106 protein-coding genes and 1 tRNA gene (2 of these 107 cut by a window edge) are annotated in these 115,343 nt (G+C 34.1%); 59 read left to right on the plus strand and 48 right to left on the minus strand.

What is annotated here, in order from left to right:
• A protein-coding gene (locus DM397_RS13805) for an ATP-dependent helicase (RefSeq protein WP_111378090.1) crosses the window boundary here: on the minus strand, positions 1–1,675 show its 5' portion. Its footprint begins 662 nt before the window's first position; only the first 1,675 of its 2,337 coding nucleotides appear in the window; it begins with the start codon at positions 1,673–1,675; its stop codon lies off the left edge, out of view.
• Between the two features lie 312 nt (positions 1,676–1,987).
• On the opposite strand from DM397_RS13805, the gene DM397_RS13810 reads away from it, so the two are divergent.
• Positions 1,988–4,693 carry a T9SS type A sorting domain-containing protein gene (locus tag DM397_RS13810; protein ID WP_111378091.1) on the plus strand — a complete coding sequence of 902 codons (2,706 nt, stop codon included), beginning with the start codon at positions 1,988–1,990 and terminating at the stop codon, positions 4,691–4,693.
• 62 nt (positions 4,694–4,755) lie between these two features.
• Here the strand turns inward: DM397_RS13810 and DM397_RS13815 are convergent, their stop codons facing one another.
• Positions 4,756–5,523, minus strand: coding sequence for a sulfite exporter TauE/SafE family protein (locus DM397_RS13815; protein WP_111378092.1), 768 nt, complete (start codon positions 5,521–5,523; stop codon positions 4,756–4,758).
• Positions 5,524–5,646: 123 nt separating this feature from the next.
• On the opposite strand from DM397_RS13815, the gene DM397_RS13820 reads away from it, so the two are divergent.
• A complete protein-coding gene (locus tag DM397_RS13820; protein WP_111378093.1) occupies positions 5,647–6,171 on the plus strand; it encodes a DUF7935 family protein in 525 nt (174 codons plus the stop codon).
• 84 nt (positions 6,172–6,255) lie between these two features.
• On the opposite strand, the gene DM397_RS13825 is transcribed toward DM397_RS13820, so the two are convergent.
• From DM397_RS13825 to DM397_RS13835, 3 genes are all read right to left on the minus strand, one after another.
• Positions 6,256–7,164 carry a patatin-like phospholipase family protein gene (locus DM397_RS13825; protein ID WP_111378094.1) on the minus strand — a complete coding sequence of 303 codons (909 nt, stop codon included), beginning with the start codon at positions 7,162–7,164 and terminating at the stop codon, positions 6,256–6,258.
• 131 nt (positions 7,165–7,295) lie between these two features.
• Positions 7,296–9,356 (minus strand): M1 family aminopeptidase, encoded by a 2,061-nt coding sequence (locus tag DM397_RS13830; RefSeq protein WP_111378214.1) that lies wholly within the window; start codon positions 9,354–9,356, stop codon positions 7,296–7,298.
• A gap of 8 nt (positions 9,357–9,364) precedes the next feature.
• Positions 9,365–10,105 carry a transposase gene (locus DM397_RS13835; protein WP_111378095.1) on the minus strand — a complete coding sequence of 247 codons (741 nt, stop codon included), beginning with the start codon at positions 10,103–10,105 and terminating at the stop codon, positions 9,365–9,367.
• Positions 10,106–10,196: 91 nt separating this feature from the next.
• Here DM397_RS13835 and DM397_RS13840 point away from each other — a divergent pair, with 91 nt between their 5' ends.
• The 3 genes from DM397_RS13840 to DM397_RS13850 are packed head-to-tail and all read left to right on the plus strand — an operon-like array spanning position 10,197 to position 11,826.
• On the plus strand, positions 10,197–10,940 hold the full coding sequence (locus DM397_RS13840) for a Dph6-related ATP pyrophosphatase (RefSeq protein WP_111378096.1): 744 nt from the start codon (positions 10,197–10,199) through the stop codon (positions 10,938–10,940).
• Positions 10,941–11,321, plus strand: coding sequence for a hypothetical protein (locus tag DM397_RS13845; RefSeq protein WP_111378097.1), 381 nt, complete (start codon positions 10,941–10,943; stop codon positions 11,319–11,321).
• 1 nt (position 11,322) lies between these two features.
• Positions 11,323–11,826 (plus strand): hypothetical protein, encoded by a 504-nt coding sequence (locus DM397_RS13850; RefSeq protein WP_111378098.1) that lies wholly within the window; start codon positions 11,323–11,325, stop codon positions 11,824–11,826.
• 2 nt (positions 11,827–11,828) lie between these two features.
• On the opposite strand, the gene DM397_RS13855 is transcribed toward DM397_RS13850, so the two are convergent.
• Genes DM397_RS13855 through DM397_RS13865 form a run of 3 tightly spaced genes read right to left on the minus strand, consistent with a single transcriptional unit; the run spans position 11,829 to position 14,560 of the window.
• On the minus strand, positions 11,829–12,224 hold the full coding sequence (locus DM397_RS13855) for a DUF4348 domain-containing protein (RefSeq protein WP_111378099.1): 396 nt from the start codon (positions 12,222–12,224) through the stop codon (positions 11,829–11,831).
• Positions 12,224–12,763, minus strand: a complete 540-nt coding sequence (locus DM397_RS13860; protein ID WP_111378100.1) for a DUF1697 domain-containing protein — start codon at positions 12,761–12,763, stop codon at positions 12,224–12,226. Before DM397_RS13860 ends, DM397_RS13855 begins: the two co-directional genes overlap by 1 nt.
• A 30-nt stretch (positions 12,764–12,793) precedes the next feature.
• Positions 12,794–14,560 (minus strand): hypothetical protein, encoded by a 1,767-nt coding sequence (locus DM397_RS13865; protein ID WP_239457854.1) that lies wholly within the window; start codon positions 14,558–14,560, stop codon positions 12,794–12,796.
• Positions 14,561–14,847: 287 nt separating this feature from the next.
• On the opposite strand from DM397_RS13865, the gene recG reads away from it, so the two are divergent.
• Positions 14,848–16,956, plus strand: a complete 2,109-nt coding sequence (recG, locus tag DM397_RS13870) for an ATP-dependent DNA helicase RecG (RefSeq protein WP_111378101.1) — start codon at positions 14,848–14,850, stop codon at positions 16,954–16,956.
• 271 nt (positions 16,957–17,227) lie between these two features.
• Here recG and DM397_RS13875 read toward each other — a convergent pair whose 3' ends face one another.
• The 4 genes from DM397_RS13875 to DM397_RS13890 all read right to left on the minus strand — a co-directional run bounded on the left by DM397_RS13875 (position 17,228) and on the right by DM397_RS13890 (position 19,776).
• Complete coding sequence (locus DM397_RS13875) at positions 17,228–17,833, minus strand: PAS domain-containing protein (protein WP_111378102.1); 606 nt, start codon at positions 17,831–17,833, stop codon at positions 17,228–17,230.
• A 62-nt stretch (positions 17,834–17,895) separates the two neighbouring features.
• The gene (locus tag DM397_RS13880; RefSeq protein ID WP_111378103.1) at positions 17,896–18,240 is read right to left on the minus strand and encodes a hypothetical protein; all 345 of its coding nucleotides are present in this window, start codon (positions 18,238–18,240) and stop codon (positions 17,896–17,898) included.
• Positions 18,241–18,290: 50 nt separating this feature from the next.
• Complete coding sequence (locus DM397_RS13885; protein ID WP_111378104.1) at positions 18,291–19,145, minus strand: hypothetical protein; 855 nt, start codon at positions 19,143–19,145, stop codon at positions 18,291–18,293.
• A gap of 31 nt (positions 19,146–19,176) precedes the next feature.
• A complete protein-coding gene (locus tag DM397_RS13890; RefSeq protein ID WP_111378105.1) occupies positions 19,177–19,776 on the minus strand; it encodes a DUF6436 domain-containing protein in 600 nt (199 codons plus the stop codon).
• Between the two features lie 478 nt (positions 19,777–20,254).
• Between DM397_RS13890 and DM397_RS13895 the strand changes: the two genes are divergently transcribed.
• The 5 genes from DM397_RS13895 (at position 20,255) to DM397_RS13915 (ending at position 27,951) form a co-directional block, all read left to right on the plus strand.
• The gene (locus DM397_RS13895) at positions 20,255–21,313 is read left to right on the plus strand and encodes an efflux RND transporter periplasmic adaptor subunit (protein ID WP_111378106.1); all 1,059 of its coding nucleotides are present in this window, start codon (positions 20,255–20,257) and stop codon (positions 21,311–21,313) included.
• A gap of 115 nt (positions 21,314–21,428) precedes the next feature.
• The gene (locus tag DM397_RS13900; protein ID WP_111378107.1) at positions 21,429–24,527 is read left to right on the plus strand and encodes an efflux RND transporter permease subunit; all 3,099 of its coding nucleotides are present in this window, start codon (positions 21,429–21,431) and stop codon (positions 24,525–24,527) included.
• A gap of 36 nt (positions 24,528–24,563) precedes the next feature.
• Entirely contained in the window at positions 24,564–25,874 is a 1,311-nt protein-coding gene (locus DM397_RS13905; RefSeq protein ID WP_111378108.1) for a TolC family protein, read from the plus strand.
• Positions 25,875–26,092: 218 nt separating this feature from the next.
• Positions 26,093–26,956 carry a bestrophin family protein gene (locus DM397_RS13910; protein WP_111378216.1) on the plus strand — a complete coding sequence of 288 codons (864 nt, stop codon included), beginning with the start codon at positions 26,093–26,095 and terminating at the stop codon, positions 26,954–26,956.
• A gap of 71 nt (positions 26,957–27,027) precedes the next feature.
• Positions 27,028–27,951: an AraC family transcriptional regulator gene (locus tag DM397_RS13915; RefSeq protein WP_111378109.1), complete on the plus strand. Its 924-nt coding sequence runs from the start codon at positions 27,028–27,030 to the stop codon at positions 27,949–27,951.
• A 75-nt stretch (positions 27,952–28,026) separates the two neighbouring features.
• On the opposite strand, the gene DM397_RS13920 is transcribed toward DM397_RS13915, so the two are convergent.
• The 3 genes from DM397_RS13920 to DM397_RS13930 form a co-directional block, all read right to left on the minus strand.
• Positions 28,027–28,398 (minus strand): DUF779 domain-containing protein, encoded by a 372-nt coding sequence (locus DM397_RS13920; RefSeq protein ID WP_111378110.1) that lies wholly within the window; start codon positions 28,396–28,398, stop codon positions 28,027–28,029.
• Between the two features lie 67 nt (positions 28,399–28,465).
• Positions 28,466–29,500, minus strand: a complete 1,035-nt coding sequence (gene adhP / locus DM397_RS13925) for an alcohol dehydrogenase AdhP (RefSeq protein ID WP_111378111.1) — start codon at positions 29,498–29,500, stop codon at positions 28,466–28,468.
• 65 nt (positions 29,501–29,565) lie between these two features.
• Entirely contained in the window at positions 29,566–31,071 is a 1,506-nt protein-coding gene (locus tag DM397_RS13930) for an aldehyde dehydrogenase family protein (protein ID WP_111378112.1), read from the minus strand.
• A gap of 274 nt (positions 31,072–31,345) precedes the next feature.
• Between DM397_RS13930 and pheT the strand changes: the two genes are divergently transcribed.
• On the plus strand, positions 31,346–33,766 hold the full coding sequence (gene pheT, locus DM397_RS13935; protein ID WP_111378113.1) for a phenylalanine--tRNA ligase subunit beta: 2,421 nt from the start codon (positions 31,346–31,348) through the stop codon (positions 33,764–33,766).
• Between the two features lie 214 nt (positions 33,767–33,980).
• Here pheT and DM397_RS13940 read toward each other — a convergent pair whose 3' ends face one another.
• Entirely contained in the window at positions 33,981–34,802 is an 822-nt protein-coding gene (locus tag DM397_RS13940) for an N-acetylmuramidase domain-containing protein (RefSeq protein WP_111378114.1), read from the minus strand.
• A 452-nt stretch (positions 34,803–35,254) separates the two neighbouring features.
• On the opposite strand from DM397_RS13940, the gene DM397_RS13945 reads away from it, so the two are divergent.
• The 4 genes from DM397_RS13945 (at position 35,255) to DM397_RS13960 (ending at position 37,729) form a co-directional block, all read left to right on the plus strand.
• Complete coding sequence (locus DM397_RS13945; protein ID WP_111378115.1) at positions 35,255–35,680, plus strand: hypothetical protein; 426 nt, start codon at positions 35,255–35,257, stop codon at positions 35,678–35,680.
• Positions 35,681–35,686: 6 nt separating this feature from the next.
• Complete coding sequence (locus DM397_RS13950) at positions 35,687–36,334, plus strand: hypothetical protein (RefSeq protein WP_111378116.1); 648 nt, start codon at positions 35,687–35,689, stop codon at positions 36,332–36,334.
• Between the two features lie 98 nt (positions 36,335–36,432).
• The gene (locus tag DM397_RS13955; protein WP_239457855.1) at positions 36,433–37,089 is read left to right on the plus strand and encodes a sensor histidine kinase; all 657 of its coding nucleotides are present in this window, start codon (positions 36,433–36,435) and stop codon (positions 37,087–37,089) included.
• The gene (locus DM397_RS13960) at positions 37,079–37,729 is read left to right on the plus strand and encodes a response regulator transcription factor (protein ID WP_111378118.1); all 651 of its coding nucleotides are present in this window, start codon (positions 37,079–37,081) and stop codon (positions 37,727–37,729) included. The genes DM397_RS13955 and DM397_RS13960 overlap by 11 nt, the downstream gene beginning before the upstream one ends.
• Here DM397_RS13960 and DM397_RS13965 read toward each other — a convergent pair.
• Positions 37,726–38,238: an adenine phosphoribosyltransferase gene (locus DM397_RS13965; protein ID WP_111378217.1), complete on the minus strand. Its 513-nt coding sequence runs from the start codon at positions 38,236–38,238 to the stop codon at positions 37,726–37,728. The genes DM397_RS13960 and DM397_RS13965 overlap by 4 nt on opposite strands.
• 114 nt (positions 38,239–38,352) lie before the next feature.
• On the opposite strand from DM397_RS13965, the gene DM397_RS13970 reads away from it, so the two are divergent.
• Together DM397_RS13970 and DM397_RS13975 are read left to right on the plus strand one after the other, a co-directional pair.
• Positions 38,353–38,426, plus strand: a tRNA-Arg gene (locus DM397_RS13970).
• Positions 38,427–38,639: 213 nt separating this feature from the next.
• Entirely contained in the window at positions 38,640–38,825 is a 186-nt protein-coding gene (locus tag DM397_RS13975) for a hypothetical protein (RefSeq protein ID WP_111378119.1), read from the plus strand.
• Positions 38,826–38,970: 145 nt separating this feature from the next.
• On the opposite strand, the gene DM397_RS13980 is transcribed toward DM397_RS13975, so the two are convergent.
• Positions 38,971–39,906, minus strand: a complete 936-nt coding sequence (locus DM397_RS13980; protein ID WP_111378120.1) for a hypothetical protein — start codon at positions 39,904–39,906, stop codon at positions 38,971–38,973.
• Positions 39,907–40,184: 278 nt separating this feature from the next.
• Between DM397_RS13980 and DM397_RS13985 the strand changes: the two genes are divergently transcribed.
• The 12 genes from DM397_RS13985 (at position 40,185) to DM397_RS24035 (ending at position 46,676) form a co-directional block, all read left to right on the plus strand.
• Positions 40,185–40,517, plus strand: a complete 333-nt coding sequence (locus DM397_RS13985) for an ArsR/SmtB family transcription factor (RefSeq protein WP_111378121.1) — start codon at positions 40,185–40,187, stop codon at positions 40,515–40,517.
• Positions 40,508–41,014: a GNAT family N-acetyltransferase gene (locus DM397_RS13990; protein ID WP_111378122.1), complete on the plus strand. Its 507-nt coding sequence runs from the start codon at positions 40,508–40,510 to the stop codon at positions 41,012–41,014. Before DM397_RS13985 ends, DM397_RS13990 begins: the two co-directional genes overlap by 10 nt.
• Before the next feature lie 32 nt (positions 41,015–41,046).
• Positions 41,047–41,520: a DUF6428 family protein gene (locus DM397_RS13995; RefSeq protein ID WP_111378123.1), complete on the plus strand. Its 474-nt coding sequence runs from the start codon at positions 41,047–41,049 to the stop codon at positions 41,518–41,520.
• 42 nt (positions 41,521–41,562) lie between these two features.
• Positions 41,563–42,177: an arsenate-mycothiol transferase ArsC gene (locus DM397_RS14000; protein ID WP_111378124.1), complete on the plus strand. Its 615-nt coding sequence runs from the start codon at positions 41,563–41,565 to the stop codon at positions 42,175–42,177.
• 1 nt (position 42,178) lies between these two features.
• Positions 42,179–43,258: an ACR3 family arsenite efflux transporter gene (arsB, locus tag DM397_RS14005; protein ID WP_111378125.1), complete on the plus strand. Its 1,080-nt coding sequence runs from the start codon at positions 42,179–42,181 to the stop codon at positions 43,256–43,258.
• 23 nt (positions 43,259–43,281) lie between these two features.
• The gene (locus DM397_RS14010; RefSeq protein WP_111378126.1) at positions 43,282–43,857 is read left to right on the plus strand and encodes a Crp/Fnr family transcriptional regulator; all 576 of its coding nucleotides are present in this window, start codon (positions 43,282–43,284) and stop codon (positions 43,855–43,857) included.
• Between the two features lie 68 nt (positions 43,858–43,925).
• Positions 43,926–44,489, plus strand: a complete 564-nt coding sequence (locus tag DM397_RS14015) for a hypothetical protein (RefSeq protein ID WP_111378127.1) — start codon at positions 43,926–43,928, stop codon at positions 44,487–44,489.
• Positions 44,490–44,522: 33 nt separating this feature from the next.
• On the plus strand, positions 44,523–45,086 hold the full coding sequence (sigZ, locus tag DM397_RS14020) for an RNA polymerase sigma factor SigZ (protein ID WP_111378128.1): 564 nt from the start codon (positions 44,523–44,525) through the stop codon (positions 45,084–45,086).
• 127 nt (positions 45,087–45,213) lie between these two features.
• The gene (locus tag DM397_RS23815) at positions 45,214–45,387 is read left to right on the plus strand and encodes a hypothetical protein (RefSeq protein ID WP_162615489.1); all 174 of its coding nucleotides are present in this window, start codon (positions 45,214–45,216) and stop codon (positions 45,385–45,387) included.
• Positions 45,388–45,520: 133 nt separating this feature from the next.
• Complete coding sequence (locus DM397_RS14025; RefSeq protein WP_111378218.1) at positions 45,521–45,877, plus strand: ArsR/SmtB family transcription factor; 357 nt, start codon at positions 45,521–45,523, stop codon at positions 45,875–45,877.
• Positions 45,874–46,473, plus strand: coding sequence for a mercuric transport protein MerTP (merTP, locus tag DM397_RS14030; protein WP_111378129.1), 600 nt, complete (start codon positions 45,874–45,876; stop codon positions 46,471–46,473). The genes DM397_RS14025 and merTP overlap by 4 nt, the downstream gene beginning before the upstream one ends.
• Positions 46,470–46,676, plus strand: coding sequence for a GDCCVxC domain-containing (seleno)protein (locus tag DM397_RS24035; protein WP_012025078.1), 207 nt, complete (start codon positions 46,470–46,472; stop codon positions 46,674–46,676). Before merTP ends, DM397_RS24035 begins: the two co-directional genes overlap by 4 nt.
• A gap of 852 nt (positions 46,677–47,528) precedes the next feature.
• On the opposite strand, the gene DM397_RS14040 is transcribed toward DM397_RS24035, so the two are convergent.
• The 6 genes from DM397_RS14040 to DM397_RS14065 form a co-directional block, all read right to left on the minus strand.
• The gene (locus tag DM397_RS14040; RefSeq protein ID WP_111378130.1) at positions 47,529–48,626 is read right to left on the minus strand and encodes a TlpA family protein disulfide reductase; all 1,098 of its coding nucleotides are present in this window, start codon (positions 48,624–48,626) and stop codon (positions 47,529–47,531) included.
• 71 nt (positions 48,627–48,697) lie between these two features.
• On the minus strand, positions 48,698–49,987 hold the full coding sequence (locus tag DM397_RS14045; protein WP_111378131.1) for a leucine-rich repeat domain-containing protein: 1,290 nt from the start codon (positions 49,985–49,987) through the stop codon (positions 48,698–48,700).
• A 42-nt stretch (positions 49,988–50,029) separates the two neighbouring features.
• A complete protein-coding gene (locus tag DM397_RS14050; RefSeq protein ID WP_111378132.1) occupies positions 50,030–50,476 on the minus strand; it encodes a hypothetical protein in 447 nt (148 codons plus the stop codon).
• A 702-nt stretch (positions 50,477–51,178) separates the two neighbouring features.
• Entirely contained in the window at positions 51,179–52,807 is a 1,629-nt protein-coding gene (locus DM397_RS14055) for a hypothetical protein (RefSeq protein ID WP_111378133.1), read from the minus strand.
• A gap of 73 nt (positions 52,808–52,880) precedes the next feature.
• Positions 52,881–55,262, minus strand: a complete 2,382-nt coding sequence (locus DM397_RS14060) for an arylsulfatase (RefSeq protein ID WP_111378134.1) — start codon at positions 55,260–55,262, stop codon at positions 52,881–52,883.
• A 76-nt stretch (positions 55,263–55,338) separates the two neighbouring features.
• On the minus strand, positions 55,339–56,916 hold the full coding sequence (locus tag DM397_RS14065; RefSeq protein ID WP_111378135.1) for an arylsulfatase: 1,578 nt from the start codon (positions 56,914–56,916) through the stop codon (positions 55,339–55,341).
• A 457-nt stretch (positions 56,917–57,373) separates the two neighbouring features.
• Between DM397_RS14065 and DM397_RS14070 the strand changes: the two genes are divergently transcribed.
• From DM397_RS14070 to DM397_RS14090, 5 genes are read left to right on the plus strand one after another with little or no spacing between them, the layout of a single operon-like run.
• Entirely contained in the window at positions 57,374–57,706 is a 333-nt protein-coding gene (locus DM397_RS14070; RefSeq protein ID WP_111378136.1) for an ArsR/SmtB family transcription factor, read from the plus strand.
• 11 nt (positions 57,707–57,717) lie between these two features.
• Positions 57,718–57,864, plus strand: coding sequence for a hypothetical protein (locus tag DM397_RS14075; protein WP_239457856.1), 147 nt, complete (start codon positions 57,718–57,720; stop codon positions 57,862–57,864).
• Positions 57,865–57,888: 24 nt separating this feature from the next.
• Positions 57,889–58,362 carry a DUF6428 family protein gene (locus tag DM397_RS14080; RefSeq protein WP_111378137.1) on the plus strand — a complete coding sequence of 158 codons (474 nt, stop codon included), beginning with the start codon at positions 57,889–57,891 and terminating at the stop codon, positions 58,360–58,362.
• 12 nt (positions 58,363–58,374) lie between these two features.
• On the plus strand, positions 58,375–58,989 hold the full coding sequence (locus tag DM397_RS14085; RefSeq protein ID WP_111378138.1) for a class I SAM-dependent methyltransferase: 615 nt from the start codon (positions 58,375–58,377) through the stop codon (positions 58,987–58,989).
• Positions 58,989–59,627, plus strand: coding sequence for an arsenate-mycothiol transferase ArsC (locus DM397_RS14090; protein ID WP_185957078.1), 639 nt, complete (start codon positions 58,989–58,991; stop codon positions 59,625–59,627). The genes DM397_RS14085 and DM397_RS14090 overlap by 1 nt, the downstream gene beginning before the upstream one ends.
• A gap of 49 nt (positions 59,628–59,676) precedes the next feature.
• Here the strand turns inward: DM397_RS14090 and DM397_RS14095 are convergent, their stop codons facing one another.
• Together DM397_RS14095 and DM397_RS14100 are read right to left on the minus strand one after the other, a co-directional pair.
• The gene (locus DM397_RS14095; RefSeq protein WP_111378140.1) at positions 59,677–60,489 is read right to left on the minus strand and encodes a formylglycine-generating enzyme family protein; all 813 of its coding nucleotides are present in this window, start codon (positions 60,487–60,489) and stop codon (positions 59,677–59,679) included.
• A 73-nt stretch (positions 60,490–60,562) separates the two neighbouring features.
• Entirely contained in the window at positions 60,563–61,111 is a 549-nt protein-coding gene (locus DM397_RS14100) for a hypothetical protein (protein WP_111378141.1), read from the minus strand.
• Positions 61,112–61,250: 139 nt separating this feature from the next.
• On the opposite strand from DM397_RS14100, the gene DM397_RS14105 reads away from it, so the two are divergent.
• Together DM397_RS14105 and DM397_RS14110 are read left to right on the plus strand one after the other, a co-directional pair.
• Positions 61,251–62,138, plus strand: coding sequence for a winged helix-turn-helix domain-containing protein (locus tag DM397_RS14105; protein WP_111378142.1), 888 nt, complete (start codon positions 61,251–61,253; stop codon positions 62,136–62,138).
• 141 nt (positions 62,139–62,279) lie between these two features.
• The gene (locus DM397_RS14110) at positions 62,280–64,790 is read left to right on the plus strand and encodes a cation-translocating P-type ATPase (protein WP_111378143.1); all 2,511 of its coding nucleotides are present in this window, start codon (positions 62,280–62,282) and stop codon (positions 64,788–64,790) included.
• Between the two features lie 124 nt (positions 64,791–64,914).
• Here the strand turns inward: DM397_RS14110 and DM397_RS14115 are convergent, their stop codons facing one another.
• The 5 genes from DM397_RS14115 to DM397_RS14140 form a co-directional block, all read right to left on the minus strand.
• On the minus strand, positions 64,915–65,571 hold the full coding sequence (locus tag DM397_RS14115; protein WP_111378144.1) for an outer membrane beta-barrel protein: 657 nt from the start codon (positions 65,569–65,571) through the stop codon (positions 64,915–64,917).
• Positions 65,572–65,987: 416 nt separating this feature from the next.
• Entirely contained in the window at positions 65,988–66,488 is a 501-nt protein-coding gene (locus DM397_RS14120) for a GNAT family N-acetyltransferase (RefSeq protein ID WP_111378145.1), read from the minus strand.
• 412 nt (positions 66,489–66,900) lie between these two features.
• The gene (locus tag DM397_RS14130) at positions 66,901–68,007 is read right to left on the minus strand and encodes a hypothetical protein (protein WP_111378147.1); all 1,107 of its coding nucleotides are present in this window, start codon (positions 68,005–68,007) and stop codon (positions 66,901–66,903) included.
• A 42-nt stretch (positions 68,008–68,049) separates the two neighbouring features.
• Positions 68,050–69,207, minus strand: a complete 1,158-nt coding sequence (locus DM397_RS14135) for a hypothetical protein (protein ID WP_111378148.1) — start codon at positions 69,205–69,207, stop codon at positions 68,050–68,052.
• 158 nt (positions 69,208–69,365) lie between these two features.
• Positions 69,366–69,626 carry an FUSC family protein gene (locus tag DM397_RS14140; RefSeq protein ID WP_142479066.1) on the minus strand — a complete coding sequence of 87 codons (261 nt, stop codon included), beginning with the start codon at positions 69,624–69,626 and terminating at the stop codon, positions 69,366–69,368.
• Positions 69,627–70,067: 441 nt separating this feature from the next.
• Here DM397_RS14140 and DM397_RS14145 point away from each other — a divergent pair, with 441 nt between their 5' ends.
• From DM397_RS14145 to DM397_RS14230, 20 genes are all read left to right on the plus strand, one after another.
• Positions 70,068–70,670 carry a DUF4255 domain-containing protein gene (locus DM397_RS14145; protein WP_111378150.1) on the plus strand — a complete coding sequence of 201 codons (603 nt, stop codon included), beginning with the start codon at positions 70,068–70,070 and terminating at the stop codon, positions 70,668–70,670.
• A complete protein-coding gene (locus tag DM397_RS14150; protein ID WP_111378151.1) occupies positions 70,667–71,503 on the plus strand; it encodes a hypothetical protein in 837 nt (278 codons plus the stop codon). The genes DM397_RS14145 and DM397_RS14150 overlap by 4 nt, the downstream gene beginning before the upstream one ends.
• A 21-nt stretch (positions 71,504–71,524) precedes the next feature.
• Positions 71,525–73,624: a phage tail sheath C-terminal domain-containing protein gene (locus DM397_RS14155; protein WP_111378152.1), complete on the plus strand. Its 2,100-nt coding sequence runs from the start codon at positions 71,525–71,527 to the stop codon at positions 73,622–73,624.
• A 27-nt stretch (positions 73,625–73,651) separates the two neighbouring features.
• Positions 73,652–74,080, plus strand: coding sequence for a phage tail protein (locus DM397_RS14160; RefSeq protein ID WP_008463601.1), 429 nt, complete (start codon positions 73,652–73,654; stop codon positions 74,078–74,080).
• A gap of 2 nt (positions 74,081–74,082) precedes the next feature.
• Complete coding sequence (locus DM397_RS14165) at positions 74,083–74,529, plus strand: phage tail protein (RefSeq protein WP_111378153.1); 447 nt, start codon at positions 74,083–74,085, stop codon at positions 74,527–74,529.
• 7 nt (positions 74,530–74,536) lie between these two features.
• Positions 74,537–74,704 carry a DUF5908 family protein gene (locus tag DM397_RS23925; protein WP_167511678.1) on the plus strand — a complete coding sequence of 56 codons (168 nt, stop codon included), beginning with the start codon at positions 74,537–74,539 and terminating at the stop codon, positions 74,702–74,704.
• Position 74,705: 1 nt separating this feature from the next.
• Positions 74,706–75,398 (plus strand): CIS tube protein, encoded by a 693-nt coding sequence (locus DM397_RS14170; RefSeq protein WP_111378154.1) that lies wholly within the window; start codon positions 74,706–74,708, stop codon positions 75,396–75,398.
• A complete protein-coding gene (gene vgrG, locus DM397_RS14175; protein WP_111378155.1) occupies positions 75,399–77,144 on the plus strand; it encodes a type VI secretion system tip protein VgrG in 1,746 nt (581 codons plus the stop codon). It abuts the gene before it with no gap.
• A gap of 65 nt (positions 77,145–77,209) precedes the next feature.
• The gene (locus DM397_RS14180) at positions 77,210–77,500 is read left to right on the plus strand and encodes a PAAR domain-containing protein (RefSeq protein WP_111378156.1); all 291 of its coding nucleotides are present in this window, start codon (positions 77,210–77,212) and stop codon (positions 77,498–77,500) included.
• A gap of 2 nt (positions 77,501–77,502) precedes the next feature.
• Entirely contained in the window at positions 77,503–77,913 is a 411-nt protein-coding gene (locus DM397_RS14185) for a GPW/gp25 family protein (protein ID WP_111378157.1), read from the plus strand.
• Between the two features lie 13 nt (positions 77,914–77,926).
• Entirely contained in the window at positions 77,927–81,370 is a 3,444-nt protein-coding gene (locus tag DM397_RS14190; protein ID WP_111378158.1) for a baseplate J/gp47 family protein, read from the plus strand.
• On the plus strand, positions 81,358–84,060 hold the full coding sequence (locus DM397_RS14195) for a hypothetical protein (protein ID WP_111378159.1): 2,703 nt from the start codon (positions 81,358–81,360) through the stop codon (positions 84,058–84,060). The genes DM397_RS14190 and DM397_RS14195 overlap by 13 nt, the downstream gene beginning before the upstream one ends.
• An 11-nt stretch (positions 84,061–84,071) precedes the next feature.
• Positions 84,072–87,542 carry a hypothetical protein gene (locus tag DM397_RS14200; RefSeq protein WP_111378160.1) on the plus strand — a complete coding sequence of 1,157 codons (3,471 nt, stop codon included), beginning with the start codon at positions 84,072–84,074 and terminating at the stop codon, positions 87,540–87,542.
• Entirely contained in the window at positions 87,526–89,379 is a 1,854-nt protein-coding gene (locus DM397_RS14205) for a contractile injection system tape measure protein (RefSeq protein ID WP_111378161.1), read from the plus strand. Before DM397_RS14200 ends, DM397_RS14205 begins: the two co-directional genes overlap by 17 nt.
• A gap of 10 nt (positions 89,380–89,389) precedes the next feature.
• Positions 89,390–89,527, plus strand: a complete 138-nt coding sequence (locus DM397_RS23820) for a hypothetical protein (protein ID WP_162615488.1) — start codon at positions 89,390–89,392, stop codon at positions 89,525–89,527.
• 81 nt (positions 89,528–89,608) lie between these two features.
• A complete protein-coding gene (locus tag DM397_RS14210; RefSeq protein WP_111378162.1) occupies positions 89,609–91,192 on the plus strand; it encodes an eCIS core domain-containing protein in 1,584 nt (527 codons plus the stop codon).
• Between the two features lie 9 nt (positions 91,193–91,201).
• Positions 91,202–95,467, plus strand: coding sequence for an eCIS core domain-containing protein (locus DM397_RS14215; protein ID WP_239457857.1), 4,266 nt, complete (start codon positions 91,202–91,204; stop codon positions 95,465–95,467).
• 12 nt (positions 95,468–95,479) lie between these two features.
• A complete protein-coding gene (locus DM397_RS14220) occupies positions 95,480–96,097 on the plus strand; it encodes a hypothetical protein (RefSeq protein WP_111378163.1) in 618 nt (205 codons plus the stop codon).
• Between the two features lie 147 nt (positions 96,098–96,244).
• Positions 96,245–97,063 (plus strand): peptidoglycan-binding protein, encoded by an 819-nt coding sequence (locus tag DM397_RS14225; RefSeq protein WP_111378164.1) that lies wholly within the window; start codon positions 96,245–96,247, stop codon positions 97,061–97,063.
• A 3-nt stretch (positions 97,064–97,066) separates the two neighbouring features.
• The gene (locus DM397_RS14230) at positions 97,067–98,371 is read left to right on the plus strand and encodes an ATP-binding protein (protein ID WP_111378165.1); all 1,305 of its coding nucleotides are present in this window, start codon (positions 97,067–97,069) and stop codon (positions 98,369–98,371) included.
• Between the two features lie 11 nt (positions 98,372–98,382).
• Here DM397_RS14230 and DM397_RS14235 read toward each other — a convergent pair whose 3' ends face one another.
• Positions 98,383–99,102, minus strand: a complete 720-nt coding sequence (locus DM397_RS14235) for a hypothetical protein (protein ID WP_111378166.1) — start codon at positions 99,100–99,102, stop codon at positions 98,383–98,385.
• A 225-nt stretch (positions 99,103–99,327) separates the two neighbouring features.
• Between DM397_RS14235 and DM397_RS14240 the strand changes: the two genes are divergently transcribed.
• Together DM397_RS14240 and DM397_RS14245 are read left to right on the plus strand one after the other, a co-directional pair.
• Complete coding sequence (locus DM397_RS14240; protein WP_111378167.1) at positions 99,328–99,990, plus strand: carbohydrate-binding protein; 663 nt, start codon at positions 99,328–99,330, stop codon at positions 99,988–99,990.
• A gap of 252 nt (positions 99,991–100,242) precedes the next feature.
• Positions 100,243–100,929, plus strand: coding sequence for a cytidylyltransferase domain-containing protein (locus DM397_RS14245; RefSeq protein WP_111378168.1), 687 nt, complete (start codon positions 100,243–100,245; stop codon positions 100,927–100,929).
• Positions 100,930–101,021: 92 nt separating this feature from the next.
• On the opposite strand, the gene DM397_RS14250 is transcribed toward DM397_RS14245, so the two are convergent.
• From DM397_RS14250 to DM397_RS14325, 16 genes are all read right to left on the minus strand, one after another.
• Positions 101,022–101,636 carry a YdeI/OmpD-associated family protein gene (locus DM397_RS14250; RefSeq protein ID WP_111378169.1) on the minus strand — a complete coding sequence of 205 codons (615 nt, stop codon included), beginning with the start codon at positions 101,634–101,636 and terminating at the stop codon, positions 101,022–101,024.
• Between the two features lie 178 nt (positions 101,637–101,814).
• Positions 101,815–103,239 carry an amino acid permease gene (locus tag DM397_RS14255; protein WP_111378170.1) on the minus strand — a complete coding sequence of 475 codons (1,425 nt, stop codon included), beginning with the start codon at positions 103,237–103,239 and terminating at the stop codon, positions 101,815–101,817.
• A 319-nt stretch (positions 103,240–103,558) separates the two neighbouring features.
• Positions 103,559–103,912 carry a hypothetical protein gene (locus DM397_RS14260; protein WP_111378171.1) on the minus strand — a complete coding sequence of 118 codons (354 nt, stop codon included), beginning with the start codon at positions 103,910–103,912 and terminating at the stop codon, positions 103,559–103,561.
• Positions 103,913–103,978: 66 nt separating this feature from the next.
• Positions 103,979–104,362 carry a hypothetical protein gene (locus DM397_RS14265; protein ID WP_111378172.1) on the minus strand — a complete coding sequence of 128 codons (384 nt, stop codon included), beginning with the start codon at positions 104,360–104,362 and terminating at the stop codon, positions 103,979–103,981.
• On the minus strand, positions 104,362–105,771 hold the full coding sequence (locus DM397_RS14270; protein ID WP_142479065.1) for a hypothetical protein: 1,410 nt from the start codon (positions 105,769–105,771) through the stop codon (positions 104,362–104,364). Before DM397_RS14270 ends, DM397_RS14265 begins: the two co-directional genes overlap by 1 nt.
• A 261-nt stretch (positions 105,772–106,032) precedes the next feature.
• Positions 106,033–107,055: an META domain-containing protein gene (locus DM397_RS14275; protein ID WP_111378174.1), complete on the minus strand. Its 1,023-nt coding sequence runs from the start codon at positions 107,053–107,055 to the stop codon at positions 106,033–106,035.
• A 313-nt stretch (positions 107,056–107,368) separates the two neighbouring features.
• Entirely contained in the window at positions 107,369–107,968 is a 600-nt protein-coding gene (locus DM397_RS14280; RefSeq protein WP_111378175.1) for a hypothetical protein, read from the minus strand.
• Positions 107,969–108,023: 55 nt separating this feature from the next.
• Positions 108,024–108,659 (minus strand): MEDS domain-containing protein, encoded by a 636-nt coding sequence (locus DM397_RS14285; protein ID WP_111378176.1) that lies wholly within the window; start codon positions 108,657–108,659, stop codon positions 108,024–108,026.
• A gap of 27 nt (positions 108,660–108,686) precedes the next feature.
• Positions 108,687–109,385: a DUF1826 domain-containing protein gene (locus DM397_RS14290; RefSeq protein WP_111378177.1), complete on the minus strand. Its 699-nt coding sequence runs from the start codon at positions 109,383–109,385 to the stop codon at positions 108,687–108,689.
• 98 nt (positions 109,386–109,483) lie between these two features.
• Positions 109,484–109,927 carry a hypothetical protein gene (locus tag DM397_RS14295; RefSeq protein WP_111378178.1) on the minus strand — a complete coding sequence of 148 codons (444 nt, stop codon included), beginning with the start codon at positions 109,925–109,927 and terminating at the stop codon, positions 109,484–109,486.
• Positions 109,928–109,930: 3 nt separating this feature from the next.
• Entirely contained in the window at positions 109,931–110,644 is a 714-nt protein-coding gene (locus DM397_RS14300; RefSeq protein ID WP_111378179.1) for a DUF1266 domain-containing protein, read from the minus strand.
• A 6-nt stretch (positions 110,645–110,650) separates the two neighbouring features.
• Positions 110,651–111,349: a hypothetical protein gene (locus tag DM397_RS14305; protein ID WP_111378180.1), complete on the minus strand. Its 699-nt coding sequence runs from the start codon at positions 111,347–111,349 to the stop codon at positions 110,651–110,653.
• A 301-nt stretch (positions 111,350–111,650) separates the two neighbouring features.
• Positions 111,651–112,424 (minus strand): hypothetical protein, encoded by a 774-nt coding sequence (locus tag DM397_RS14310; protein WP_111378181.1) that lies wholly within the window; start codon positions 112,422–112,424, stop codon positions 111,651–111,653.
• A 10-nt stretch (positions 112,425–112,434) separates the two neighbouring features.
• Positions 112,435–113,718, minus strand: coding sequence for a hypothetical protein (locus DM397_RS14315; RefSeq protein WP_142479064.1), 1,284 nt, complete (start codon positions 113,716–113,718; stop codon positions 112,435–112,437).
• Positions 113,719–113,725: 7 nt separating this feature from the next.
• Positions 113,726–115,264, minus strand: a complete 1,539-nt coding sequence (locus DM397_RS14320) for a M14 family zinc carboxypeptidase (RefSeq protein ID WP_111378183.1) — start codon at positions 115,262–115,264, stop codon at positions 113,726–113,728.
• 4 nt (positions 115,265–115,268) lie between these two features.
• On the minus strand, positions 115,269–115,343 hold the final stretch of the coding sequence (locus DM397_RS14325; RefSeq protein WP_111378184.1) for a porin. The gene runs 1,269 nt beyond the window's last position; the window shows 75 of its 1,344 coding nt (coding positions 1,270–1,344); its start codon lies beyond the right edge, outside the window; its stop codon occupies positions 115,269–115,271.

Below are 115,343 nucleotides of genomic sequence, written 5' to 3' on the forward strand. Positions count from 1 at the left end.
CATTCGTATCTTTATCCAAATCTGTTGCCAGAGCTACATCTTCCATAAATTCAGAAAGCGCACCTCTTGCTCCGTCAATTTCTCTCTGTCCTTCGGTAAAATCTTTAATACCATTTAAAAGCTCTTCGATATTCTGAATTTTGGCCATTCCTTCAGGAGTAGCATCTTTTTTCAATTCTTGAACTAATCCCGTCTTTTTTGCAACGTGATCTGTCAAATAAAAAGCATCCTGATTCTGATCAATAACCTGAAAACTCTGAATCATCGTTACAAAATCTTTCAGCTTATTTTTAGTACCAGCATTCAGCTTCAAATCGATTTTATCAATATTCACCATTACTTCCCAAATCGAACGTTTATAGTGATTTGCCGCAATAGTAAGTTTTTCAACCGTTGTATCTCCAATTCCTCTAGCTGGATAATTGATCACACGAATCAAAGCTTCTTCATCTTTCGGATTTAAAACCAAACGCAAATAGCATAAAACGTCTTTAATCTCTTTACGCTGATAGAATGACAATCCGCCATAAATTCTATACGGAATATCACGTTTTCTCAACGCATCCTCCATAGCACGCGACTGCGCATTGGTTCTATATAAAATTGCAAAAGATCCATTATGAAGCTGATGCTGCATTTTCTGTTCAAAAATAGTACTCGCTACAAAACGGCCTTCTTCGGCATCTGTCAAACTTCGGTGCACTTTTATTCTCGGACCAAACTCATTGGCCGTCCAAACCACTTTATCCAGTTTGGTTTTATTATGCTCCATAACCGTATTTGCCGCTTCCACAATGTTACGTGTCGAGCGGTAATTTTGCTCTAAACGATACATCACCACCCCTTCATAATCTTTCTGGAAATTCAAAATGTTATTGATATTCGCTCCACGGAAAGCATAAATACTCTGCGCATCATCTCCAACTACACAAATATTCTGGAACTTATCAGACAAAGCCCTAACAATCAAATACTGAGAATGATTCGTATCTTGGTACTCATCAACCAGAATGTAGCGGAAACGATTTTGGTATTTTGCCAAAACCTCTGGAAAACGAGTCAATAATTCGTTGGTTTTCAATAATAAATCATCAAAATCCATTGCGCCGGCTTTAAAACAACGCTCCACATATTGTTGGTAGATTTCTCCCAACCTAGGCTTTTTAGCCATTGCATCGGCCTCCTGCAATTCAGGATTATTAAAATAGGCTTTCACCGTAATCAAGCTGTTCTTATAACTTGATATACGTCCTAAAACCTGTTTTGGTTTATAAATATCACGATCCAGCTGCATTTCTTTAATAATCGAAGAAATTAAACGCGCCGAATCCTGAGAATCATAAATAGTAAAATTGGAAGGATATCCTAAAAGTTCTGATTCTGCACGAAGAATACGTGCAAATATCGAGTGAAAAGTTCCCATCCAAAGATTTTTAGCTTCAGATGCTCCCACAATATCAGAAATTCTGTGCTTCATTTCTCTTGCCGCTTTATTGGTAAAAGTCAGCGACAGAATATTAAACGCATCAATTCCCTGATGCATCAAATAAGCAATTCTAATTGTTAAAACACGGGTTTTTCCCGAACCTGCACCAGCAATAATAATCATTGGCCCGTCTTTTTGTAAAACAGGCGCTCTCTGCGCTTCGTTGAGCTGGTCAATATATTTCTGCATGTAATTATCTCCTTTTAGGCAAAAATAAGAATTAAAAAAGAAAGTTCCTAAGATGCTGAGACGCTAAGGTTCTAAGTTTTTTCTGAAGCCAAACAATTGGCATTTTATTAAACATGGTTTCCCGCTTTCGGCTATATCTCTCCGCTCCGCTACGAGGATACCGCCTCAATCGGGGCTAGAAAAAGCAAGATGATTTTTTTATTGAACAAAGATTTTTACATCACAGAAATACAATCTGGAAATGAGAAAAAAAAATAATAAGATTTATCGGAATAAAAACTATATTTGATTCACCAAAACAAAATCTATCCTATGAGAAAAAACTACTTATTGGCACTTCTATTATTAACTGTAAAATTAATTGCCCAAAATCCAGAAATTGACCACACTTTTAATACAAAAGATGATGGCATATATCATCAAATTATTGGATCACGTGCAGTTGTACTTTCTAACAATAAAATTTTAAGTGTTTTTGAAAGATATTATGATTACAATGTAATGCTTCTAAATCCAGATGGAAGTCCCGACAAAACTTTTAATACAGCTAATTCTTTTTCAGAAAACGAGATCCGAATATTTGCTAATTCATCTGGAGCGTTTTTAACACTTGATTACGACAATAAATTAAAAGCGTTTAATGCAGACGGAACACTTAACCCTCGTTTTCCTGTCACTATCTTTGGAATGGTTAGTTCCACTCCAGTACAAATAAAAAATATAATTTATCAGGATGACGGTAAAGTTATTATTCATGGTGTATTTGAAACCGTAAATGATGTGTATACCGGAGGATGTGTACGTTTAAATCTAGATGGAACTATCGATGATACTTTTAAATTGCAAAGTGGAGGCTATAAACTAATTATACAAAGTGATGGAAAATATGTAATCTTAGGTAGTGCTACCACTATATCAAGGTATCTTGAAAATGGTAAAATTGATCCTACCTTTAAAGTAATTGCTACTGTTGATCCCAAGCTAAATTTTGTTACCAATGGTTTCGAAACAGAAAATAATAGTTCGATAGATGATATTATAGTTCAGCCCGACGGCAAAATAATTGCAGTTGGATGTAACTATAAAGAAAACGGCAGGACCGTCGCTTACCAAATCGTGAGGCTCAATGCTGACGGAACAAGAGATACCTCTTTTAAATCTTTAGACAGCAGAACTGATAGAGTAGTGAAAGTTTATTTACAAAAAGACAATAAAATAATAATAAACGTAGGCAATAGCACCTTCACTCGCTTAAATACAGATGGGTCAATTGATGCTACTTTTAAATATTCTAATACGGTAAGTCTGCTTAATAAAGGAACATTATTCTTTCAGGAAGATAAAATGATTATCAATGCTGATTATAAGGACAGCATGGGAATGACAAGAACTGAAATTCATAGAATAAACTCAGACGGAAGCCTTGATTTAAGTTTTAATCCAAGTTCAGGTCCAAATCTATTATTTGACCAATGGGATGAAAGATATGCATACCCTTTTGCAGCAAAAGTTTTATTAGACCAAAAGATACTTCTAGCTGGAGATTTTACAACATACAACGATAACATCGTTCAAAATGTATGCAGAATTAATCAAAATGGCGAATATGATTCTTCTTTCAAATTAGATCCAAATGTAAAAATAAATGCATTAAGCTCGCAGAATGATTATTTAATAATATCTCAACCCGATGGTAAGATTTTATTAATGCATAATAATGCCATAACTGCAAATGGAATTTCAAAAAGTCTCATTCGATTAAATAGTGATGGCAGCTTAGATAAGAGCTTCAATTTTGAAGATTATTCCAGTAGAATTACAGATGTCAAGCTTTTAGAAAATGGCAAGTTTTTAGTTATGGGGAGAAGTGGAATTTTCGTTAAAAATGGAACCAACTATGGCACAACTATCAATACTGTGCTACAACTTAATCCAAATGGCTCTATTGACAATAATTTTAATGGCGTTTTTAATCAAATACCTGTAGGCATATTTCCTCTTTCGGACAAAAAATTCTTAATTTCTTTCTACCGAGAAAATACTGTCTATGATTATGATGCTGTAATAAAATTCAACGAGGATGGCTCTAAGGACTCTTCTTTTAAAGTAGGATTTCAACCTTTTTATAATGTAAAAGAATTAAGCGATGGCAAATTATTAGCTCTTGTTGATCAAAAAATTACAAGAATAAATACTAATGGATCTGTTGATACATCTTTTACTCCATATTCAATTGCTAAAACCTATTCTAATACTTATGACCGTTTCGATTTTTATCAAAATGGGGAAATCAATGTATTTTATTCTACTTACGAAACAGATTCAACTACAAAATTAACACTTAGTGAAGAAGGAAAATTACTAAATACAACCATTTATAAATCTGGAAGTCAATTTGAAATTCAAAATTGTGAAGACATAATCTTTTATGGCAGTTTTGATACAGTTGATAAAAATACGAAACATAATATTTTTCGTTATAAATCTTCAAACAGCACTTCTACTCCAAATCCTGCAGGCGAAATTTTTCAGCCCTTTACATACGGACAAACTTTGGCAGATCTTACAATTGCGGGAGCAGATCTAAAATGGTATACTCAACAAAGTAGTTGCGGTATTAATAGCAAATTAACTAATAAAGGAAAGAGTGAAGACGTTCTACCGTCTTCTACATTACTTGTTAATGGCACAACATATTACGCATCTCAAACCATTAATAACACAGAAAGCAGTTATAGACTTCCTGTTACTGTTTATTCTGCTACATTAGGAGTAAAAGAAAACCAGCTTCCAAGTTTAATTACTTATCCCAATCCTGTAAAAGGTATTTATAGTATTTCAAATAATGAAAACATAACTAAAATAGAAATTTACAATTTACTTGGACAGCTTATTTCAAGCAATATCTACGATAAAAAAAATTTAGAAATCGATTTTACAACTCTAACATCAGGTCTGTACTTTGCCAAAATTTACGTCGAAGATAAAAGTGCAATTATTAAAATAATCAAAAATTAAGCACTCTTTCAAAAAAAATGAGATACTGCTAAAAATCAATTTATGAATTTTAGCAGTTTTTTTTATTTAAAAAATATATCATAAGCAAATCTTATTAAAGTTCCCACAACCACAATTAAAAAGAAAATCCTAATAAATCCGTTGCCTTTGTTTATAGCTAATTTAGCTCCAAGCCAACCTCCAAGTCCGTTGCTGATTGCCATCGGAATTGCGATTGCCCAAATGATTTTCCCTTTTATCATAAACAGACAAATCGAACCAAAATTAGTTGCTAGATTTACCATTTTAGCATTCGCAGAAGCGTGAAAAAAATCAAAGCCTAAAAGCGCTATAAAAGCAACTACAAAGAAACTTCCTGTTCCTGGACCGATAAAACCATCATAGAATCCAACAATTATACTAATGACAACGGCATACATAATTTGAGTTGCTGCAGAATGATCTTTTGCAACATGCTGTCCGAAATTTTTCTTGGCATAAGTATATACAAACAGCAAAGATAAAACCACCAATAAAAGCGGTTTCATAAAATCATTGCTAACCAAAGTCAAAATCGTAGATCCTAAAAATGCTGACGGAACCGCCAGACACATCATAATAATTAAGAGTTTCCACTGAATAACTACTTTTTTTAAGTATTGAAAAGCTGCAAAAGCGGTTCCGCTAAAAGCAGGAATTTTTAATGTTCCAACAACTGTCGAAACTGGAAGATTTGGCAATAAAATTAATCCCATTGGTGTTTGTATTAATCCGCCGCCACCAACAATTGCATCAATAAAACCAGCTGCAAAAGCCGCTAAACAAAGAAAAAGTATTATGTATGAATCCATTAAAAAGATATTTCGGTCTTAGTAAAAAACAAGTTGCAAAAGTACAGCTTCCTTTTGTTTATTCCCATAAATTTAAAGTTGATTTTTGATCAAAAAGTATATTTTTGCTTAAAAATTATTTCAATGGATTTCAACAAAATAATAGAACTTGCGAGTTATACTTTACCAGCCTTAGTTACAGGAGTTGTAGCATATCGTTTCTTTGAGTTACATATTAAAAACAACGATAGAAAACGTGCTTTTTTGTTAAATAAGCAAGCTCACAAGGAATCTCTTCCTGTCCGTTTGCAAGCATACGAGCGTATGACTTTGTTCTTAGAACGTATTAATTTGACCAAATTGTTAATTAGAATTGCTCCTATTTCGCAAAACAAAAATGATTACGAAAATTACTTAATTGACCTAATTGAGCAGGAATTCGAACATAATTTAACTCAACAGATTTACATGTCTGAAGAATGTTGGACAATCATTACCACTGCAAAAAATGCAACAATCCAAATGATTCGTAAAGCAGCGATGAGCGATAAAGTAGAGAATGCAGATAAACTTCGTGAAGTAATCTTAAATGATTTATTAGAAAAACAATCACCAAGCAATGCTGCTTTGAGTTTTATTAAATCTGAAGTTGCTGAGCTGTGGTATTAAATAATATTGCAGATTTTAGATTGCAGAGTTCAGATTCAAGCATTCAATCTAAAATCTAAAATCTAAAATCTGCAATCTAAAATCTTAAATCAATATTTTATTATCACTCATTACCTCAGACTTATTCTGAGCATATTCATAACCTTGCTTCCACCATTCTTTCATTACCTCTTTATTAAAAATCAAAGCATTATCGGTTAATTTTATAGGAGTGTAATATAAATTTAATTTTACATTCTTGTTATTTGCCATAAGTTTTCCTATAGCAATATCATGTTTTTCTACTTGATCTAAAGCAATTCGAAACAAATCGATCATTAATGAGAATGGATTTTTTCCAATTACTGTTTTTGTTGTATTCACCTCCGTTTCAAGTACGATTACGTCTATTTCAGTAGCTCCTCTGTTGATTGCTTCGCGAATTGGAACCAAGCTTGAAAATCCACCATCACCATATTCGCAGTTGTTCTTTTCAACTAAACTCATAAAAGGAACATAATTGCTCGATATCCATGACCACTCGCAAAATTCCTCGTATGTACAATCTTTTACCGATTTATATTCAGATTCGTTTTTAGTAAAATTGGTAACCGTAACGATAACGTCGGTTTTTAGTTTTTTGAGTTTATTAAAATCTGAAAGAGAAAAATTATTCTGAATGTATTTCTTCAAGCCTTTACTTTCTCCAAAAGTTCTTTTCCCTTTAAAAAACTGACGCAATACATTAAAGTGATTAATGGTTACAATATCAACTCCATCTTTCGTCTTTACCACAAATGGGCAAATATTAAAAATACTCGACATGGTAACATTAGTGTAAACAGAATGAATTTTTTTGATATGACCGAGAGCCAAATGCGGAATCAATAAACTTCCTGTAGAAGTCCCTAAAAACAAGTCATATTCGTGTTTTTTTTCTTCTATCAAATATTGGGCAACACCGCCAGCAAATGCGCCTTTACTGCCACCACCTGAAATAACCAATGCTCTCATAAATTGTAATGTAGGTTTTGTTTTATTGGGATTTTTTTTTAAAGACTTAATAAGAGGAAAGAAGCAAGAAGAAAGATATTCCGAGATTTTGACTCTTGGCTCTTGCTTCTTTTATCTATCTACTCTAATATTTACTCTTTCAACAAACGATTCAACTGGAACTGTTCATCGGGTGTCAAATTAGGTAAAATTCTATTAAAAGAAGCACGCATTTCAGGATTTTTTAACAGAAGTCTTATTGTGTCTCTACCAAATTTTGAAAACTGCCACATATGATGCGTAGTAGCGCCAACTAAATTACTCAAAACCTGATCGTTAATAATTTTAAAAGCAATCAATTTCTCTAAGGCATTTTGTCGAGTTGTAGCTTCGTATTTTGTTGAGGAAAATGCAATCAGTTCGTTTACTAAAGCGTCTTGCTCGTTAGTATAGTTTGGCGTTGACAAAGCGAGAGAAAGCCATAAAGTCCTTAGATTATAATCGTTGAAGCCAATCCAGTTTTTAGATTTATCCAGATATTCTGTTCTATGGTTAGGGAAATTTCTCCAAAGCCAATAAAGCGCTATTTCTTGTGTCTGATATGATTTATCATCCAAAAGTGTTTCGTAATTTGCTCTAAAATCTTCTGGAATCTGTGTTAAAGAACCAGCCAGATTCTGGCGTACTTTTATATTATTGGTTTGCAATGCTAAAAGCAATAAAGACTTTTTATCTTCATATTTTTCATTTTCCAATTGATCGACAACGGCTTCTTTTACAGATTGATACACATCTGATTCTAAAGTTGTTTTCAAAATATCTCTTTTCTCTGCAAAAGGTGTTTTTTTCAATTTATCAATTTCCAATCGTTTTTGAATCGCCTTATTTTTACTCAATAATGCATTTGCAGTCGGTGTATCAAAAGCTGTAGATTCCAACCAAGTTTTCTGAAATTTCTCCAAATCAAAATCAGAAACTTTTTTAATCTCATCGAAGAATTTCTGTGTGTTTACGGTTTGATAAGCATATTTATTCAAATAACTTTTTATTGCTTTTTTGAATGCTTTATCGCCAATTGATTCATGCAAAACAAACAATGCCCAAGCTCCTTTTTCGTAAAATGTAAGCGAACTCGCTTTTGGATTTAAAACTGGAATCGTGTCAGTACGAGATGCAAACTTAATTTGTTGCGCTGTATCGTATAATTTAGAGTAAAAATAATCATCTCCATAAATGTCTTTTTCAGCAAGTAACGCAAAGTAAGTGGCAAAACCTTCTTGTAGCCAATGATGCGTACTGCTTTCGGCGGTAATAAGATCTCCAAACCAATGATGCGCCAACTCATGCGCATCTACATTGGTATAATTTCGATCGCAAAAACCAGTTGAATCTACCACATAGCGGGTTGCAAAAAGGGTCGAAGTCGTATTTTCCATTCCAGCATACAAAAAGTCTCTTACCGGAATCTGTCTGTTGATTTTCCATGGGTATTTTATACCAATTTCTTTCTCAAGGAAGTCAAAAATGCGTTTCGAATATCGATAAGTTGGCTCAAAACGATCTGCGTCTTTGGGTTCGTAATAATATTCTAATGGAATTCTGCTTTTAGATTTAAATTCTTTTTTATCAAATTTCCCAATAGCCAGCATTAATAAGTACGAACTCATCGGTTTTTCCATTTCAAACTGCCAGTGATTTAAGCTTCCGTTTGCTATTTTTTCTTTTAAAACTCCGTTAGAAACTACCTGATAATCCTTATCGAAAGAAATCCCTAAATTGAAAATCAGTTTTTCATTTACATCATCAAAACTCGGAAACCAATTGCTTGTATATCTTCCTTGCCCCTGTGTCCAGATTTGGACTTCGTCATTGCCCATATCAACAAAATACAAGGCTTGCTTTGGTTTTGCTGTATAATTGAATATCAAATGATTCTGTCCTTTTTTAAACGGAAAAACCAATTTTAATTCTTTATTGGTATTGATAAACATGATTTCATTTTCATTGATTTTTACATTCGAAAATTCCATGTTTTTAGCGTCAAGCGAGATAGTATCACAATCTTTCAATACCTCAAATTGAAAATCAACAGTTCCAGAAATTAGTTTGTCTTTTGGGTTTACAGACAATTGTCCTGAAACCGATTTAAAGTCAACATGTTGTGTTTGCTGCGCAAATAGAAAACTGGTGAATAATAGAAAAATGTATTTCATTGAAAATTTTATTTTAAAGAATCTGTTTCCCAAGATATCGGATTATGTTTTATATAATCATAAATCTTTTCGAACGTTTTGTAATTTCTGACAATATGATCGTGGTAATTCGCCTGCCAAATCGATTCGACTCCGTTTATTTGTTTAGTCGTAATTGATTTAAAAATAGCAATAAAAGACGAAATAGAATTGGATTTTCGAGATAGTTTAAATGATGATTGATTTTGAATTAAATTTTCATCAGAATCATTTTTTGAATCAGATTGGTTCTGTAGAGACGCACTGCAGTGCGTCTCACGTCCGTATATCGACAAAGATTTTTCCGTAATATTATTTTCCGTTGCGGATATACTGGGCGTAGACGCACTGCAGTGCGTCTCTACGACTTCCTGGGGTGATAAATGCGAATCTACGATATCATTTTCCGCTGTGGACATGCTGGATGTAGACGCACTGCAGTGCGTCTCTACGATATGCTGGGTGTCTTGAATTTCGATTAACAAATGAACATGATTTGGCATGATAACCCAATTATGAAAGAACCAATTTTTACGAATCTTAATCGATTTTAAAAGTTCTCTTTCAATAATTTTTCCCTTTTCATTTAAAATCATTCTTTCGTCTTCAATAACACCAAAAATGGACTGTCTGTTTTTAGTAACAATAGTAATAAAATAAACAGCTTCACTAGAATAATCCCAGTTTTGCAATCTATTTGAATCTATTTTAAATTTCTCTCTAAATAACATCTTAATTTGGCATGTAAATTCCCAAAGTTACAAAGGTTTCCTTTACAAATAGAACGAATTTTGTAAGTTTACCATATAAAACAAATCCATCGTGTCTACACCTCAAAAAGCCTTATTTAACTGGAGCAGCGGAAAAGATTCTGCTCTTGCCCTATATAAAACATTGCAAAACAGTGATTTTAAAATTGAATATCTGTTGACTAGTGTCAACAAGCAATACCAGCGTATTTCTATGCATGGAATTCGTGTTGAATTATTGCAAGAACAAGCACAAAGCATCGGAATTCCGTTAAAAATTCTAGAAGTTCCCGAAATGCCAACCATGGAAGTTTACGAAAAAGTGATGACTGAAACTTTAACAGAACTAAAACAAGATGGAATAACGCATTCTATTTTTGGAGATATTTTTCTAGAAGATTTACGTCAGTATCGTGAAAATCAATTGGCAAAAATTGGGTTGAAAGGCGTTTTCCCGATTTGGAAAATTCCAACCCGGGATTTAATTGAAGAATTTATTTCGCTGGGATTTAAAACAATCGTGGTTTGTGTAAACGAAAAATATTTGGATAAAAGCTTTGTTGGCCGAATTATCGATCAGGATTTTATAAATGATTTACCCGAAAATGTTGATGTCTGTGGAGAAAATGGCGAATTTCATACTTTTACTTTCGACGGACCTATTTTTTCTAAACCTATCGATTTTGAAATTGGTGAAATTGTTTACCGAAAGTATGAAAAGCCTGAGAAACAGGATTCATCAAATACAGCCTGTGATTCTAATGACGAAACTGCTTTTGATTTTGGTTTTTGGTATTGCGATTTAATCCATAAATAAATGAAATTTTTCTTTAAATTAGTTTTACTAATCCTAGTTTCGTTTTCTCTTCAAAGCTGTTTAGTCAGTAGATGCGAGAGACCTCAAATAACAGGATACATTTATGATGCAGAAACGAAACGGTCTATAGAAAACTGTAAAGTTGGCGAGACTTTCACTCAGTCTAACGGTTATTTTTCGTTAAAAGAAAAACGGTATCGTCAATTTACTTTTTTTGGTTTTGAAGCTCCAACTTTAGCAGTAAATGAAGCTATAGAAAAAGAAAATTACCAATCTAAAAGCATTAAATTTATGCAACCTTTTGGAGGTGGAATGAAGAAAGGAGCTTTTCATAATGCAGACACAATTTACATCAAGAAAACCATTTTAAAAACAAATTGATATGGATTTAAAAGAAAGTGAGGAAGTAAAAAAAGTAGTATTCTTTTTGAAAGAAATCGGTATTGATATTATCGAAAAAGAGCTTGGAGAAACCTTTCTGCCAGGATTGGATTTAGGTTCTAACTGCATTTATATTGATTACAATAAATTATTATATCCTGGCGATATTTTGCATGAAGCAGGGCATCTTGCCGTAACTATTCCTGCTGAAAGAAAATTGGTCGGTACAACAGAAATTTCTAAAGATTGGCCGACACAGGGCGACGAGATAACTGCCATTTTATGGTCTTATGCCGCATTGCATCATTTAGATCTTTCGCCTGAATTTGTATTCCATCCAAATGGATACAAAGGCAATTCTGAATGGTTCATTTCTAATTTTACGACGGGAAATTACATGGGATTACCTCTCTTAGAATGGATGGGATTATGTCTAGGAAACGAAAAAGCCGAAAAAGAACAAAAAATGCCTTTTCCAGCTATGCAAAAATGGATTCGAGATTAATATTAAGTCGATTGATCAACCAACGTTTTCAAGAACCATTTGTTCTCTTTTAATTCAAAGACATAATCAATATAAATTCCGTTATCAAGGCCGCGTTGTTCAAGAGTGGCTTTGTTTTTCTTTACTAATAATGTGCGTTTTAAATACTTCTCATCAGATTTATTGTTGAGATGAAGAACTTTATATCCTTCTTTTGCCATTGTATAATCTGATAATTCAAAATCGTCATTGTTCGCTTTGTATTTTAAAGGAAAAATAACTCTACTGATTTGAAATTTAGTATCTGAATTGAACTTCTTAAAAAATTCATTAAAATCTTCTGAAGTCGCTTTTGAGGTTTGAGCCAAGGCCACTGAGCTTAACCCTAAAAGGAACATTATAAAAAAGCATTTTTTCATTATTCATTATACATTTTAAGCAAGTTGGTAACCGTATTCCAGTTTCGAATTGTTGCTGTTACATTTAATTTTTTCTCAATATATTTTTGGTCAAAACGCGTTTTTCCGGCACCAATATCATATTTTATAAAAATTCTATTTTCATCAATGCTAGCTTCATCTGGTTTGAACTGGCTAATTTTCAAATCGTTTATACTTTCTTTTTTTAATGTCGTTGAAACGAAAGCCACATAGAGCTTTTTCGTATCGATATCCTTCTCTTTCAAGAATGGATTATTGGCAAAACACGATTCCAAGTTTTCTTTGGTAATCATCACGACAGGAACTTCGTGACCGAAAACTTTAAAGATTTCCTGTTTGATCATAAAACCAACTTTCGAAGCATCTTCTTCACTATCCACAAAAACATTCCCAGATTGCAGATAGGTTCTTATATTTTGAAAACCAAGATTTTCCAGCATTGCTTTCAAAGCTTCCATTTTCATCATATTATGCCCAGAAACATTGATTCCGCGTAAAAGCGCTAAATGTGTTTTCATTTTTTCTAATTTTTTTCAAAGATAAAAACACTATTCATCTTCTTCACTGATTTCAATGCCAAACTTTACTAAAAAGTCGTTAAACTTTTCTTTATATTTTCTTTGCGCCTCTTCTACAATTTCATCTGCTTCTTCGTTGGTTTCTACTGCATTGAGATTAAATTCTTCTTTTACCCATTCACGAAATTCTTCCCTATTTTCGCTTTCTTCATAATATTCTTCGTCTTGATAAAAATAAGCTTTATCAAAATCAACTGAAATTTCGGTGTCCAAAGTCAGAAGCTGAATTAATTTTTGAGTGTTTTCTGCTACGACGTGAACTCCGCCTTCATCTCCAAAAACAACTATAGGGCAATTGTTCAAATCATTATCGATAATCCAATACGCATAAGAGCTTCCTGAACCGTTTGCACCTGCAAATTCGATAAAACTATTATAAAATTCTTTTTCTTCAGACCATGTTTTTATACCTGTTTTATCATCAGTTATGGTAAGTCCAAAACATTCCGAATACGTTTCTACTCCATACTCCTGCTCAAATTCATACAATTTCACCAAATCTTCTGGTAGTTTGTAATTACCAAATTGAGAAGCATATTCTTCCAATGAAAACCTATTACTATAATCGGCATATTCTGTCTCATCTTCTTCGTCATCCTCCTCAACAACTTCAGCCGTCAATATTTCAAAAGTTTTCATGACAGCATTTTTTACGCAGAAAAATTCAATACCTGGAGCGTTTTCGTCATTCATCCATTGGTATTTCGGATCTCCATTTTCATCTAGATATTCCAAAATAATCATGATTTCTTGATCTTCATGACACCATAAAGCACGCATTCTGATATTAAAACCATTTGAAATTTCTTCTGAAATCTGACTGTATTTCTTCCCTTCATAATCAAAAGGAATAAACAAATAAGTTGTTCCTGAGATATGTCTAACGATTTTTCCGTTTTCTTTTAGCTCTTCGGTTTCAGACAAAACTTCGACCATATTAATAAACTGATTTCGAAAATCAGCATACATATATTTCTCCTTTTTGTCGTAATCTAAGATTGAAAGTCCTTCTTTAAAAACATCTAAATAATTATTCCCTAATATTTCTTCGTTATAATCTGAATTTTCGATAAAAGAATCTTCAACAATATCAGACAGTTTATGGGTTGAAGGCAGATAGTTCTCAACAGTTATGATAGATCCGTCAGTATCTTGTACATTACTGCAAATCAAAACATCAGGTCTATTGGCGCTAATAATTGCTTGAACATCTGTAAAACGTTCAAAATGAAACAGCATATCGTCGCTATAAATAAGCCATGCCGTAAGATCTCCTTTTACAAAAAGTTCTCCGTGATTGTATTCGCCTGCAAGTGTGTCGCATTGTAGACCACCGCCTAAATAATGAACACTTCCGAACAAATTAATATTAACCGTTGTTGTTTTTCCTAAAACGATTAAAGCAGGAGAATTATCAGTATCATAAGAACTGATGAGCTTTGAAACTGTTAGATTTCCTTTAAAAATAAAACCTAAAATGAAAATATCAGGATGTTCTTCGGTGCTGAAATCCATCTCAAACAAATCCATTTCGACATCATTTTCTGCCAAAAGAAATATTGGGTTTTCTTCATAATCAGGAAAACGCCAAGTATCTTCAAAAACATTATAAATTTTCTGATTGTTAAAATCGGTAAGATCTCCAATGATATTATGAGCTTCGTGTCGGTTAATTACCTTAAAAGTAATTCCAGAAAATACCATTGTTTCAAAAGGAACTTTTTCTTCTTTAATCATAACGGTGGCTTATATTAAACAGTAAAACAAATCTAGCAATTATCTTTATTTAATAAATAATACTAGTAGTAAAATAAAATCGCTTCAATGCAAGATCTAATCAAATCATTTTAAGCACTATAATTTAAATCAAAACCGCACTTTATGTCCTGATTTTAACGCATAATTCATTTTCAAAATTCCCAATTAAGATATATCTTCGCTTTTCAATAAAATTCCAATAGAATAAATTCTAAATTCCAATTCTTCAAATCTAAAATCAGCAATCTAAAATCTAGAATAATTTAATGTCTAATAATCTTTTTGAAACTCCAATTGAATACTTAAAAGGTGTTGGCCCAAGCCGTGGACAGCTGCTTCGCAAGGAATTGGGCATTCATAAATATGGAGATTTAGTCAACCTTTTTCCGAATCGATACATTGACAGAACGCGTTATTATAAGATTAATGAATTGCAGAATACGGGTTCTGAAGTTCAGATTATCGGCAAAATAATCAACATTAAAACGGTTGAATTTGCTAAAAACAAAAAGCGCCTTGTGGCTAGTTTTGTTGATGATACAGGACAAATTGATTTGAACTGGTTTCAAGGACATAAATGGATTCGCGAAAGTTTAAAACTCAATGAGCCTTTAGTAATTTTTGGAAAATGTTCGTTGTACGGAAGCCAGTTCAGTATGGCACATCCCGAAATTGAATTATTAAGCGAACATGAAAGAAGCTTACGTTCTGCCATGCAGCCTGTTTACCCATCTACAGAAGCTTTGGCGAATAAAGGCATTTCTAACCGAACGATTAATAAATTAATGGAACAGCTTTTTTTGGAAACACAAGCGTTGTTTACTGAAACTTTTCCTCCTTTTTTAATCGAAGAACTAAAGCTGATTCCGAAACGTGCCGCTTTATTCAACATTCATTTTCCGAAAAGTGCTGCCATTTTAGCGAAAGCGCAATTTAGACTAAAGTTTGAAGAATTGTTCTTTATTCAGCTGCAATTAATCACTAAAAATCTAATTCGAAAACATAAAATTAAAGGACATCCATTTGACAAAGTGGGCGAACTTTTTAATGAATTCTACAAAAACCATCTTCCTTTTGATTTAACAAATGCTCAAAAAAGAGTAATCAAAGAAATCAGAACCGATATGGGAAGCAACGCCCAAATGAATCGTCTGCTTCAAGGTGATGTGGGTTCTGGAAAAACAATTGTGGCTTTTATGAGCATGCTTTTGGCTATTGATAATGGCTTTCAGGCTTGTTTGATGGCGCCAACGGAAATCTTGGCCAATCAGCATTTTCTGGGTTTATCTGAATTTGCTAAAACCTTAAATATCAACATTCGAATATTAACGGGTTCTACTAAAACTTCTGAAAGAAAAATTATTCATGAAGAATTAGAAAGCGGAGAACTTAAAATTCTTATTGGAACGCACGCTTTACTGGAAGATAAAGTGCAGTTTCAGAATTTAGGTTTGGCTGTAATTGATGAACAGCATCGTTTTGGTGTAGAGCAAAGATCTAAATTGTGGAAGAAAAATGATATTCCGCCACACGTTTTAGTGATGACCGCCACTCCTATTCCGAGAACATTGGCAATGAGTTTGTATGGCGATTTGGATATTTCAGTTATTGATGAATTGCCTCCTGGAAGAAAACCTATTCAAACTGTGCATCGTTATGACTCTAATCGTTTGAAAGTATGGAAATTCCTTCGTGATGAAATTGCAAAAGGTAGACAGATTTATATAGTCTATCCGTTGATTCAAGAATCAGAAAAAATGGATTATAAAGATTTAATGGACGGTTACGAAAGTATTTCTCGTGATTTTCCGCTTCCTCAATATTCTATTTCTATTCTTCACGGAAAAATGAAACCTGCAGATAAAGATTCCGAAATGAAGCGTTTCTCTGAAGGGAAAACCGATATTATGGTTGCCACAACTGTAATTGAAGTTGGTGTAAACGTGCCAAACGCCAGTGTAATGATTATAGAAAGTGCCGAAAGATTTGGACTTTCGCAATTGCATCAGCTACGCGGACGTGTGGGGCGTGGTGCCGAACAAAGTTATTGCATTTTAATGACGGGACATAAATTAAGTTCTGACAGCAAAACCAGAATGGAAACCATGGTACAAACCAATGATGGTTTTGAAATTGCCGAAGTTGACCTTAAACTACGTGGTCCAGGCGACTTAATGGGAACACAGCAAAGTGGTGTTTTAAACCTGCAAATTGCAGATATTGTAAAAGACAGGGAAATTTTATCTTTAGCAAGAAATTACGCCATGAAAATCTTAAAAGAAGACTCAGCTCTCCAAAAACCTGAGCATGCCATCTTAAGAAATATCTTCATAGAGTTGACTAAGAAAAAGAATATTTGGAATTATATTAGCTAACTAAGACGCTAAGCTTCTAAGCTACTAAGTTTTATATGCTAGCCTCTTATATTCAATACTAAAAAAACTCAAAGATTTTAAGTTTAAAATCTTTGAGTTTTAAAACCTTAGCAACTTAGTGGCTTAGAAACTTAGTATCTTAGAAGCTTAGAAGCTTAGAAGCTTAAAAAAAAACTCCATTGCGCCATATTCATTCAGGTGATTTAGTTTTGCTGGGGGACAAATTTAAAGAGGTGAATATTGTATTAGACACAATGAAGTATATAGTTGATTATTTCTTTTTCACATCATTCTTTTTTTCGAAAAGACCACTAAACAAACCTTTGCTTATTTTGTTTTTATCGTCTTTTCCGGTTGCAATCAAATGATCGATATATTCCATGTAGGTTTTCTTTCTTTCTTCTAAAAAACCTACCAGATACTCTTCAGATGCATGCATACCGCTGGTTTCTTCTATCTGCAAAAGTTTCTTGTACAAAGGTTCGATAAATTTTACAATAATCTCATTCGGGACCGATTTTCTGGTGCCAAAATAACCAACAATCTCACCATCTGTATCAGCGATTATTTTAAAATCGGTTACAACCCAGTAATAACGCCCAGTTTTAGCCATGTTCTTTATGATAACATGAATATTTTCGCTGGATTTAATACTGTCCCATAAAAATTTAAAAATAACCTTAGGCATATCCGGATGGCGAACTATATTGTGAGGCTGGCCGACAAGCTCAAATTCATCATAACCAGAAACATCTATAAAGTCTTCATTAGCATATAAAATGGTTCCTTTTTTATCAGTTTTACTTAGCAGTACTTTATTCTTATTCCAATCCACTTCTCTATCAGAAGGTGTCGGACGGTGCAATCTGGTATCCATAACTTTTACATTTAAATTAATTTACAATTCAATAAGTATAAAATGAATCCTTTAAACCATTTTTAATTTGACTCGATCTCCAAGACAAGGAGAATATTTCTGATTTTACGAAAAACTGTTTCCAGTTCATTTTCTAGCCATTCGGGAATCTCATTATTAACCGCAAGATTAAGCTGGCGAATATCGTTCATAATCTGAATTAGCTTTTTATACTGAAAGTCAAGATCGTAAACATGTGAGCTAGTTTGGTAATTTTTAAAAATCTCCTTTACCTCTATTTCAAAATCAGATTGGGCTTTAATTTTTTCAATCGAATCTAATGTTATGCTTTCATTCAAAAAATCTTCAATTATTTTTTTAAGATTATGCAGCGTAGGCACTGCAGTTGGTAAATCATACTTAAACATACAATTGGTTTAAAAAATATTAGTATTGTTTTTGGGGCTTGGTTTGAATTCTAATGCTTGCTGTTTGTTGATTTTACATGGATATCATTGACTAAATCATCAATTTTTTTAGCACTTTCTCTCATCATTTCAAGATAAGTAAGCAATTTGTCATTATCTGTATGACCTTTTGAGACATCAATAAGCTTTAAAACTGAATTTACAGGTAATTTCAAATCTAAAGTTGTTCTATGAATAAAATCATTATAGTCTTTTGTAGCCGACATTGAACTGTATTTTGCAGAAGCCAATTTCATATTTTCCAATTCATATTCGTCTGAAATTTTTGAGATGTGATTTTCACTGTGCTCTTTAAAATAATACGCCCAATAGCCGTTCATAAAAAATACTACAGCCGCCAAAACGGTATGGATAATTAAGGTTTCAAGATCAAAATTTACTTGAGAGAAATAAACCTGAAGGCCGTTTGCGTCATTGTAAATGTAATTTTGAAGATAAGCTAGTCCCGCGTGATGCAATACAACCAGTAAAGTAAGCGGAATTTGAAGTTTCCAGTTCTGATAAATAATCAAAATCGTACTGGCAATAAATACAGTAAAATGCATTTCGAACATTCCGTGCATTTGATAAATGTACTGTGCCATAAAAATAGCCAGAACAATAGACAGGACATACTGGTAAAATTTAGAATTTTTCATAAAAAATTTTGCCGAGTAGTACAAAAGAAGATTCAGCGTTCCAACGCCAACACCAATTTCGAAAGTATCGTATTTAAAAGACAGTCCGATACCCAAAAGAAAATATACTGCAAGTACATAATTGATAATTGTATCTGATTTTTGTGTCATTGTAGACATAAAACTGTGCAGATAATCTTGTTCGTTTAAGCTAGCTTTTGCTTTCATAGGTTAATAGATTTTGGTTTTTGGAAAATAGTTATTTAGTACATTTTGGTAATGAACATCCGTAAGCTCTTAGAGCTAAAGCATTAAAAGAAGGATTATCTTTTCTGCTAAGGAGAGAATCGATCGCCATTTGAGCATAATTACTTTGAGCATCTGTACAATATCTTGTTTTATTGTAATTGCCTCGATAGTACAAATTATGCGACTGATCTAGTAAAACTGCCTGAGGTGTTGAAATAACACCACAATTTTTAGCTATTGATTCATCAAAATAAACAGGAATTTTAGCGTCAAACTTTTGCTGAATTTCATCAATAGTAAAATTTTTCTGTTTGTTTAACACTACAATTTTAAAATTTATCTGATCTCCATACTTTTTTATCAAACTGCTAACATGTGGCACATTGAACCGCGAACAAGGACATTCGGGATTAAAAAAATGTATAAAAATAGGTTTATTATCAAATGCGCAACATGGGCCAAGTTCTACTTTAGATCCCATCGCAATGGCGTGATAATTTTTTGGAATAGGTGTTGGAAGACTGTATTTAAACTCGTTCTGCCAAAACAGATAACCAATTGAAAGAAGTAAAAATGTAAACCATAAACCTAGAAGTAATTTTTTCTTCATAAATTATTTTTTTTATATTATTCAACAACAAAAGAATAAACACTTGTTAATATAATTATTCATTATATACAACCAAACCCAAAAAAAACAACTTCTACATAGATATTTTAACATAAATAACAAACGAAATCGTTAGCTATTTTATAAAATATTTTCATTTTGTTTAACATATCAATGATACGAATAAAATAGATAAAGTGCAAAAAAATCAGACAAATTGCTTAAAATTTTCTCTCTTCATAGAGAGAGTCTGCATTTGCGCAATATTGAAATCGAACTTCCTATTCAAGTTTATTTATTTTCTATAGAAAAAAATTAATATTCAATTAAACCTTTTCTTCAACTTGCAGTCTAAATGCTAACCTTTGTACATACAAATGTTAAATAAAAGCTAACGGCTTTCGATTTCATAGCAAAAAGTTAAATTTGTAAGCTTGCTGAAAACACAAAACCAAAAATCTATATTCACCTCAAATTTATGAAAGTAAAACATCTCATTTACACCCTTTTAATTATTACAATTGGAGGCTTCATTACCTATAGAATTATTTCTAACAAGGGTAAAAACGACGACTCTAAAAAATTTAATGATAAAAAATCTCCAACAACTGTTAACGGACTTGTAATAAAAACAGCAACTTTTGACAATAATTTAGCACTATCTGGATCTATTGAAGCAAATGAACAAGTCGAAATTCACAGTGAGGTTTCTGGAATTGTGGAAGGCATATTCTTTAACGAAGGCACAAACGTAACAAAAGGACAAGTACTTTTAAAAGTAAATGATATTGAACTAAAAGCACAGTTAAGACAAGCTGTAACCAGAGAAGATTTGGCCGCCGAGAATGCAAGAAGAGCAAAATTATTGCTACAAAAAGAAGCCATTAGCCAGGAAGAAGCAGATGTAGCAAAAGCCGACCTTGCTTCTGCTCAAGCGCAAAGCCAATTAATTAGAGCTCAAATTTCTAAAACATCAGTAAGAGCGCCGTTTTCTGGAAAAATTGGTTTACGCAACATCTCTCCAGGAACTTACATCACTCCTACCGTTTTGGTAGCAAAACTGGTAAACACCAGCAAATTAAAAATTACTTTTTCGATTCCGGAAAAATACGCATCAGAGGTAAAATCGGGATCAGTAATCGATTTTAAGGTTTCTGGATCAGACAAAACTTATAATGCAAAAATCTATGCTATAGAACCAGAAGTTGCCGTTGCAACACGTACACTTCAGATTCGTGCACTTGCTGATAATAATGATGGAAAACTTTTCCCTGGAACTTTTGCAGACGTCAAATTACCTTTAAATATTATTAAAGATGCAATTGTTGTTCCTTCTCAGGCAATTATTCCAATTCAGGACGGTAAAAAAGTTTTTATCGCTAATAACGGACAGGCAAAAGAAGTAATGGTTGATGCGACAACAAGAACAGATTCTTCTATTCTAATTTTATCAGGATTAAAACCGGGAGACACTTTAATTACAAGCGGCGTAATGTCTTTAAAAGACGAAGCTCCAATTAAAGTTAAAGTAAAATAGTCCTAAAGCCAAAAGTCAAAAGTCGAAAGACTTGAATATAGATTTAAAGATAGTAGTCAAGATTTAGTAATAAATCTGAAATCTAAAATCAACAATCTAAAATCTAAAATCAAACATGAGTTTATCAACTACAAGTATTAGAAGACCTGTTTTAACAATAGTACTGAATCTATTAATTATATTATTCGGTTTTATTGGTTATACTTTTCTAGGTGTTAGAGAATTTCCCTCTATTGACCCTGCTCAGGTATCCATTCGTACTAATTATACAGGTGCCAATGCCGATATTATCGAATCGCAAATTACAGAACCTCTTGAAAAAGCAGTAAATGCAATTGACGGAATTAGAAATATTACTTCATCTAGTAACCAAGGAAGCAGTAATATCACTATAGAATTTAATCTTGACAAAGACTTAGAAGAAGCGGCCAATGATGTTCGTGACAAAGTTTCGCAAGCAATTAGAAACCTTCCTCAAGATATAGATGCGCCGCCAGTTGTATCAAAAGCAGATGCTGATAGTGATGCCATTATTTCGATGACTGTTCAAAGTGACACTAGAAATTCTTTAGAATTAAGCGATTACGCAGAAAATGTTATTTCTCAGCGTTTAGAGACTATTCCTGGAGTGAGTGGCGTACAAATTTGGGGACAGAAACGTTACGCAATGCGTTTGTGGATAGATCCTGTAAAACTAACAGCGTACGGCTGCACCGTTTCAGATGTCCGTACGGCATTAAATTCACAGAATGTTGAACTTCCATCAGGAAAATTAACAGGTAACAATACCGAACTTACAGTAAAAACTATCGGAAATCTTTCTAAAGCAGAAGAGTTCAACAATATTATTATTCGAACAGACGGAGATAAGATTGTTCGTTTAAGTGATGTCGGAGGTGCTGAATTAGGCCCTGAAAATATCGAAACCAAATTAAGCCAGTCTGGTCTGCCAATGATTGGTTTAGCAATTGTGCCAATGCCAGGAGCAAACTATCTAGATATTTCGAAAGAGTTTTATAAAAAATATGAAGCCTTAAAAAAAGATCTTCCAAAAGACATCAAATTAAATATTGCGCTTGATAATACGATTTTCGTAAAAAAATCAGTATTAGAAGTTGCTGAGACATTAGGAATATCAGTAATCCTAGTAATCATTATTATCTATTTATTCTTTAGAGACTGGGCAATTGCTTTTAGGCCTTTAATTGATATTCCTGTTTCCTTAATTGCTACATTCTTTATTATGTGGTTATTCGGATTCTCAATCAACGTATTAACATTATTGGCAATTGTACTGGCTACAGGGCTTGTGGTAGATGATGGTATTGTTGTAACCGAAAATATCTTCAAAAAAGTTGAAGAAGGAATGTCGCCAATTGAAGCCGCTATTAAAGGTTCTAATGAGATTTTTTACGCCGTAATTTCGATCTCGGTAACATTGGCAGCGGTATTTTTACCTGTAATCTTCCTTGAAGGTTTCGTCGGACGATTATTTAGGGAATTTGGAGTTGTAATTGGTGCAGCCGTATTAATCTCAGCATTCGTTTCGCTGACTTTAACTCCAATGCTGAACGCTTATTTAATGAAAGGCGGAGAACAGAAAAAATCAAAATTCTATATTAAAACAGAACCGTTTTTTGAAAAAATGAACAGCAGTTATGCTGAAGCACTTTCAAAATTTATGGAAAGAAAATGGATCAGCTTCCCTATTCTTATTGCTTGTTTCGGATTGATTTATCTTTTCTTTACTATTCTTCCAAAAGAAACAGCTCCTTATGATGACAGAAGTTCTATTACCATGCGTATGACAACTCCTGAAGGATCTTCATACGAGTATACAGACCGTTTTATGCAGGAAATTTCAAAATTAGTAGACGATTCTATTCCTGAGAAAAAAGTAAGTTTGGTTATTACTGCACCAGGTTTTGGAGCTTCGGCAACCAATACAGGTTTTATAAGGCTTTCATTAAAAGAACCTGACGAAAGAACTGTATCTCAAAAAGAAATTGCAGATAAATTAACAAAATGGACGAAAAATTATCCAGATGCTAAAACTGCTGTAATTCAACAGCCTACAATTGCAGTAAACAGACGTGGAGGTTTACCGATTCAATATATCATTCAAGCTCCTAATTTTGATAGATTAAGAGAAAAAATTCCTCTTTTTATGAATGAGGTAAATAAAAGTGATGTGTTTTCTACGACAGATGTAAACTTGAAATTCAATAAACCTGAAATCAATGTTACAATTGACCGTGAAAAAGCAGAAAGTTTAGGAATCTCGATTCTAGATATTGCACAAACTTTACAGCTTTCTTTAAGCGGACAACGTTTTGGATATTTCATTAAAAATGGAAAACAATATCAAGTAATTGGGCAATTTGACCAAAAAGACAGATCTAAACCTCTGGACTTGACTTCTATGTTTGTAAAGAACAGAAAAGGAGAATTGATTCAGATGGATAACGTAGTGAAAGTTTATGAGCAAAGTAATCCTCCGCAATTATTCCACAACAACCGATATATGTCTGCAACAGTTTCTGCCGGTTTAGCTCCAGGAAAAAGTATCAGCGATGGTATTCAGGAAATGGATAGAATTAAAGCAAAAGTCTTAGATGAAAGTTTTACAACCGATTTAAGTGGAGAATCACGAGATTTCGTAGAAAGTAGCTCTAACACTTCTTTCGCGTTCGGATTGGCTTTATTATTAATCTTCTTGATTCTTGCTGCACAATTTGAAAGTTTTATTGATCCGTTTATTATCATTTTAACGGTTCCAATGGCGGTTGCCGGAGCTTTATTCTCATTATGGCTATTCAACCAAACATGGAATATTTTCAGCCAGATTGGTACTGTAATGCTGATTGGTCTGGTAACCAAAAACGGTATTTTGATTGTAGAATTTGCCAATCAGTTGCGAGAACAGGGCAAACCTAAACTAGAAGCTATTTTAGAAGCTTCAGAAGCGCGTTTACGCCCAATTTTAATGACGAGTTTAGCCATTGCTTTAGGAGCGCTTCCAATTGCAATGTCACTTGGTGCTGCATCAACAAGTAGAATTGGTATGGGAGTTGTAATTGTGGGAGGAACTATATTTTCATTGGCCTTAACGCTTTTTGTAATTCCTGCAATATATTTTATGTGGTCAAGAGCAAGAAAGCATTATCCAGAATTTGATCATATCGAAGAATACGAAAGAGAAAGCATTAAATAGAAACCAAAACATAATGTTTGGTTAAAGAAAACGAATATGAATATCAAAAAAATATACTGTACAGTACTTATCCTGCTTTTTTGTGCAATTCAGACAAAAGCACAGGAAGTCCTTACTATTGAACAAGCTATGAGCATAGCTTTGGAGAATAATTTTGAGATTAAAATTGCTAAAAACAATTCCAAAATAAACGAAACAAACGTTACTATTGGAAATGCAGGAATGCTGCCTACAGCAACGGCAAATATTACCGACAACAACAGCATTACAAATTCTACGCAAGTAAGACAAGATGGAACATCTACTTCGCTAGATAATGCTAAAAACAACAGTTTAACTTATGGCGTAAGTTTAGGCTGGACTGTTTTTGACGGAATGAAAATGTTTGCTAAACTGGATCAGTTAAAGGAGCTTCAAAAATTGGGCGATGCAGAACTTAAAAGAACAATTTTGCTTAAAATTGCTCAAGTAAATTCTGCGTATTACGATTTAGTTTTACAACAGCAGCAATTGGCCGCATTAGATACAACAATCGTAATTTCGAATCAGCGTTTAACTTTGGCTAAAAACCGTTTCAGTATTGGAAAAGCTTCAAAATTGGAGGTTTTAAACGCACAGGTCGATTTAAACTCAGATCAGGTGGCTTTGTTAAGACAAAAGGAATCTTATGCTAATGGCAAAATTTTATTGAACCAATACTTAGCACGCGATCCAAAAATTGATTTCAAGGTTACAGACGAAGTAAAAGTGGACAATAAATTGGTTTTGGCAGATTTAATGGATTTAGCTCAAAAACAAAATCCAGGTCTAGAAACGCAAATTATCAATAAGCGCATAGCCGAATTACAATTGAAACAGGTAAAAGCAGACCGCTACCCAACTTTAAGACTGACTTCAGGATATAATTTCTCTGAAAGCCAATCTAGTTTAGGTTTTACCAGTGAGACTTCTTCAAGAGGTTTAAATTATGGCTTTAATGCTTCTATGAACATATTTGATGGTTTCAATCAGCATCGCAATGAAAAAGTAGCCAAACTACAGATTGAAAATTCGCAGATTGCTATAGAACAGCAAAACACGATTCTAAATACACAATTAAGCACCGCTTTTCAAACGTATTTAACCAATCTAGAGCTAATTGATTTAGAAGAAAATAACGAAGCTATTGCAAGACAGAACTTAGAAATCACGTTGGATAAATTCAAAATTGGAACCATTACAACACTTGATTTTAGAACGGCTCAGTTAAATTATGTTAATGCAAAAGTACGCTACAGCAACGCACAGTACGAAGCAAAACTATCTGAAATCGCTCTAAAAGAATTAGCAGGTAATATTAATTTTTAATTCACTTACCTGTAAATAATTTCAACACATAGAAACATAATCTTAGAACTTTAAAAAAAGGCGTTTCACTTACTTTAAAAAACATAGCTATATGTATTTATGTAAGTGAAACGCCTTTAATCGTTAGTCGAATTATGTTTCCATTTGTTGAAATATTTTTTTCCATTTTACGTTCAAAAGGTGATTTTTACTTTAAATTTGTTTCAAAACACGCTTCAATGATCACATACAATACCAAAGACTGGTTTACGTTTATTTTTCATTTTCATAAATCGGATACTGTTCGAAAACTGTTTACGATTATGATTGCGATTGGAATCTATGCAACCATAGTATGTTATCTCGAACTTCAATATTTTAAAGTAACCAAAAACGATTACATCCATAACATTCCAATGATGCACGGAATGCTTGGATTCGTTATTTCGCTTTTGCTTGTTTTTAGAACCAATACGGCTTATGATAGATGGTGGGAAGGCCGAAAACTTTGGGGCGGACTTGTAAATAACAGCCGTAATCTTGCTATAAAACTTTCTGCTATTTTAAAAGATGAAAATGATAGAAAATTTTTTAGAAAATACATTCCCATGTATGCTGATATTCTGAATATCCATTTAAAAGACGAAGAAACCAGCAAACAGCTTTTTGAAGATGTTGATTTGGAAATTGATCATCATAAACACAAACCAAATCAGTTGAAAAGAATAATGTATCATAAAATCAATGATTTGTATGATGCAGGAAAAATTACTGGTGACCAGCTTATTACCCTAAATGACGAACTAGTTGCCTTTACAGATATATGTGGGGCATGCGAGCGTATCAAAAATACGCCTATTCCCTACTCTTACAGCGCTTTTATAAAGAAATTTATCTTCTTTTACACGATGACGCTTCCTTTTGGATATTCTGTAAGTTTAGGTTATCTGGTAGCTCCTGTAGTGGTCTTCATATTTTATGTGTTGGCTAGCTTAGAGCTAATTGCTGAAGAAATCGAAGATCCGTTTGGAAATGACGAAAATGATCTTCCAACAAGAAAAATAGCTGAAAATATTAAAAAACATGTGGAAGAACTGATTTAACAAAACGTTAAATCTGCCGTTTATATTTTTATTTTCATTAAATTTAGAGTCTTCACCAAAAAATAAATTTAATGAACAATCAACGATTTTTAGTTAATCCGCTTCAATTATCGCAAGAGAAATCATTAAAAACTCTTGTAGAAAACAGAACCATATACAATCTTAATAATTGCGAATTAAATCTATTTGAAACCTACGAATCGACTCATAAAGTTCCTTTGAAATTTAATGATTTGGTGGTCACCAGTATGCTGAGGGGCAAGAAAATCATGCATCTTTTTGATGATCCTGAATTTGTTTATCTTCCAGGTGAAACAGTTATTGTTCCGTCAAATGTAGAAATGAAAATTGATTTTCCTGAAGCTTCAAAAAGCAATCCTACACAGTGCTTAGCATTGGCAATTGATCAAGATAAGATTGCTGAAATATTAAACTTCTTAAATGAGCAGTACCCTAAAGAAGGAAGCAATATGTATTGGCAGTTAAACTATCAGAATTATTTCTTTTACAACAACATTGAAATGGCTGCCACTATCAACAAACTCATAAAGGAATGCATGAGCACGTCGATTACTAAAGATATTTTTGCCGATTTGACATTGAAAGAATTGCTAATTAGAATTATTCAGACACAAACCGTAAAATCTATTGACGAAGGAAGATATCTAGATGCCAATAATCCCATAAAAGAAGTTACAGAATACATCAAACAAAATCTGAAAGAAGATATAAGCTTAAAATCATTGAGCGAAAAAGCTTGCATGAGCACTACTTCTTTCTATCGCTTCTTTAAGCGTGAACTTGGAATGAGTCCGATTGAATATATTTTGAATGAGAAAATAAAATGCGCCAAAAATCTTCTGAAAAATCCAACATTGCAAATCAACGAAGTTTGTTATTTGGCTGGCTTTGAAGATGCCAATTACTTTATCCGATTATTTAAAAAACATGAAGGGATCACGCCAAAACAGTATCAGTTACTTTATGTAAATTAGGTTTAAAGAGGCAAAGGTACATAGGTTCAAAGTTTTGAAAGCCTTTGTCACTTTGTAACTCTGAACCTTTGTTCCTTAATAAAAAGTTACTGATTCTAAATTTAGCTCTTCTTCTGGTGTGAAAATGCGGTATTCGATTTGAAAAGTCTTTTTTAGCGGAGTTTCTAATGAAAAACCTCCTACACCAAATGCGTCAATTACTGTCAAAGTAAAATGAGCATGTTTCCAGTATTCAAATAAATCTTTATCGACCCAAAATTCGGTATCTTCAACAGTTCCAATGCAAACATCCCCAGTTCGCTGATAATAACCGCCTTTTTCAAAACATTGCGGTTGAGTGCCCTCACAGCATCCGCCTGCTTGATAAAACATTAGGTCGCCGTGTTTTTCTTTTAAAACTTTAATCAGTTCAATGGCTTTTTCTGTGGCATCAATTCGTTTAATCATCCCTTTCAAAATTAAAAAAAGCAGCAAATTCAATTAAGAATTTACTGCTTCAACATAAACCAACTATTTATGATTGCGCTATATCAAGCACAACTCTACCTTCAATTTCACCTTTTTTCATCTTGTCAAAAACATTGTTGATGTCTTCTAGCTTTGTAGGTGTTACTGTAGCTTTGACTTTTCCGTCAACGGCAAATTCAATTGCTTCTTTCATATCTTTTCGAGTTCCAACAATAGAACCTCTAATGGTGATTCTATTTAAAACAGTATCGAAAATAGACAAATCAAAATTGCCTGGAGGAAGTCCGTTTAATGCCATTGTACCTTTTCTTCTCAACGTTTCAAGCCCTTGCTTGAAAGCAATTGGAGAAACTGCGGTAACCAACGCCCCATGCATTCCACCGACTTCTTTCTTTAAGAATTCTCCAGGATTTTGATTTTTTGCATTCACCACCAAATCGGCGCCTATTTTTTTTGCCAGTTCCAATTTATCATCTCCAATATCAATTGCGGCCACATTCATTCCCATAGCTTTTGCATATTGCACAGCAACGTGCCCTAAACCTCCAATTCCAGAAATTGCTACCCATTCGCCAGGTTTTACCTCAGTTTCTTTTAACCCTTTATAAACTGTAACGCCAGCACATAAAATCGGAGCCATTTCGATAAAATTCACATTAGAAGGCAAAATACCAACATATCTGGCATCTGCTATTACATATTCTGCAAATCCGCCATCTACGCTGTAACCACCATTCTGCTGGCTTTCGCATAAGGTTTCCCATCCTGTAATGCAGTGATCACAGCCACCGCAAGCGCTATACAGCCATGGTACGCCAACAGCATCTCCCTCTTTTACGTTTTTTACATCTTGCCCAACTGCCACAACATAGCCAACAGCTTCATGTCCAGGGATTAAAGGCATTTTAGGTTTAACCGGCCAATCGCCTTCTACAGCATGTAAATCGGTGTGGCACACTCCGCTTGCAATTACTTTTACAAGAATTTCATTTCTACCTGGGCGTTTTACTTCGACTTCTTCAATTTGCAGAAGAGAACCAAATTCTCTAACGACCGCAGCTTTCATTGTTTTTGGAAGCATAATTCTATTATTTTTAAGAGAATAGAAAGCCCAATAGGTTTTCTATTCTCAAGTTTATATTCTCTTTAAAAGAATCCTAATTTCTTTTTATCGTAAGAAATCAGCATGTTTTTGGTTTGGCGATACTGGCTCAGCATCATTTTATGGTTTTCACGACCAATTCCAGATTGTTTGTAGCCTCCAAACGGAGCACCAGCAGGATAAGAATGATATTGATTAATCCAAACACGACCTGACTGAATAGCTCTAGGAACCTGATAAATTTCGTGTGCATCACGCGTCCAAACACCTGCACCTAATCCGTACATGGTATCATTGGCAATTTCGATAGCTTCTTCAGTAGTTTTGAAAGTGGTAACCGCTAAAACAGGCCCGAAAATCTCTTCTTGGAAAATTCTCATTTTGTTGTGACCTTTAAACAGCGTTGGTTTAATATAATAACCGCCTTCTAAATCTCCGCCCAATTTATTTTCATCACCTCCTGTCAGCAATTCTGCACCTTCTTCTTTTCCTAGTTTGATATAGGACATGATTTTTTCTTTCTGAACAATCGAAGTCTGAGCGCCAATCATAGTTGATTTATCTAACGGATTTCCAGCAATAATTGCTTCAGTTCTTTCGATTACTTTTTTGATAAACTTGTCGTAAATATCTTCGTGAATTAATAATCTAGAAGGACAAGTACAGATTTCGCCTTGATTTAAAGCAAATAATACCGCACCTTCTACAGCTTTGTCAAAAAAATCATCGTCATGATCTGCTACAGAAGGGAAGAAAATATTTGGAGATTTACCCCCCAATTCTAATGTTACCGGAATAATATTTTCTGTTGCATACTGCATTACTAAACGTCCTGTAGTGGTAGATCCCGTAAATGCAGCTTTTGCTACTTTTTTATTAGTTACTAACGGACGTCCTAATTCAGCACCAAATCCGTTTACAATATTCAGAACTCCAGGAGGAAGAATATCACCAATTAATTCCATTAAAACCATTATAGAAACTGGCGTGCTTTCTGCTGGTTTCAAGACAATTGCATTTCCTGCCGCAAGAGCTGGAGCAATTTTCCAGACTGCCATTAAAATTGGGAAATTCCACGGAATAATCTGAGCCACAACACCAAGAGGTTCGCTCAAAGCGATTGAAACCGTTTGCGAATCCAGTTCAGAAATTGCACTTTCTTCTGCACGAATTACACCAGCAAAATATCTAAAGTGATCAATAGCTAACGGAATATCTGCCGCAAGTGTTTCGCGGATTGGTTTTCCGTTGTCTACCGTTTCAACTGCTGCAATATATTCTAAATTGTCTTCAATTTTTTGTGCAATCTTATTTAATAAAATACTCCTTTCAGTTACAGAAGTTTTTCCCCAAGTTTTAAATGCTTCATAAGCAGTATCAACAGCCAATTCTAAGTCTTCTTTACCAGAATGCGCTGCTTTTGTAAATACTTTTCCATCAATAGGAGAAACTACATCAAAGTATTCTCCTGTAATTGGCGCTACAAATTTTCCACCAATATAGTTATCGTATTTTGCCTTAAATTCAGGTCTTTTTACTGCGGTACTCATAATATTCTTTTTTTGAATTACTCCAAATTTAGTTTCATAAAAAGAAAAAGAATAGCATTATTCATTCATCTTGTAGCACAAAAATTACACATTCAGATTTTTTAATCTTTTATACTAATCATTTAGCAAAATATTAATCCATAAATTGCTAAATAATTAGTTAGCAGCATTTTTCGGTCAATTAAAAACAACTAGAAAAAACTACTCAATTTTTTCCTACTCCAACGCGCAATCCTTATATTTGTAACCTCATACAAAGAATTAAAGAACTACAATGAAAATATCTTACAACTGGTTAAAACAATTTATTAAAACAGATTGGACATCTGAGCAGACTTCTGAATTACTAACAGATTTAGGTTTAGAAGTTGAAGTTGTCGAAAAATACGAGTCTATTAAAGGAGGTTTGGCAGGCGTTGTTGTTGGACACGTTCTAACTTGCGAAAAACACCCTGATGCTGATAGATTGAAAGTTACTACAGTTAATATTGGTTTAGAAGCTCCCGTACAAATTGTGTGTGGCGCTGCAAACGTGGCTGCAGGACAAAAAGTGCCAGTTGCTACTATTGGAACCGTTTTATACGATAAAGATGGTGCAGAATTTACCATTAAAAAAGGAAAAATCCGTGGACAGGAAAGCCACGGAATGATCTGTGCTGAAGATGAATTAGGTTTAGGAACTAGCCATGACGGAATTATGGTTTTGGCTGAAGATTTGGTTCCTGGAACTCCTGCTTCTGAAGTTTTCCAAATTGCAAATGATGAAGTTTTCGAAATAGGATTGACGCCTAACCGTGCCGATGCGATGAGCCATTTTGGAACTGCGCGTGATTTGAGAGCGGGAATGCTGCAACGTGGTGTAAACGTAGAATTGATTACACCTTCTGTAAGCAATTTTAGAGTTGACATGCGTACGCTGAAAATTGACGTAAATGTTGAGGATAATCATTTAGCTCCGAGATATTGCGGTGTAACTATTTCTGGAATTTCTGTACATGAATCTCCAAGCTGGCTACAAGACCGTTTAAAAGCTATTGGATTAACTCCAAAAAATAATATTGTTGACGTTACGAATTATGTTCTTCATGAATTAGGACAGCCTTTACACGCTTTTGACGCTGCCAAAATCAATGGAAAAATAATTGTAAAAACAGTTGCTGAAGGAACTAAGTTTGTTACTCTTGACGATGTTGAAAGAACGCTTCATAAAGAAGATTTAATGATTTGTGACGAAAAAGGTCCATTATGTATTGCTGGAGTTTTCGGAGGTAAAAAATCTGGAGTTACTGAAGGCACAACATCTATTTTCTTAGAAAGTGCTTATTTTGACCCTGTAAGCATTCGTAAAACGGCAAAAAGACATCAATTAAGTACTGACGCTTCTTTTAGATTTGAAAGAGGAATTGACCCAACTATTACAGAATATGCTTTAAAACGTGCAGCGCTTCTAATTCAAGAAGTTGCTGGCGGAAAAATCACTTCTGATGTTGTCGAAGTATATCCTAAAAAAGTGGAAGATTTCTCTGTTTTATTGAATTTCAGCCATGTTTCTAAAATCATCGGGCAGGAAATTCCAAAAGATACCATCAAAAAAATCTTGGTTTCTTTAGATATTAAAGTAAACAGTGTTTCTGATACTGGTTTAGGTTTAACAATTCCTGCATATCGTGTAGATGTTCAACGTGAAATTGATGTAATCGAGGAAATCTTGAGAGTTTACGGATACAACAATATTAACTTCTCTAAAAAATTTAATGCTACTGTAGCCAATTCGCCAAGAACAGAAGATTATAAGGTACAGAATGTAATTGCTTCTCAATTGAATTCTCAAGGCTTTCACGAAATGATGGCTAATTCATTGACAACTGCAGCTTACGCGAAATTATCTGCTTCATTAAAAGAAGAACACAATGTTTCCATGCTGAATCCGTTGAGTAGCGACTTAGCGACACTTCGCCAGTCTTTATTGTTTTCTGGTTTAGAAGCAGTTTCATACAACATTAATAGAAAAAATTCGGATTTGAAATTATTTGAATTCGGAAAAACCTATCATAAGTATTTAAACGGATACGAAGAGCACAAACACCTTTCTTTACTGGTTTCTGGAAACAGAAACAAAGAAAGCTGGACAAGTCCACAGAAAACAACAGATTTCTTCTTGTTGAAAGGATATGTAAAGGCGATTTTATCTCGTTTAGGAATTGAAAAAATTTCAAACGCACCTGTTCAATCAGATATTTATTCTGAGGGAACTGCAATTACTTACAATAATGATATTTTGGTTGAAATGGGTGTTATTAAAAAACCTATTTTAAAACATTTCGGTATTAAACAAGATGTTTATTATGCAGATTTTAATTGGGATTTGGTTCTAAAAATCATTACAGGAAAAATTAAGTATACTGAAATTCCTAAATATCCAGAAGTACGTAGAGATTTAGCCTTATTGATTGACGAAAGCACAACTTATGAAAGCATTTTCAATCTAGCTAAACAGACAGAGAAAACGCTTTTAAAAGACGTTAATTTATTCGATGTTTATCAAGGCGACAAATTACCGAAAGGAAAAAAATCGTATGCTTTGAGTTTTACAATTCAAGACAATACGAAAACTTTAACTGACGCTCAAATCGACAAAATCATGTCTAAATTGCAACAGACATTTGAAACTGAGCTTGGAGCAAGTTTAAGATAGATTCTTTCAAATTCTAAAATATAAAACCCGACAGGTCTAAGATTTGTCGGGTTTATTTTTTGTTTCAGGTTTCAGGTTTCAAGTTTCAGGTTTCAAGTTGATATACTTTGAGCGTAGTTTTACCGCAAAGAGCGCTAAGATTTACGCAAAGATTCGCAAAGGTTTAATCTTAATAATTATCAATTTTTAATTATCAATTTTTAATTATTAATTCTTAAGCATATTTCTGATACGCTCTCATCAGCTTTTCATCGTATTTATTGGTTTTATAAGCTGGTCCGTTGTACTTTAAAGCAAACGAAACCCAATTCTTGCTTCGCAGCAATCCGATCAAATTATTCTTCTCAAGAAATCGTCCAAAAGCCTTGAGATGTTCTCCTTCATTCCTATTCATTTTATCTACAAACTCATCAATACTGCTATACCCTATAGAAACTGCATTAAAGCCCATAATTTGAAAAAGTCCCCAAGAAGCTGAACAATTTGCCGCATCGGCTATTTTTTTGTCTGAGCCAAGCTTTTTTGCCTTTTCTAAGCGTACATATTCGGCTGTTCCGCCAACGTAGTATTTCTTAGTATAATTTTCAAACAAAATATCCTGTGTATTTGCATTCACATAACTCTTCGGATCGATGTTTCTTTTCTTCAGTTCATTCCAAAAAACATGTCCTTCAAATAAAATTTTTGGGCGTCCGTCAATTAAAAAACCTTTTCCGTTACTTTCAACTTCGTTAACCGCTTTTACAACTGCAAGTTCTAATTTAAACTGATTCGAAAAATTAATTAAATCCTGTTCAGATAGTAACTTGCTACTTGTCGACAAACCATTTTTGCTTTTTTCTAAAAGTGTCGACCAAGTTTTTAGCCCAACTACTCCATCAACCACAAGACTGTTTTTTAACTGAAAATCCTTGATTGCTTTATCTGTTTCTTTTCCGAAATAATCGGAAACAATTACACTATATTTTAATTTTGCCAAAAGCTCATTTAAGTAATAAACTTCAGGAGATTTTGTACCTGCTTTTATGGTTCTCATTGTTTTTATTTTTGGTTTTACTTGATGCTTGAAGAAATCAAGGACATCGCTTTGTCAAAACAATTGACTTTGTAGAAATCAGAGTATTATTGTTCGTAGTACTTTTTACAATAAAACTGAACAATATAAGGGTCGGGAATTTAGATATTGACTGCAAAACAATCTAACTAAACTTAGAACTGATATTGGTTGGATTATAATCTCAAGAAAATACTCATTTAATAAACAACCTTTTAAAGGTCTGTTTTTTTATCTCAAAACCGGCGATGTAAAATTATATTTTTATAAAATATTCTACAACAGTACTTTAACCCGATTTTTTAGATAATTTTACTAAACAAAAAAGGGTATATTTCCCCTTGTCGAAATTTTCTGTTTCAAATAATTTTGTCCTGTAAACAAACTCAAAAAACTGTTAACTAAACATTTAAACCAATTAACAATAAAAAACTATGAAAAATCCACCCGCAAAACCTAGTCAATTGATCACAAAAGAATTTGCCAAACAATTAAATGCAAATTACAATAATAAAAGAGCTTCTCTTAGAGCTGGACAAGAAGAAAAAGAAGATGCCAATGCCATTTGGTATTCTCTAGAAGAATTAGAAAACTATATTCATTATATCAAAACAAATGGCGCAAAAGACGGTTACAATGTTGACGGAATCCGTTTTTATTTTGGAGTTTATCCCGAGGATGAAAAACATGGAGAAAAAGCAGGAATGACTACTTTATTTTTGGTTCCAACGGGCAAAAAGGCAGAAAACAATACACAGGTCCAAAGTCTTGCTTTAATGAGAGAAGCCTCTTCAGATCTACAAGACATTGAACCAATGAATTATGGAAACATTGGAAGACCACCAAGCCTAATTTACTAAAAAAGTATGTTCGAATTTTTAAGATCTTATATCATTTATTTGGCTTTATTGTCAGGAACTATTGGTTTGTTTGCACTGCCAAAACTTCCTAGCAATAAAGCTAAATTTTTAGTACTTTTAATCTGGTTTTCTGTTGTAATAGAAATTGTAGGCTATTATTTTACCCAATGGACGGGTTTGCTGAATTTTCACGTTTATAATTTCTACATGTTTGCCAGCCTCTCTGCCTATATTTTACTTCTAAGAGCCCTACTTACTAAAAAAGATCACAGAATTTCGGCTGTTCTTTTTTTAATTCTGTTTATTGTTTCCTTTTTCTTAAATATTTTATATTTCAAAGAAGACATTAACCGTTCTTTTACCTATAGTTTTGCAATTGGTGTATTATTAGTTTTAATATTATCCTGCCTATACCTGATCGAGATATTCAACTCAGAAAAAATATTGAATTTTAAAAAATCAGTTTTTTTCTGGTACATTCTAGGCATACTCGTTTTTCACGTTCCTTTTACACCTTTTATGCTGGCTATTAATTGGTTTTTAATAAAACAAGACGATTCTATTTTTAGTTTAGTCGTCTTTATTTTAAATTTTCTGGCGCATAGCTGTTTTATAATCGGATTTATATGGAGCGAAAAGAAATACAACTATTAGTTATTTCCCTGGGTATTGTTTTCTTTACCCTGATCGTTATTTTGCTCGTTATTTTCTTCTATTTTTTAAAGAAAAAAAATAAGTTTTTAGTAGAAAAAATGGAAGCTGATTTGTATTTCCAATCCGAATTGGTCAAAACAAGGATTGAGATTAAGGATCAAACTTTATGCGAAATCAGTAAGGAACTACACGACAATATTGGACAGATTATTTCGGTTGCTATTATGCAGCTTAATATCTGTATTAGCAGCAAGGATGTCCAAATGAACGAACTTAAAGATTTAAAAACGCTCCTCGCAAAATCTTTAGACGAATTACGAATTCTTTCTAGAATTATAAACAAAGACAATCTACTTCAAAACAACTTTCTCGAAGCTATTCAGCAGGATTTGGAACGGATTAAAAAGCTCAAAAAAATTAAATTCAATTTTAACCAAATTGGAGCAGTTCCCACAATAAACAAAGAGCATGAACTCATTATTTATAGAATTTTCCAAGAAGCTCTCCATAACAGCTTAAAACACTCTAGAAGTGATTTATTTGATGTTCATATCGAAACAACTGATTCTCTTTTTACGTTGAAACTAAAAGACTTCGGAATTGGATATGACCTCGAAAAGTCAAATTCAGGAATCGGATTAAACAACATGAAATTAAGAGCCAAACTTATTGGCGCCGAATTAATTCTAAACTCAGACAACACCGGAACCAGTGTAACTATCGAATATCCTTTACCCCTAAACCATGAAAACTAACTCTAAAAGAAAAATAATAATTGTAGACGATCACTTACTTTTTTCCCAGTCTCTTGAATTGCTGATTAAAAGTTTTGGCGATTATGAAGTTATAGAACGTTTTGAAAACGGAAAAGTTTTTATAGACTTTCTTGAAGAAAATAATTCCAATGAAACCGATCTTGTTCTGTTGGATGTCAATATGCCAGTCCTTGATGGCCTAAGCACTATGCAATGGCTTAAAGACAACAAGCCTAATCTAAAAGTAATTGCTTTATCTGTCAATGACGACGAAGAAATTATAATTAAAATGATTACAAATGGAGCAAAAGGCTACCTGCTGAAAGATACTTCGCCTGAGATATTCAAAGAAGCAATTGAATGCGTCATCGAAAAGGGTTTTTATTTTACCGAACTCGTTTCTGGAATGCTGATTAATAAAGTTAACAGCGATAACAAAAAGATCTGTCTAAAAGAAAAAGAGATTGTTTTTATTAAACATGCCTGCACTGAAATGACGTATAAAGAAATTGCATCAGAAATGTGTTTGAGTCCTAAAACCATTGACGGCTATAGAGAATCGCTTTTTGATAAATTGGAAATAAAAACCCGAATCGGACTGGTGCTTTATGCCATTAAGCATAAAATTGTTTTTGTTTAATACGTTAGGGCCGCAAAAACAGGATATGGCGCAATTTTTTCTCTTCCGTTAAGAAAAGTCAATTCCATCAGGAAATTGCACTGCACGATTTCGCCGCCTAGTTTCTCAACCAGTTCACAAACTGCTTTAGCTGTTCCTCCCGTAGCCAATACATCGTCATGAATTAAAACACGATCTCCTTTTTTGATGGCATCTGTATGCATTTCCAAGCTATCAGTTCCATATTCTAACTCGTAGGAAGCCGAAATTGTATCAAACGGAAGCTTTTTGGGTTTCCTTACTGGAACAAATCCAGCATTTAATTCTTGAGCAAGCAGCATTCCGAAGAAAAAACCACGTGATTCTGCACCGACAACCTTATCTATTTTTTGGTTTTCTAAAGAGTTTACCAAAATTCTTAAGCAATTTGTTCGTGCTTCAGGGTTAATTAGCAAAGGTGTGATATCTTTAAACAAAATTCCTTCTTTTGGAAACCCCTGAATATCACGTATATAATTTTCTATCTTCATTTTTTTTAAATTTTCTGTTATTTTTTGCTTGTATATGTCACTTTTATGTCTATCTTTGCACCCGCAATAAGCAATCAACAAAGCTACAAAAAATTAGCTAATTGATAACAAAAAGGCCTCGTGGCGCAACTGAATAGCGCATCTGATTACGGCTCAGAAGGTTACTGGTTTGAATCCAGTCGAGGTCACTACTAAAAAAACGTTAAAACCTATGTTTTAACGTTTTTTTTATGCTTTTTACCATGTTTTAACACGTTTTAACTTACTTTAGTAGACGGTTTAGACATCCTGTTGAGGTGACTACTCAGGATTTAAACCAAACTTAACACACTGATTTACAGTTACAAAAACATTCAACTTATCTTTACATTAAGAATAATTTAACATAAGAAAACTAAATTATGAATTATAGAGATGAGCAATACAAGGGGAAAATTTCTCCGGAAAAGGCACAAAGAATGCTTAAAAAAGAAGGAATGAATGTAACAGTTGAGCTTGCCGAAGAAATATTATATTTTCTTCGGAAGGTGGCTAATATACAAATACAACATTTTTTAGAAAAAAATGATAAAAAGAAAAAGGGATGATTACAAAACTATAAATCATATCTTTTTGTATCTTAAAAAGTTAAAACAGATTTATAAAATCAGAAAAAAGCCTGAAAGCGGAAAAACCGAAGTTCCTTCGGTTTTTCCGCTTATAATCCTTCTGACCTTAAAATTATCCATCACCTTATTCTATCTTCATTCCATGATTGTTGTTGTCTTTCAGGAACTGCTTTAGCTCAGGGTGCATTCCCGAAACTTTATTATCGATGTATTCCTGTATAAAAGGAGCGATTTCGTACTGGCAGTCCTCCGGAGGGTCCATTCCCATATCAAGATAGTCTTCAATATCCCCAGAACACAATAGGGCGGATTCCACCATCGAAATCGTAATTAGAAAAAAGGTTAATATATACGAAATCCTTGTATTGACATTTCCAAGATAAATATCCAACTGTGCATTGCTTGATCGTATCAGATTATGCTGGGAGAACTGCCTTCCATTATTGTGGACATAATTATTAAGCTTCCCTGTCAAAACCTTCCAGTAGCCCTGAAGGTTATAACCTGTCAGCACCTCCTTGATATTCTCATTCTGTTCAAGGACATTCATGTAATTCTTAAAACTTAATTTTCCCCTCACTCCCGCAGGGGCTTCCACAACTTTGTTGGTCAGCCATGCCTCGACAGCCTTTTCGTCATCGGTCATTACCTGATTAAATTCCAAAGATGAAAAACCTTCCACAAACGCCTCCAGATCATCCATTTTGAAATTATCAAGGGAATCTTGGGTAAAAGGTTTTCTTTGGTTCACAACCGCCAGCGTATAAACATAAAGCAGCAGGTCATCCCTTAATCTTCTTACTAAAGTATTGGCATCGGCAAAACTCCCAATGGAACAGCACAATTTGATGCTTCTTAGCGTCTGTACCGAATTCTCAATTACATGGCCACTGACATTTAGAAGCTCTTTATCGGTTATCAATGAAATTATTCTTCCGCTGAAGCTCAATAGATTTGAGAAATTTTCAAGAAAATCAGCATTGCTGTCATACTCTTTTTCAAATTTTTTAAAAGCCTCCGTTTCAATCATGGGAAGCTCGCCTTGATAATGAATTTTCATTTTTAAAGTTGTTTTTGATTAGTATAAATCCCACCAAAGAATAACACCTGCTTTCCGATTACCCTAAATAGAGTTCGGTACGCTAAAAAGCGTCTTACCCTGTATGCCAAGTAATTATCAAATTTAGGTATTATTTTGATTCAAAGATATTCAGCAGCTGCGCAGTTATTTTGCGCAGTAAGTCAAAATAAAAAATAAACACATTTAAGAAAATTTTCATATTCAAATTTGCTTTAATTAAATTTTATATCGTAATATTGCAATATAAATATAAAACGATGGGAGCAACAAAAACAGATCACTTTACAGAAAGCCAGAATGAGCTGGCTGTTCTAGCCAAAGCGTTAGGCCATCCTGCGCGTATCGCTATTATGGAATATTTATTAAAAGTGGATGCCTGCATCTGCGGAGATATTGTAAACGAACTTCCCCTTTCACAGCCGACAGTTTCACAACACTTGAAGGAATTGAAAAATGCAGGGCTGATAAAAGGAAACATTGAAGGAAATTCCATCTGCTATTGCATCAATGAACCTGGACTTGAAAAGATAAAAGGTTTCTTTCAGCACATATCAGATCATTTGGCAAAGAAGAGAAGCGAATGCTGTTAATCTATAAAAATATGGAAATCAGAAAACTTTCAGACAAACACTGGGATCAGGTAAAAATAATCTACCAAAAAGGAATAGATACCGGCAATGCCACTTTCCAGACCAGCGCCCCTTCATGGGAAGACTGGGATCAGTCACATCTTAAGTCTTGCCGAGTTGTGATGCAGGAAGATGGTAATGTAATTGGTTGGGCTGCCCTTACCCCTGTTTCTTCACGCTGCGTTTATGCAGGCGTTGCAGAAGTGAGCGTATATGTGGATCCAGCACATTCAGGAAAAGGAGTCGGGCTTACCCTTTTAAATGAACTTGTCCGACAGAGCGAAACAGAAGGAATCTGGACGCTTCAGGCAGGAATCTTTCCTGAGAACACGGCAAGTCTCCGTATCCATGAAAAAGCAGGTTTCAGGATACTTGGAACAAGGGAGAAAATCGGAAAACAAAATGGTATCTGGAGAGATACTGCGCTTCTTGAAAGAAGAAGCTCCGTTATTAATTAATAAAAATATAGTTTAACTAAATATAAAAAATTATGAAACTTTCAGAAATTAAAGAAGTGCTTAAAACAGTAGAAGCTGTAAATTTTGAACTGCCGGACGGCACATTTGTACCGGAATATTTTCACGTAACTGAAGTAGGCTTGGTTACCAAAAACTTCATCGACTGCGGAGGAACAGTAAGAAAAGAAACAGTTGTAAACTTCCAGCTTTGGGATGCCAATGACTACGAGCACAGGCTTAAACCTCAGAAACTGATCCACATCATTGAGCTTTCAGAAAAAGTATTGGGAATTGAAGACCATGAAATTGAAGTGGAGTACCAGAACACTACTATCGGCAAATACGATTTGGATTTTAACGGTAAAAACTTCACTCTACTTAACAAACAGACAGCCTGCCTTGCTCAGGAGCAGTGCGGTATTCCATCAGACAAGCCTAAAGTAAAATTATCTCAGTTAAATACTGACAATGCTAATTCATGCACTCCGGGCGGAGGATGCTGCTAATCAATAAACAGATAATCAATAACCCTTTACAGCCAAAAAAGTATGTTATATCCACAAATTGAGAATACCGTCAAATCATTTGATTTTAAGCAGATCTCCGAAGATCGCAAAGCAGTACTGCAGCCATTAATCGACTTCATTCAGACTAAAGTGGACAGTAATCTGGAAACCAGACTAAACCTAATCTGCACGCATAATTCCAGAAGAAGCCACTTATCGCAGGTTTGGGCGCAGACTGCGGCTGCCTATTACGGCATCAAAAACGTATCATGCTATTCAGGAGGAACAGAGGCTACCGCCCTTTTCCCAATGGCAGCGGAGACTTTGAAGGATTCAGGATTCAACATCAAAACGCTTTCAGAGGGATCAAACCCGGTTTATTCCATAAAATATTCAGCGGATGAGCTTCCAGTCGTAGGCTTTTCCAAAACCTATGATGATGATTTCAATCCTGAAAGCGGATTTGCCGCAATAATGACCTGCTCGCAGGCTGACGGCGGATGCCCGTTTATAGCAGGCGCAGAGAAAAGAATTCCGATTACCTTTGAAGATCCAAAAATTTCTGACGAAACGCCTCAGCAGAAAGAAACTTACCTGGAGCGCAGCCTGCAGATTGGAACTGAAATGTTTTACGTATTCTCACAAATAAAAAAATAAAATGTCAGCAAATAACTGTGCACCAGTCGTCGGACGCAAAAAGTTAAGCTTCCTTGACCGCTTCTTGACCCTTTGGATTTTCCTTGCCATGGCTATAGGAGTGGCAGTAGGATACTTTATTCCTTCAAGCGGAGATTTCATCAATTCTTTCTCCAGCGGAACAACAAACATTCCATTGGCAATAGGGCTTATCCTGATGATGTATCCGCCTCTGGCAAAAGTAAAATACGAACAGATGGGACAGGTTTTCAAAAACACTAAAGTCTTGGGCGCATCTTTATTCCTGAATTGGATTGTAGGACCTGTCTTAATGTTTTTATTGGCGCTACTGTTTTTGAACGGATATCCTGAATACATGATTGGGGTGATCCTGATCGGTCTGGCACGTTGTATCGCAATGGTAGTGGTATGGAACGATCTTGCCGATGGAAACCGTGAATATGCAGCAGGACTTATCGCCCTTAACAGTATTTTTCAGGTACTCCTTTACAGTGTATACGCTTACATTTTCATAACCATCCTTCCTCCCTATTTTGGATATGATGGTTTTGAAGTCAATATCAGCATTGCGCAGATTGCCGAGAGCGTCGGTATCTATCTAGGTATTCCTTTTGCACTGGGAATCATAAGCCGTTATGCTTTGATAGCCCTAAAAGGTTCTGAATGGTTCGAAACTAAGTATGTGCCTTTTATCTCGCCGATTACTCTTATTTCATTGCTCTTTACAATTATTGTAATGTTCAGCCTGAAAGGGGAACTTATTGTTCAGATCCCTATGGACGTAGTGCGTATTGCAATACCGCTTGTCATATACTTTACTTTGATGTTTGTCATCAGTTTCTTTATCGGCAAATATTTTGGAGCTGACTATTCAAAGGCAACATCTATAGCATTTACAGCCACCGGCAATAATTTTGAACTTGCTATTGCCGTAGCAATCGGCGTGTTTGGAATAAACAGCGGTCAGGCTTTCGCAGGAGTTATTGGTCCTCTGGTAGAAGTGCCTGCTCTTATCGCATTAGTTAACCTTGCATTCTGGTTCAGAAAAAGATTTTATTTAAATCAGGCTTCGAGTCAATAAATGAATCTAAAAACAGGATATGAATGGAAAGCTTTAATTTGTTTTTAAAGAGCATTGCTCCTATCAGCGATCAGGAATTTGAAAATTACAGTCCGTATTTCAAAATAAGGACATTAGCCCGAAACAGTTATTTTGCTCAAATTGGTAAAATCTCACATGAAGCGGCTTTTATTAAAAAGGGGCTGCTGAGAACTTACTATATAAATGAAAAATCCGAAGAAGTGACTTCGTGCTTCTGTTCAGAAAATAATTTGACAACTTCCTACAAGAGCTTTATTTCACAGCAGCCTTCGGAACTTTCCATTCAGGCCGTAGAAGATACTGAACTTATAACAATCAGTTACAATGACCTGCAGATTCTCTATCAAAAAAGTCCTCTTTGGCAGAATATCGGAAGGACAATTGCCGAGCGGCAGTACATGGTAATGGAACAGTATGCAAGTGTTTTGTGCAATGAAAGCGCAAAGGAAAAATACATGCGTATGCTTAAGGAACAGCCCGCAGTTGTAAACAAGGCTTCAGTAAATGATATTGCAAGCTATCTAGGGATAACCCGCAGGACTTTGAGCAGAATAAGAAATGAGATAGCACAAAAATAGAGGACATTTGTCCTTAGTTTTAATTATGCTTCCCCATAGTTTTGCTTTTATAATCAATTAAAAATAAAATGGAAACAGCAATTATCATTTCATCCTTCTTTCTTGTTCTTTTTGCGGTCTTGGCCTTATATGATGGCTTCTATCTGCATATTTTCAAATACCAGCTTCACAATCGGGAAGAAAGTAAAACCGAGCACATTACCCATACATTCAGAGCTGTTTTCTTTCCGGCAATCCTTTATTTTTTATTCTTGAAACAAAATAATCATACGGCTTTTGTAATAGGCTTAACCATTGTCCTTTTAGACATACTGGTGCTTGGGTATGACGCTTTTATAGAAAAGGACAGCAGGCAGTTTATGGGAGGGCTTCCTCGCTGGGAATATATTGTTCATTTATTCGTAAATGGGTTTCATTTTGCGTCAATTGCGGTTTACCTCTCCATCAGACTTACTTTTCAAAATGGGGAAATAATGATTTCTAATACCAATCAATCTCCAGGCTACTTTAATTTGTTAATTGTAAATCTTTTACCGGGAGCTATCGTAATGGCGATTCTTCATGTTTTCTTATGCATGCCAAAAACAGCCCCTATCTGGAATAATTTCAGAGGCAAAATCAATTGTTGTTAATCCCGCTTTCTTCAAAAGCAGAACAAAAAAACTATGAGTTTGGAAATAAATACTATTCACAATCAGTTTTATATCATTTTGGGCAAATATATTAAGGCACGTATAAATGATACGGGCGATGCATCTGATGTTTTGCAGGAAGTTTTTATTAAGATAAACGAGAATTTAGGATCACTGACTGAAGAAAGCAAATTAAAAAGCTGGATTTTCACGATCACAAGAAATTCCATTATTGACTATTACCGAAAAAATTCCAATCATAAGAAATCAGAACTGACCGAATGTATGATGCAAAAAATAATGCATGAAACAGATTTTGATACTTCAGAAAGTCTGGACTGTTGTCTAATGAAATTCATTGAGCGGCTGCCGGAAGACTATCGGGATATTATCATGGATAGCGAAATCCATGGAATTAAACAGAAAAACTTAACAGAAAAATACAGCCTTGCCTACCCTTCCATACGATCTAGAGTGCAGAGAGGCAGATCCAAATTAAAGGAAATGCTTCTGGATTGCTGCAGTATTGAATTAGACCGCCGTGGAAATGTTATGAATGTTACGTCTAAAAAATCATGCAGCGGAGGAAAATGCTGATATCACCAAATCATTTTTGGAAACTTCATATATAAAAATTCAGGCTGTTAGAAAAAAAATCATCAAAGTCTGCATCATTTTTAGATTAGTACGTCTTAAGTAGTATTAATCATTAAAAATTAAAATTATGAAAAACAAAATGTACCTTACTCTTGCAGCATTGGTATTGTCTGCTGGAAGTATCTTCGCTTATGCGAACTTATCAAAAACTGATGCAAAGAAAAACTGCACTGAAAAATGTTCTACGCATTGCTGTAATGACGATTCGGGAACTTGTTCTCCGAAAGATTGCAAAAAGTAATATTTCACGTTACTACTTAAAAGACAACTCAAAAAGTTGTCTTTTTTTATGCGCAGGAATCATTCATAAATTTAATTCAAATGTTTTGTATTTTAGCATTTGCTTAAATAAGCAAATGATATATATTTGCATTATGGAAGATATAACTTGTATACGACAACAGGCAGATATAAAACAAATAGTCCGCTGTAAAGACAGAGTGCTAGAACTCAATGACTCTTTTGATTATTTATCCAATGGGCTTGAATTGGCTGGTAATAATGTGAGATTAAGAATTCTCTTTTTACTTTATGAAGAAAAACAGCTCTGTGTATGTGACATAAGTGATATTCTTGACATGAGTATTTCTTCAATTTCGCAGCATTTACGAAAACTAAAAGACAGAAAACTTATTGAAACTAAACGGGAAGCGCAAACCATTTTTTATTCATTGGCAAACGAATATGAAAAAATGCTAAAACCTTTCTTCGAAATTTTAGAAAAAATATGAAAACAGAGAATAAAATAATTGGAGCTGGATTTTTTACAGCAATAGCTGCTTCATTGTGCTGTATTACTCCCATATTAGCACTCGTTGCCGGAACAAGCGGGATTGCATCTGCTTTTTCATGGCTTGAGCCAATGAGACCTTATTTCATCGGCCTGACTGTTTTAATTATTGTTTTCTCTTGGTATCAAAAGCTGAAAACTAAAAAGCAGTTAGACTGTAACTGCGATACACAAGAAAAATCAAAATTCGTTAATTCTAAAATGTTTTTAGTAATTATCACCCTATTTGCAGCCCTTTTGCTTTCGTTTCCTTACTATTCAAATATTTTTTATTCAAATACAGAAAAGAAAATCTTAGTCTCCAATAAAACCAGCAGCCAAAAAGCTGAGTTTACAATTAGCGGAATGACTTGTGCCAGCTGTGAAAAACATGTGAATCACGAAGTGAATAAATTGATTGGAATAATAAATTCAAATGTAAATTATACTAATGGTAACGCAATTGTAGAATTTGATAATTCCAAAACTAGTATTAATGAAATTGAAAAAGCAATAAATTCAACAGGCTATACAGTAACTAACAAAAAATTAAAATGAAAATCGTTCTACAATCAATAATAACCTGCCCCCTTTGCTCCCACAGTAAAGAAGAAACTATGCCAACTGATGCATGCCAATTTTTTTACGAATGTGAGAACTGCAAACAAACTCTTAAACCAAATCAAGGTGATTGCTGTGTATATTGCAGTTATGGAACTGTGCCATGTCCACCAATTCAGCAAGATAAAAAATGTTGCTAAATTGAATAATTTCTAATGGACAATAGATTATCATGCACAAATTTTGATTAGAAAATTTTAAGAATAATAATTTAAATTTACTGATGACATTTTTTTTTCATTCTCTTCAACTTAAATCTATAAGTTATTATGAAAGAAATCACATCTATTACTGAATTAACGATTTTTAACATTTAACCCTTACGATACATACAAACCGTTTCTCAACAAACTTTTAAAATAATTATCTTACAAATTCACTTGAAAATAAGCTAATTTCTTTAAATCGTTCATAGAATGATTTGTAAATTGTGAACTAAACGTCACCACATAGCCAAATAGCACCAATTGAAGACAATTGGTGCTATTTTTTTATTGTTTTTAATCAAATTATCAACCTATCTACGATGCATTTTATATTAAGGCATCAGAACTAAAAATAAAACCAAGCGGCCAATGCGATACCATTTAATTGTGCAAGTATCGCTTGCACAATTGAAAAATCAGTGCAAGGCTCAGAAAGGTTCTGCCGTATCTTCTATTTCAAAAAGAAAACCTCTACTTTCAGGAGAATAACTTGTCGAATCAGCATTGAATTGCCAATGATTTTTTAATGCAACAATTGGGTTGGACTATCAGTTCTCAAAAGAAGAAACAGGACTTCATAGCGGCCCTAGCCCCGATAGCAGTGAAAATCCTTTTGTGTCGGGGTTTGGCACAAAAGATTGAAAGGTATAGCGGGAAGAGCTCCTAAAAAACATTTAAGCATACCTACACTAATTTAAATAGCATTTCAATAGCTCCATCTTCGATTACTGCTTGCTGCTTAATCAGGCAAAAAAACAATTAATTCCAGTTTTTAATTTCCTATATCTATTTGGAAAGATTCAATTCGTTTTTAAAGAAACTATCAATTTCAAAAAATAGATGGCAGCTATTCGGTATTAATGATTTTCCTTCGGTGTCAAGTAATAGAAATTCTGGAGCGTAATCAGTATAATAATTTTCTGCGACGGTCTTTTTACTGTTTGGAAGTCCTGACAAATTATACCAAGTCATTTTTTCTTCTTCAACTGCTTGTTTCCATTTTTGAAAATCAGTGTCAATACTTAAATAAACGATGCTGACTTTATCTCCATATCGCTGTTCTATATTTTTTGCAAATTTGATCTCATACCTGCACGACTCGCAATCACTTGACCAGAAAACAACTAGCACGTATTTTTTGCCATTTAAAACCGATTTAAAATCATATGCAACCCCATTCACATCAAACCAATTAAAGCTTGTTGCAAATTCACCTTTTTGCAGCATTTTTATTTTACTTAGGTATTTTTTTATGGCAGCATAACTTCCAGAATTTTTCAATTCATCAGAAAACAATTCGATCATGCTAGCGATATCATCCGTTTGCAAACTTCCTCTTTGAAAATAAACGGCCTGCAATACACTGTAACTATCAGGATGTTTTTTAATAAAATCTTTATTTACATAGTGATAATTTAAATCATGTGTATTCAACCAACTGTACAACTTGTGCTCTTTTAAACCTATAGAGGAAACTTGAACATAAGGCATTCCAAGCCACTCGGGATAGGTACAACTGAGTTTTATATCCTCGTTTCCAACTAAAAACTCTCCATCATAGCCATACTCCTCAGAAAGCGCTGCGTCTTTGACTGCAAGATCAGTTATTTCTTCATTATTTTTTAACAGCACAATAGTTGTCATTCTTGTTTCCGGTACAGAAAAATGATACTCAAATTTCCCTCCTATAGCCTTTATGGTATCAATTGTCTCGACAGAATCTCCAAATTCTGCATAGCCTGTCATTTTTATTACGACATGATCAAAATAATTTTTAATTGGAGAAAGGTCAGCCGTTATTTTTCCTTCTCTCTTATTTGCAAATGACTTAAAAGAAAAAAAAGGCAATATTAAAATTAGTATTACTATATTTTTAATTTTCATAATATATTTATTGTGACAAAGTGTTAATTCAAAAACTAAAAAATTCGTAAATTTCTTACTTAATAAGTTATTTATTTACAATTTGAGCTATAATTAGCGATTCCATCTTTCCGCCAGTTAAAATGAGGAACTATATTTTTGTCCGTTTGAATACATTTAAGGTTGGGATTAAAATAGGCATGAAAATTCAGGTTTTGATTGTTTCCATTACTAATATTCAAACTCGTAAGTGAATTTGAGTTGCAATAGAGCGCATATATTTTCGGGTTTTGCGAAATATCCAAACTAACCAACTGATTGTTTGAACAAGTCAAACTGAGCAATAATGGATTTTGGCTTACATCAAGGGCAACCAACTTGTTGCTATAACAAACCAATTCGTTTAATGGAGCGTTGGATACATTTAATTTAACCAGCTGATTTTTATAGCAGCTCAAGTACGTTAAATTTATATTTTTTGAGACATCAAGAGAGTTCAGTTTATTTTCGTCTAAATACGCTTTATTCAAAGCAATATTTTTGCTTAAATCCAAGTTGGTCAATGGCGTATTCATACAAACTAAATAACTCAAATAAATATTATGTGTTAGATCTAACTTGTTCAATGGATTATTACTACAAGAAAAATTCGACAAATAAAGATTTGCCGAAAGATCTATATCTGTTATTTGATTTTCAGAACATCCGAATGACATCAAATTAATATTATGTGATAAATCTAATGTCTTTAACTGATTGGTATTGCAGTAAAAATTAGCTAAAACTATATTTCTGCTTATATCTAAGGAAATTAATTTATTTTTTCCGCATCGCAATTCACGCAAACTTATATTTTTAGAAACATCTAGTTCATCTAATTGATTTCTCTCACAACTTAAAGATGTCAATTTCACACTTTGCTTTAAATCTAATGCCGTTATCCTGTTATTTGAACAATTCAAAGATATCAGAGCTTCATTTCTGCTAATATTCAATATGGTTAATTTGTTTTCTTCACAATTCAAAGTGGTTAATGCCAAATTATCAGATAAATCCAACTTGGTTAGCTTATTTTCTAAACAAATCAGTTTCTTTAATGAAACAAAATCATTTATACCGGTTAAATCTTTTATATCACGATTTCTAAGATGAAGTTCCGTTACTTTTGCAATATCAGCAGTAAGAACTTTTCCGTCTGGTACACCATCATCATAACCAGAATCGCTTAAAGCTTTTTCAAAATTAATATCAGGAATTAATGTGTATTTATTTGCATCTTGAGCCAAGATTGTATTGAAAAAAGGCAAAATAAATGAGAATACAGTAAAATAAATTCTCTGTTTTTTACTCTTTTTTGATGAATAGCTATTTGTAATTAACAACCTTTTTATTTTTTAAAATTAGTAAATTTTGTCTGACAACCTTTATTTCTTTTTTACTAAACTTAATAAATAAGAAATCCTATCTGTATAATATTTGGCATTTTTTTGATAAAAGATTCTGGCATCGAGTTTTAAAGCAGAATCATTATCCCACACAAATTTACCAGGATGCTTCACTTGAAACTCCTTCATGGTCTTTGCAAAATAATAATATGTTGTCTCTTTCCATTCCGCTTGTTTTTTTTCAAATGCTGCTCTTTCTTCTTCAGTTCTATTTCCATAAACAATTTCTAAAACAGCATTAAAAACTTCTGTTTCCCAGAACTGAAGTTCATGATAGTATTCTTTTCTGCAATTTAACTCTTCCTTGCTATTGGCTTTAATGCATTCATTAAGTTCTTTTTCAGCGGTTGGCAAAGGATCCGTAATATTTTGGCTAAAACAAGTTGTTAATGTTAAAATAAAAAATAAAATAAATTTCGAAGTCATTATTACATTCAGTTTTTTTTACAAATTTTAGTTTTACAATTATAATAAAAACGAAGTTAGGAATTTTATCAACTGACAAAGAATCACTAATTGCCTTTTCTCTTAAATTAAGTCAACTGAGACAATTGTAACCATTTGTTTTTTTTGCCAATTGTACTTGATTTCTTTTTTTTATAAATTTTCTAGGTGTCTATTTTTAAATAAACAATTATCTTAGAATATTTATCTACGAATTATTTTGGAATTAAACAGATTTTTACATCAATCCCCAACAGGACATCTAAACCAAATTTACATAGCCAATGGAAGACAGACACTACATATAGTAAGCCAATCTCTTCAAATCATCCAAAAATGATGTTGTAATTTGTCCTGTCCCCGTCACTAAAAGAGACAACTAGTAAATAGTTGTCTCTTTTTTTATACACAAATATGTAGATTTTCAAGCTTTTACGACTTAATATTTTATGGTTTTAATTTTTCACAAAGAATCTTTAGTCCGTTTGAAATAAACGGTCTAACAGTGGCTTAATTTAAGATTTAATCGAGCTGGACGATGATTCGAAGTCCTGTTAAGGATATAGTTTTTTTCTTTAGGCTAATCGTACCTTTTTAATGCTAAATTATAGTAATTACAAAATAATTTTAGCTTCCTTCTCATCTACTTAATGTCATTTATGGAAAAAATAATAACAAAGGATTCTATTTCCTCGGAACTTCATAAACTAATACTGGTTTCATAGTATCGATTTCTTCAATAGCCTGCGGAGGACGCCAAGTATACATTGAAAATGTAATCTTGTCACGAGTCACATCAATAATGGAAAATCCATTTTTTTCAACAGGTTTAAGGGTTTGTTCCATTTCCACCATCTGCGAAGGCTTGGATTCTACATTTCTGAAAGCGGAAGGAAATGGAATATCACCTGTACCAAGTGTACCGCAAAGAACTGCATGAATAGGATTTGCAAACTCTAATTCACCGCTTCGAAGCATTTTGCCAGCTGCAGTTGCATGAAAATCCCCCTGAATAATTAGTGGGGTGCGCTTAGTTTGCGATGCAAGCGCATCAACAAGACGCTGGTGCTGTGCAAACCATCCTCGCTGCCAGCCTATTTTTTCCTCGTAAATTACAAGTTTTTTCGTTTTCATGTCCAACAAATCAGGATACCAGTCGCCTAACTTTCCTGAAGAATAAGCAAAGGGTAATGACGGTACATGCATAAAATGTGCAGTGTCTTCGTTCTTTGTACGGGAGATTATCCAATCCTCTACCCATTTTGGCAATATGCGCGCCTGATCACCTTGGTAGTTCACAAATCTCCGGCAATCATAAAACACAGCTTCCAACAGCTTGCCGTAACGAAACGTCCCGAAACAAATATTTGTCCCTTTCGGCGAAGCTGCTTTATCTCCTCCAGGAAGCCATTCAGGCCTATTCGAATCTGGGAGAAATTCAGGATAGTATAAATGCTGTGTCTGTTCAGCACCAAGAGTCCCATAGGTTTCAACCGGAAGCGATACCAATTCAGAACTATATTCGTCATTCTCAAAATAATCATGGTCATCAGTTAGAAAAAAAACTGGAGTAGATCTGAGTGAAGTGCCATATAATCCCGCAATCTGATAATCACAAACTCCTAAAAAAATAGACGCATTTTTAGGATGCATCATTGGAACGGAAATATCAAGCGGTCCACCAAATTTTTTCCAGGTCTCTTCTTCTATATATTTAGCAAACGGTTTGTCCATATAGGTCTGTATATCCCAATAAATATGATCACCATTTGCAATTACTGCATCAGGTTGAAACGAAAGTCCCTTTTCCAGCAGTTTTCTTCTAGCCTTCATATCAAGAAAAAAGGTCTTCCCCTCCATAGGCACGCTGTCATATCCGCCAGCACAGGTATAAGCCAAAATGCGCAGCTTTTCAGGTTCTTCATTTGGTGCTGGAAATGTTTTAAGCGGCCATTCGCCGCTCAGAGGTTTTTTATTCGAATCAAAAATTCGCAATTTATACACAGTAGATGGATTCAGAGACTGGACATCAAAACGCCAGAAACGTCCTTCAGTATCCGTCTTTTCTCCTATGACTTTTCTCCCATTTACCAAAAGATACGGTTTGTCCTGAAGAGCCATCTTGAATGAAGTTTTGATCAGGAATCTTTCGTGATTAGCACCAGGAATAATGTGGGCTAACTGTCCTGCATCCCAATCTGATGTTTCATTTTCAGGTTCAGCAGCAAATGACAGAAATGGCATTGCTACCGCATTAAGAAGCGCTGCCCTGGCAACGGTCTGTACAAATTTGCGTCTTGTAAAATTAGTCATATCAAGATTTATTTTATGGAAAATAATGCAATAATTTCAAAAAGGTATTCAAAATATAAACTATCAAAATTTATCAATTTTTCTTTAAATAAACAATTTTAGTTTTTCCTATTTTGCCATTAAATGAAAATGGAGCCTGATCAAAATAATCTAAAGAAACAGGAGAATCTAAATCGGTTCCAATATCAAAGGTGGCGTTTGAAGTAAAATGAAGAGACATGGCTGTTGGAACAGTTCCCTGCCCTACTGATGCTCCATTTACTTTTAAAGTTACATTCATTGAACCGCCAATTTTATCTACAAGCTTGGATTCCACTTCAATTTTTACTTTGCCTATTGGCAGTTTATTTTCCGATTTAATTTTAGTGCGCTGTACTTCAAACAAATTAAACTCATAGTTTAAATACCCCTCTTTTACATAACAGGTAACTCCACCTGAAAATCCTGCCAAAGCATACAAAACTCCGTTTGCATTTTCTGGAACTTCAACATCCATGGTTACAACACTACTTACTTTTCCTAATTTTGGGGCAGCCGATTCTGGCATTCCTTTTATTGGCGAATCAAAAGTCCATTCGGTTAAAGGAGAAGAAGGTGCGTCTTCTGGATGATAGAGCGCAGTTGACCATAATCCTCCGCCAATTGGAAGATTTTTATTTTTTGCCGATTCGGTTAAAAATAAAGCTTTCATCTCTTCCAGTTTTTTTGGTTCTTTCTGTGCCAAATCAACGGCCTGCGACCAATCCTGATCTAGATTATATAACTGCCAGGTATCGGTAAGCGGTGACCATTGTTTAATGCCTTTCGGAATTCCTCCTACCCATGGTTCTCTTGGTCCGCGTGCGCTTGCAAACCACCCGTCATTATAAATGCCTCGGCTTGCCATAATATCAAAAAATTGCGTTCGGCGTGTTCCTTTTGCTTTTGGATCAGTAAAGGTGTAGACCATACTTACACCATCTAATTCGTCTTGAGCAAAGCCATTTACAACTTTTGGCATCGGAATTTTGTCGATTTCATATATCGTCGCTGCAATATCAATTACGTGATGAAACTGCGGCCTTGGGGTTTTATCATGTTTAATTCCTTTTGGCCATGAAACGGCCATTGGCTGACGGGTTCCTCCAAAATAAGCGCCCTGCAATTTTGTCCCCTGATACGGAGTGCTTGTTGCCCACGCCCATCCTGCATTAAACATATTGTCAGTTTTTGGACCTCCTAAGACATCTAAACCTCCTAATTCATTTAGAGCTGTAATATGCTGCTCAATTTTGGTTGGAATGGCATTTTGAGCCAATTGCTCACTAATCGTACCATTTAAACCTTCTGCCGAAGAGCCATTATCTCCCCAGATATAAATAATTATCGTATTGTCTAGCTCTCCCAGTTTTTCGATCTCATCAATAACCCTTCCTGCATTAAAATCAGCATGTTCAGCAAAACCTGCCCATATTTCCATAAGTCGGCGCTGAAAAGGTTTTTCAAATTCTGGAATATCTGCCCATGCCGTCATAGAAGCCGCTCTTGGCGTAAGGATTGTATTCTGCGGAATCCATCCTAAGTCTTTTTCCCGTTTAAATACTCTTTCGCGATAAGCATCCCATCCGTCATCAAATTTGCCTTTGTATTTATCTGCCCATTCTTTCATCACATGATGCGGACCATGGGCGGCACCAGGTGCCCAATACACAAAAAAGGGCTTTTCGGGTGCGTATGCTTTTTGTTCTCTCAGCCAAAGCACGGCATCATCTGCCAAATCTTCTGATAAATGGTAATAATCATGTCCGCCAGAAGTTTTGGGGTGTTCTACATAAGATGTATTTCTTACCAAAGTAGGTTCATACTGAGAAGCTTCTCCTGCCAAAAAACCATAAAAATATTCGAATCCATAACCTGTAGGCCAATAATCAAACGGGCCTTTTGAAGTAATCTGTTCTTCGGGTGTATTATGCCATTTTCCAAATGCGGCGGTATTATAACCGTAATCTTTTAAAATCTCCGCTATTGTTGCAGAACTCTTCGGAATGGTTCCGCTAAAACCATCAAAATCATTCGCAATTGCTGCAATCTGACCGTTGCCTACACGTGTATGATTACGCCCTGTAAGCAAGGAAGCACGAGTTGGCGAGCACATAGCTGTAGAATGAAAACGATTGTATGAAATTCCAGTATTGGCTACTCTTGATAATGTTGGTGTATTTATTTCTCCGCCATAAGTAGAAGGAGCACCCGGCCCAGCATCATCCATTAATATAATTAGAATATTGGGCGCATCTGCTGGCAAATGTTTCGGCTCTGTTCTTTTTTTGTAACTCGAAGTTTCAATCGTAACTCCCGCCTTAGAAGCCGAAGGAGCTGGAGGAAATGGCAATACTTCCTGCGCATTTACAAAAAGTATTGATAAAACATTTACACTAAAAAAGAAAATCAGTTTTTTATATTTTCTAGTTTCCATAACAGATTACTTATTATTTGAATCTATGTTTTTCACAACTTTATGATTCGCTAGAATACCATCTCGTAGAAAATTACTATTCTGCACCCGGTTTCTTCAAACCGATATCTTTCATTGGATATTTTTGATAGGTTGCCAAATGAGCGGCAATAACGCTCATAACGCCTGGAATTCCCCATTCAAAATAACGATGTCCTGTACTTAATTGTTCTTTTGGATCTGAATACAGATTATATACCCACGGACTCATTCCAATGCTTTGAATGGTAGACTGATCCAAGTTTTTTCGCTCTGCCGATGTATTAAAAACATTCATATGCACTTTATATTCCTGCCAGCGCACAGCCATAAACTTGGTTTCTGAATACATAAAAACAGCATTTCGATTTGATAATCCTTTATCTGACAATAAAAACGATGCCTGATCGACTCCATCAATATAATTTGTCGACGGAATTTTATCTACAACTCCAGCAAGTGAAAGTGAAGTATTAAACAAATCACAAATGTCAAATAAACCGTCGCTAATGCGTCCTGGAGCAATCATACCTTTCCAATAAGCAATTCCCGGCACTCTTACTCCACCTTCCCAAGTAGTTCCTTTTCCGCCTCTAAATGGAGTATAACCGCCATCTGGCCAAACATCTTCGTTTGGTCCATTGTCTGAAGTTATAAATACAAATGTATTTTCGTCTATTTTCAGATCTTGCAAAAGTTTCATCAATCTGCCCACAATATCATCAACTTCAACAATGGCATCTTTATATGGAATTGCAGCTGGGCTTTTTCCTTTGTAACCTTCAGATACATAGTTATCATTGTGCACTTTAGAGAAAGAATGAATTAAATAAAAAGGTTTATTTTCTTTTACAGAACGCTTGATAAAATCCTCGCTATAATCAGCAAAAACTTGATCTACTTTAGATAATTCTTCGATAGTCGAAATGGGCAGTACAACTTTGTTTTCTTCTCCTTTTTTACCAGTAAGAATATTTTGGTTCACCATTTTTTTAACCGCATTTAATCGGTCTGGTTTATTGATTAAATCCGGATAAATCCACTCATTAACAAGCTGTGCATATTCGGATTGAACAGAACCAAACCCGAGCCATTCATCATAACCCACTTCATTTGGCAAGCTTCCTTTGCTTTCGCCCAAATGCCATTTTCCTGAAATAGCGGTTTTGTAACCGCTTTGAGAAAGTATTTTGGCTGTAGTGTTTTCAGAAGCCCACGGATTTACTTTTGGATTTTCTCCTGTCAAAGTTGGCCTAGTTAGTCCTGATCTTGCTGGGATTCTTCCTGTCATGATTGCAGCGCGGCTTGGCGTGCAGGTTGGCTGCGCGTAGGTCGACGTTAGCTGTAAACCTTCATGAGCTACTTTATCCATGTTTGGAGTTGGCGCTCCTATTGCTACTCCTCCACCATAAACGCCAATGTCGCCATATCCCATATCATCAATTAAGATGATCAAAACATTCGGCTTCTTTTTTAACTTGCTCATTTTATCCTTCATTTCTTTATCCTGATCTGGATGCGGAATTGCTGGCTCGAGATAGTCTTTTACTTTTACTGTGGGATTAAAATAATTTTGTTGTGCGCTGATTTCGGTAGCAAAAGCAAGTGCTGTTACTAAAACAATGAACTTTCTCATAATGTAATGCTTAAAACGTTTGTATTAAAAAACTAATTTACAAACAAGTAAAAAACAAAATTTTGAGTTGTTGTTGCAGATTATAATTTGCAACCAATTTTTGGATATAAAACATTTTAGATATTCTACGCTTCTGAAATTGGCAAAAAAAAATATTTCTTTATACCATTTAACTTATAGTGCAGACAGTAGAATTTAATTTAAAAGCTTGAAATATCTTTCATTATTAGAATTTGAAAAAAAAATAAATTAAAAAGGCCTCATAATAAATCATCGCCTTGTACAAATTTATTACACGATCAATAAATTTTGACCTTGATGTTCTAAACATTTAATCCCTACGATACAGGAAAACCTCTTTAGAATTAAAAAAGAAAGCTTAATAATTAAAAATTTAAATAAAAAAACATTGTCTGTTAAATTATATATCGTAATATTGCAATATAAATATAAAACAATGGGAGCAACAAAAACAGATCATTTTACAGAAAGCCAGAATGAGCTGGCTATTTTAGCTAAAGCGTTAGGGCATCCTGCGCGTATTGCTATTATGGAATATCTATTAAAAGTCGATGCCTGCATCTGCGGAGATATTGTAAACGAACTTCCCCTTTCACAACCGACAGTTTCACAGCATTTGAAAGAATTAAAGAATGCAGGCTTGATTAAAGGAAGTATCGAAGGAAACTCGATCTGCTACTGCATCAATGAACCTGGACTAGAAAAGATAAAAGGCTTCTTTGAGCATATATCAAGTCATTTAGCAAAAAAGAGAAATGAATGCTGTTAATCTATAAAAATATGGAAATCAGAAAATTTTTGGATAAAAACCGGGATCAGGTAAAATTAATTTACCAAAAAGGAATCGATACTGGAAACGCCACTTTCCAGACCAGTGCTCCTTCTTGGGAAGACTGGGACCAGTCACATTTATTTAATAAAAAATGATAGTTTAACTAAATATAAAAAATCATGAAACTTTCAGAAATTATAGAAGTGCTTAAAACAGTGGAAGCTGTAAATTTTGAACTACCAGACGGTACATTTGTACCAGAATATTTTCACGTAACTGAAGTAGGTTTAGTTACCAAAAATTTCATTGACTGCGGAGGAACAGTTAGAAAAGAAACTGTTGTAAACTTCCAGCTTTGGGATGCCAACGACTACGAACACAGGCTTAAACCGCAGAAACTGATTCACATAATCGAACTTTCAGAAAAAGTATTGGGAATTGAAGACCATGAAATTGAAGTAGAATACCAAAACACAACTATTGGTAAATACGATTTAGATTTTAATGGAAAAAACTTCACTTTACTCAATAAGCAGACAGCCTGTCTTGCTCAGGAACAGTGTGGCATTCCGTCAGAAAAACCTAAAGTGAAATTATCTCAGCTAAATTCTGATAACAGTTCTTCATGCACTCCTGGTGGAGGATGCTGCTAATACATACATTTTATGAGTAAAAAAGAACATTGGGAAAACGTTTTTTCAACTAAAAAAGAAAATGAAGTAAGCTGGTATCAAACAAATCCTGAAACGTCTATAAAAGCTATTCTAAAAAGTAATTTGCCAAAAAATGCAAAAATTATTGATATTGGAGGCGGTGACAGCTACCTAATTGATAAATTACTTGATTTAGGATATACTAATCTTTATCTTTTGGATATTTCTGAAAATGCCATCAATCGAATCAAAAATCGTCTGAAAGAGAAATCTCAATATGTATCATTTATTGTTTCGGACATCTTAGAATTTGATACTGATGAAACATTTGATTTTTGGCACGACCGGGCTTCATTTCATTTCTTAACTTCCAAAGAAGAAATAGAAAAATACAAGGCAATTGCTGAAAAATATACAAATGCAAGTGCCAATCTTTTTATAGGAACTTTTTCAGAATCTGGCCCCTTAAAATGCAGTGGTCTGGAAATAACACAATATTCTGAATCAAAACTAGATAAGATTTTTTCTGATACTTTTCTTAAAATGGAATGCTTTACCGAAAATCATCAAACTCCTTTTGAAACAGTACAGAACTTTATTTTTTGTCATTTTAAAAAGAAACCATAATGTATGCAGATTTAACAAAAACTATAGAATCTTTGCCGTTTGAATTCTTGTCTGAAGACAGAAAACAAATATTGCAGCCGCTAATGGAATTTATTCAAGCCAAAACAACCAATCAACAGGAAATAAGACTTAATTTGATTTGTACTCATAATTCGAGAAGAAGCCATTTGTCGCAAGTTTGGGCACAGACTGCAGCCGCATATTACCATATAAAAAATGTTTCATGCTATTCTGGAGGAACTGAAGCTACTGCTCTATTCCCAATGGTAGCTGAAACTTTAAAAGATTCAGGATTTAAGATCAAAACTCTTTCAGAGGGTGCAAATCCTGTTTATTCCATAAAATATTCAGCTGATGAACTGCCTGTCATTGGTTTTTCCAAAACCTATGATGATGATTTCAATCCTGAAAGCGCATTTGCTGCAATAATGACCTGCTCGCAGGCTGACGGCGGATGCCCATTTATAGCAGGTGCCGAGATAAGAATCCCGATTACTTTTGAAGATCCTAAGATTTCCGACAGAACCTCTCTGCAAAAAGAGACTTACCTAGAACGTAGCTTCCAGATAGCAGCCGAAATGTTTTACGTGTTTTCACAAATATCACAAAGCCAAATGGCGTCAATTGTCTTCAATTGACGCCATTTTTTTATTTATATTAGTATTGAATCCTTCAACCAACAGATTTCTATTTATTTTTCGCAATTCTAAATCCGAATCCATCATTTCGTGTCCCTTTTGGTGATTGGTATCTCACTTCTGGCATGTGAATTCCATATTCTAATGGTCTTCCATCCTTATCTTGTGTTTCGTAAAACCAACTAACACCTTTTGAAATTTTATATTGTCCTTCAATAGGGCCTTGAGGGTTTCTTTTACTAACCAAACTATCCTTTTCAGGATTATACCAATCAAAAACCCATTCGCCAACATTCCCGGTCATATCATATATGCCAAGTTCATTTGGTTTAAGAAGTCCTACTTTATGAAATGTGTCGTTTGAGTTTTCTTTAACCCAGCCAACTTCAATTGGATTATTACTGCCACTATATTTATATCCTTTTGTTTTCATCCCACCTTTGGCCGCATATTCCCATTCCGCTTCCGTTGGAAGTCTTCCTCCTGCCCATTTTGCAAATTCATTTGCTTCGTCCCAAGTTGCAAGCATTGGATTTTCGTCTATCCACTTGTAATAAACTTTAACACCATGTGCATTTTCAATAGGTGGATCAGGCATTTTTCTGCCTGTTTCTTCACAAAATTCTTTAAATTGTTTAACCGTTACTTCATATTTACTTATGTAAAAATCATCAAGTTCAACTACTCTATGCGGACTGGTAAATCCGTTTATAGAGTCGCCTTTCGGACTTACAATAATCTGGTTTTTGCCTTGTTCAAAAGTTCCGCCTTCTACAAAAATCCATTCAATTTTCTCATCACTTTTCTTGCAAGAATTGAGAAATAAAAATCCAATTAAGAATATAAATGTTCGTAAAGTCATTTAAATTTTAGTTAATGTTATTAATATTAGCGACAGATTATATATAACCTAACAAAAGTTTGCCATTATTTGCTCAGCAGCCGTCTTTGCTAAATACCCGTTTATAAATTATCTTACGATCTCGTTCTACATAGTCGCCAGATATAATTGGATATAAATATTTGGGCGCGTGAGATACACTATGGCTTTTTATAATTATTGTGTCGTTAACTTTCAAGCTCTTTAACTGATGAAATTCATTGCTACCAGACTTTTCCAATCCAAAACTAAGTATATAATCATCACGATTAATCTTTACCATAATTCCAAAGCCTAATCTTGACCCTGGCGCAAGCGATAGAGAGGTTACAACTCCCTCCATATTCATATAATCTTTAATGGGTTTTCTTATTTTAGCTTCACTGGCATACACTTTTTTACCTGCAGGAGATGTTTCCCATTTTTTAAACATTATTCCATCAGGGGTAGCCTCCCATTTTTTCAGTGCATCTTTTTTTTCAGTATTAGAAAGGTTTTTGACTACTTTCTTTTTTGAAGTTTCATTTTTAATTTCCCGATTAGCAAATACCAATCCGCTTACTACAACCAAGAATAAGAACAAGACATAAATGATTTTTTTCATACTTTTTACAGTTTTAATTAATAATGTAGTTTACCCTCTTTTTTTAAGTTTATACAGCAAAATTACTTTGATATATTTCGGCTTGAGCGATAAAAATTGTAAATAAAATTGTAAACTTTGTAAATAAATTATTGACAATATGCACCTTAGTCGAAATCTGATCTCTAGAAAACGTAAATATCTATTTGTATTGACATTTATCTTGTTTTCTGCTGTAATCTACGCCGCTTTCCGTACGGAAGGTAGTGATGGCTTTGACTTTGCCAGAAGAGAAATTTTACTTCGAAAAATCGGACATGAATTGCTTTTACAATCAGGCGATAGTACATCAAGAGTACTACCTGTGAAAAAAATTTCTGAAAATGAATATCAGATTAGGTTTGAGAATGATTTTAGTTTTCAACCGGATTCATTGGTCAATATTACAAGTCGTTTATTAGTCAAAGACCCGTTCGCAAGTTGTTTTATCGTTAACGTTCTAAATTGTGGCAACTCTAGTGTTGCTTATGGATATTCCATATCCAAAAATGAAAAAGATGATATTGTAACCTGCCTAGGAAGAAGACAGCCCAAAGCCTGTTACATGATTAACATTAAATTCAAACCAACAGAAATAATTACAGCAAACAGTAAATATCTTTTAGGAAGTCTGTCAATTTTAGCATTTGTTGGTTTTGTTTTTCTAAAATCAGTTAAGTCTCGAAAAGAAAAACCTGATAATCAAAACACTGGCATTTATTCTTTAGGATCAGTATTGTTCGATGCAAATAATCGAAAGCTCATTATAAATGGAAATACAATAGACCTGACCGCAACAGAAACACGAGTATTGGTTATTTTTGCTTCTTCTCCAAACAAAACAGTAGAAAGAAACCGCTTACAGAAAGAGATCTGGGAAGATGATGGTGTAATTGTAGGCCGAAGTTTAGACATGTTTATATCTAAGCTTAGGAAAAAACTTGAATCTGATCCTAACATCAACATTGTTGTGGTACGTAGCAAAGGTTATAAACTTGAAATTAACTAACAGGAATACTCTTATTATAAGGTGCATAATTCATATTAAGAATTTTCATTATATTTATAATACATTTTCATCTTAAATAGGCATTCAGCTCTTGAATCTCAACATTATAAAGACTCCTCTAACGATCAATATAAAATACCTATGCCTTATAATATACCAGAACATCTCAAAGGACTTAACAATAACGAAGTAACCCTTTCAAGAAAAAAATACGGTTATAACCAAATAGACAATACCGATAAAAATACGTGGCTGGAGCTTCTTATAAACATACTTAAAGAGCCAATGCTTGTGTTGCTTTTTGCTATTTCAATTATTTATCTCATTGTAGGAGATTATGGTGAGGCTCTTTTTATGTTTCTGGCCATTGCCGCGGTTGCCGCCATTTCATTATATCAGGATAATCGGAGCCGAAAAGCTTTAGAAGCATTAGAAAAACTCAATGAACCATTAAGCAAGGTTATTCGCAACGCAAAAATTATTGAGATTCCTACCCATGAAATTACCGTTGGCGATCTTTGCATTGTTGAAGAAGGAAAGATGATTAATGCTGATGGCGAAATTATGCACAGCAATGATTTTTCTGTTAATGAATCCTCTCTTACTGGTGAAAGCCTGTCTGTTTTTAAAAGCAGCGAAAGTGATGACAATAAAGTTTACAGCGGAACTCTAGCCGTTTCAGGACTAGCCGTAATTAAAGTCGAAAAAATAGGAAAAGAAACCCGTTTGGGTAAAATAGGTGTTTCTATTTCAGAAATAAAAGAAGAAACATCGCCCTTACAGCTTCAGATAGGAAGGTTTGTCAAAGGAATGGCTATTGTTGGTATTATTGTCTTTGCAATGGTCTGCATCATTAGCTACTATCATACGCGTAGCCTTTTGGACAGCTTGCTTAATGGACTTACACTGGCCATGTCTGTTCTGCCAGAAGAAATTCCCGTAGCATTTTCGACCTTCATGGCGCTGGGCGCTTGGAAGCTAATGCGTGAGGGCATTATTGTCAAACGCAGCAGCATAGTCGAAACATTGGGCAGCACAACCGTTATATGCACCGATAAAACTGGGACAATAACAGAAAACACAATGCAACTCAAACATATCTACAATTTCGCTACGGATAAAGTTTTCGATGAAAACGATTTTAGCAATTCCGATCTTTCGACAATTATTGACTATGCCATGTGGAGCAGTGAGCCTGTACCATTTGATCCCATGGAAAAAACCTTGCACCGTTTGTATGAGAAGTCTAGAAAAGACGACCAACGCAAAGATTTTCAAATGATACACGAATATCCTCTTGAAGGCAAACCTCCAATGATGACGCATCTATTTGAAAATACAGAAAAGGAACGCATTATAGCGGCAAAAGGTGCGCCTGAGGCTATTCTGAATGTTTCGACACTTAGTGAAAATGAAAAAAATAAAGTACGCGATATTATTAAGAATCTTGGCAGTCAAGGATTTCGAATTTTAGGTGTGGCCAGATCTAATTTTCAGGGCAATAATTTTCCAGAAAAGCAGCAGAATTTCAAGTTTGATTTTCTTGGACTGGTTGTTTTCTATGATCCTCCGAAAAAAGGCATTCAAGAAGTTTTTAGCCATATTTATAATGCAGGCATTAAAGTGAAAGTAATTACAGGAGACAATGTCGATACAACCCGAAGTATAGCGCTACAAGCAGGAATAAAACAAACCTCTCAAGCTATTGAAGGCAAAGATATTATGGAGTTTTCAGACGAACAGCTTCTGCAAGCTGCCGAAGAAAAAGTACTTTTTACCAGGATGTTTCCCGATGCTAAACTGGCTGTCGTAAATGCGCTGAAAAAGCAAGGTGAAGTTGTTGCCATGCTTGGAGATGGCGTGAATGATTCTCCAGCTCTAAAAGCAGCTCATATAGGTGTCGCAATGGGGAGCAAAGGAACTGAGATTGCCAAAGCTGCCGCTGCGTTGGTAATTACCAATGATGATTTGGACAAACTAATTGTCGGCATTGCTTCGGGCAGAAGAATTTATGCTAATATCAAAAAAGCCGTGCAATACATCATTTCTATTCATATCCCAATTATTCTAACGGTTTCTCTTCCGCTATTTCTAGGATGGGTTTTTCCGCAAATATTTACTCCTGTACACGTTATCTTTTTAGAATTGGTCATGGGTCCCACCTGCTCCATTGTATATGAAAACGAGCCTATGGAACGTAATACCATGCTAAATAAGCCGAGAAAAATGACCGATACTTTTCTCAATTGGAAAGAACTCTCTATCAGCATTATTCAGGGATTATTGATAACAGCAGGCATTCTTTTTATCTATCAGTTTACGGTACAAAATGGCGGTAACGAAGAAAAGACCAGAGCAATGGTTTTCAGTACATTAATTTTTGCTAATATTTTATTGAGTCTTACAAACCGTTCCTTTCATTACAGCCTTTTTGAAAGCTTCAAAAATAGAAACATCCTTTTTCCTATCGTTAGTTTCGTTACGCTCATCATGTTGGCTGCGATTTTATATATAAATCCCATATCTGATTTCTTTCATCTAACTGGACTAACTATAAGAGAATTAAGTTTATCCGGTGGTATTGCTTCACTATCCGTACTATGGTTTGAAGGATATAAACTTATTAAGAGGTTAAATAAGAAAACGAAATAGATTAGAAAAAAAAGACAGATATCAAAATATCTGTCTTTATCTTTTAACCATCGATTGTTAGCGTAAAAACAAAGGCCTTAAGAAATTTCTAAGGCTTTTGTTATGGGTTTAATACCGACAACGATTATTTGCTGAAATCGTAGCTTAGAGAAGCGCCAAGTCCGAACTGAAATGTTGAAGCATAATCAGTAACTGCCACTGGTCCCCAATAGTAGTCCCAGTAATAGTCATACCCCACAGCTGCAGACATAGACTGTAGATAAGCATGAAGATTAATGGATAATGGCGAATCGGTTTTTACTTTTACACCAGCTTTAATCTCCCAAGCAAAATACGTTCCGTTGCCGCTTCTTGGCGTTTCAAGAATTGAAACCCCTAAACCAGCACCAAGAAACGGAAGCGCTTTTTGAGAGCTTGAGCCAAAATAATAGGTGTAATCTGCTAATATGTAATTGATAGCCCCTTTATCGTCTCCAGAATTAAGTTGAGTCCCAGCAGGAATAGGGTTACCATTATTAGGCAAAAGAACACTTGTGTACAAAGGCATGTGTGTATCTAACCTGTTATACTTCAATTCTATCGAAGCATTATCCATTATAAAATATTCCAAACCTATTCCGTACTCAAAACCATCTTCTACCTTTGCGTAAGAAGAATCGAAATCTACTCTATCAGAGAATGTATATCCTCCGTAAAGATTAAGCAGAAATGACTGGCTGCCTTGCGCTGACAGCACCAATGAAAAGAAAAAAAAGGCAACTAATAAATGATACTTCTTCATGATTTTTGATTTAAATTTATAATAAATGAATTTATTGTTCCCAAGCCAGCCAGCTTACTTGTAAAATTAATTAGAGTCTGCAGTAATGGCTTATTTACTCCAAAGTTATCTTACAAATATGATTTTCTGTTAAAATGCAAAGCCAATTATGTTTCAAATTATAAAATGAAACCATATTGTAGGCATTTCTAATGAAAATCATGACCATTATTCACAATCAAAATACCATTGAAGATTTTTTTCCTTATTGCATCAATAAAAATTGACATTTAAATATTTTAAAAAACAAGTTACTTAAATGACGATTTATTACATTCATTATGAATGAACAGCTTATTATAATTCAAAAAAAAGGTACCCTATAAAGGTACCCTATAACTTAGCATTATCAATTCTATATATTCATCAGAACGAAATTATGATCTTTCGATTTTAAAATAAGCTAATTCCTCCTTATCTCTTATCAAATTATCTAATTGTTTAAACCCTACTTTTTGCAATACGTTTCGTGATCCCGTGTTATTAAGGTCTGTTATGGCCACCACTTCATTTGTATCTGTATTTGCAAAACAATACTCGGTTAGAGCTTTACAAACTTCTGTAGCAATGCCTTTTCCCCAATATGCCCTGCTAAGCACATAGCCTATCTCTATTTGATTTGTGTTGTGTGCAAAAATACGAGCCACACACATTCCTATAAAATTTTGATCTGTGGAGTCAAATATTGCCCATCGGCTAAGGTTCTTCTTTTTATAATTTTCAAGCATTTCATTAAACATTTCAACATATCTTTCAGGTGAAGTCTCAGGAAGATACTGTGTTACCTTATCATCTTTAAAGAGATCTAAGAATGTTTGTTTTTCTTGAGTCAAGAATTCGCGAATAACTATTTTTGGGCTTTGATAAAGAGTTTGCATTAATTATATTAAGTTTAATAATTTGAAATGTTTTCTAAAACTAACTGTTCTTGTTTTTTTTCAATATCTCCAAATTTAAAGAAAATAAACGGAGATAAACTTCCTACTCATTAAAGTATTCAATGCAACCAAACCGCAAGCCCACAATTGATTACAAATAATCTGGCATTTTTGTTCTTATAAAGCGTTTAAATAACAGCCAGTATTAAAGATAAAAACGCTAATTTGTCAATACAAAACAACATTATAATTATAATTTTAATCAATTTTAAAATACTTGGTTTCTCTTCTCCTACTATTGCCAATTTCTCTATAAAATACCCCTTTTTATTCATTTGTTTTTCTCTGCAAAACCTTATTATTTCTCTTATTTCAACTACTCCAAATACAGACATTTCTCTTTCAAAACATTCTATCTATTTTTCCTTTCTACGATAAAAACTGACTCAGCATACGCATTTTTTGTGCCGTCTGTGAGATTCTTTGCTACACCGTTTATCCAAACTTTTGCTACATATCGATCTAAGTCATTTTCTTCATATCCAGCAATGTATATTGTATCATTATGAATCAAAACCGCGTTGGCATCTGCATTATTTTTACCATCCGTAATGTTTGTTGCCTTGCCATTTATCCATAATTTCAGCACACTTTTTTCGTTAATGCTTTCGTTTCCTACCACATAAACATTGCCTTTCTGGACAAAAACACCAGATGCAACACAATAATTTGTCCCATCAGAAAGATTTTGAGCTTTCCCGTTTTTCCATAATTTAGCGATATACTTATTATTTTCAATCTCATAGCCAGCAACATAGACGTTACCATTTTCCACATATACTGAAAGTGCATAAGCATTATTGAGACCGTTTGTAAGACTTTGTGGTTTTCCGTTTTTCCAAACTTTTGCTACGCTTTTACTGCCGTTATTTTCATCTCCGCAGATGTAGACATTTCCTTTATCGACATAAAACGAGTTGCCGTCTGTATCATTTTTCCCATCTGTAATATTAGAAAACATCCCATTTTTCCAGACTTTTATAATATAATTAGAATCGGCAAACTGTTCTCCTAAAACGTAAATCGTATTGTCTTCTACTAGAACCGATTGAACATGAGCCGTTTTTTTGGTATCAGTCAGTTTCTGAATTTTTCCATTCTTCCAAAATGCAGCTACATATTCTTCGCCAGATTTAACGGAACCTCCAACATAAACATCATTTTTATGCACAAAAACTGAATTTGCATCCGAATAGTTTTCAGTCTCTTCTAAGTCAATGCTTTTACCATTTTTCCACAATTTAGCAACGTGCCTCATGCCTACTTCATCTGCAATTTCTTCTATCGAACTTTCAAATTTCCTGTCATTATATTCGTAGCCTGCAACATAAATATCGACCTCATTGGAAGTTTTGTCTTTTGCAATTGAAATTTTACTCGTCTTACAGCTTAAAAAAAGAGTCGTAAAGAAAGTAATTGTTATGATTTTACTTAATCGTTTTATATAGTTTAAATTCATTTCCTACTTTGATTTAAATATTAGCCAATAGTTACGAGATATCTATTTTACAAACATTCCCGAAAAAAGCAAGTTTTCATCAAAAACCAATGATACTTCATATAATCCATTTTTGATAATGATGTAATTTGCGAAGCTCAATTCGCCTTCATTTTTTATTGTTTTTGCAATTGTTTTTTTATCTAGCAATTTTAAGGCATCTTCAAATTTCATTCCTGCTGTCAGTCCATTTTCAAATGAAATTTCAACTTTTTTCAAGTCATTTAACGAATAACATTTGATACTATTTGTCTTTTTACTTTCAGGACTTTTTGGATTAGCTGCAAAATAGAAAGAGAAATCATGGTATTCGTCCTGATATACAATTTGATTTATTTCTCCCGAACTTCCGTTAATTTCTTCTATTCGTTCAAAATTTTTGCTCGTTGGAGATTTCAAAAAATCATCTTCGGTTGATTTCCCTGTAACTAGATTATTTAAGTTCCAATTTTTATCGATTTTTACAACAGGTTTGTTTTTAACATCTTCTGGTTTGGTACTATTTTTAACTAATTCTTTCATATATTTTTCGTTATCGCATCCTCCAAAATCAAGTAATCCATTAAAGATATCCCAATAACAAGTTTTAGATAAATCTGTGCTGTTTAAAATAATAAGTCTGTCATAATCTGGCGCGAAGAAAATGTATTTGTTTTCTTTTTTTACATTCCAATATAAGCCATTATCAGTATTTGGATTTTTGGTCCCTTTACCGTATTTCGTCTCTATTTTTTTTAATATTTCCGATTTCAAGCTTGGATCTTCTATTGCTATTCTTACGCCATAAATTTTATCTTCAGCATCAAAATTTCTTAAAGTGCTTACTAATTCATTCTCATTTTTAACAAGTTTTAAATCAATATGCGCACCACCAAATCTAGAAATGCTATCGGTTTTAAGTTTTTCGGAGTTTATTTGAAACATAATTTTTTGTTTACTCAAATCAATTCCTTCAAAAGTATATTTTTGAGATTTTTCTACTTCAGCAAATAAACAAAACGGATACTCAACAGTTTCAACACCAACAAATAAGCTGTCATTAAAATGCATCACTCTTACCAATGGCTCGTCTAACTTTAATTCTAACAAATCTATTTTTTCTGGTTTAGTGCAGCAAATCATAAATGGCAAAATGGCAAGTAGAAATAAATGTATTTTCATAAATAAGATATTAAAAGTCTAAAAATCTATGGCAATGGCAATTCAATAGCAATATCAATGGCAATCAAAATATTCAAGAAGCAGAATTGCAATCGCATTCAAAAACAACAAACTATTGAAATTATACTTCCTATCCCCGTTGTTAACATTATTCGATTTTATTTTGAGTTTCTAAGTTCTAATTCTTTCTGTATTTCTCTGCACAATATTTCATTATTCTTCGAATTTCTAATTATTATGTATGCGAGTATTAAGGGAAAGAAAGTAAAAAAACCGAAACCTTTTTGTACAACGCTGTAAATGGCAATTCCAATTGTAACTCCGATAATTATAGCATCAACTATTTTATTGTTTTTTATTCTTTTTACTTTTTGCAAAAGTTCTTGGTCATTTAATTCTGTAAAGTGCTCTGGTTTCATAGCTGTTTTTTTTCTTATTACGGTTTGATTTATCACATAAACTCAATCTCAATACAAATTTTCAAAAAAAGATAAAGGAAATTTAAGCAGATATAAATTAGCTACTATTAATTCGATATTCGTAAAGATCTCTTATAAATTCGTAATAATAGCTCGCTGCTAGCATTACATCTTTAACCACTTATAGATTTTTACCACTTACCTCCGTTTAAAACCTCCTTGTAATCAAGAATTAATCCAGAATCTCAAAACACTTAAAACCAGTATATTAACTATATAAAAAAGGGTAATTTTCCCCTTTTTTGGTAGCTTCTCATTTGTCTAATTTAGTCAAATCTTAAAAGCATAGTTAGAAGCCTGATTTCTAATTGCATTCTTCGCCCCGAATCTTATCTCTTCCAATAAATTTCATTTAGTATTTATAATAATTTTTATCAAAAGATGATTTTTGAAGTAATACAAATAATTACAGAACAAGTAAACAACTATCTCGAGGAAATTGGGTTGGACAAATCTGTTGTACCTGAAAATATTGCTTTTTTAGAATCTCAAAATGATGACATCACAGATGCATTAAAAAATGCTGTAGCACTTACAATAATCAATTTAGATGAAGAAGCTACTCTAAAGAACTTCCCAAATCATATTATAGAAAACACCAAAACCATATATAAAAACAGTATTATCAATTTAAATCTCTTTATACTCTTTAGCGCCAACAGAGATAAATATATTAACTCGCTCAAGGACATTTCGAAAATTATTGAATTTTTTCAGGGGAAAAAACTTTTTACCCAAGCCAATACCATCTTTAACAGAAACAGTAGCGCCATGAGCAATGTAGATAACTTTAGATTTACAGTTGAGCTCTACACGCCCACTTTTGAAGAATTAAATTATATCTGGGGAACACTTGGCGGGAAACAGCTTCCGTCGGCCTTATATAAAGTCAGCATGATTCAAATTGAACGCAACATTGCACAAGCTGAAGGAGAACTTATTGGTGAATTTACGGGAATAACTAAAAAGAAAGAACAGTCATGAGTTATTCTTCTACATATGGATTGTTATTTCAAGTGACGCTTCTTCATAATTATTTTTTGAATAACGGAGAAGAAACTTTCACTAATATGACTGATGATAAAAAAGAGAAAATGCTGCAGCAATTTAATGCAGATGCCTTTATTGCTGTAACACCAACTATAGAAACCATCACTGTACTCAAAAACTATAAAATGGTATTCAAAAAAAACAAAACAGGTTTTGGAGTATACGTTAAATTGAAAGGTGAATCAGATCCTTTTATTAAAGTCCCTGCAGATTTGAACCTAAAGTTTTTAATTAAAATTAATGATTATCAGTTTGAAAATTATACTAATCTTGATTTTGCTCTTACTCAAGCATATCTCTTCAGTAATGTAAAACCATTGACTGAACCCGTTTCGTTTAAATATCTTCCAAAAATAAGTGACAACAAACTTATTTCAAATGCCTATTTAGTATCTGAAAAAACCACTGCCGACTTACTTTCGACACTGCAGCCGTCAGAACAGCAAAATGTCTTTGGAGTTATTTCGCTTTCCGCTAAAGGCGACAGTAGCTCAGAAAACATTATAGACGATTCGGATAAAATGTTAAGTCCAAATTTTAAAATTCATTTTGATAACCGAAAGACCTTTTGGAGATACATCAACCGTAAAGCAAAAACCGAGATTAAAACCAAGACCGCAAAACCATTAACACGATCTGGTTTTGTAGAAATTGACCCTATTAACGATTTGGATCCTTCGCAACCGGCAGAAAGTCAATATCCAAATCCGTCTGTAAAATCAATAACAAAAATCGATAGTGATTACTATTCAGAAATATTTATTTAATAATTAAAAAACAAATCAATTATGGCAACAACTTACAAAACGCCTGGAGTATATGTTGAGGAAATCGTAAAGTTTCCCCCTTCTGTTGCCCAGGTAGAAACTGCGATTCCATGCTTTATTGGCTATACTGAAAAAGCCATGAACAAGATTAATGGAGATTTGAAATTGAAACCGACAAGAATAACATCTCTTTTAGAATATGAACGCTTTTTTGGCTTTGCAAAACCAGAGACAACAATTAGTGTAACCATAAATGATGTTGCAACAGAGAATGGAGATACAAGATCTATTGTTGTAGATCAGCCAACTTCAAAACAGCCTTTTTTAATGTATTATTCTTTGCAGCTGTTCTTTGCAAATGGCGGTGGTCCTTGCTACATTATTTCGGTTGGGCGTTATGGAAATGATTTAGATGAAGAAGACGCTCCAGTCACAACAATCAACAGTATTGCTAAATTGGCTGAGGGATTGGCAGAATTAGAAAAGGTAGATGAACCAACTCTAATTCTATTTCCTGACGCAACAAAAGTAAGCGGAATAGATAAAGCTAATTTCTACGGATTGTACAATAGTGCATTATTGCAATGCCAAAATCTTCAGGACAGATTTACCTTAATAGACACTTTAAGTTATGATGAATCAAGTCCAACAGATCCAAATATAGATGATTTAAGAGGTGTAATTAGTGCTGAAAAAGACACTATTAAATACGGAGCAGCATATTATCCGCACTTAGAAACCATCTTGGACTATGCGTTTGACAGCAGTAAAATTGTACTAAAACATTACTCTTATACAGCAAAAGCGTATGATCAAATCGCTGCAGGACTAGAACCAATTGAAAATGCAACTACAGGAATTGATGCAACTGTTGCGAAATTGGTTGACGTTACCACTACTCCTGGAGATATTTCTGGACAAATAAGCGATTTATTTTTGCAAATGTACAGTGGTGGCGCAACAGGTTTTAATTTAGCCGTAACCTTTGAAAGCGACCCTGCGAAAAAAACAGCTTTCCTAGAAAAACTGAATATTCTCCTTACTTCTTTAGAAAGTTTGTCTCTTTTGAGAAATTCGTTAAACGATGAAGCAAATGCAGCAATCAGCACAATATCTGATGAAGATATGGTTATTGCAAATAACATCACAAGTGCTTTGACTACATTTAATTCGAATTTTACGGCTGCAGATAAAATTGATTCTGTATATAAAAATCTAAAAGCATTAAAGAAAAAAATACAGGACGAGAACGCAACGGCAAAACTGCTTAAAATTGTATCAACTGATCCTGTAAGTTTTGATAAAGAATTAAAAAAACTTGTAGAATACGATCCCTTTACTAGTCAAACTGGAATTACGGTATCTAAAAATACTTTTTCTCCTATTAAGGCAAACCTTCTTACACTATTAGATGCTATAAAATCTGTTAGCGGAAAAGATGTCAACAATGGAGCATTAAACGGAAGAAAATTAAGCACTTTAGAAACTATCGACAATGTGACTTTCAACAAAATCCTTACTGAAATCTATAATCTTCCAATAACACTTCCACCAAGCTCTGCTATTGCAGGAATATATGCCAGAGTCGATAGAGACCGAGGCGTGTGGAAAGCTCCTGCAAATGTAAGTTTGAACTACGTAATAAAGCCAACAGTTAAAATAACTAATACCATTCAAGACAACTTAAATGTTGATACTGTCGCAGGTAAATCTATCAACGCTATCAGAACATTTACCGGTAAAGGAACCTTGGTTTGGGGGTCAAGAACCTTAGCCGGTAACGATAGTGAATGGCGTTATGTGCCCGTTCGCCGCTTCTTCAACATGGCTGAAGAATCTATTAAAAAAGCAACCGAACAGTTTGTTTTTGAACCTAACGATGCCAATACTTGGATAAGAGTGAGAGCTATGATTGAGAATTTCTTAATTCTTCAATGGAGAGCTGGAGCTTTGGCTGGGGCAAAACCAGAACAAGCATTTTACGTAAGAATCGGACTGGGACAAACCATGTCTGCTATGGATATTTTAGACGGCAAAATGATCATCGAAATTGGTATGGCAGTAGTTCGTCCAGCTGAGTTCATCATTCTTCGTTTCTCTCACAAAATGCAGGAATCTTAATTAAAACATCATTAAAAAATATAAATCATGAGTTATCCGTTATCAAAGTTTCATTTCTCAGTTGACTGGGGTGGAACAAAAATAGGCTTTACCGAAGTTTCCGGATTAGATGTAGAAACTGAAGTTATTGAGTACCGTCAGGGCGCTAGTCCAGAGTACAGCAAAATTAAGATGCCAGGTATGCAAAAGTTCTCTAACATTACAATGAAAAGAGGAACTTTCAAAAGCGATAATGAATACTACGCTTGGTGGAATACGGTAAAACTAAATACCATCGAAAGAAGAGATATTACCATCAAATTGCTTAACGAAGAGCACGAACCAGTGATTACTTGGAAAGTAAAAAATGCGTGGCCAACAAAAGTGCAATCAACCGATTTAAAAGCCGATGGAAACGAAGTAGCCATTGAATCTATTGAATTGGTTCACGAAGGTTTATCTATTCAAAATGACTAATCATGGCTAATTATTATCCACCCGTAGGCTTTCATTTTCTGGTTGAATTTGATCAACTGGGCACAAAAGAAAAAGACCATCAATTTCAGTCGGTATCAGGACTTTCTGTAGATCTTGAAACAGAAGAATTTGTTGAGGGTGGAGAAAACAGATTCAAACACAAGCTTCCTGTAAAAACCAAATATCCCAATTTGGTTTTAAAAAGAGGAATTCTTATTGACTCTGAAGTAATTGAATGGTGCAGAAAAGCAATTGAAAATTTCGAATTTAAGCCCGTTGATTTAACGGTAAAGCTCTTAAATCAAGATCACGAACCGTTAATGCACTGGAAAGTGGTACATGCTTATCCAGTAAAATGGGCTGTTGAAGATTTCAGTGCTTTAGAAAGCAAAATTGTTGTTGAAAGCTTTGAGCTTGCTTATAATCATTTCACCCTTCATAAAAAATAATGTAGCCATGCCAATTGAAATCAAAGAGCTTCACATTAAAATAAATGTGAACGAAAGTCCAAGTTCGGGTGCAAAACCAGCTTCATCATCATCTTCTTCTTCTACAGAAAAAGATAGTGTAGCTGAATGTGTCGAGCAAGTAATGAAGATTATTGAACGAAAAAAAGAACGCTGATATGACGACAACTGGTGAATTAAAAAAACTAAAGATTATTGCCTATAGCGATCCACAATTCAATAGTCCGATTTCGGATATTGAAGAGTTCATTACTTTGATGAATCCCGAAAAATATACTTTTCATTACAGAATAGAACAAGATACAACCCAAGCCGCTGGAACGAGCAGTCCTGCACCAAGATTTACAGCGATTGCTCCAGAGGAATTAGAATTGGATTTTGTTTTTGACCGAACTGGTGTTATTGCCGGTAAAGAAAGTACTGAAAATGGTGTTATTGAAGACATTGAGCATTTTAGAAAAGTAATTTTAGAATATAATGGTACAGAACACAAACCAAACTATTTAAAAATTGCTTGGGGAAGTCTACTTTTTAAAGGGTCTCTCACCGAAATGACCATTGAGTATAAACTTTTCAGGCCAGATGGAACGCCCATTAGAGCCATTGCAAAAGGAAAATTCAAAGGAGTTGTTGAAGATGAGTTAAGAGCAAAACAGCAGAACAATCAATCTCCTGATTTAACACACACTAGAACTGTAAAAGCAGGCGATACGCTTCCGCTAATGTCATTTAAAATCTACGGCGATTCAAAATATTATCTCGAAGTAGCAAGAGCCAACAAGCTTATCAATTTCAGAAAATTAAAAATTGGTCAAAAAATATTTTTCCCTCCTCTACAAAAACAACAATAGATGAACAATTCTGATGTCATACAAACCAGTAAAAGTGCCGACTTAGTAACGCACAAACTGCTCATTGAGGGAACTGAGCTGTCTGGTGTTTACCAAGTAATGAGCATTGTAGTTCATAATGAGGTAAACAGAATACCTATGGCGCAGATTATTTTGACTGATGGAGATGCAGCAGCACGAGATTTTAAACTAAGCAACGAAGATTTGCTCATTCCGGGTAAAAAGATTGAAATCAAAGCGGGCTATCACAGTGACGAAGAAACTATTTACAAAGGAATTGTTGTAAAACATTCCATAAAAATAAAAGACAAATCGTCTCTGCTGATTGTAGAATGTAAAGACGAAGCCGTAAAAATGACCATTGGAAGAAAAAGCAAATACTTTTATGATGTTAAAGACAGTGATGCTTTTGAAGACATTATCGGCACTTACGGATTGCAAAAAGATGTGGAAAGCACAAATTATAGCCACAAAGAGTTAGTGCAATATAATACATCCGATTGGGATTTTATTGTTTCTCGAGCACAGGCTAATGGAAAATTATGTTTTGTTGAAAATGGAAAAGTCTCGGTTAAAAAGCCAGATTTAGCTTCAGAATCAGTTGAAACGGTTGCTTTTGGTGCCACTATGCTGGACTTTGATGCTGAGATTGATGCTAGAAATCAGTTTGCCAAAGTTTCATCTTACAGCTGGAATGCATCCAATCAGGAATTATTAGAAATTGAAGCCAAAGATCCTAGCGTGAGCTTAAATGGAAATTTATCTGCTTCTGATTTATCTGATATCGTAAAGCTCGAAAATTTAGAATTGCGTCACGGCGGTCATGTTACCGATACCGAACTGCAAGATTGGGCCGATGCAAAATTACTATTTCAACAGCTATCAAAAGTCCGCGGAAGAGTAAAATTTCAAGGTATTCCAGCAGTAAAACCCAATACTATTATCACGCTTGAGGGTGTTGGAGATCGTTTTAATGGTAAAGCTTACATTACTGGAGTTTTCCATGAAATAGCAAACGGTAATTGGACTGTAAATGTGCAGTTTGGATTAAATCCTGAATGGTTTTCTGAAACGTATGATGTCAATACGCCATCGGCTTCAGGAATAATTCCGTCCATAAAAGGATTGCATATTGGCATTGTAACACAGCTTCAGGACGATCCCGATGGCGAAGACCGAATTTTGGTCAAAATCCCAATCATCAATAACGAAGAACAGGGAATTTGGTGCAGAGTCGCAGCTTTAGATGCAGGTGACAACAGAGGCACATTTTTTAGGCCCGAAATTGAAGACGAAGTAATTATTGGCTTCATCAACGAAGATCCGAATGATGCGATTGTTTTAGGAATGCTCCACAGTAGCGCAAAACCAGCTCCTCTAAAAGCTTCTGACGATAACCATCAAAAAGGAATTTTTACAAGAAGCGAAATGAAAGTGCTCTTTGATGATGATAAAAAATCAATCGCCATTGAAACTCCAGCAGGAAAAAAAATAACGTTAGACGAAGACAAAGGATCTATAGTTGTTGAAGATGAAAATTCTAATGTGATTACCATTGACAGTGCAGGAATAAAAATGGAAAGTGCAGGCGATATTTCAATAAAAGCTACAGGCGATGTTAAAATTGAAGGCACCAATGTCAACCTAAAAGCGACCGCCCAATTTAAAGCCGAAGGAAGTGCTGGTGCAGAAATATCATCGGCTGCCGTAGCGATTGTAAAAGGTAGCATTGTACAGATTAACTAGCTCATCTTCTGTCTTCTATCGTAAAACACTTAAATAAAAACTTAACTATAAAAAAATAAGTAGTTATGGGAGCACCAGCAGCAAGAATTAATGATATGCATGTTTGTCCAATGGTAACCGGAACCGTACCTCATGTTGGCGGACCAATATTACCGCCAGGCTCACCAACAGTACTCATAGGCGGTCAGCCAGCAGCCTGTCTTGGAGATATGATAGTTTGTACAGGTCCTCCGGATAGTATTATTGCGGGCTCAGCCACAGTGCTGATTGGAGGGAAACCAGCCGCAAGAATGGGAGATTCAACTGCGCATGGAGGCACAATTGTATTAGGATGTCCAACCGTTTTAATAGGCTGATTATGGAAAATAAAGAAGCTTTTTTAGGTACTGGATGGAGTTTTCCGCCAGAGTTCAAAAAGAACAGTAAAGCAGTCGTAATGACATCTGACGAGGCAGACATTAAAAGCAGTCTGGAGATATTGCTTTCTACCAAAATCGGCGAACGCATTATGCTACCCAGATATGGTTGTAATATGGATGAACTGCTTTTTGAAACATTAGACAGAACACTCAAAACCTATGTTTCAGAACTCATAAAAACAGCGATTTTATATTACGAACCGCGAATTGATGTTGAAAAAATCGATATCACGCAAAGTGATGATTTAGAAGGAGAATTATTAGTCATAATCGATTATAGAATAAGAAGCACGAATTCAAGAAGCAATCTTGTTTTTCCTTTTTACAAAGAAGAAGGCACTAATGTTTAAAAGTTTATAAGCTATGAGCACCAACGGCAGCCAAATAGACAATGTTATTTTTAAAAGAAATGGAGTTAATCAGGAAGAACGCTTTAGTGATGCATTAGAGCCTAGCAACCTGAAACTTCATGATTTTACTATTGAAGACTGGCTGTTATTTGCTTATAATTTTGCAAAAGAAGTCAACTTTTTCGATACGAATAACGATAAAAAACCAGAAGGCAACTGGCAGGAGCTTTTCAATTATTTCGGCTTTTCAAAAGATAATCTTCCGAATGGCAACATCCCGCAAAGAACAGATGAAAGATATGGTTATTTAAAAGAAAACATCACCAAGACATTATCGACTGCCCAGATAAATCAAGACCTTACTCCTCACCTAACCTTGTTTGTGTGTTTTTTAAAATTATTAGAATTATCACAAAACAAACTTAATGGCATTACCAAAAAACATTTAGATTTTTTCTATAAAGACATACTTCAAATTCAAAAACTGCCTGCAAAAGCAGATAAAGTCAATATCATTTTTGAGTTGGCAAAAAAAGTGGCTGAAGAAAAAATTGCTGTAAACACAGAGCTTGACGCTGGAAAAGATCCTGACGGCAAAAAACTAATTTACAAAACCACAGAAGAATTTATTGCCAATAAAGCCCATATAGCGTATTTAAAAAGTGTGTATAATGACATTAAGTTGGGGGAAATTAAATACAGCGAAATCGCCAATTCTTTAGACGGAAAAGGCGAACCTTTAAAAGAAGATTCTCCTTATTGGTTTCCTTTTGGATACACTTCCAAAGAAGAGAAATATCCAAAACTAGACGATGCTAAACTGGGTTTTGCAATAGCTTCGGAATTATTTAATCTTAAAGAAGGCGACAGAAATATTGACATCACAATTGATTTCGATGAGGTTTTAACTTTTCATGATCTATTGGATACAAATGATCTTTTGAAAAATATCAGCATTCTATATAGTGGAAAAAAGGGATGGGTTGGAGATATTAAGCTTAGCTCAGACATCTCTTTTAAAAATGTGAGTCAATATACGAGCATTAGCAGCAACCAATTAAAATTGGTTTTTAAGATACCAAAAGATAGTCCCGCAATTGTTAACTACGATCAGAAAGTTTTAGGTGAATTTTTCTCGACAGAACTACCAGTAATTCGATTTTTAATTAATACGCAAGATAAAAAAGGCCATACTCTTTTTAGAAGTCTAGTTACAAAACCAATAGCGGGCATTACGGCAAAAGTTGAGGTTAAAGATGTAAAATCTCTTATCTTAGAAAGTGACACTGGCTTGCTTAATGCGGCAAAACCCTTTTACCCTTTTACAACCCAACCCGAAAAAAACAGTTCGTTTATCATAAACTATCCTGAAATCTTTTCTAAAAATTGGACAGACGCCTATATTAACATAAAGTGGAAAAACACTCCTTTATCATTTGTAACTCATTATGCCGCTTACAAAAATAGTTTCCTTGAAACCATAAGCAAACAAAGTTTTCTTGATGCTTTTTTCCCCAAGGAGATCGTTAAAAAAATGACGGATGCCAAACAGCCAGAAGATGGAATTGCAGAAAAAAACAATTCCGACATAAAAGCTCCTGTAGAAATTAATGAAGAAATAGAAGCCGTTGAAGAAACACCCGAACTGCCCGAAGTAGACCCAGACGCTCCAAACACTGGAATTGTTACTGAAGACTACTTTAAAGCAACCTTATCTGTTTTAGATAAAGAAGTTTGGGATGAACAAGATGAAACAGTCAATTTATTTGACGCTGATGATGAGGAAGATAATGCATTCGAATCGAATATCTATGTAAAAGGCGATTATGACCCTGGGAAAAGCGGACCTATACGATTGACCTTAAATCAGTCATTTTTGCATTCGTTATTTCCAAAAATATATACTTTGGCCATAATGAATGTGGCGGACGAGCCAACAACACCTATTCCAAATGAGCCTTACACACCTGTTGTAGAAAGTATCAGTCTGGATTATTCTGCCGAGGAAAGCATTTATTTTCCGGAGGAAAGCACTGATTTTACTCTTTCTGCCTACGAGTCTAACCGAATAAAACTATTTCACGAAGCGCCTTTTGGCCAACAGGAAGAGCATTCTTATTTGAAACAGCAAGCCATCTATAAAGAAATCTTAGATCCTTCTACTCCAATAACTAATTGTCTGGTTCCTGATTATTGCAATGGAGGCGAATTTTATGTAGGCTTTCAAGATGCCGAAATATCGCAGCAAATTTCATTACTATTTCAAATATTAGAAGGAAGCGAAAACACCAGCGTTGACACGTTTACAGGAATACAAAAGGTAGAATGGTACATATTATGCGATAATTACTGGAAAAATCTTGATAAGGATATTTTAGCAAATGGTATCGATAACTTTTTAAAATCGGGCATTGTAAAATTTAGCATTCCAAAACAGGCAACTAATGACAATACATTGTTTCCTGCCAATACCATTTGGATCAAAGCAAAAATGCACAAAGATTATGATGCCGTTTGCAAAGTGATCGATGTGAAAACTCAAGTTGTTACCGCGCAATTTTTTGACAACAACAATAATTTAGCGCATTTAGAAAGTACATTGCCTGCGAAAACAATATCTAAATTAATTACCAGAGTTCCGCAAATTAAAAGCATTGAACAGCCTTTTAATTCATTTGATGGAAAACCATTAGAGTCAGATCCCTCCTATTATCTGCGTGTAAGCGAGCGCTTGCGTCACAAAAACAGAGCAATAACACTTTGGGATTATGAGCATCTTATTTTACAGGAATTTCCAAGTGTTTTTAAGGTAAAATGCTTAAACCATACTTTTATTTCGGGTACAAAAACCTCTTTTTTAGCTCCTGGAAAAGTAACATTGGTCGTAATTCCAGACATCGTAGACAAAAATGTATTTGATATTTATGAGCCAAGAGTAAGCACGGCGACTTTAAACAGCATTGAGAGTTTTATTAATTCTAAAAATTCAATGTTAGTATCTGCAAAAGTCATTAATCCTGATTATGAAAAAGTTATAGTAAAACTGAAGGTAAAGTTTTATCCAGAATACGATGAGAATTTTTATAAAAAACAGCTTAATGAAGATCTTATAAAATTTCTATCTCCTTGGGCCTTTGATACCTCAAAACAAATCATATTCGGAGTTGAACTACAGCGCAGTGTTGTTATAGAATATATCGAAAATTTATATTACGTAGACTTTTTATCTATGCTAGAAATGGCAATATACATTGATAAAACAAATAAAGAAGAACCTAAAACACTAGAAGATACAGATAAGAATGATGCCAAAGCTTATCTATTAGATTTTCAAACCACATTATCACCTTCAAGTCCAAAAAACATTTTAGTCTCTGTTAAAAACCACATTATCAGCACCGATATAGATACTTGCAAAAAAATAACCCCACAAGAACCTGAAAAATGTCAATACTAAACCCACATATCACTATTCCTAAAAAATCAGCATCAGAAGACGATTTGGATTTCTTTTATTTAAGAAAAAAAGGAATCGAATATATCGAGTCTTTTGGCAGTAAATTTTGGACTGATTTTAATGAGCATGATCCAGGTATCACGATGCTAGAGATGCTTTCTTATGCTATTTCAGATCTTGGCATGAGACTTAATCTGCCTATAGAAAATATATTAGCATCTGACGATAGTAATAAAGGCATTCCAAAACAGTTTTTTAAAGCTTCAGAAGTATTATCATCAAGTCCGGTAACACAAAATGATTACCGAAAACTGTTTATAGATATAGAAGGCGTGCGAAACTGCTGGCTCGCCAAACATGAGAAAAAAGTGTATGTGGACTGCAAAAAAAATCAGCTTTCTTATGATTTTAAAGATTATGAAAATCTACCAGATAACTTAAAGAAAACTTTTGAACTAAATGGTTTGTATGATTTGTATGTAGATTTTGAAAGTTCAAAACTCGCAGATATAGAAGCTGTTAAAGAAAAAATTAAAAAACAGTATCATGCTAACAGAAACCTTTGCGAAGATCTGGTGGACATCAAAAAAGTAGTTGACTATCCTATAAAAATATGTGCTGATATTGAAGTAAATACAGAAGCCGATGAGGAACTGGTTCATGCGAATGTTCTTCATACCCTTGAAAGTTATTTATCTACAACTGTCAATTTTTATTCGCTAAAGCAAATGATTGATAAAGGATATTCGACTCTGGAGATTTTTGATGGTCCATCTTTAGAAAACGGTTTTATTGACACAAAAGAATTGCTTAAAGCCGATTTGAGAAACGAAGTGCGTCTTTCAGATATTATGAGAATAATCATGTCGGTGCCAGATGTGGTTCTGATTAAAGATATCTCTTTAGGGAATTGCGGTGGTGATGACTTGGAAAACAAATGGCTTATCTGCCTTAAACCTTATCAAAAACCTGTTATCTGTGTCAAAAGTGTTTTCAACTACAACAAAGGATTATTGCCTCTTAACATCAATCAGGCGAAGGTAAAAAAATATTTAGACGCCATAAAAGCAGAAAAAGACAAAGCCACAACCAACGCCAGCCAGAATAAAGAATTAGAAATACCAAATGGCGAATATCTTAATACTGATTTTTATACCACGATACAAAATGATTTTCCTGAAACTTATGGCATTGGCGAGGTAGGTCTTCCAACCCGAGCATCTGTCGAACGTAAATCTAAAGCAAAACAATTAAAAGGATATCTTTTGTTTTTTGACCAGATATTAGGAAGTTATTTTAAACAATTAGGTCAGGTAAGCGAATTGCTTTCTGTCAGCGGGAATTTGACTCGAACTCTCTTTACTCAAGTAGTTAAAGATATTGAAGGAGCAAATGACATTGTAGACGGATATGATAGTTACACTGACGACAGCATTACAGAACTGCTTTTTGACCAGCAGGACAATAATATCGAACGAAGAAATAAAATATTAGATCATCTATTGTCTCGTTTTGCCGAGAATTTCTCAGAATACGTTTTTGTCAACAAAACCATTTATGGCAACACGGCAGATCAAGTGGTATTGCGCGACAAAGAAAACTTTTTGAAAGATTATAAAGTCGTAAGCAAAGACCGAGGCAATGCTTTTGATTATTATAAACAGCCTATTGCCGATTTATGGAATACAAATAATGTTTCGGGAGCAGAAAAAAGGATTTCGAGACTTATTGGTATTAAAGATTATAGCCGCAGGAATCTTTCCAATTCGTTTGTCCAGATGTACAATTTTATTGATTCAGACAATCAATCGGTTTATAGATGGCGAATTGTCGATACAAATAATGAAATTGTACTTTCTTCAACCGCAGAATACTTTGACACCTCTGCTGCAAATAAAGAGCTTTATTTTGCTGTATTACAGATCATTCAGACTCGTGAATATAAAATAAAAGAGGCTTTTAAAAACGGTACTGTAAAAGATTTAGCTATTATCGATAATATTTTAATTCAGCAGTCAGATGCAGGGAAATATTCTTATGATATTATCAATCCAGCCATCCCAGATAAAAAAAATCCAGACCGCATTATTGCCCGCAGATTTGAATACTATACTACTCTGGCAGATTTAGAAAAATCGATTCTGGATTTGATTCAATTCATGAAAGAAGATTTTACTGAAGAAGGAATGTTTTTGGTCGAACACATGATGTTGCGTCCAGATGTAAATCAGATCACAGTAAATCCAGATACTTTCATGCCAATCTGTGCCGAAGAGTGTGGCGATTGCGAACCCATAGATCCTTACTCTTACCGCGTGAGCGTAGTACTGCCAGGATATACATTGCGATTTGCCAATACCGATTTTAGAAATTATATAGAAAAAATAATAAAAGAAGAATTGCCTGCTCATGTTCTGGCAAAGGTATGCTGGATTGGATATCGAGAAAAAGATGTAAAAGACCCCGCAGAAAACCAGTTGGTTCAATTTGAAAAAACATACAAAGAATATTTAATCGCAAAAACCGATTTGAATCAAGAACAGCCAGAACCTCAATTAATCAGTTTTATTAAATCACTAACCAGTCTGGACAATGTTTACCCAACAGGACGACTGTTTGACTGCAGTGATGAAAACGAGCGATTATCTGATAAAATTATACTAGGAAAAACGAATTTAGGATCACTATAAAAACTATTGCCATGTCAGCAAAACTTTCAACAATAACAACACAATACCGACGATTCACAAAGAATCAGGTACTTACAGAAGGAAACCTTAATGAGGTTGTAGATTTTTTTGACGACCAGGATCGCCTCTCCCGCGTTTACCTGAGTGGCGTTGGTATAGTTTGCGGACTTTATCCTGCTTATGATGAAGGTCAAATAACCATTTCAATAACACAAGGAACAGGCATAACTACAGATGGTGATCTTTTTAAGCTATATCAGGCAGATGTATTGGGAAACAAAAAAATCGATTTTGATTCAAAAACCTATACGCACTGCAAAGTTTATGATAATACAAAAGCGGCGTATAAACCTTTTTTCTACGGAGGCGCAAACCAACAATTGCCTCTTTTTGAACTCTTGACAGAAGAACAGCAAAAAAAAGAAAAAGACCCCAATTTTGCTTTAGCAGAATTTACCGCAAATACCAAATTTGAACTTAAAGAAGCTGTAATTCTTTTGTATCTGGAGTCTTATGAAAAAGAATCTGACCTTTGCGTAAGCCTTTCTTGCGACAATCAGGGATTGGAAATTGTGGGCAATTATAAAGTTTTAATTGTCAGTAAAGACGTTGCCATAAAAATAATGAATTATGACAGCATGATTGGCAAAATCAATTATGTCAATTTATACCATACATTACCAGATCTAAAATCAAACAGAATTGTACTAAAAAAAGAAGATTTTGTTCATCTTGAAGCATTAAAACAAACTTTTATAAAAGGGATTTTCAAAAACAATGTTGTTAAAAATCTGCAGGAAGGCTACAACAAGCTGCTAACAGGCTTAAACATGCCAATCGTTTTAGAGTCTATTCAAAAAAAGATAACCGAACTATTCAATTTTGATGGAGATACAGTACTTCCATCAGATTTTCAATATCGATATGATCTGCTTAACGATCTTGTTGACACCTACAATGAAACCAAAGCACTTTTACCCGACATAGAGGATAGCTATTGTTATCCTGATATTAATGCGTTTCCAAAACACTTAATGCTAGGCGAACTCATAAAAACAGAACCTTGTTTTGAATTTCGTCATGCTTTTTACAAATCGCCTTTGCTTACAGGAGAAAGTCTTACCACTTGCAATGATTGCCTTGCAGATGAGGGCACTCCTATTATAGATTCAAAAGAAAAGAAAAAGGTAAAAGCGGACGAAATAAAAACAGATGAGATAAAAGTATGTTATGGCGAAAACACAGCCAGACAAAGAATGTACAGTCTTATTTTGAGAAGTACGGAATTATTAGAAAATTACAATGCATCGTATGATTATATAAAAATTACACCTTCTCTGCAATTGGGCAAATTAGGCAAAAAAGCCATTCCTTTTTACAATGATGTGAACGATTCGCTTATTAAAGCTTGGGATTTTGACAAAACCATTTTAGGGTTAGAAAAAAATAATGTTAGTTACCACGATGATCTATTGAATACCCAAAAACCGCTCGAAATACAGCTCGATAGTGACTTTTATAGAATTGAAGGTCATCAAGGACGCAATTACAAAGAAGCATTAAAAGCAATACAGCAAATTAGGCTAGATAATGGTCTAGGGTTCAATATAATGATATTAGCAGTAAATACTAATGAATGGGATAAAACCATTCAAAATTTCACCGAGTATTATCTTAACAAAAATCATGGTTACGAGCATAAAGCGGGTGTAATTCCAGGAGGCACATTTATAATGATTTATCTGGAAGAAAAAGTGTCCAATTACGATTATTACAAGATCCGCAGATCCTCTTTAACTAGAGATTTTGAAAAATTTAAAGAAGACATTCCAATTCTAAATCCAATTGTTGCCGATTTTTCTCTGCCTTATTTGTGCTGCGACGAAAACAACATAAGCCTGAGTTTGCCTGTAGATAAAATTTGTTTTGACAGCAAAACACCTCCTCTGCCTTTTAAAGTGTCTCCTTCTGGAGGTTTTGTAAAAGCCAATGTTGGACCTGATCAAAACGGAGGAATAGCCGTAAACGAATATGGCGCACTTGTTTTTGATCCAAATTTAGTCAGCAAAGAGTTAATTGGCCAGTCGATAACCTTTACAGTCAACAATTTTGATACAGATTGTAAGATCACCATTTTCGAAAAACCAGAATTCGATTTTACAGCTGTTCCTTCAAAATCTCCGGGAGCTGACGAAACCGAAGTCACTTTTACCATAACTGGCGAAAATATCGAAGGGAACAAATACACTTGGGACTTTGGAGACAAAACTGATTGGGTTACAGATGATAAAACCGAAATAAAACACACCTACAAGTACAATAGCGAATCGCAAAAAGAATTCACATTTGATGTCACACTCTATGCAGACAATGGCAATTGCGATTTTAAAGTCACTCATCCTGTAAGCTTTGAAATTCCAGATCCAAAAGTACTGGTTGATGGCAAATTAGTAGACAAAATATCCTTTTGCCGAAACGATAAACCTGTGGAGCTTACTCTAGAACCTAATATAAAAGGAGTACAAATTTTAGGAGAAGGAGTTCAAGTTACATTTGGAGAAAAATATATGTTTGCACCAAGCGAGGTATCTAAGGATGTCCAAATCATAACCATTTTTATAGACGACAAACCGTCCAATCTTACTATTACACTTTTAGAACTGCCTATTGCTAATTTTAGTTACAATGTAGATCCTACAACTGGAATTCTAACCCTAAACAACAATTCTCAAAATGCTGCGGCCTATACTTGGCACATTGACAAAGAAGTAATTGTAACAGATAAAAAAGATCCGATAACACGACAAACTTCGATGTATAATGAATCTTCCATTTCTGTTGTATTAATAGCTGAAGGTAACTGCGGCTCAGCAACCGATGGACCAAAATCAATAGAAATTAGAAAACCAGTTGAAGGAAACAAATGTCTTGATACTGCTGGTTTATTTTTAAACAACTCACTTGTAACAATTTACGACTTAAAAGAAATTGCTATAGCAAATAAATTCAATAGAGAAACCAATCGCTTAATTTCTGAAACGGAAAACAGATTTGTCGAAGTTCAAAAAAATATTGAGAGCTACATTGCTGGTAAATTAAATGATAATTTGTCTGAATTATTCACACAAGAAAACTTCAATTTAATATCGACAGTTGTTGGCTCAGCCATTAAACTACAAAATCCAGAACTAATTGCTGCGGTACAAACGCTTATATCGCTAAATACCTCATTGTTTTACACCATTTTGAGATGTCAAGATCCAGAAACGCTTAAAGCATCAGAAAAACAGATTATCCCAATAGAAATACTTTTCAATAATTTATTTAAAAGTTTCGTCGAAATAAAATTCAACAGCGATAAAGACGGAACATTGAAAGAGTTTTTGACAAGCATGCTGAAAGTATTTCCAAAAATTGATTTTATTATATCTTCTTTAAACCTACAAATAGAAGCTCTTACAGCTAATGCAAAACTTAAATAAACATATCATCAATAAAGTATTCCTTGAGATAAATACCAATTCTAAAGAAAAAGGATATTATCTCAAGGACAATATTGATGCGTTTTTGCAAAAAGAAGTATTTGCGCTTTTAGAAAATTATTTTAATGAAGTGGACTCTAAAAATCCTTCATACAGTATACAATTAGACAAACTCAATCTTGACATTGCTATAAATCAAAACTTAGATTTTGAAGATTTCAAAAAGCAGATTCTAAAAAAAATCAGTACACAAGTTGAAGAAATTTTTGAAACAGAAGAAAAAAACATCGAAGGGTACAAACTCATTAAACCACAAGAAAAAGAAATAGAAAGCTTCTTTCATTTTCTAGAAACCGGCACGAATACTTGGTGGACAACTTTAGATAATGATTTCAAAATAGTTGAAGATAAAACAATTAACAAAATTATAAATGAAGAAAATTTCTTTTTCAAGTGGATAAATGCAATTCAAAAACCAATTGTGAGAACACGATTTATCAAACAATTTAGCGACAGCCAAATTGCAAACATTATTAAAAAAGGAGTATTACTCAAAAAAAACAGCACCGATAGCAGAACCAAAATAATCTCGATTAACGCCATACAAAAACACATTGAAACCTGTATTGCCAAAAATCAATTGATTCCAAATCAAAGATTCTTGATGTGGGAAATAGTTCTTCTGAATCTTTTGGAAACAAGCAACACCAATAATTCAATTGTCAAGCAAAAACTTTCTGAATTGATTTTAAGTGTATTTGAATTTCCTAAAAAGAATCACTTTTTGCAACACAAAGAACTTCTTGCAAGGGAAATTGAAAATCAGATAGAAAACCAAAACGAATTGGAATTACTGGCTAATCTTGATGTTATTATTTCTATTATCGAAAAAAAACTAGACCTCATTATTTCAAAAGAAAAAGAAACAGAGTTAAATACTGTCTCAAATAATCAAGTAACCATAAAAACTGAGACAGAAATAGAAAATGCATCAGAAGCAGAAAATGAAGCAAAAATCGAAAATGCGACGAAAGTTGAAAGTGAAACAGAAATAGAAAATGCAAAAAAAATTGAAAATCTGACAGAAGCACAAAGCGACACAAAAATAGAATCAGAAAGAAATCAGGAAAACAATGAAACTCTAGCGCAAGACCAGAGTTCTATTTTGTTTAAAAGCAAAGATGCGACTATTAGGGACGGTGATAAAAGTATAGAAAACTTGTCAAATAAATCAAAAGAAGAAACCGCTGATAATCATGAAAAAGCAATTGACAAAAAGGATTCCACTTTAGAGAAAGAAAAAGGTAAAAACGAGAACCGATTTGATGATAATGATAGTATTAGCGAATCTTATGTTGACAATGCAGGTTTAGTATTGATTCATCCCTTTCTGAAGTCTCTTTTTGAGAATTGCAAACTGCTCAATAAAGATAATACGATAAATAATCCCGAAGTGGCCGCACACCTCTTGCATTATGTAGCCACGGGAAAAGAACAGGATTATGAAAATACTATGATCTTCGAAAAGTTTTTATGCAATATTCCGATAGCTGAACCTATTGAAAGAAATATTGTGCTCTCTGAAGAAATGAAAAAAGAAGCGGTTACAATGCTACAAGCTGTATTGAGCAATTGGGATATTATGAAAAAATCTTCGGCAGAATTGCTTCAAAACGAATTCTTACAGCGTCCCGGAAAACTGAATATTAACGGAGACGAAAGCCCTGTAATTAATATGGAACGAAAAACACAAGATGTTTTACTGGACAAATTAGGCTGGAATTTGAGCATTATAAAATTGGCTTGGAAAAAACGAATCATATATGTGAACTGGTAAATATGAGAAAATGAATAGGGATGCCGATACGATCGGATATTCTCATTTGTTTGGAATGAAAAAATATGACAAATATGTTGTTGATGAAATTGAACTTCGACTCTCTAAAATATTTCCGTATTGGTACAAGCAAATAAAAAATGCATAAGAGAAAGAAGGTGTTATCGCAAATAAACCCCAGTTTGCTTATTGAAACAAATTAGTATTTCAAAATGATAAAATAACCATCATGAGAGAATTTGAACAAAAGAAAATAGCTAATCACTCCTCTTCTACTTTTTTTGGACCAAAAGTTCAAAAGAAACTAACTACGGGCGCTGTAGGAGATAAATATGAAGTTGAAGCCGACAATGTAGCAGATAAAGTAGTGAACAAATGCAAAACTGGAGGTTTATTGCAATCCAGAAGTGAAGAAGCCGTACAGCAAAAACCTATTGCCGAAAGCATTTCAACAGTTCAAAAAAAGGACTTGGCACAGGAACAGCCTCTGCAAAAAAAGGGAGAAAAAGAAGAGGATAAAAAAGTCCAAAAGAAATCGGATAAGGAAGAAGACAAAAAAGTACAAAAGAAATCCGATAAGGAAGAAGACAAAAAAGTACAGAAAAAAGGCGAAAAAGAGGAAGACAAAAAGGTCCAAAAGAAATCGGATAAGGAAGAAGATAAAAAAGTACAGAAAAAGGGAGAAAAAGAAGAAGACAAGAAAGTTCAAAAGAAATCTGACAAGGAAGAAGATAAAAAAGTGCAGAAAAAATGCGCTGAATGTGAGAATGAAGATAAAAAGGCTCAGAAAAAAGAAGAAAAAACCGTTCAAGCAAAACTAAAGGAATCGAACTCTGTTGATGAAAACGTCGAAAGTAATCTGAACAGCTCAAAAGGCGGAGGCAATGCCATGGACAAAAACACAAAGCGCGAAATGGAATCGGGTTTTGGAGCCGATTTTAGCGGTGTAAACATCCATACCGACAGCAGAGCCGTTCAAATGAGCGAAGAACTGGGCGCACAAGCTTTCACACATGGCAACGATGTCTATTTTAATAAAGGAAAATACAATCCAGATTCCAAAGAAGGCAAACATCTGCTAGCACATGAACTCACACATACAATTCAGCAGACTGGATCTAAACAAAAATCAAGAACAATACAAAAATCATCTATAGAAAATCATTCAGAAGATTTACAAGCAACGAGACCAGAAAACCCACAGTTTATGGGTAATCCTCCGTTAGAAAAAGCCAATGACAATCAGATGCTTATTTCTGCTGGACAAAAAGGGCAATATGTTTCAGAAATGCAGCAAGGTCTAATGAAAGCAGGTCACAGCTTACCCAAATTTGGGGCAGATGGCGATTTTGGAAAAGAAACAAGAAATGCAGTAATCGGTTTCCAAACAGAAAACGGCTTGAATAAAATTGATGGTATTGTGGGGCCTGAAACTATAGGTGCGTTAGACAACGTGCTGGTGGCAGAAAAAGGAGGCAAAAAAAAACCACTTGTATGCAGCAGAAAAGATTACGTTCCTATCCTTGGCGATACATTCGCTCATCAAATATCAGGTAGTTTTTTTGCGGAAGCTGGATGCGCCAATAAATTAAAAATAAAAGCTCAGGACTTACATGACAATTCAGAAACAGGTGGCTGTAATTCGTTTGAAGTTAATGTAGACGGAATCCTTAGAGAGATTATTAATCCAACAACAACAGAGAAAACCTATTTCGTTGAATTGAAAGGTTTAAAAAAAGGTAAGCACTCCATCAATCTAACAATTCCTGAGTACTGCAACGCTTTAATAAAAGCTTCTGTATCAATTAAATAATACTTGACAATGCCTGCATTAAAGCAAATATCAAAATCAAATTCTCCGCACTCCGCGTCACATCACGACAAGGGGAAGGAATCTTTTTTTGGTGTTCAGGCAAAATTAAATATAGGAAAATCCAACGATAAATTTGAAGTAGAAGCCGATAGAGTCGCAGACCACGTAGTGGCCAATAAACAAACGCCAAAGGCAGAATCTTTCTTTTCGCCATCGCCAGTAGTGCAAAAGAAATTGGCACGCAATGTTCAAAAACAAGAAGAAAAAAATAAAGAAATACAGCGAAAAACAGCAGCTCAAACCATTACGCCTGTTATACAGCTCAAAACTGATTTAATTCAAAACAAACTCGATTCTAGAATAACGGAAAAACGAGAAGCCAATCCTGCTTTTTCTGGATCAAAATCATTAATTCAGCGCAAGCTAGAAGATAAAGTCCAGAAAAAAGAAGAAACTGTTCAGAATAAAAAAGAAGTCAAAAAACCTGAAACGGTATCAAAAAGTACTCCAGCAATCAAGCCTTTAATTCAAAATAAAGGTGAAGAAGAAAATGTACAGCAGAAAAAAGAAGAAGAAAAACAAAACTCAGACGAAGAAAAACAACTGCAAAAAAGTGCGGCTAGCGATGCCAATCCTAGCGATGATTCTAATATCGAGTCCAAACTAAACAGCAGTAAAGGTGGAGGTTCTCCTCTATCTGGAAAAGTAAAAACTGAAATGGAATCTGGTATTGGAGCCGATTTCAGCAATGTCCGCATACACAATGACTCTAATGCTGTTCAAATGAATAAGCAATTGGGCGCTCAGGCTTTTGCAACTGGAAACAATATTTATTTTAACGAAGGAAAATACAATCCGAATTCTAAAGAAGGCAAACATTTACTCGCCCACGAATTAACGCATACCGTACAGCAGGGAGCGGCAATTAGAAAAAAACCTGAACCCATCTCCCCTGCTCCCGAAATGGTTCAAGAGTCATTACTATCCTTCGCGATTCCAGGTTTTGTAAAAAACAACGTTAGACATATTCCAGGTTATACGCTGCTTACAGTTGTAGCAGGTTACGATCCTTTGAATGATGTAAATGTCGAAAGAAATGCCATCAATCTTATTGAAGGATTTATGGGATTGATTCCATTTGGGACAGCCATATTCGATAAATTGCAAGAATATGGTATTATTGATCGTGTTTTTGCTTGGGTCAACAGTCGTTTGAGTGAATTGGGTCTCAGCATGGATGCGTTACTTAAACTCGTTCAAGACGCGTGGGACGAATCTTCGGTTACAACTTTCATAGATGTTGTTAGAACTAAATTTAATGACTTAGTAAATCGAGTAACTACTTTTGCAACTTCGCTTGTTGATCAGGTTATAACTTGGATAAAAGAAGCGCTGATTGATGTTGCAGAACCATTGTTAGCCGAAAACAAAGCGTATGCATTAATCAAAAAAATAATCAAATTTGATCCCTTACGCAATGTAGCAGTTACTGCCACAACAGTCGAAATATTAGAAGATTTCTTAATACTGATTGACAAGCAGACTGAGCTTGAGCAAATGCGTGAAAAAGGCACGCTGCAAAAAACCGCCGATTGGCTTGATACGCAAGTTGGGACTTTCGATTCTTTGTTAAGCGAACTTGGCGGACTCATAACTGCCGCTTGGAATGCTATTCAGCCTTCAAATCTGGCCAATATTGGAGATAATCTCTCTGCACTTGCCGATCAGGCTGGAGATTTTTTACAAAGAGTTTGGGATTTTGCTTCAGGGGTTGCCCAAAAAGTATTAGAGCTTGTTAAAGATTCCTTATTAGCATGGCTATCTGCTCAAGCCGCTACCGTAAGAGGTTATTCGCTTGTTAAAGTGATTATTGGTAAAGATCCTTTTACGCAAGAAGTTGTGCCTCGCACAGTTCCAAATATGATAAGAGGTTTTATGAGCCTTATGGATGGCGGTGAAGAACAATATGCGCAAATGGTCGAGTCTGGTGCAATAGCCAGAATTGCAGGCCAAATTGAAGCAGCTGTAGAGACGCTTAACATGACACCACAGTCTATTATACAGCTCTTTACTGATATTTGGGATTCTATGACTATAGATGATCTCATTCATCCGATAGATGCTTTCACGAGAATCATTGAGAAGTTTGGAGAACCTATAGGCCGACTAATTGCTTTTGTGGCAGAAATTGTCCGAATCGTTATTATGGCTATTCTTGAAATCATGAATTTCCCATTCGATCTTATTGGAAATATCATTACAAGAGCTTTAGAAGCGATTGAAGATATTAAGAAAGATCCAATTGGTTTCTTAAAAAATATACTGCGAGCGCTTAAACAAGGATTCGTACAGTTCTTTGACAATATCGTCACCCACTTAATCAATGGTGTAACGGGCTGGTTAATGAGCGAGCTGAAAGATGCTAATATTCCTGTACTTACTGATTTCTCTTTACGCGGTGTTATCAGTTGGATATTAGAAGTGCTAAATATCTCAATGGAAAGAATCTGGGAAAAACTAGCAGCTCACCCTCGCATTGGTCCTGCAAGAGTAGCTAGAATCCGCAGTATGATTAATACGCTTGAAGGTATTTGGACATTCATCAAAGATGTTCAGGAACGCGGTATGGCTGCTATTTGGGATAAAATACAAGAACAGCTGAGCAATTTATGGAATACCGTTCTCGATGCCGTGAAAAACTTTGTCATGGAACGTATTGTCAATAGAATTACAGCCAGACTTTTAAGTATGTTAGACCCAACAGGCATTATGGCTGTGATAAACGGTGCTATGGCGTTCTTTAATGCAATTCAGAGTTTTATCAAATACTTGCGCGAAATGCTCGAAGTGGTCAATTCGTTTGTCAATGGTGTAGCCGATTTAGCTCGAGGCAATGTCGCCACGGCAGCCGATTATCTAGAAAGAACCATGGGACAAGCTATGCCAGTCGTGATAGGTTTCTTGGCCAATCAAGTTGGTTTAACAGGTATTGGAGCAAGAATTGGCGAAATGCTAATTGCTGTTCGTCAAATGGTTGATGAAGCGTTGACTTGGTTGGTAAACAGAGCTGTAGATACAGGAATGGCTTTGTTGGACAGAGCTATGGCAATGGGTGCAAGTGTAAGAGATGCTATTTTGGGATGGCTCGGAATAAGAAAAGAATTTGTTGCTGATAATGGCGAAAATCATACTTTATATTTTACTGGAGATGAAAATGCTCCTGTTTTAACTATAGCTAGTAATCCAACAGCATTTACAACATTTATAACTTCCGTTGATGTTGGTAATGATCCTGTGAAAACAAATTCTAAAGCTCAAGCCTTAATTATTGCTGGTCAAATTGATGCTAAAAAGAGAGAATCTGTTGCTGCACCAACTCCTGCGCAAGAAAATGCAAATAGCGAAAGAAAAAAACGAGAACTTGAAGCCTTATTAAACCAACTAAGTAACCATGCAAAATCTCTTTTCGGTGTATCAGATGCTGAATTACCCGAATCTGTAATTGATCAACAACAAGAAAGCAAAGGCGGTGATATTGTTGCTAAAAAAATGATCGCATCCATACTTACAAAAAAAGGTCCTGAAGGCTCAGAACCTACACAAAGAAGTCATGCTTTTTATGACAAACTTGCCAAACGCAAAAATGGAGGAAGTAGTTATTACATTAGGGGTCATTTATTAAATCATAATACACATGGCCCTGGAACATGGGAAAACATGACTCCATTGTCAAGAGAAGGAAACAGTGCACATGAAGGATCTGTTGAGTCACTTGTTAAAGCAGCTGTTCAATCAGGAGCAATAGTTTTTTACTCTGTCGAACCAAAAAATTATATTGGAAATTTAAGCACACCAAATGATGCAGATCCTACAATTAAAGAAATTAGAGAAGCAGAACAGTTTGTACCGAGAACTTTAGATTGTAAAGCTGTATTACTTGAAAAAAATGGAAATAATTATACTGAAAAAGCTGGAGGTAATATTGCTACACTTTCTGTAAATAATCCAGTTGATACAAATATTAATTCATACGAAATAAGCACTACAAGCAGAGCAAGAGTTAGCATAATAAATAGTTCAATAAATGATTTAGTAAACAATACCGTTGGAATTAGAAGCGAAACGATGACTGCTATCCAAAACAAAGCAAAAACCATTGCAAATCTTAGATTGTATAATCAAATAAAAGACGAATTTCCTGACACACCTGAAAATGCAGTTATTAGAGCTGCTATTAACTCACTTCAAGCATTATCAAATGTCGTTATTAATTAAAAGAATAGACCCATGGAAAATATTTTTAACAAAATAGATTTAACCTTTCTAGAAATTAGCCAAAACGAAAAAATAAATAAACAAAAACAGGATTTTAATTCTTCTGCAAATAATGACCTCCTATTAGAAGGACAAAAAGCAGGCTTAGATCATAACACATTATCTTTTTTTAAAGAATCAAATGGGTATGAGATGAGTTGGGAAAAAGATTCTCAAAGCAATATTTTGGGAAAAATTAATATTTTAAAATTAGAATACATTTTAAAAGGTATAAAAAGTAATTACCCTAGCTTATCAGATGAGGATCCTCTTTATAATTTCCATCCTATTGATCAATTTACAGATGAAGCTCATTGCGGTCTTTTTATAAACAGCATCGCTAATAATCGAATGTTCTTTCACAGAGATGGAGAATCTGAAACTATTGATTTAATGATTGATTTTAATGCTTACATGGAGTTAGCATTAGAAGCAAGAGGATTTTTTTACTGGCAAAAGTATATCATTGAAAAATTATATGATATTTCAAGTCCAGAAAGTGAAAGTTTTAAAAAACAGATGCCTGAAATATTTAGTGATTTTAAACTTGAAAGTTTTGATAATAAATATGAAAGCTTGAAACTTAAATAAAAAACACTCTTCTAAAAAAAGTCTTTAGGTTATAAAAAAAGAATATGCTAAAGAAGAAAAAATGATATACCCTCTATTAGTGAAACATAATAAAAACTGGAGAGGTTGTTTAGACAATAATTTTAAAACATTTAAAAAACTTTAATCATGCAAAAAACATTCTACCAAAAAGAGCTGCTTCTTAAAGCAACACAACAAAGAAACGGAGCAAATAACAACAAGAAAGATGTCGAAAAAATTCAGTCTTGGCTTAATTTATTTGCTGCGCAGAATCCTGGTTCAGGAACGGCAACGGATATCGATGGCGATTTTGGTCCTGCGACTGAAAAAGCAGTACTGAATTTTCAGAAATTCAATGGTTTGCCTCAAAACGGAAATGTAGACCAAAGCTTGTTCGACAAATTGGCATCTCCGCTTAAAAAAGCGTTTGAAAGTCCAATATCTGGAAATAATCTGAGAGAATTGATTCTGAACACAGCCAAAAATCATCTTAAAAACCAACCTCTGGAGCTGGTTATAAACAACCAAAGCAATACAGGACCGTGGGTTCGAAGCTATATGGATGGACACGAAGGAACCGAATGGTTTTGGTGTATGGGTTTCGTTCAGTCCATTATTGATCAGGCGGCTTCTATTCAGGGAAAAAACTTTAAAAACCTAATGCCACTGACTTATAGCTGCGATACTGTTGGAACAACGGGGCTTCAGAAAAAAATACTGACACGTTATCAAACTGCCAGAACCAATTCGTCTTTGATAAAACCCGGAGATATATTTCTTCTTCAAAAAACGCCAAACGACTGGATTCATACCGGAATTGTAACTGCCGTTCATGCCGACACTATTGAAACTATTGAAGGCAATACTAATTCTGGCGGCTCTAATAACGGAAATGCTGTAATGGATAAAATCAGAAATTACAAACAATCTAAACTTGATTTTTTCTCAATTGACTCATTAGCATAGCAAATGGAAAATGTATTTACATATCTTAAAAACCAATTCGTATTTCAGCTAGATACTCTTTTTCAAGTCGAAAATCCGACTGAAAAACCTGTTTTAAATCAGCTGGATGCGAATGGTTTTATTGACGAATTTATCATCGAAAATAATCTCTCAGAAATTGATATTCTTATATTGGGATTATCTCTGGTTCCGCATTTGAAGCCCGATTTTTTGAGTTCGATTATTGCAGAATATTTGCCAAATGGCGGTGAACTGCCTGAGTTTGGCGGAATAAAAACTAAAAACCATCGCGGCATTCTGCCAACGGGCGAAACGGCTCAGTTTTTAATTGCGGGAAATGATCTCGAAAACCGAATTTCATTCTATAATTACCTACATAATCAATCTTTTTTATACAAAAAAGGAATTGTTAAAGTGGAATCTGTTCCAAATGGCGAACCTAAACTAAGCGGTCTGTTGGTTTTAGAAGATGAATACATTGAAAAATTCATAACCGGAAAAATCCTGAAACCGCAATTGAGCAGTATTTTCCCTGCGCAATTAATCGAGACACAATTAGATTGGGAGGATTTGGTTTTGAATTCCAATACTTTAAACCAAATAAAAGAGATAGAAACTTGGCTTAAATTCAACGATATTCTGCTTCATGAATGGAATATGAAAGCCAAAATAAAACCCGGTTTTAGAGTTATGTTTTATGGCGCGCCTGGAACAGGAAAAACACTTACGGCTTCACTTTTAGGAAAATACACTCACAGAGATGTGTATAGAATTGATTTGTCAATGGTGATTTCAAAATATATTGGCGAAACCGAAAAAAATCTTTCTTCACTTTTTGATAAAGCCACTGATAAAGATTGGATTCTGTTTTTTGATGAAGCCGATGCCGTTTTCGGAAAAAGAACCAATGTGAGAGACGCACATGATAAATATGCCAATCAGGAAGTTTCGTATTTGCTACAGCGAATCGAAAATCATCCTGGATTAGTGATTTTGGCTTCTAATTTTAAAACCAATATCGATAGTGCTTTTACCCGTAGATTTCAATCTATAATTGAGTTTGAAGTGCCTTCTTATGGCGAACGTTTAAAATTGTGGCAAAATAATCTGCCAAAAGGAATTAAAATTGCTGAAGATGTAAACCTTCAAGAACTTTCAAAAAAATACGATATTACGGGAGCAAATATTGTCAACATTATTCAATATGCTTGTCTGAGAACATTAGAAGATCAAAACAAAAGCATCAACCTGAATCATCTGCTGCAAGGAATTAAAAAAGAGTATGCAAAAGAGGGAAAAATGATGTAACTGAATAGGTTTTAAAACAATATCGAAAAACCTTTGGTATATTTTAGAAACAAATCGACTGCAACCAGAATAATGATCACTAATATAAATGCAATAAAAATTGCAATTCTTTCGGCCTTTTTGTCAAACTCAAAAGTTTTGGGATTAATAAAATTAGAAGTATAAACTACTGGAGAAATTTTCAAATGTGGGCAAAATAAAGTAGCGCCCTGCAGAAAATGAGCAATTAGCTGATATTTATTTTTTGGTACATAAGACAATCCATTTTCGGCTGTAGAAAAATGAATGGGAACTTTTACACCATCTTTAAAACCGAAAATGTACGCTGGTGAATATTTTGTGCCTACTTTTCGATCGATATCATTTACATAACTTTCTCCACTCCTACCCAGTTCCTTGTACAAAACACTTTTAACTGTTCCATCATATTGATAATGGTGTACACCGTGCTGATCTACAGAAATCAAAATGACTTTTTTTTGCTTCTGTTGCAAATAATTTTTGTAAAGAGCCCAAATACCCCAAAACAGCAAAGGGAAATATATAAAATTGAAGATCATTTCTTCGTTTGACAAACGGCTATTATACTCCAACTGGAGGCTTAAAGGAATTCCAACAAATAAAACAAGCATTGCGATGCATAAAAGTCCAAACAGCATATAAATTGCTACTGTAGCTGCTGTATTGCGTTCTGAAGATATTTTTGGAAAGTTTTCTTTGTTGTAAATCATTAAGTTCTTAATACTAAAAAATGAATTATGTAAGATTTTACCTTTTTGTCAAATTAAAACAGAATAAATCAAAAAATAAAATTAAAGTATATTTTTTTTAGCATCGCAAGAATTTAAAAGTAAAGAAGCATAACAGGTCTTCTATATATCATTTGCCCAATTAGTTCTATTTACTTTTTGTATAGAAAAAATGTTATTTTTATATTAAATCTAAGTAGAAATGCTATGAAAAAAATATTACTATTGCCTTGTGTTTACTTGTTTCTATCTGCTGAATCCTATATTCCTTTTTTCAGTAGCCAGTCTACCAAAGAATCTAGTGCCTATAAAGTACAGGAAATTCCAGGAAAAATTGAATGCGAGTTTTATGACCTTGGCGGACAAGGAATAGCTTACTTTGATCAGGACAGTATCAATAACGGAAGCGGGAAACTTAATCCTGTAAATGGAAATCCTCTGAATGAATTCAGAATTAATGAAGGCGTTGATATTTCATATACTAAACCAGATAATATTGATGCTACTCCTTATAGCAAGGTTCCTGTAAAACTTGAACAGTTCTATGTAGGCTGGACACAGCCTGCTGAATGGATCAACTACACGGTTCAGGTAAAAAAAACTGGCAAATACAAAATAGGACTTCTCTACACTGCCAATGGAGATGGTGCAATCTCTTTTGATGTCAACGGAAAAGATGCCACCGGAAAAATGAAAATAACCTCTACACATGACGATAAAGATCCTGTAGCGTGGAGACAGTGGCATCATTGGAACAGTCAAGATAATATTGGAAGCATAACCCTTGAAAAAGGAAAACAGCTTCTCACATTGCATATTGTAGAAAACGGAAACATGAATTTAGATTATATCACTTTTACGCCTTATTAGTATTTTTTCAAAACCTTTTGGTCTTTTGTAAATATCGTATATAAACATTGCTATGTCAAAAATTGAAAACTTTCAATTCTTGACTGGCATTAAGTAAATAATGCACTACTTTTCACTATTTACTTTTCACTCTTCTCTTTTTTCTAAGCAAGCATTTCAAATCAAGTATTTCTACCTAAACCCAGTTTATTCTATCTTCCTATATTAGTTTCATAAAATAATCGTCATTCTTAATTCTCTTATAAAAACATTATGAGTAATTTCTATCTTACTGCCCTATTACCAATACAAAAAGAATATCCTCTGCATGTTTTGCCTAATAGAAATTTTCTTCCATTTAATGGAATACCTATGTACCAGTATATGATTGAAAAATTACTGAAATTTACTCAATTTGAAAGTATCGTAATTAACACCGATTCAGATGAATTTAAAGAATACTGCAAATGGAACGGCAGATTAAGAATAATTGACCGACCAAAATCATTAATTGGCGAAGACATAAAATCAGATCTGATAACGGCTCATACTCTTGAGAAAATTTCGGGCGAACATTTTATCGAGTTTCAAAGTTTTAATCCTTTAGTAACAAATTATACCTTAGATAGTTTCATTAAACAATATATGGATCAAATCGTGGTTGGAGAATACTTTGATTCCGTTTTTAGCGTACAGCGTTACGAATTGAGAAATTATGATCTCGAAAAAAGAGAAATGAATGATGAATTTCAATTTTCAATAATCGAAAATGGAATTTTTCATGGTTTTACCCGTACTTCTTTTCGCAAACATGGAAAAAAGATTGGAAAAATGGCTACAGCATTTGAAGTAAAAGAAATTGAAAATACGCTTCTGGATTCGGATGCTAATTATGAATTAGCCAAACTGGTTTTTGCTAATCAGGATAAATTTCCTGCTGTTTTTCATAGCGGTGTTTAGTGAAAGCACCCATATAAATGCTAGCTATCAAAACCAATAGATCTTCTTTTTGATGCGCATAATAATTTTAAAACTAAATACTATTTTTCCAATTATTTCTTAGATTGCCAAAATCTATCTTTTCCTTCTGCAATCCATTCTAGAGATTGCACAATTCTTTTGTTTCTAGTTTCATCTGTCTTTGCATCTGCAATCCAAATAATATAGTTTTTACGGAATGATGGTGATTTGCTTTCAAAAATTTCAGTCGCTTTAGCATCCTTTTTTAAGGCATCTACAAATTCTTTAGGAGCCACCACTTCTGCCGTAGATTTTTCTTTTACCGGTTTGGGTTTAGCAGTTTCATTTTCATTAAAAACCATTGCCTCTTTGATGTATGCGGTTAATTTTTCTTTGCTTGGCAATTCAGACAAATCTTTGATCTTGTCCATATAGCCAAACTTTTTACCTGCTTTTACACTTGCCTGAATTTCTGCATCTTTCATTAATTCAGCTTTATACAAACTAAAAGAGCAATGCTGTTTAAAACCGCCCATCATAACTAAATGATCACCTTTATAAGAATAATGTGGTGTTCCCCATTTTATATTTTCTTCTGCTTCGGGACAGGCACTAAAAATCACCTCTCGCAAATGATTTAAAATAGGTTTGGCAAAGTCAGCCATTTTTGCAATGTAAGCCGTAACATCTTTGTTATAATTTTCCATTGATTGAACTATTTAATTCGTTATAAAATTTTAAACTATTTCAATACTAATATACTCTAATACAAATTGATACTGCATTATTTTTTCGAAGATATGACAAATCTAATTAAATGATGGCACTTCTTAAAACGTTATAAAAAAATCCCATTTCATTAGAAATGGGATTTTTATAAACTACTTATTTTTTGGTTTTATAAACTTTATAAAATATAAAAAGAATACCCAGCCAAATAGGAATTAATTCTACTGATAGCTTCATATCCGTCATCCACATGATAGATAAAATACCCAATAAAAATATGAAACAGATGTAATTGCTTATCGGATAAAATATTGAAGCAAACTGAGTTTTTACGTTTTCCCTGTCTTTTGCACGTCTAAATTGAAGGTGCGTATACGAAATCATAACCCAGTTAATAACCAAGCAAGACACTACTAAAGACATTAAAATACTAAAAGCTTCTTCTGGCATTACTTTATTGATTAAAATACAGATAGCAGCAAAACATGAAGAAATTAAAATCGCATTAACTGGTACTGAGTGTTTGTTCAGTTTCTTTAAAAACTTAGGAGCACTACCTTGATCTGCTAAACCAAATAACATACGTGAATTGCTGTAAACGCTACTATTATAAACCGATAAAGCAGCAGTTAATACAATAAGATTAAGCACATTAGCTATAAGACGTGTAAAGTATATTTTGTTGCCAAACAGCTCAAATTCCATTCCGTTTAGATTCTGAAAAACCATTACAAACGGACTGCTGTCTGTAGTAATTTGTCTCCAAGGCGATAAAGCAAATAAAATTACCAATGCACCAACATAAAATATAAGGATTCTATAAATAACCTGATTGGTTGCTTTTGGAATGTTTTTTTCTGGATTTTCTGCCTCAGCAGCTGTAATTCCAATTAGTTCTAAACCTCCAAAAGAGAACATAATTAGCGCCATTGCCGATAATAAACCTTGAAAACTGCCATTTGCTGTTTTTTCAAAGAAACCTTTTGGAAAGAAACCGCCGTCATTATATAAATTATGAATCGTAGCATGCTCTCCTCCTGTTCCACTTACTAGCAAATAAGTACCGAAAAGAATCATAGCAATAATTGCCACTACTTTTATAATTGAAAACCAAAATTCAGTCTCTCCGTACACTTTTACAGAGGCAAAATTTAAAGCATTGATAACCAAAAAGAAAAATAAACTGGATGCCCAAAGCGGAATCTCAGGCCACCAAAACTGAACATAAACCCCAATGGCCGTAAGTTCAGCCATACTAACTAAAATGTATAAAATCCAATAATTCCAACCTGATGCAAAACCTGCAAAAGAACCGCAATATTTATAGGCAAAATAGCTAAAGCTTCCAGAAACAGGCTCTTCAACAACCATTTCACCAAGCTGTCTCATAATAAAAAAGGCGATAATTCCAGCAATTGCATATCCTAAGATAACAGATGGTCCTGCTAATACAGCCGCTGGACCAATACCTAAGAAAAGACCTGTTCCTATTGATCCGCCTAGGGCAATTAATTGAATATGGCGGTTAGTTAGTCCGCGTTTAAGCTGATTGTCTTCTGCGGCTTCATGATTTTTTTCCACAAATTCGGTTTTAAAGGATTTAAATGTTTTTCAGAAATCTATAATCAGCGAAGATAGGTTAAAAAAGGAATCGCGCAAAGATATTTATTCTGTTACAGCATCTATCAGATCTCTTCTCTTGATTTTCTCGACTCCTCTTTCTCTTAAATGAGCTCTACTGTATCTAGCATTTTGGTTACATCGATATGATCAATATTCATTATGGAATAGAGGAAGAAACATAAAGCCTCTACAAACGCTGAGCAATCCCGAAAGCTTTCAGGATTGCGCAGTGCTAGTGAAGAATACTTTGCAAAGTAGGGATAATTAAAATAAGCATTTATTCGCAGGTAATTTTCCTCACAAGATGATCAACAGAGTAATATTTCTTTTTGTCTTTTAAATAGACAAAAAAGTGATATGTTTTATTTGCATTGTCATTCTTAACAATTTCATTTAACTGTTTTCTACTTGTATTTACCTTTAATTTATTACTACTAGAAGGATTAGAACTAAAAAATATTTTTTCATCATTTATCATAAATGTAAACCCTAATATTTCTTGAGTTTTGACACTTTCTCTATAAACAATTTCATCTGTTTTTTTATCAAACTCAAAAACAAAAATGTTTTTATGATTTTGCGAAAAGACTTTAAAACTTAAAATTGCTATTAAAATTATATATATTTTCATTTTCTATTTAATTACATTGCGCACGAACGAGACGCTCGCGCCAACAGGGGCAATCATTTCAAAATTTTAGTTTGTAGTTTTACCATCCACTATCCAAACTCTTTCTACATGATAAAGTTTACCAGAATATTGGTCGGTTTTTACAAAAAAATAAAGATCATAAAAATCAGAATAGTAAAAATCTGGTCTTTTAGTTTTGTCATAATCCTTTCTTTTTATAATCTCATTATTTATCGTTTCAAGATCAGAAACCGATTTTTTAATGGATTTGAAATTAATTTTTTTATTTTTTCCAATACACTTAAATTGTGCCTTATCAACAGTAAATATATTATTATTCAGAGTCATTGTTGAGCCATTAAAAAATATGACTTTTTTTTCTTTACTAATTTGCGCAATTGATGGCAATGAAATTAGTGATATGATAAATATGAATATAGTTGTTTTCATTATTGACAGTTTGAATTTTTGCTATTAAAATTTGAAATAGTTGATGAAATATTGTTTTGTTTTTCAGTAGATAGCTTCTTCCAAGCAACTGTGTTTTTAAGTCCTTCCCAAGCTAAAGCTTCATAAGTTTCGTTAGTTAGGGTATTATCAAATTGTTTTAAAGTCTGAATAATGATACTTCTATAATGTGTAGCCATTGCTTCATGCTGAGCATCTGATGGATTTTGGCCTGGTGCAATATTAAATTCATATCTCATATAGTAATCATACAAACCTGGATAATCATTTCTAAGCTGATTTAACTGATTTGTGTTAAATTGTATTTGAGGTTGTCCAGCTACCGAAAGTAATTTTCTATAAATTTCAGCATGAATCATTTCATGTATAAATGTTCGTGCAATTGACAAAGCAGGTCTATTTAAATTATTTTCATTGAAATTAATATTTATTAAATAATTTATTGGACTTGTTGTTTCTGCATTAACATTGTTTCCTAATGTACTACTTGCAGATAATTTCAAGTTTGCAACCGAAAAACTACCATCAAAATTTCTTAGATATTTTTGAAAAGTTGCTGACCCTCCCAACTTAGCAAATACTGAAGCTAAACAAGGATTATTCGAAAATGACGCATCCGTAATAACAATTATTGGCACTTCTACTAAAACACACTCTCCAAGTTTGTACCTATATCCAGCAGGGCAACTAGACGGATTAGAGCCTGATGTTCCGCCACCATAACCTGATCCTGGATTTTCGCCACTGCCACTACTAGGTACCCCATTTCCTCCGCCACCTCCATAACAACCTACTTCATATAGGGCGGTAAAACTTCCATCAGAACTCCACCAGCCAAAATACACACAAGCATATTCTTGCATTTTTGCAGTACTTGAGTTTTCGACTTTTTCACCATCTTCAAATTTAATTTTATTTCCAATATTAGTGGATAAATCTTGAACATAAATATAACCATTAAAATTATCTCTAATATTGTAATAATTATAGTTCTCATTTTGAATACTATATTTTTCATCATTCGTAAACATTTGAACATATAAAAGTTTAAACTCATTTTGCTCATCTTTCACAAACATTAAACGGTGATGGTCGTTGTATAATGTCCCCTTTTCATTTGATGCCTGTAAGCTTCCCTTAAGTGCAAAAGGCACTTCAATTACCTCACCAATCTCACCATAAGAGACAATAGCATTTCCCCAATCTAAATTCTCAATGTATTGCAGAATAATTGCGTTATAATCATTTTTATGGTTATCGAACCATATTTTGGCTTTATCAGAAGCATCGGCATTTTTGTTATGCGCAATTTCATTTGGTGTACAATTTGTCATCAATGACAATCCAAAGATAACAACAAAGGCTTGTAAAATTTTTGTAATTTTTTTCATGGTTAGTAGTTTTTTTATTTTGGCCAACATACAACAAACAAATCAAAAAAAAGAAAAAACTTACATTTAACAAATAAATATTAAGATTTTTATACAAAAAAAAAATTAAATCTTAATTTTCCTATTAGTATATAATTAATTTTTTCCAAAAATATCAGGCTTTAAAACCAATTATCCATAAAAAAACCAGTGAATCAACTTCACTGGTTTTCTATTTTTTCATAAATCATCATCTCTTTCAAGATGATTTATAAAAAAGGTTTATTTTGTAATGCCAAACATCATTACCAATCTATCGTTTAGATAAAAATTAAGAGTTTGCTCTGCTACATCAAAACGTAGGTCTTTATTGTTTAAATAAGATAATATTTTTTGCTCTGTTTTATTTCCTTCTTCACCAATACATGCCATTGCTGTAACTGCTACTTTATCAAAAGAAATAGAATCACCACTAGTTTCATAAGTTCCAGCAAAATTGTTGCAACCTGTGTTTCCGCTTACTTTCTTTCCTGCTGGATCAAACTTAATAGAAGCTTTTCCGTAATCTTGTCCAACATTTTCTAGTGCGATTAGTTTCCAATTGTTTTTTGCAATAAAGGCCCAAAGTTGGTCTTGAGTTGGAATAGAAAATTCCATAACCACTTTGTTCTTAGTGTTTTTAAACTGTACTTTATTGTTTTTCTTTACAATTTTAAACTTTTTGTTGGTAATCGCAGCGCTAAAATCTTGCTCCAATTTCATACTTTCTTTGTCACAAGCCATCAAAGTTCCCATAGGAGAATTGGTCTTAATTTGATTCTTTGAAGAAAGCTTCGTGTATTTTACGTTGAAATTATTACATCCGTTTTTACCGCTTATTGTACCAGTTTCATCGTTAATGGTGATAAATGCTTTTCCGCTGTTTATCTTTTTTCCGTTTAGCTGCGTTAAAATCATTTTGGTATCATAAATTCCTTTTTCCTTATTTACAGGCGTTTTAGAAATTATGCTTTTCAGTTTATACTCGTACGCAGAAGCATCGGCCGGAATAGGCTCTGGTCTTTTTGTTCTCGTTACCAATAACTCATATCGGTTTCCTTTTTCAAAATTAAAACCTTCAATATGATTATAAAATAACTGCCATTCTTTGTCATTGTCATACTTTACCTGTAGACATTCCATTGGGCCAACACCCGTACATGGCACTTTACTTTCTTTTACAAACATTTTTAAACTTTCCTGACCATATGTAAATGTTGATAATAACACTACTACAAAAACATACATACATTTAAATCTTTTCATTTATTTTAATTTTTTTAGAACACCGATTAAGCGCTCTGATTATTCAATGATTTTTTTGCAGGCAGGAATTGTGCCACTTTAAAATTAAGAATGCTTTTAACTTTTTTTTATTAGAGCCGAATTCCGTTTTTTCTTTAACAATTAATCTATTACAATACTGGCAATCAGCTTATTTATCAAATATAACAAAAATTCTTCTTTTTGTTATACTTAACAATATTTTTGTAGTATTTTTATCTGATAACAGTTTAAACTGTCATTCGTCTTGATATTGGCAGTGTATTTTAGCGATCAAATTTTAAGCTATGCCCCATTATAGTTTAAAATTACTTTTCCTTTTTATTTTAACTATTTTTTCTTGTTTAATTTCTCTTCTCACTAACCTTAAATTTGGTTTATGTAAGCTTTCATCAAAGGAATTTTGGATTGCACGAAATGTGGCTACTTCATATGCCATAGCTCTTGCGTCTACAGGGTGATAAGTGCTATCAATAATTTCAAAAATAAACTTTTGCCCATCGGCTCTTTCCTTCTCAATAAAATCAATAAATAGATTTGCAACTTTATCAACACTGTCCCTACAATATTTAGGCAATTCTTTCTCACTTACGCTGCAAACTATTTCTGAGTTACTTTTAGCAGAAGCATAAAATCTAAATTTTACATGCCCATATCGATCACTACCTGAAATCATTATACAAGTACCTTCTCCGTTGAGTTCTAAATTATCTTGAGCTATTCTGATTTTATCAAAATCTTCAAACTTTTGGAAATAAAAATTTCTTTCTCGCTCTTCTATTGAGAGCTCTGAATTGACATCTATATTTGGAGATTCTACAGCAATCTCTTCATTTGGAGTTTCGTTCTTATTATTTAGAAGAAAAATTTCTTTAAGAAAATCAAATATTCTCATATAAAGTCATTTTATTATTGTGACACAAATAATTTAAGAAAGACTAAAAAATCTCTTAAGATTTAAGCGCACCAGATCGAGAAGAAAGACTAGAAAGCAATTCTAAAGGCTCTACATAATGTGGATTTTTGCTGATTTTTCCGTCCTTAATCACATACGGATGCGTAAGCAATATATCTGTAAGCGCCTTTTGACTAAAACTGCTGATATCGTACATACAAATTAGTGAAACCGGATGTTGTGGCGTAAGCAGATTTAGTTTGGCTTCATACTCTAAAAGTTCATCAGTTCCTGGCAGGTTTTTGAGAGCCCAAACCATATCTCCACACGCTCTTACACTATCATAACCCGCTCTTGATGCCGACAATAAAGTCTGTTCGAGCATGGCATACATTTTATCTGCAGCAAATTTACCGCCATTGATATAAGTATTTTCAGAAGCTAGGACTTCCAATTGACCGATTGAGAGTTTCTCGGCAATAGAGATTCCGTTATCTGCCAGACAGCGGCAATGTTCACTATGACGGTTTCCTTCAAGGATGTTTATGACTTTATCATTGTTTTCTAAACCTTCCAAAATATAAGGAATGATCACTTCATATTGCTGTTCTCTAGAATCGAAAAAACCGCAAATATGCATTGGAGCCGACAATGATTCTCCACATACCGAAAAAGACGTCTGTTTGTTCATGTATCAAATATACGCAATTAGTGTTCATCAACAAATCAACAGCAATCGATATTCGCCATCATTTTCTACAGGCGCTCTATGAACACAAGGCAAAACTTCTTGTTTTGGATGATCTACAGCCAGACGCCAAAGATGTCCTAGTCCTAAATTAATAGGTTCTGCATCTTCATGAAGCTGATAATGCAAATCAAAGTAATTTTCTTTTAAAAAGTCTTCAAACTCCTCTTCTGCTCCATCATGAAGTTCTTTTAGCTTTTCTCTAATTTCAGGAATTAAGATTTTTTGTTCTGCCTGCGAATTAGCAACAATATCACTTGCCGCTCCGTGATAGGTGCATAAAAAAGTATCGGTTGCAATGGGCGAACGGTCAACATGAAACGAATATACGTCGGTCGAAATGAAATCAAATTCATCATCGCGTTCGTAACATTTCAGTAAATTAAGCGAAGGTGAAGCTCCAAAATCGGCTAATAATTGCAAATCGTTTAAGATTATTTCTCTGGCTATGCTTCCTTTTTCTGAGAGTTGAAGCGCGATTAAATCTTCGGGAGAAACTTCGGTTATACTTTCTTTTAAAGACAGCTTGTTTACAATTTCCTTAAAATCGCCATCCAAATTTCTGTGCCAGCATAAGGCATTCATCTCTCCTTTGAAATTGGTGTGTACCAGTTCAGAAAAAGTAGACACCACTCCTATTTGGCTATTATCGGAAAATGTATTGCTCATAGTAGAATATAAGAAGCTAAAGGCTTCGTACTTTACAAAATTATGCAATAACGGGCAGTTGAAAAATATTTCGAAGAGGCTTTTTAGATAATAGGTTTCTATTGTCGCACTTTTTTTGTCCTTGAGATATAATAGGCAGACAGTACGACTGCAATCGATACTACTAAAACGGGTACAATAGAAAGCAAAATAGTATAGAAAAATTCTTCTTGGAGAGTGCCAATACTCCATAAAGATTTGTGGTCAACAAAAATGGCGTAATTCAATAAAACCCAAATCGGAATTAAAACAATCATCTCAATTACGCTTTTTAAATAGATTTTTTTAATGAAAGAAAATACCAAAAACACTATTGCTAAGAAAATGGCTGTCAGTATAGACATTAAATACACATTTTCAACAAAAGAACAATCTAAAAAACCCAATGATATTCTTTCAGAAAAATTTCCCATAGACCAGCAAATCTCCATAGAAGTAATTGTAAAAAGTATTGCCCCCAACAATACTTTTTTCTTTAAACACCGAATGGTTTCATTCGGCATAATTTAGAGATATGTTTTATTCTTAAGCGGACTATTGTCATTAGTAAGCAAATCATTTGCAATCTGCACCATTCCGCTATTGTTTGCTCCGCCCCAAACTGCTCTTCCAAAAATATAGCTCGTGGTGTACTCTTTCCAAGTGGTGCAGTATTTTTTCAAATCGGTATGGCATTCTTCTAAATATTCTTTCAGTTCATTTTCTGAAAGATAGTTCAAGTCATAACAGCAGCGGGCTAAAAAAGCGCCTCTTCCATAATTCCAGCCACTGTCTTTTATCTTTCTTATTTGAGAAAAATCTGTGATAATGTTTTGTTCTACTAGTAGTGGAACAATATCATTTAGTGTTCTAAATAGCTCTATATAATGTTCAAACAAGCCTTCTTCCTTTGGTAGATTAGATTTTAAAATCTCAACATAATTTTCTCTATCCTCAAATGCTCTGTAAACAATTTCAATATTTGCGTCTTGGTTTCTGTCGTGTAGATTTTGAAGCACTTCAATCGCTTGGTCTCTATTATATATTCCCCAGTAATCTCCGGTTAATGTAACAATATCAGATTTGTTTAAACCCGTTTCATAAGAATTCAAATAGGCCGATTGCTGTTCTGCATACATGGAACCAACAAGCAAATGGTCTAATAAATACCCTTTTACAGTGTTTTGTTTATTTAATTTTATGCTTTGAAATGAATTTAAAATTTTTGAAAAGAATCCCATAACTCTTTATGCTACTTTTAAATTCGGGTTTCTGTTTTGTAAAACAGAGACAAACCTTTCGCCTACTACTTGATATTTGGCTCTAGTTTCCAATTGTTTTTTCAAGTTTAGCATATCTTCTGGAGCAGTTACATAATTAAGCCTATCGTGAATTTCAAGCGATAATGGACTTCCGTCAATATAAAAAGTAATGACATGTATTTTTGGCAAATATTCTTCTGAAGATTTTGAGTAAACACCCAGTTGCGATTTTAAAACGCCTCCATATTCAAGTTTTGCATCTTCAATTCTGAAATTATCAAAAATAATATGTTCGTCTAATTCGCCCACAGTGTTGGTTGTAAAGAAATGCAAATCGCTTCCGCTCAGAACCCAAAAACAATCTGTTTCTACTCTTCTCAATTTTACGCCAATTGTAGATAATGCTACATTTTTTAAACCATCAGTTACAATTTCCTGAACTTTACTGCCTGTTGATTGTGGCACAGATCCAGAAGTAAATGCGTCTATAGATTTCCCTTTCATCCAATATTTTAATTGCGAAAAATCATTAGCCAACAATTCTTGTTTGTATTGGTCATATTTTGTTCGTTCAAAATCTAAATCAATTTCTCCTTTTGCAGTCTTATGTTTTTTATTTGCATAAATCATAAAAATTACGCCTACAACTACCAATACAATTGGAATAAAAATTAATGTGCTCATACTTTCTTTGTTTGATTAATTGGTTTTAAATACTTGTTGGTTTTACTGTCTTGCAATACAACAAAGCGATATTGGAACACAAATTTTAGAAAAAAGAGAATGAGAATTTAAGGAGATATAAATTCGCTTGAAATGATTGAATATCCGTAAATACATTTTATAAATCCGTTTTTTAATGTTCGTTTTTGACGAGCATTTTTCATCAGTTCGAATGATTGGAGCATAAAAAAAACTCTAAATCAAGATTTAGAGTTTTTAAGACGTTCTATTCGATGTATTTAATTCATATCGATGAAAAATATTAATTTGATTTAAGACCTAGATTAGTATAATCCCAAGCTCTATCGCCTGAAATCATCCATTCAGAATTGCCAGCTGAAGTTCCTTTGCTTGTAGCCCAGTCTGGATTAGGATCTTTTACAGTTCCTTTTCTCCAAATAGTTCTATTACGAGTATCTTTGGTTTCTCCAGCAATAGTCCACATAAAATTGTTACGGCTGCTGTTGCTTCCTCCGGAGACTACACGCGCTACATTTGGACTTCCAAAGGCATCAATAATACTATAAGTTTCTCCGTTTACCGTATACTTTCCTGCCGCATCTTTTTTCAAAAGCGCAATCCCACTATTACCGCTTAACTGCAAAGGTTTGCTTGCATCCGCATTGGCACTGCTTGTAGTTCCCCAATCGATATCGCGTTTTACAGCGGTTGCATTTGCTTGTGGAGAGGCAATAACATAACATTTTCCTTTTTCTAATGATCCTGTCAGCAATACATAATTGGCACTGTTTGTAAAACTCCAGTCAGTCAGCGTATTTTCATCTGATGTGGCCTGATAGCCAATCGCATATTTTGACAAATCTGCTGTGTTTGCAGTACCATTGTACAATTCGACATAATGATTTCTAACTCCGCCGGCAGCTCCATCTGTATTAATAAATGTTGCTATTTCGGATATAAGAAGATCCTTTCCTTCATCTGGTGATGGCGGTTCTGGTGCTGGTCCTGAAAAATCAATATTTGAATCGCATCCTGCCATCAATAAAGCAATCGCTACTATTTTTAGTGCTTTCATAACTGTCAATTTAAAATGAAATTTGTACCGCAAGGTTATTAATCCATGTTGTTTTGTTCTGACCAGCTCCATTCTGATCAATGTAAGTTGCATTAATTCCAAACTTCAAAGCATTATTTATCATGTACTTATTAAACCCTATAGTATACCAATGCTGAGTCTGTATTATTGACGTTGCTACATCAAATTCAGGTTTGACATAAGAGTAGCGTCCTTCTACCGCCCAGCCATCGTGTGTGACATAAGATGATTGAAGATTAATTGCGCTTCCCAAGCTATATTTTGCAGAAGCATTTTCTGGCGTAAGCCTTACTGCACCAGAAGTATCTGTAAATAAATCTTTTCCATGAATTGATCCGTCAACGTATTCTCCAACAAAAGCAAAACCGTTATACTTGAATATTAAATCCAAAACGAATTTGTTATAATTGGCAAAAGCGGCTTCGCCATTTTCATCGTAAATACCTGAAACCGTTCCATTACCAGCACCAATAGAATTGCTTGTTTTGACATTATAACTGTCCGCAACTCCGACAGCGAATTTTGGTTTTGGTTCATGATAGATATCTTGAGAAATAAAAGCGTTGTTTTTAATAAAATCCCCTAAAGGCATAAAATCAATTCTTCCACCATATTTGAAACCTGAATTAGACACAGGGTCAAAAAATCCCTGTCCTTCTCCTGTCGTGATCGATACAGATGGATAAAGTCTCATTTTATTGATGCTGAAATTGGTTTCAAAAAACAAACCTCCTTCTCTAGTTGTGCTCACAAAATTTTGCATTAAACCGCCATATATACTTCCGTCGTTTGATTTTCCAGATATTGTTGGCGCCATAATCGAAGCATATCTTTCGTCTGCCATGGCGAGCCTGTTGTTGGTGTTGGTTTGTCTTTCTCCAAATACAAGTCTGTATTTTTTATTCTTGCTGGCTATTCCGATCCAACCTTCTAATATACCAGTTATTCCAGTAAAATCAGATAAAATAGCCATTGTAAGCCGATTATCATAAGCCGAAAAATTTAATCCGAGACGGACAAGATTAAGAGACAGCTGTTCAGAATTTGTTGTAACATCCTCCACATCTTCACTCTTTAACTGAAAACCGGGCTGCAAAGTGGCATTAATATTAAAAACAAATTTGTCTTTTTTGCTAAGCGTAATATATGTGCCTTCTCCTGCAACATAACGAACGTTTGAGTCAGATTTTCCTACCTCAGACACTTGCGCACGTAACGATTGAAATGCAACTGCTAATGTGCAAAATATAAACAGGGTATATTTTAATTTCATACTGTTATTATTTAGTGGATAATTGAGATAATTGTTCACGAGATATACGATATATAGGAATCATATTTTCTTTATTTTTTTTCTTGATAATGTTGTTTGCATATAAAGAATTTGCGCCTTCAGGCTCCATAAGGTCTGCTATTACATTGCTCATAGGCTGTTGCGAGTCTATAACAAGAGCTTCTTCTGGTATAGAAACTGCTCCTTCTACAATATTGATCTGTCCATTTTCATTTACAGCATATTGTTCTATTTTGTTAAACTGAAAAGGCTGTTTGGTCACTTTAACTAAAACTCCTGATACTTCAAGCACTTTTTTTACTTTTTCAGAAGCAGGAAAAATCAAAAATGCTCCTGGTTTTGGTCTTGTTATATCAGGCGACTGATTGACATTGTAGTTTGCATTAAAAACTATTGTTGTGTCAGAAACTTTACACTTATCTACAAAGTGATAATCTCTTTTAATTGTTTCGGGTTTTGAAGTGCTTACCGAAACACGCGTTGCTTCTACAGCATTCTTATTAGCGATTTTAATAGCCTCTTTTATTTCCGATTCATGATCGTGTGCTATCTTTAGATAGGACAATCCAGTAAGAGCTGCGGTTTCGATTCTTCTTTTTGCCGATTTTTCTTTTTCTGATAATCCGCGAATTTCCATTAACATTGAAATCCTATTTTGCAGCGCATAATTGGTTGCGCTTGAACGAGAAGCAATACCGCCTATATTCAGCCAGACTTCATTGTCTTTCATAAATGTGGTGCAATAATCAGCAACTCTTCTGCCTTTATCTGTTAAAAAAGATTTTGTAGGCTCTACAAATACTGTTTTTATTACATCACGAATTGCTGGATCTACATTTAGATTTCCTGTATAAAGAAACAAAATGTCGTATGCTGAAGTATAACAATCATTTAATTCCTTAAAATCTAATCTGGCTGGCGAGAATTCATGAAAATCGACCACTACATGAGGATCAAATTTGTTAATTGCCAGTTTTAGATTTGTACTTTCTTTTGCTTTGAGAATAGTAAGATCCCTATTTAAATCGGTACTGTTATTGCTTGCTCTTGTTTCGGCCGTTCTCCCGTCTGCATTTACCATTGGCACTACCTGTAGAATCATATTGTCCAGCAAAGCCAAATTTGAAGGATCATGCGTTACCAAATACATTAAATACAGCATCCCGTCAGTTGATAGAGGTTCATTGCCATGTATGCCACCTATAAAAGTGACTCTCAATTTATCTTGATCTGCGGTTTTACTTTTACGAGTCAGTAAAATCATTGGCTGATTTTTTCCTTTTTGAGTCGTTCCAATCGAACTAACTGTCATTATATCTGGATATTTGGCTGCTAATTCGTCTATAAAAGAAAGTACATCTTTATATTTAGTAAAATAATTGAATACAGGATTGCCTCTTGTTATCGGCACAGGCATATCAATTGTTGGATCAGGAAAATATTTCTGATAAATATCTTCTGTCTGTCCCTGCATTACTGCGACAAAACAGATTGTAAACATGATAATTAATAGTGACTTTTTCATTTCGCTATAATTGAAGAGTAAACATTATTTGACCATATATATTCCCCTTTATATCAGGTGTTTTTAACATGTCTTTGTA

Source organism: Flavobacterium nitrogenifigens, from assembly GCF_003254565.1.
Taxonomy (GTDB): Bacteria; Bacteroidota; Bacteroidia; order Flavobacteriales; family Flavobacteriaceae; genus Flavobacterium; species Flavobacterium nitrogenifigens.

Excerpts from the sequence above, each read along its gene's own strand:
- DM397_RS13810 (WP_111378091.1), top strand. The coding sequence starts at position 1,988 with ATGAGAAAAAACTACTTATTGGCACTTCTATTATTAACTGTAAAATTA.
- DM397_RS13815 (WP_111378092.1), bottom strand. The coding sequence starts at position 5,523 with ATGGATTCATACATAATACTTTTTCTTTGTTTAGCGGCTTTTGCAGCT.
- DM397_RS13820 (WP_111378093.1), top strand. The coding sequence starts at position 5,647 with ATGGATTTCAACAAAATAATAGAACTTGCGAGTTATACTTTACCAGCC.
- DM397_RS13825 (WP_111378094.1), bottom strand. The coding sequence starts at position 7,164 with ATGAGAGCATTGGTTATTTCAGGTGGTGGCAGTAAAGGCGCATTTGCT.
- DM397_RS13830 (WP_111378214.1), bottom strand. The coding sequence starts at position 9,356 with ATGAAATACATTTTTCTATTATTCACCAGTTTTCTATTTGCGCAGCAA.
- DM397_RS13835 (WP_111378095.1), bottom strand. The coding sequence starts at position 10,105 with ATGTTATTTAGAGAGAAATTTAAAATAGATTCAAATAGATTGCAAAAC.
- DM397_RS13845 (WP_111378097.1), top strand. The coding sequence starts at position 10,941 with ATGAAATTTTTCTTTAAATTAGTTTTACTAATCCTAGTTTCGTTTTCT.
- DM397_RS13850 (WP_111378098.1), top strand. The coding sequence starts at position 11,323 with ATGGATTTAAAAGAAAGTGAGGAAGTAAAAAAAGTAGTATTCTTTTTG.
- DM397_RS13855 (WP_111378099.1), bottom strand. The coding sequence starts at position 12,224 with ATGAAAAAATGCTTTTTTATAATGTTCCTTTTAGGGTTAAGCTCAGTG.
- DM397_RS13860 (WP_111378100.1), bottom strand. The coding sequence starts at position 12,763 with ATGAAAACACATTTAGCGCTTTTACGCGGAATCAATGTTTCTGGGCAT.
- DM397_RS13865 (WP_239457854.1), bottom strand. The coding sequence starts at position 14,560 with ATGATTAAAGAAGAAAAAGTTCCTTTTGAAACAATGGTATTTTCTGGA.
- recG (WP_111378101.1), top strand. The coding sequence starts at position 14,848 with ATGTCTAATAATCTTTTTGAAACTCCAATTGAATACTTAAAAGGTGTT.
- DM397_RS13875 (WP_111378102.1), bottom strand. The coding sequence starts at position 17,833 with ATGGATACCAGATTGCACCGTCCGACACCTTCTGATAGAGAAGTGGAT.
- DM397_RS13880 (WP_111378103.1), bottom strand. The coding sequence starts at position 18,240 with ATGTTTAAGTATGATTTACCAACTGCAGTGCCTACGCTGCATAATCTT.
- DM397_RS13885 (WP_111378104.1), bottom strand. The coding sequence starts at position 19,145 with ATGAAAGCAAAAGCTAGCTTAAACGAACAAGATTATCTGCACAGTTTT.
- DM397_RS13890 (WP_111378105.1), bottom strand. The coding sequence starts at position 19,776 with ATGAAGAAAAAATTACTTCTAGGTTTATGGTTTACATTTTTACTTCTT.
- DM397_RS13895 (WP_111378106.1), top strand. The coding sequence starts at position 20,255 with ATGAAAGTAAAACATCTCATTTACACCCTTTTAATTATTACAATTGGA.
- DM397_RS13900 (WP_111378107.1), top strand. The coding sequence starts at position 21,429 with ATGAGTTTATCAACTACAAGTATTAGAAGACCTGTTTTAACAATAGTA.
- DM397_RS13905 (WP_111378108.1), top strand. The coding sequence starts at position 24,564 with ATGAATATCAAAAAAATATACTGTACAGTACTTATCCTGCTTTTTTGT.
- DM397_RS13910 (WP_111378216.1), top strand. The coding sequence starts at position 26,093 with ATGATCACATACAATACCAAAGACTGGTTTACGTTTATTTTTCATTTT.
- DM397_RS13915 (WP_111378109.1), top strand. The coding sequence starts at position 27,028 with ATGAACAATCAACGATTTTTAGTTAATCCGCTTCAATTATCGCAAGAG.
- DM397_RS13920 (WP_111378110.1), bottom strand. The coding sequence starts at position 28,398 with ATGATTAAACGAATTGATGCCACAGAAAAAGCCATTGAACTGATTAAA.
- adhP (WP_111378111.1), bottom strand. The coding sequence starts at position 29,500 with ATGCTTCCAAAAACAATGAAAGCTGCGGTCGTTAGAGAATTTGGTTCT.
- DM397_RS13930 (WP_111378112.1), bottom strand. The coding sequence starts at position 31,071 with ATGAGTACCGCAGTAAAAAGACCTGAATTTAAGGCAAAATACGATAAC.
- pheT (WP_111378113.1), top strand. The coding sequence starts at position 31,346 with ATGAAAATATCTTACAACTGGTTAAAACAATTTATTAAAACAGATTGG.
- DM397_RS13940 (WP_111378114.1), bottom strand. The coding sequence starts at position 34,802 with ATGAGAACCATAAAAGCAGGTACAAAATCTCCTGAAGTTTATTACTTA.
- DM397_RS13945 (WP_111378115.1), top strand. The coding sequence starts at position 35,255 with ATGAAAAATCCACCCGCAAAACCTAGTCAATTGATCACAAAAGAATTT.
- DM397_RS13950 (WP_111378116.1), top strand. The coding sequence starts at position 35,687 with ATGTTCGAATTTTTAAGATCTTATATCATTTATTTGGCTTTATTGTCA.
- DM397_RS13955 (WP_239457855.1), top strand. The coding sequence starts at position 36,433 with ATGGAAGCTGATTTGTATTTCCAATCCGAATTGGTCAAAACAAGGATT.
- DM397_RS13960 (WP_111378118.1), top strand. The coding sequence starts at position 37,079 with ATGAAAACTAACTCTAAAAGAAAAATAATAATTGTAGACGATCACTTA.
- DM397_RS13965 (WP_111378217.1), bottom strand. The coding sequence starts at position 38,238 with ATGAAGATAGAAAATTATATACGTGATATTCAGGGGTTTCCAAAAGAA.
- DM397_RS13975 (WP_111378119.1), top strand. The coding sequence starts at position 38,640 with ATGAATTATAGAGATGAGCAATACAAGGGGAAAATTTCTCCGGAAAAG.
- DM397_RS13980 (WP_111378120.1), bottom strand. The coding sequence starts at position 39,906 with ATGAAAATTCATTATCAAGGCGAGCTTCCCATGATTGAAACGGAGGCT.
- DM397_RS13985 (WP_111378121.1), top strand. The coding sequence starts at position 40,185 with ATGGGAGCAACAAAAACAGATCACTTTACAGAAAGCCAGAATGAGCTG.
- DM397_RS13990 (WP_111378122.1), top strand. The coding sequence starts at position 40,508 with ATGCTGTTAATCTATAAAAATATGGAAATCAGAAAACTTTCAGACAAA.
- DM397_RS13995 (WP_111378123.1), top strand. The coding sequence starts at position 41,047 with ATGAAACTTTCAGAAATTAAAGAAGTGCTTAAAACAGTAGAAGCTGTA.
- DM397_RS14000 (WP_111378124.1), top strand. The coding sequence starts at position 41,563 with ATGTTATATCCACAAATTGAGAATACCGTCAAATCATTTGATTTTAAG.
- arsB (WP_111378125.1), top strand. The coding sequence starts at position 42,179 with ATGTCAGCAAATAACTGTGCACCAGTCGTCGGACGCAAAAAGTTAAGC.
- DM397_RS14010 (WP_111378126.1), top strand. The coding sequence starts at position 43,282 with ATGGAAAGCTTTAATTTGTTTTTAAAGAGCATTGCTCCTATCAGCGAT.
- DM397_RS14015 (WP_111378127.1), top strand. The coding sequence starts at position 43,926 with ATGGAAACAGCAATTATCATTTCATCCTTCTTTCTTGTTCTTTTTGCG.
- sigZ (WP_111378128.1), top strand. The coding sequence starts at position 44,523 with ATGAGTTTGGAAATAAATACTATTCACAATCAGTTTTATATCATTTTG.
- DM397_RS23815 (WP_162615489.1), top strand. The coding sequence starts at position 45,214 with ATGAAAAACAAAATGTACCTTACTCTTGCAGCATTGGTATTGTCTGCT.
- DM397_RS14025 (WP_111378218.1), top strand. The coding sequence starts at position 45,521 with ATGGAAGATATAACTTGTATACGACAACAGGCAGATATAAAACAAATA.
- merTP (WP_111378129.1), top strand. The coding sequence starts at position 45,874 with ATGAAAACAGAGAATAAAATAATTGGAGCTGGATTTTTTACAGCAATA.
- DM397_RS24035 (WP_012025078.1), top strand. The coding sequence starts at position 46,470 with ATGAAAATCGTTCTACAATCAATAATAACCTGCCCCCTTTGCTCCCAC.
- DM397_RS14040 (WP_111378130.1), bottom strand. The coding sequence starts at position 48,626 with ATGAAAATTAAAAATATAGTAATACTAATTTTAATATTGCCTTTTTTT.
- DM397_RS14050 (WP_111378132.1), bottom strand. The coding sequence starts at position 50,476 with ATGACTTCGAAATTTATTTTATTTTTTATTTTAACATTAACAACTTGT.
- DM397_RS14055 (WP_111378133.1), bottom strand. The coding sequence starts at position 52,807 with ATGACTAATTTTACAAGACGCAAATTTGTACAGACCGTTGCCAGGGCA.
- DM397_RS14060 (WP_111378134.1), bottom strand. The coding sequence starts at position 55,262 with ATGGAAACTAGAAAATATAAAAAACTGATTTTCTTTTTTAGTGTAAAT.
- DM397_RS14065 (WP_111378135.1), bottom strand. The coding sequence starts at position 56,916 with ATGAGAAAGTTCATTGTTTTAGTAACAGCACTTGCTTTTGCTACCGAA.
- DM397_RS14070 (WP_111378136.1), top strand. The coding sequence starts at position 57,374 with ATGGGAGCAACAAAAACAGATCATTTTACAGAAAGCCAGAATGAGCTG.
- DM397_RS14075 (WP_239457856.1), top strand. The coding sequence starts at position 57,718 with ATGGAAATCAGAAAATTTTTGGATAAAAACCGGGATCAGGTAAAATTA.
- DM397_RS14080 (WP_111378137.1), top strand. The coding sequence starts at position 57,889 with ATGAAACTTTCAGAAATTATAGAAGTGCTTAAAACAGTGGAAGCTGTA.
- DM397_RS14085 (WP_111378138.1), top strand. The coding sequence starts at position 58,375 with ATGAGTAAAAAAGAACATTGGGAAAACGTTTTTTCAACTAAAAAAGAA.
- DM397_RS14090 (WP_185957078.1), top strand. The coding sequence starts at position 58,989 with ATGTATGCAGATTTAACAAAAACTATAGAATCTTTGCCGTTTGAATTC.
- DM397_RS14095 (WP_111378140.1), bottom strand. The coding sequence starts at position 60,489 with ATGACTTTACGAACATTTATATTCTTAATTGGATTTTTATTTCTCAAT.
- DM397_RS14100 (WP_111378141.1), bottom strand. The coding sequence starts at position 61,111 with ATGAAAAAAATCATTTATGTCTTGTTCTTATTCTTGGTTGTAGTAAGC.
- DM397_RS14105 (WP_111378142.1), top strand. The coding sequence starts at position 61,251 with ATGCACCTTAGTCGAAATCTGATCTCTAGAAAACGTAAATATCTATTT.
- DM397_RS14110 (WP_111378143.1), top strand. The coding sequence starts at position 62,280 with ATGCCTTATAATATACCAGAACATCTCAAAGGACTTAACAATAACGAA.
- DM397_RS14115 (WP_111378144.1), bottom strand. The coding sequence starts at position 65,571 with ATGAAGAAGTATCATTTATTAGTTGCCTTTTTTTTCTTTTCATTGGTG.
- DM397_RS14120 (WP_111378145.1), bottom strand. The coding sequence starts at position 66,488 with ATGCAAACTCTTTATCAAAGCCCAAAAATAGTTATTCGCGAATTCTTG.
- DM397_RS14130 (WP_111378147.1), bottom strand. The coding sequence starts at position 68,007 with ATGAATTTAAACTATATAAAACGATTAAGTAAAATCATAACAATTACT.
- DM397_RS14135 (WP_111378148.1), bottom strand. The coding sequence starts at position 69,207 with ATGAAAATACATTTATTTCTACTTGCCATTTTGCCATTTATGATTTGC.
- DM397_RS14140 (WP_142479066.1), bottom strand. The coding sequence starts at position 69,626 with ATGAAACCAGAGCACTTTACAGAATTAAATGACCAAGAACTTTTGCAA.
- DM397_RS14145 (WP_111378150.1), top strand. The coding sequence starts at position 70,068 with ATGATTTTTGAAGTAATACAAATAATTACAGAACAAGTAAACAACTAT.
- DM397_RS14150 (WP_111378151.1), top strand. The coding sequence starts at position 70,667 with ATGAGTTATTCTTCTACATATGGATTGTTATTTCAAGTGACGCTTCTT.
- DM397_RS14155 (WP_111378152.1), top strand. The coding sequence starts at position 71,525 with ATGGCAACAACTTACAAAACGCCTGGAGTATATGTTGAGGAAATCGTA.
- DM397_RS14160 (WP_008463601.1), top strand. The coding sequence starts at position 73,652 with ATGAGTTATCCGTTATCAAAGTTTCATTTCTCAGTTGACTGGGGTGGA.
- DM397_RS14165 (WP_111378153.1), top strand. The coding sequence starts at position 74,083 with ATGGCTAATTATTATCCACCCGTAGGCTTTCATTTTCTGGTTGAATTT.
- DM397_RS23925 (WP_167511678.1), top strand. The coding sequence starts at position 74,537 with ATGCCAATTGAAATCAAAGAGCTTCACATTAAAATAAATGTGAACGAA.
- DM397_RS14170 (WP_111378154.1), top strand. The coding sequence starts at position 74,706 with ATGACGACAACTGGTGAATTAAAAAAACTAAAGATTATTGCCTATAGC.
- vgrG (WP_111378155.1), top strand. The coding sequence starts at position 75,399 with ATGAACAATTCTGATGTCATACAAACCAGTAAAAGTGCCGACTTAGTA.
- DM397_RS14180 (WP_111378156.1), top strand. The coding sequence starts at position 77,210 with ATGGGAGCACCAGCAGCAAGAATTAATGATATGCATGTTTGTCCAATG.
- DM397_RS14185 (WP_111378157.1), top strand. The coding sequence starts at position 77,503 with ATGGAAAATAAAGAAGCTTTTTTAGGTACTGGATGGAGTTTTCCGCCA.
- DM397_RS14190 (WP_111378158.1), top strand. The coding sequence starts at position 77,927 with ATGAGCACCAACGGCAGCCAAATAGACAATGTTATTTTTAAAAGAAAT.
- DM397_RS14195 (WP_111378159.1), top strand. The coding sequence starts at position 81,358 with ATGTCAATACTAAACCCACATATCACTATTCCTAAAAAATCAGCATCA.
- DM397_RS14200 (WP_111378160.1), top strand. The coding sequence starts at position 84,072 with ATGTCAGCAAAACTTTCAACAATAACAACACAATACCGACGATTCACA.
- DM397_RS14205 (WP_111378161.1), top strand. The coding sequence starts at position 87,526 with ATGCAAAACTTAAATAAACATATCATCAATAAAGTATTCCTTGAGATA.
- DM397_RS23820 (WP_162615488.1), top strand. The coding sequence starts at position 89,390 with ATGAATAGGGATGCCGATACGATCGGATATTCTCATTTGTTTGGAATG.
- DM397_RS14210 (WP_111378162.1), top strand. The coding sequence starts at position 89,609 with ATGAGAGAATTTGAACAAAAGAAAATAGCTAATCACTCCTCTTCTACT.
- DM397_RS14215 (WP_239457857.1), top strand. The coding sequence starts at position 91,202 with ATGCCTGCATTAAAGCAAATATCAAAATCAAATTCTCCGCACTCCGCG.
- DM397_RS14220 (WP_111378163.1), top strand. The coding sequence starts at position 95,480 with ATGGAAAATATTTTTAACAAAATAGATTTAACCTTTCTAGAAATTAGC.
- DM397_RS14225 (WP_111378164.1), top strand. The coding sequence starts at position 96,245 with ATGCAAAAAACATTCTACCAAAAAGAGCTGCTTCTTAAAGCAACACAA.
- DM397_RS14230 (WP_111378165.1), top strand. The coding sequence starts at position 97,067 with ATGGAAAATGTATTTACATATCTTAAAAACCAATTCGTATTTCAGCTA.
- DM397_RS14235 (WP_111378166.1), bottom strand. The coding sequence starts at position 99,102 with ATGATTTACAACAAAGAAAACTTTCCAAAAATATCTTCAGAACGCAAT.
- DM397_RS14240 (WP_111378167.1), top strand. The coding sequence starts at position 99,328 with ATGAAAAAAATATTACTATTGCCTTGTGTTTACTTGTTTCTATCTGCT.
- DM397_RS14245 (WP_111378168.1), top strand. The coding sequence starts at position 100,243 with ATGAGTAATTTCTATCTTACTGCCCTATTACCAATACAAAAAGAATAT.
- DM397_RS14250 (WP_111378169.1), bottom strand. The coding sequence starts at position 101,636 with ATGGAAAATTATAACAAAGATGTTACGGCTTACATTGCAAAAATGGCT.
- DM397_RS14260 (WP_111378171.1), bottom strand. The coding sequence starts at position 103,912 with ATGAAAATATATATAATTTTAATAGCAATTTTAAGTTTTAAAGTCTTT.
- DM397_RS14265 (WP_111378172.1), bottom strand. The coding sequence starts at position 104,362 with ATGAAAACAACTATATTCATATTTATCATATCACTAATTTCATTGCCA.
- DM397_RS14270 (WP_142479065.1), bottom strand. The coding sequence starts at position 105,771 with ATGAAAAAAATTACAAAAATTTTACAAGCCTTTGTTGTTATCTTTGGA.
- DM397_RS14275 (WP_111378174.1), bottom strand. The coding sequence starts at position 107,055 with ATGAAAAGATTTAAATGTATGTATGTTTTTGTAGTAGTGTTATTATCA.
- DM397_RS14280 (WP_111378175.1), bottom strand. The coding sequence starts at position 107,968 with ATGAGAATATTTGATTTTCTTAAAGAAATTTTTCTTCTAAATAATAAG.
- DM397_RS14285 (WP_111378176.1), bottom strand. The coding sequence starts at position 108,659 with ATGAACAAACAGACGTCTTTTTCGGTATGTGGAGAATCATTGTCGGCT.
- DM397_RS14290 (WP_111378177.1), bottom strand. The coding sequence starts at position 109,385 with ATGAGCAATACATTTTCCGATAATAGCCAAATAGGAGTGGTGTCTACT.
- DM397_RS14295 (WP_111378178.1), bottom strand. The coding sequence starts at position 109,927 with ATGCCGAATGAAACCATTCGGTGTTTAAAGAAAAAAGTATTGTTGGGG.
- DM397_RS14300 (WP_111378179.1), bottom strand. The coding sequence starts at position 110,644 with ATGGGATTCTTTTCAAAAATTTTAAATTCATTTCAAAGCATAAAATTA.
- DM397_RS14305 (WP_111378180.1), bottom strand. The coding sequence starts at position 111,349 with ATGAGCACATTAATTTTTATTCCAATTGTATTGGTAGTTGTAGGCGTA.
- DM397_RS14310 (WP_111378181.1), bottom strand. The coding sequence starts at position 112,424 with ATGAAAGCACTAAAAATAGTAGCGATTGCTTTATTGATGGCAGGATGC.
- DM397_RS14315 (WP_142479064.1), bottom strand. The coding sequence starts at position 113,718 with ATGAAATTAAAATATACCCTGTTTATATTTTGCACATTAGCAGTTGCA.
- DM397_RS14320 (WP_111378183.1), bottom strand. The coding sequence starts at position 115,264 with ATGAAAAAGTCACTATTAATTATCATGTTTACAATCTGTTTTGTCGCA.